Genomic DNA, 115,343 nt, shown 5'->3' on the forward strand with positions numbered 1-115,343 from the left:
TCAACGCGATCGCTGCCCGGGATGCCGAGGCCGCGCGGGAAGAGACACTGAAAATCCTCGAAGTCGTCGAGGAAGATATCAAGGAAATGTCGAAATGAATAACGGCGCAGACGCGTTCGATCTTGCCTCGCTCATCACTGCACACGACGAAGGAAACTTCGCCGAGGCCGTCGTGCCGCCGATCTTCCAGACGTCGCTTTTCACCTTCTCCAACTATGACGATATGATTTCCTCCTATCGTGGCGAGAAGGTGCGCCCGATCTACACACGTGGCCTCAACCCGACCGTCCGCATGTTCGAGGAAATGCTGGCAAAGCTCGAAGGCGCGGAAGATGCGCTCGGCTTTGCAAGCGGCATGGCGGCGATCTCCTCATCGGTGCTGTCTTTCGTCGAGCCGGGCGACCGGATCGTTGCTGTCAAGCATGTTTATCCCGATGCCTTCCGGCTGTTCGGCACGATCCTGAAGCGCATGAAGGTTGAGGTGACCTATGTCGACGGGCGCGATGAAGAAGCCGTCGCCAAGGCGCTGCCCGGTGCCAAGGTCTTCTACATGGAAAGCCCGACGAGCTGGGTGATGGAAGCCCACGACGTCGGCGCGCTTGCTGCACTTGCCAGGAAGCATGGCGTCGTCAGCATGATCGACAACAGCTGGGCGACTCCATACTTTCAGCAGCCAATCTCGCTCGGTGTCGATATCGTCATCCATTCGGCCTCGAAGTATCTCGGCGGCCACAGCGACGTCGTCGCTGGCGTTATTGCCGGCTCGAAGGAGATGATTGCCCGCATCAAGGCGGAAGCCTATCCCTATCTTGGCGGCAAGCTATCACCGTTCGATGCATGGCTTCTGATCCGCGGCCTGCGCACCTTGCCGATCCGCATGCGGGCGCATGAGGCGGCAGCGATGACGATCGCCAAGCGCCTGCAGGAACTCGACGTGGTGGAGACCGTCTGCCATCCGGGTCTGGCGAACCGCCTGCCTTCAGGCCTGAACGGCACGTCTGGCCTGTTCTCTTTCATATTCCGCGAGGGCGTCGATATTCGCGCCTTTGCTGATCACCTCAAGCTCTTCAAACTGGGAGTGAGCTGGGGTGGACACGAAAGCCTGATCGTACCAGGCGAGGTCGTCCTTCAGCAGAAGGCTCAGCCGAATTCCGCGCATACCTTCGGGATCCATGCGCGGTCCGTACGCCTCCACGTCGGTCTCGAAGGAACCGAAGCCTTGTGGAAGGACATCGAGGCGGCATTGGCGGTCGCCTCTTAAGTTCACAACCTGAAAAACCTGAAAAGGGGGAGCAAGCATGAAAAGACTGATCACCGCCACTCTACTCGCCACGATGATGGCTGGTACGGCACTTGCCGATACCACGCTGAAACTGGTCGAGGTCATCACCAGCCCCGAGCGCACCGAGACCTTGAAGTCGATCGTCGCGAAATTCGAGGCGGCGAATCCCGGCACCAAGGTCGACATCATCTCGCTGCCCTGGAACGAAGCCTTCCAGAAGTTCGCCACCATGGTTTCGGCCGGCGATACGCCTGACGTGATGGAAATGCCCGATACTTGGCTGTCGCTCTATGCCAACAACGGCATGCTTGAGAGCCTCGAGCCCTACCTCGCCAAGTGGGAGCACACCGCCGGCCTGACGCCGCGCGCTCTGGAACTCGGCCGCGACGTCAAGAACACCGCCTACATGCTGCCCTATGGCTTCTACCTGCGCGCGCTGTTCTACAACAAGAAGCTCTTCCAGGAAGCCGGCGTTGCCGAGCCGCCGAAGACACTCGACGATTTCGTCGCGGCCTCCGAGAAGGTTTCCAAGCTTCCGGGCAAGTCCGGCTACTGCCTGCGCGGCGGTCCGGGTGGCCTGAACGGCTGGGTGATGTTCGGCGCGACGATGGCCGGCTCCAACAAGTTCTTCAATGAAGACGGCACCTCGACCATGAACAGCGAAGGCTGGGCAAAGGGTCTCGAATGGGTCGTCGACCTCTACAAGAAGGGCCTGACCCCGAAGGACAGCGTCAACTGGGGCTTCAACGAGACGGTCGCCGGCTTCTATTCCGGCACCTGCGCCATGCTCGACCAGGATCCGGACGCTCTGATCGCGGTCGCCCAGCGCATGAAGCCCGAGGATTTCGGCGTCACCAAGATGCCGGTCGGCCCGAGCGGCAAGGGCTTCACCACGATCGGCTTTGCTGGCTGGTCGATGTTCACCACCAGCCAGAACAAGGATCTGTCCTGGAAGCTGATCGAGACGCTTGAATCGCCGGAAGGCAACATCGAGTGGAACAAGCGCACGGGCGCTCTTCCGGTTCACACCTCGGCCGAGAAGGACCCCTTCTACGCCAGCGAACAGTTCAAGGGCTGGTTCGACGAACTGGCTGACAAGAACATCGTTCCGACCGTGATGCCGACCTACCTCGAGGAATTCGCCTTCTTCAAGGATTCGCTCGCCATCAAGACGACGCAGCAAGCGCTTCTCGGCGATATCACGCCGAAGGAACTGGCTGACCAGTGGGCAGACTATCTGACCAAGGCGCAGCAGAAGTTCCTCGCCAAAAAGTAATGGACCACCGGCGGCGGACTTGTCCGCCGCCTCCTTCACTGTCTTGTGACGGCGCAGATTGCGCCGCAAAACGGATTTTGCCTGATGACACTCACTGCCGATACGCTGGAAAGGCGCCAGGATCGTCGCCCTTGGCCAAAGCGCGTCGCCGATGCGTCCGAACCATATCTCTACAGCGCCCCGTCACTGATCCTGATAATTGCGGTGATGCTGGTGCCGCTGGTGATCGGCGTGTCCTACGCATTTCGCGACATCCAGCTGCTCAATCCGTTTTCCGGTGGCTTCATCGGGCTCGACCATTTTCGCGCACTCTCGAAAGATGCCGCCTTTTATGGCGCGCTGAAGAATACGCTCTGGTGGACGGGCGCCTCCGTCCTGCTGCAGTTCATCTTTGGCCTCATTCTGGCGCTTCTGCTCGACAAGCCGTTCTGGGGCAGGGGTGTCGTGCAGGCTCTGGTCTTCCTGCCCTGGGCCGTCCCGTCCTTCCTTGCCGGTCTCAACTGGGCGTGGCTCTTCAATCCGGTGATCGGGCCGATCCCGCATTGGCTGTTCGGGCTCGGCCTGATGAGCGAACCTAACAACATCCTCTCCGATCCCCAGTATGCGATGTGGGGACCGATTATCGCCAATGTCTGGTGGGGCATCCCCTTCTTCGCGATCACGTTGCTTGCGGCGTTGCAGGCTATCCCGCGTGATCTCTACGAGGCCGCTTCCATCGACGGGGCCGGCTGGTTCCAGCGCTTCCGTTCGATCACCTTGCCGTTCCTCGCGCCGACCATTGCGATCACCGTGCTGTTGCGCACCGTCTGGGTGTCCAACTTCGCCGATCTGATCGTCGTCATGACCGGCGGCGGGCCGGCCGACCGGACGCAGATCGTCGCAAGCTACATCTTCACGCAGGCGTTCAAGCGCCTGGACTTCGGATACGCCTCGGCGATCGCGCTGGTGCTGCTGGTGCTGCTGCTTGCCTATTCGATGCTGATCATCCTGCTGCGGCAGACCCTGCTGAACAAGGATTGATGCCATGAAGCGATCCATTATCCCGACCATTGCGCATCGTCTGGCGATTCTCTGCTATATCGTCTTTGCGCTGTTTCCGCTGTTCTGGCTTCTGAAGGTTTCGGTGACGCCGAACGACCTGCTTTATACCGAGGGCGTTCGGATGTGGCCGTCGCGGACGACGTGGGAGCATTATACCTTCGTCATCCAGCACAGCGCCTTCCCGACGTTCTTCAAGAACAGCCTCATTGTCTCGGGCTCGACGGCGATCGTTGTCACGATCTGCGCCTCTCTTTCCGGTTATGCATTGTCGCGGTTCAATTTTCGGGCCAAGTACTGGATCGTCGCGTTGATGTTGCTGACGCAGATGTTCCCGCTGGTCATGCTGGTCGCGCCGATCTTCAAGATCCTGACGCCACTGCATCTGACGAACAGCCTCACAGGTCTCGTCGTCGTCTACACCGCCTTCAACGTGCCCTTCGCGACCTTCCTGATGCAATCGTTCTTCGACGGCATCCCGAAGGACCTCGAGGAAGCGGCAATGATCGACGGCGCCACGCAGTTCACCGCCTTCCGGCAGATCATCCTGCCGCTGACGTTGCCCGGCATCGCGGCAACGCTCGGCTTCGTCTTCACCGCCGCTTGGAGCGAGCTGCTCTTCGCGCTGATGCTCATCAACGGCAACGATGCGGCGACCTTCCCGGTCGGGCTTCTGACCTTCGTTTCCAAGTTCTCCGTGGATTTCGGGCAGATGATGGCGGCGGGCGTGCTCGCGCTCATCCCGGCCGGTCTCTTCTTCCTGCTCATCCAGCGTTATCTCGTCCAGGGCCTAACGGCCGGCGCGGTCAAGGGTTAATCAAAATGGCATCGATCGATATCCAGAACGTCAAGAAGGCCTATGGTCCCGTCAAGGTGCTGCACGACGTCGACCTCAGGATCAAGGACGGCGAGTTCGTCGTGCTCGTCGGCCCATCCGGCTGCGGCAAGTCGACCCTTCTGCGCATGATCGCCGGCCTCGAGGACGTTACCGGCGGCGAGATCCGCATCGCCGGCAACCGCGTCAACGAGCTGCATCCGAAGGACCGTGACATCGCCATGGTGTTCCAGTCCTACGCGCTCTATCCGCACATGAACGTCGCCGGCAACATGAGCTACAGCCTGAAGCTCAGGAAGACGGCCAAGGAGAAGATCGCCAGCGCCGTCGGTGCCGCGGCCTCCAAACTCGGCCTCGACCCGCTGCTCGAGCGCCGGCCGAAGGCGCTATCCGGTGGCCAGCGCCAGCGCGTCGCCATGGGTCGCGCGATCGTGCGCCAGCCGAAGGCCTTCCTGTTCGACGAACCGCTGTCGAACCTCGACGCGCGCCTGCGCGAACAGATGCGTGCGGAAATCAAGAAACTGCATGGCGACCTGAAGGCGACCTCGATCTACGTCACCCACGACCAGATCGAGGCAATGACTCTGGCAGACCGGATCGTTGCCATGCACGGCGGCGTCGTGCAGCAGGTCGGCAGCCCGCTTGAACTCTACGATCGCCCGGCGAACCTCTTCGTCGCCGGCTTCATCGGCTCACCAGGAATGAATTTCCTCGATGCAACCTACGCGGATGGCGGGATCAAGCTCAAGGACGGGACCATCGTGCCGCTGGCGGCTCCGCTATCGCTGGCAAACGGCGCCAAGGTCACGCTCGGCATCCGGCCGGAGCATGTCGTCATGGCTGATGGGGGGCAGGGCATCACTGCCGCTGTCGAGCTGATCGAACCGACCGGCTTCGGCATCATCCTGCACCTGTCGCTTCACGGCCTGCCGTTCAAGATCTTCACGCAGAACCGCGAAGCGCTGGCGGCAGGCCCGCATGTCAACGTCGTATTTCCTGCCAAGCATCTCCACGTGTTCGACGACGCCGGAAATCGGGTCGACTAGACCCGATTTACGTCGGCAGGAGGCAAAGGCGCTTTGCCTAGCTTTGACTTGCGGCCACGGTAACTGGCACACCCTTGTATGAGGGGGTGCCGGAAAGCCTGTCGTAGTGTCGCAGCGACACGACGGCATTCATCTCGGGATAGTAGCCGGCAATTGATCCGCGCGGGATGTTGTACTCGACCGCCGTGAAGCGGCTAACGCGATGCGATGTTTCGTCAGAGCCGACCAGCCCGCGGATATCAATCAGATCGCCGTCCTTGAGCCCGCGACCGGCCAGATCGTCCCTATTCATGAAGATCACGTCTCGCCGCCCGAAAACGCCGCGATATCGGTCGTCGAGACCGTAAACGGTCGTGTTGTACTGGTCGTGGCTGCGGATTGTGGTGAGGACAAGCGCCTCGGGATTGCGGATCAGCGGATCCTCGTCCAGCCCGGGAGCGACCAGGAAGTTTGCCTTGCCCTTTGGCGTGTTCCACCGGCGGAATGACGCCGCGACGTCGAGCCGGAAGCCGCCGCGGATGCGCACGCGTTTGTTGAACTCGTGAAAATCGGGGAACACCTCTTCGATCTTGTCGCGCACGCGGTCGTAGTTGGCGATGAGGCCGTCCCAATCGATACCGTAGCGATCGCCGAGCGTTGCCTTCGCAATATTGGCGATGATCGCGGGCTCCGACTTCAGTTCCTCACTCGGCGGCTTCAGGAAACCGCGGGAGGCGTGAACCATCGACATGGAATCCTCGACGGTCACCGATTGCGGACCTGATGCCTGCGTATCCAGGTCGGTCCGTCCGAGACACGGCAGAATAAGCGAGGTCTTTGCGGTCAGCAGATGCGAACGATTGAGCTTGGTGGCGATGTGAACGGCAAGGTCGAGCTTGCGCATGCCCGGAAAGGTCGCTTCCGGGTCGGACATCGCAACCGCGAGATTACCGCCGAGGCAGATCAGCGCCTTGGACTCTCCTGCGATAATCGCTTCGATTGCCTCGACCGCATTGTGGCCCTTTTCGCCCGAAGGCCTAAAGCCGAATGCTCGTTCCATTCCGTCGAGCAGAGCCTTGTTCGGGATTTCGGTTATGCCGACGGTGCGATCGCCCTGCACGTTCGAATGACCGCGGATCGGGGCAATGCCAGCACCCTGGCGGCCGAGATTGCCGCGCAGCATCAGCAGATTGGCGATCTGCTGCACGTTGCCCGTGCCGTTCGCGTGCTGCGTGATCCCCATGCCGTAACAGATGATCACGTTCTTTGCGGTAAGATAGACGCTGGCAGCACTCTCGATCGCTTCCCTTGAGAGCCCGCCGACAGTGACGATCTGGTCCCAGCTTGTTGCCTCAACATCCGCGCGCACCGCTTCCAGTCCGTCGGTATGCTCCTCGATAAAGGCGCGGTCCAGCAACCCAGCGCCACCATGATCAAGATCGGCCGCGTCGCGCTCGAAGATCACTTTCATCATGCCTTTGAGGACAGCAAGATCGCCACCTGTTCGAACCTGATGATAGGCCGAGGCGATCGGCGTCGACGACAATGTCGCCATCTCGATCGGATCTTGCGGTGCGGCGAAGCGCTCCAACGCCCGTTCCTTCAGCGGGTTGAAGACGACGATCGGAACGCCGCGGCGTGAAGCATTGTGGAGCGTCGTCATCATGCGCGGGTGGTTGGTGCCCGGATTGTGGCCGAAACTGAAGATGGCGTCGGCGAAATCGAAATCTTCCAGCGTCACCGTCCCCTTGCCGACACCGATCGACATCGGAAGCCCGACGCTCGTCGCCTCGTGGCACATGTTGGAGCAGTCAGGAAAGTTGTTGGTGCCGAAGGCGCGGACGAAGAGCTGGTAGAGAAACGCAGCCTCGTTGGACGCGCGTCCGGATGTGTAGAACTCGGCCTTGTTCGGATCGTCGAGCTTGTTCAGCTCTTCGCCGATCAGCTTGAACGCGGCGTCCCATTCGATCGGCTCGTAGCGATCGCGATCCGTGTTGTAGTGAAGCGGCATCGTCAGCCGCCCGGCGTCTTCCAGCTGGTGGTCGCTCCAGGTCCAGAGTTCGGAGACGGTGTTGTTTTCGAAGAGGTCCGGTCCCGACCGCTTGGCCGTGGATTCCCAGGTGATCGCCTTCGCGCCATTCTCGCAAAACTCGAATGACGATGTATGTTTGGGGTCCGGCCACGCGCAGCCGGGGCAGTCGAAGCCTTCCGGCTGATTGGCCTTCAGCAACGTCATGGTGCCTTGCGCAACCACCTGCTGATGGGCCAGCGTCTTGGCGACGGCCTTGAGTGCACCCCAGCCGCCGGCAGGCTGGTCATACTGTTCAATGCCTTCCGGGCGCTGATCCTTCATGTCCGAACTCCTTCGATCCTGCATGGCCAAGGCGGCGGCAGATCATTGATGGGCCTATCAGTCATACGAGATTAGCAACGGCCTTGAGCCGCGCCCATTATACAGAAGCATAGGGTGTTGTCGCGCGTTCGCCAGGGACGCGAATGTGAGACTGTCGGATGCCGGGACCGCGGAGCGAGTGATAACGTTCAGGCGACTGTGGTTTGATGAAAAGGGCGAGGATTTGCGGGTGACGGCGGCGCAGATCGTCCTCGACGTTTGCAATCGCCTGCTCCACACCGGCCTTCGAAAGCTCTTCGGTAAACCAGACGCTGAGGGCAACGATCAATTGCTCAGGCGCAAGATGCGCACTGATAACGCCGTTCACTGCCTGGACCGTCGGATTCCTCTTCGTGTCCTCGATGATTTCGGCAACCACGGAGGGATCTGCGGGCACGCCGATGAGCAGTGACATGCTTTGTGAGGCCAGCTTGAAGGCGGTGACCGTCAGAATGCCGGCAATTGCCAGCGATGCCAGGCCGTCAAAGCGCGGATCTCCTGTCAGATGCGAAGCGACCAGTCCGCCGGATGTTACCAGTATCCCAGCCATCGAAGCGACGCCGCCGAACAGGATCGTCGAAGCCGTCGGATCGCGCCGGCGTCGCAGAAATTGGAGCAGGCTGTCGTGGCCGCGTCCAACGCCGGTGCGACGCACCGCAGCCCAAAGCGCCGCCCCGTCAACCATCGCGGAGCAGGCGAGCACGATGTAGCTGATCGTCTCATCGGAAATCGGCTTCGGCCGTGCAATCTGATGAAGGCCATCGAGGAGCGCGATACCGGCCCCGAAGGCAAAAATCAGGACGGCGACGACAAAATTCCAGAAATAGACCTCGCGACCGTATCCCAACTGGTGCTCGGAATTCGCCTTTCTGCCTGATGCAATCAGGCCGTAGAGCAGGATGATCTCCGTTCCCGCGTCAACAAGCGAATGGACGCCTTCGCTCGACATCGCGGTACTGCCCGATATGTAAGCCGCAACAAACTTTATCGACGCAATCACGAGGTCGGCCACAAGGCTGATTGCGACGGTTCCGAGACCGCTCTGTGTCGCTGTGATCGACCACGAAAGGTTGGTTACGTTTCCTTGCATCTGCCGCTCCTGTCGTGGCTTTCAAAAAAGAAGGGCCGTCTCCGGGGCGGACGGAGACGGCCATGGCGGATCTTGGGAGGATCCGCGGCTTCGGCGGAGGGGAGGGGCGCCGAAGATCGGTAGCTGGGAGGGTGCTACCCGCCTCGTTGAGGGGTGAGGCGATAGGTAGAAGCTAGACTGATCGGGCAGACGGCGGAACTGGACTTAGGTATGGGTCGGATCAACCCCCCGCATAGTTCGCTTGTATAGCCTGTGGCGGATCATCGGACCACGTTCTGCAAGGCCGTTGGCGGTCGACTGCTATCTTTCCCGAGAGGGCGAACGGTGCCGCAGGCCGAATGTGCAGTTTCGCCTATACCCACGGATAGATGTTTTTCGAGAAGGGCAAGCATAGAAGGCTACTCGATCCCGGCGGAAGCAAGCCGCAGCGGTTTGCCACGGCGCCCGAGGGATCGACACCTTGTTCCCATGGACGGAGACGATCATGCTGATGAACAGAAGAACTTTTTCCACTGCCCTTGTGGCTGGCGCGGCAGCATCCCTGCTTGTCAAATCCGAAGCCATCGCCAAGACAATCACCCCGAATGTTCGAAACGTCGTCTTCGTGCACGGACTGTTTGCCGACGGATCTTGCTGGTCGAAGGTGATCGCCCGCCTTCAGGCGCAGGGTCTGAATTGCACTTCCGTGCAAAATCCGCTCACGTCCCTTCCGAACGCGCTGGCTGCCGCACGGCGTGTCCTAGATCGCCAGGACGGGCCGACGGTGCTGGTCGGCCATTCCTTCTCCGGCGTCATCGTCTCGGACGTGGGCGTGCACCCGGCGGTGTCGTCGCTCGTCTATATCGCGGCGCGCGCACCCGATGCAGGCGAAGACTACACGGCACTCGCAAAAGAGTATCCGACGCCTCCGGCGAGCGCAGGCATTGTCTTCGATGGCGATGAGGGCAGACTTTCCGAGCAGGCGTTCCTGCACGATTTTGCCGGTGATCTGCCGGAAGCTGAGGCGAAAGTGCTCTACGCGGTACAGCAGCCGTTCCACAAGACACTTCTTTCAGGCGTCACCGCCAATGCGGCCTGGCGGTCGAAGCCAAGCTACTATGCCGTCTCGGCAGAAGACCGCACAATCAATCCCGACCTCCAGCGGTTCATGGCCAAACGCATGAACGCAACCACGATCGAGCTAAAGGCGAGCCACTTGTCGCTGATTTCACAGCCGGACGCGGTCTCGCAGCTTATTCTGAGAGCCGCCGGCGCAGAGCACGCATGAACTGTGAGAGATCCGCAGGTCCGCTTGTCGTATCCAAGGCGACGAGCGGACCTGCAGTTGACCGGATGCTGCGTCCATACCTTGAGATAGCTTGGTTTATATCCCAGAATGCCTATCCTGACGGACAATGCGGGGAACTCATTATGCTGAACGATACCGTGGTCTCGTCGATCCCGTTTGAAGCGCCAGTTGGTCAGCAGACTTTGATCGACCCGTTCAAGCGGGCCGTGACCTATCTGCGCGTCTCCGTTACCGATCGCTGCGACTTCCGCTGCACCTATTGCATGGCCGAGCACATGACCTTCCTGCCGAAACAGGAACTGCTGACGCTCGAGGAGTTGCACCGGCTCTGTTCCGCCTTCATCGCCAAGGGTGTGCGCAAGCTGCGGCTGACCGGCGGCGAGCCGCTGGTGCGCAAGAACATCATGTATCTGGTGCGCGAACTCGGCAAACAGATCGGCTCCGGCCTCGACGAGCTGACGCTGACCACCAACGGCTCGCAGCTTGCCCGCTTCGCCGACGAGCTCTACGCCGCAGGTGTCCGCCGCATCAATGTCTCGCTCGACACGCTCGATCCCGACAAGTTTCGCCAGATCACCCGCTGGGGCGACTTCCACAAGGTGATGGAAGGGATCGATGCCGCCCAGAAGGCCGGTCTGAAGATCAAGCTGAACGCTGTGGCGCTCAAGGATTTCAACGACGCCGAGATGCCTGACATGATCCGCTTCGCGCATGGCCGTGGCATGGATCTGACCGTCATCGAGACCATGCCGATGGGCGAGATCGAGGAAGACCGGACCGATCGTTACCTGCCGCTGTCGAAGCTGAGGGCCGATCTCGAAGAACAGTTCACCTTCTCCGACATCGGCTACCGCACCGGCGGTCCGGCCCGCTATGTCGAGGTCAGGGAAACCGGCGGCCGGCTCGGCTTCATCACGCCGATGACGCATAATTTCTGCGAGAGCTGCAACCGCGTGCGGCTGACCTGCACGGGCACGCTCTACATGTGCCTTGGCCAGAACGACGCCGCCGACCTGCGCGCCGCCGTGCGCGCTACCGAAGACGATGGGCTGCTCTATGCGGCGATCGACGAGGCAATCTCGCGCAAGCCGAAAGGCCACGACTTCATCATTGATCGCACCCACAACCGCCCGGCCGTCGCCCGCCATATGAGCGTCACCGGCGGGTAATGAAATTACGGAAAGGAACAGCGCCATGACGGAAGAACGCCCACCATTCCCTCCTTATACGATGGAGACCGCGGCCCAGAAGGTCCGCGCCGCCGAGGATGCCTGGAACAGCTGCGATCCGCACCGGGTTTCGCTTGCCTACACGGTCGATAGCGAATGGAGAAATCGCGCTGAGTTCGTCAACGGTCGCGACGCCATCGTCGCCTTCCTGAGCCGCAAATGGGCGCGGGAGCTGGAATACCGGCTCATAAAGGAATTATGGGCGGTGCATGAAAACCGGATCGGAGTGCGCTTCGCCTATGAGTGGCACGACGATTCCGGCAATTGGTTCCGGTCATACGGAAATGAGAACTGGGAATTCGCGCAAAACGGCCTGATGCAGCGCCGTTACGCTTGTATCAACGATCTGCCGATCAAGGAGCAGGATCGCAAGTACAGATGGGATCGCGGCGCGCCCCGCCCAACGGACCACCCCGGCCTTTCGCAGCTCGGACTTTAACGGAAATCCATCAGCAACCATGCGGCTCGAACGGAGCCGCATGGCGCTTTGGGATACGTATCTCCCGGACGCGATGTACCTGCGTCCCATGCGAACTAACCCTACGTATAGTGTTTGTGATCGCGCAATCCTCCTAGACTTCCTTCCACTCGAAGCAAAGGAGATGGTGATGATTGATGCTGATCTCATGCACTCAGGCGCGCATCAGGCCGCGGCCAGGCGCATAACCGCGCTGATCGTCGATCCGGAAGTAGGCTTGGCGTCGCCTCTGGTCGAGCGTCTCGTCGACGAAGGGCTTCACGTCTGCCTCGCCGATAGTGCTGAAGCGGCTGAACGACATCTCCGCGAGCGCGAAATCTCCTTTGCAGTCGTGGAGCTCGTCCTTGACGACGGCGATGGCGTCGAAATCGTGGAAGCTATCGCCAACAGCAATCCGGGCTGCCGGACCCTCGTTCACAGCCGGTTCTGCAATCTGTCTAATGCGGTATCCGCCATCAAGGCCGGTGCAAGCGACGTTCTCCCGAAACCGACGGAAACGGACTTTCTCGTTGCTTTGCTGCTGGATAATGCCGGCGTCGAGCCGCGCTTCCTGTCGTCCTTCCCCGCACCCAACAGCGTCCGCCAGGAGCATATCAGGGATGTCTACATGGCGTGCGGCGCCAACGTGGCGCGGGCGGCACGGCAGTTGTCGATGCACCGCAGAACGTTGCAGCGTCTGCTCAAGCGCTCCCCAATGCTCTGAAGGTCGTACCGATGCAGTCACCGCGCCCGCTTTTAGCTCTCACCCGTCGGCTCTCGTTTCGAGATGGTCGGTTCTCCGCAAATTCGCGCGTCGTGCCCGAGGAAGTGCCGGTTGCGATCTCCTACGCCGGATCGTCACACGCTGTGATGATGGCAACGCCGGGTGATCTCGAGGATTTCGCTGTCGGGTTCAGTCTCACGGAAGGCATCATCGGTTCCCCGGATGAAATCGCGGAGATCGAGGTCGTCGAGACCGGCATGGGGATCGACATCCAGATATCACTCAACGAGGATGTCACGCAGGCGCTGCGCGCCCGCAAGCGCAGTATGGCAGGGCCAGTCGGCTGCGGCCTGTGTGGTATCGAATCCATCGAGCAGGCCGTGCGAAAGGTACCACAGGTCTCGAGCACAGGTCTTGCCCTGGCTGCGGACGACCTGCCTTACGCGATATCCCTGCTGAACCGCTCTCAGCCGCTACATCGCGAAACACGCGCGGTCCATGGTGCGGGCTTCTATGTCCCAGGTCAGGGGCTTGTCGCCACACGCGAGGATGTCGGTCGGCACAACGCTCTCGACAAGTTGTGCGGTGCCGTCGTGCGTGCCGGCGGAAACGGTGCGAAGGGCGCCGTCGTGGTCACGAGCAGGATCTCCGTCGAGATGGTACAGAAGACGGCAATTCTGGGAAGTCCGGTGCTGGTCGCAATCTCTGCGCCGACCGCGCTTGCAATCCGGACGGCCGAAGAGGCGGGCATGACCCTCGTCGGTCTCGTTCGCGGCAACGATTATGAGATATTCACCGGTGAAAGCAGGATCTCGTTTCCTGCAACGATCGGACAACTCCGCCATTTCGGCTGACGTGCCGCGGGCGGCTGTGAGCGCTCGTCGGTCAGCGAACGTCCTCAAAAGAAATGATCGGAGTAGTCTCCGAGCCCCGAAAGCTCACGCCAGGTCTTGACATGACTTTGTCAAGTGTCAGGCTGCTATGGGACAAAGGGGGATGAGAATGTTCGATATTGGAGCGACGTATCGGTTCGTCTTGATTGAAGGGACATCGGAGGGCTGGGGAGAGAACGACTTCACGGATACTGTGATCGATATCGATGGGCCGTTACTCAAGCTTTCTTCCGGCAGGATCATCAACTCGCATTCTTCGCTGTTCGTCAGTGCTACGCTGATCTCGATGATTGCTTCGGCGTCATCCGTGGAGGAGGAAGTCGAAGACACGGAAGCGCTCGCTTAACAGGCGATCTGGGCTCGCCGCCGCCTTTGATAAATCTGTGGGAGGAACACGGCGCCGAGCGACGCCGTGCCTCCGTCTCAATCAGCGCGGCATCAGTGCCGGCTGATCAGCCGGGAACTTGGCGATGTCGGCAACGCCGACATTGAGGTGCTGCGCGACCAGTGCCGCCGGCGTATGGGTCAGCCAGGAGGACAGGCCAATCTCTTGGTACTCGGCCACCTTGAACACGGCGACGAACTGCAGGTCTGTGTTGCCGGTGTTCTCGATGATGTGGCCCTGGCTTTTCTTGACATATCCGATGTCGCCGGGGCGGAAGTCGGCTGTCTGGCTGCGCGGGCCAGCGTCGAACACCGTCATGCGGCCTTCGCCCTTGATCCAGTATTGCCACTCGTCGGCATTCGGGTGCCAATGCATTTCCCGCACGGCGCCCGGCTTGATCGTCTCGATCGCCGCCGCGATGGTCTTGGACACCTTGAAGATGCTGCTGTCGGCAAGATGGATCGTGCCCGACGAGTTCTGCTTCAGGGGCGCCGATCCCGTCAGCCTGTAGGTGAAGGGATAAGGCGGCAGGCCGGCGGAGGCGACGGCTTCCTGATCTTCGGAAAGCGGGCCGGGCTCCTTGCCCTGGAATATCCAGAGGTCCTGCAAAGGAATGTTCTTGAAGGTTTCCTGGGGAACGCCGAAATTCTTGGCCAGCAACTCCGGAGAGGTATGCGCGAGCCAGTCGGTCAGAAGCAGCGTGCCATACTCGGACTGATCGCCTTCGTCGAAGACGATCACGAACTCGCAGCCATCGGGACCAAGACCCTGCAGCGAATGCGGAAAGCCTGCCGGGAAATACCAGAGATCGCCCGCCTCGACGTCCTGCACGTAGGCGCGCCCCTGAGCATCGAGAACCGTCACGCGGCAGCGCCCGTTGGTCATGATTGCCCATTCGGCGGCACGGTGCCAGTGCATCTCGCGGACGCCGCCGGGACCTAGACGCATGTTGACGCCGGAGACGGCGTCGGAGATGGCAAAATCCGACTTGGTGACCTGACGTGCCCAGCCGCCATTCTGGATGCGCTTGGCGGCATTGTTGAACGAGCCCCAGAACAGCTGCATGTCACCTACGTCAGTTGCCGGCGGGCTCTGAAACGAGGGAAACTGCTCGTTGATCGCAGGGTTCTTCGGGCCGGGATCCGAGAGGCCGCCGGGATTGGCATTGATGGCGCCTTCGGCCGGTTGATCCGGATTGCCAAAGGTAGCCGCATGGGCGGCGCCCGCCGCGAGGGCCGTGCCTCCCATTGCTCCAAGGGCAAGCACTGTGCGTCTTGAAAGAGAGTCCATAGCTATCACTCCGTTAGTTTCGATGAATTAGAGCTGCCGCGCCGGCCCCTCAGCGATTCAGGCCTGACAGGCCGGCAGTCGTCACTTGCTGTCGCCTACGCGGTACCGCTGAGATGGGCAGGCACTTACTGCATTGAATATGCCGGAGCCTCGACCGGTACGGCGGCTACGCTTGCAGTCGCTGCGGTTGGTTCTATGTCGACGCCCCACAATGTCGCTGCGCTAAGGCTTGCAAGCCCGACCCTCAACGCGATCGCAGCGATGGCGTATCGCCGATGGTTTGAGGGAGCGCGAAGGATGCGGATCGTCGTCATCATGGACACCGGCATTGCATGAAATGGTTTGTCTCGACCGCGCGCCAAGGCCCACGATCGAAACAAAGCACGCAAAAGGAGATCGAAGGGTCACGCCAAGCGCAACTAGCGGCAGTCTCAGTTCGCCAGGCGCAGCTTGAGCGCGGTCACGCCGACCGCCAGATTCAGTCCGACGTCGCCTTCAAGGGAGACTGGCTGCAGCGAAAGGGTCTTTGCGCTTCCGCCGACGAGCACGTTGGCTCCGGCACCAATACCGACGCTGGCGTCGGCTGTTACGCCGCTATAGGTTCCCTGCAGACCGGCAACCGGCTCGCGCGTTGCGTTGTAGACGAGCCAAAGCATGCGGCCCTTCTCGACCGTGCCAACATCGAGGCCGAAGTCGGTGATGTTTCCGACGTAGTGCTGCGTCGCGCCGGAAGTTGTCGGCGTGAAGGTACAATCCACATCCTGCTTGGATCCGACGATGACACCGATGCCGGCGGAGACGTCGCAGTCGAGCTTTCCGACTTCCGCGCGTTCGGCGTTCGCAACCGCAGGCGCTGCCAGCATGCCGGCGGCGAGCAGCGAGAGCAGATATGATTTTTTCATCGTGAAGATCCTTTCTTGGGAGTTGGTGGCTGGTTGATGCTCAGAAGGATAGGAGCCCAGCGCACGCGCCGAAATCAGCCGCTGGTTTAGAAAGGGTCATACCTAAGTTTAGGGCCCGCCCTGCGCGCGCCGAAGTCGCCGGTCACCTAAACCAAGGTACAGCTTATGGATGTTCTCCATCGCGCTAAGAACCTCTGTGCCTCAACAACGTCACAGGACCGCCATGGACTTCAATGCCCCAAACCAGTCCAGCCTTGCCCTCGAAATGGGGACACCCCGGTTCGGGCCGTTCTGACCGGGCTTTGCAGCAGGCTGTCCGCTTGGCCGCAGTTGCTACACTTCAGGGAAACGAGCCTTTGCAAGCTCTTCTCTACCAGATCGCCGGCGAGTTGCGCGCGAGGCGTGGCGAGATCCATCGTGAATCCTGGGGGCCGCTGCTGGTCGGCAAACTGGCAGCGTCGGTTGAACGCCTCGAGGCTGAGATGCTGACGCAATCGTGAGCCCGGCACGCCATTTAAGATGCTCCGCGGTTAGGTCTGCCACCCCTGCACAAGTTTCTGCAAGCAGGGCACCTTCGCCCGCTCCCGACCCGTCTGCCTGCTGTCTTTCGCCTACGAATTCCGGGCGATCCTATGCCTCAGTATAGTGGGCAGCGGAAGGAGTCCCTGCTAATTTAGCTTTGAGAAATCGCGGCGAGCTGCGGCTTCGTCCGTCTCGTCAGCAATCGAACCTCGCGAAGGATAGGAGAATGATTTCGTTCACGAATACGCATCTTTCGGAAGAGGACGGCTTACTGTCCCTCAGCCTGCGGCTGCTTAGCTATCGCTCCGGTTCCTCCTACACGCTTCGGTGCGAGCTCCGGCGCGATACGCCGATGAACGCCGTCATGACGAATTTCGATCAACGTCTCCAATCCCTGCGCAGATCCATCGACAACTCCGTTGCCGGCGACTGAATCCTTCGTAACGCTCCTTCCATGAAATCTCTTCCATCCAATCGCATCGAGAGCGCCGTTGACCGGCGCCTGATGGCGCTCGACGGCGCCATGCACAAGCTCATGCCATCATACGCGCTGCAATTCTTCATGATCGGCCATTTCCCCGAAGCGGATCGCAGCGGGCTTCTCGAAAACCTCCTCGTCTCCAACTGGCCGGCCGATCTGCTTGTCCGGTACGAAGCGACCGACATGTTCCGGGAAAGCCGGATCGTTGCGAAGCTCAAGGAGAGCATTCTGCCAGTCTGTTCCGATGCGTTGCTGTTTGCGCGTGCGCGGGATGCGGGTGTGAAAAGCCGATTGGCAGGTGTCTTTTACGACGATGGGTTTGCCAACACGATTGGCCTGTCGCTGCATGATGCCAATCGCCGACAATACCTGATGCTGCTCTCCGGGTCAGGGCTGCCCCTGGCTGAGCAGGCACTTCCCTCGCTCGTATTCGAGCTCATGAAAGCGCTCGATGGCTTTGCTGCTGGCAAGGACAAGAAGCATCCGCTATCGGCTCGCGAATTGGACTGCCTGCGCTGGTCCGCAGCCGGCAAGAGCAGTGAGGAAATCGCGGTCATCCTCGATCTCAGCAGCCACACCGTAAACAGCTACATGCGCTCGGCAATCGAGAAACTGGATGTCGTGAACCGCGTCCAGGCGGTCGCTACGGCATGTCGCCTTCGCTTGATTTGAACATTGTCTTGGACGCGTGGGCCTAACGCTGGCGCGACGGCCGCCGTCAGGCTGGGCGGACCGGACCCGCAACCGCATTTGTCTGCGCCTTCCGGAAGTTGGGGTGCAGCGGGCCGAACGGCATCGCGCCCATGAAAACCACGAAGACAAGACCCGCTATGGCAAACCAGAACGAAAGAACGAAGCCGTCGGCATAGGACAAGATGTATGCTTGCGCGCGAACGCCGGTAGCGACCGTCGATAGTGCTTCGAGATGTCCCCTGGCGCCGAGCTTGGCGAGAATCCCATTCAGGTCATGCGACGAGGCGGCAATCGGCCCGGTCAGCACGTTCGAGTGAAACTGTTCGCGTTGGCGTAGCCACGTGTTCAGCAGACTGACGGCAAGCTCGGCGCTCCCAAGCCTGATGACCTGGATGTAGGCGGATGCAGCCGTCGCCCGCTTTGGGTCGGTGTTGGCGATCAAGTAGACGACGGCGGCGAAGAAGACAAAGCTCTGGCCGAACGTGTAAAGAAGCACTACGGGCAGGAAGCTCGTTGGCGACCATTCGATCGTCAGGCGCGAGCCGAGGAGAGAGGCGACTGCCATCGCCGCCAGTCCGGCGATAATGCAGAACCTAGCATCGATCCGGCGCAAGAGGTAGATCGCGGCCGTTATGAAGAAAAAGACCGGGATGACCGCCCCGACGATGTAGAGCGAGGAGATGGAGACGGGGCGAAGACCGACGACGTTCTGAAGGAACGACGGGATCACGATAGACCCGGCCGAACTAGAAAACGTGAAGGCGATAATGATCGCGTATCCGGTGCCGATGTTGCGGGAGAGGATAACGCTGGCATGCGCCCAGGGTCTTTCCACCAGGCTCTCATTGATCAGAAAGCCCACGGCCAGAATGAGGCCGCCGATGAGAAGCGAGGTTACGATGCCCGATTGGAACCAATCCAGCCGGTTACCCTGGTCGAGTGCGACGTAGATCATCGTCATCGACGACCCGAGCAGGAGCATGCCGCCCCAATCCGCGTTTTCAAGCAGGTTGAAGTTGATCTCTTCCTTGGGTGCGCCAACAATCAGCAGCAGCGCGATCAGCGGCGCGATGATCACGTCCTGCCAATAGAGCCATTGCCAGCCGAGGTAGTCGCCGTAGAGACCGACCAGCACAAACCCCAAGCTCTGCGACAACGGCAATCTCAGCGCGTAGATGGCGAAGCCGATCAACCAGTATTTCATGTCGAGATTTCGGAAGATGACCATGATGGTCGCCGGAATGAAGACACCGAGCAGCAACGCTCTGACGGCATGAAGCGCAAAAAGAACCTCGGTGCCGTGAACCATGGGGATCGCCAGGGAGATGCCGGCGTAGACAAGGCACGCAGGGATCATGACCCGGCGTATGCCGAATACGGTGGCAAGCCAGGCGACGGCCGACGATATCAGGATCTGCGGTGCGTTTGCGATTGTGCTGAGCCAGGACGCCTCGTCGACACCCAAGGAAAAGGCGCCGCGCAAATCCGGCAACCCCACAGCGAAGACCCGCGTGTCGAAGCCGACGACGAAGGATGCCAGGAGAAGGGCCGCAACGATAAGGTAGGGGCGGCTTGCCGTCGTGCCCCGCGTCAGAGGGCCGAAGGCGTGCGGCGTCGCGATCATGGCGCAGTGCCTTCGGATGTGTCAACGCGGACCGTTGCCGACATGCCGGGCTTCAGCCTGTCGACGAGCGGCTGTCCCGCGTCGAGTTCGATCCGCACCGGAACGCGCTGGACCACCTTGGTGTAGTTGCCGGTCGCATTGTCGGGCGGCAGCAACGCGAAGACGGAGCCGCTGGCTGGCGAGAGCCGCGAAACCTTGCCATGCAGCGTCTGTCCTGGAAACGTGTCTATGCTGATTGAAGCCGGGCGTCCCGGCGTCATGCGCGCGAGCTGCGTTTCCTTGAAGTTTGCCGTCACATAGACATTCGGGAGCGGGACTTCCGATATCACGCTGGTGCCGGCCGCGACGAAATCCCCTTCATGCACGAGTTTGCGACCGACAGTGCCGTCGAATGGCGCGTGAATTTGGGTGTAGCCCTGGCGGATCAAGGTTGTTTCCAGATTTCCCTGCGCTGCGCTGACCTGCGCTTGCAACAACGGCGCCTGGCCATCCAGCACCTTTCCCTGAGCCTTTTGTTGCTCGATCGCGGCCGCCGTCGACTTAACGGCAGCCTCGGCCTGCAGGTAAGCGGACTGGGCCTGCTGAAGCTGCTGCTGCGACGTTGCATCGCCGAGGTTCGTCTGCCTGTGAAACTCGAGTTCCGTCTGGGTTTTCAGGGCTGTCGCAGATGCATTCTGTGCCTCGGCGGCCTGGACGACGGCATTTTGCAAGGTGATCTGATTGGAGAGGTTCGCCAGCGAGGCGTTCGCCTGGGCAAGGTTCGCCTTCGCGACATCGACGGCGGCATTATACTCCCGAGGATCGATTTCTGCGAGCAGGTCGCCCTTGGAAACGTGCTGATAGTCAGCGACGGGCGTGCGTCGCACCGTTCCACTGACCTGGGCGCTGAGCGTCGAGAGGTCGGCGCTGACGACGGCATCATCGGTAGACTGATGGGCGGCATCCGCCACCCATGTGTTCCAGTCGAGCATAACAAGGGCAACCGCCGCCCCGACAACGAGGACGGCGACAACAGGGGCGGCCAGCCTCCTGATTGTCGCTCCTGTTGTCGAAGGTGCCTCAGTCGTGTTCGAGACGTCCGCCTCGGGTGCCAGCTTGGCAATTGAGGGTGCGAGACTTGTTACGTTGAGCGGGTCTGCCATCGCCCACCTCACTTTCTGGCCGGGTTTGTCGCGGTCTTCACGCGAACTGGCACAGGGGCCGGATTGAAGGAGACGTGCCCGGTGCCGTGAAACTGGACCCAATAGCCGAGCGCCATGAAAACGGAGCCGCCGACCAGATTGCCGAGCGTGACCCAAATCAGGTTGTGAACGGCGCCTGCGATCGTGACATTTGCCGGGTGGTCGCCGAGGAGAGCCATCGAGAAGGTGAACATGTTGGCGACCGAATGCTCATATCCCGCGGCGACGAAGATCGTGATCGGCCAGAAGATCAGCATGATTTTCGCAGCCGCATTGTCGGTCCGTCCGGCCATCCAGATCGCCAGGCAGACGAGCCAGTTGCACAGGATTCCTCGGGCGAAAAGCTCAAGCGACGTTGCCGACATCTTTGCCGCGACAGCCGAGAAGAAGGAAGCGCTGCCGTCACCAAGAAGCACGCCGCCGCCGGCGAGGTGAAAGAGCCCGGCGAGCGCAAGCGCCCCGATAAGGTTGCCGACCCACGTGCTGCACCAAACGAGCAGCACATCGGAAAGACGCGCGCGCCGCGTCAGCACGGCAAGCGGCATGTACATGGCGGTGCCGGTAAAAAGCTCGGAGCCGGCGAAGACCACGATCGTCAAGGCCGAAGAAAACACCACGCCCATAACAAGGTGGGCCCAGGCGGCGTCGACGTGGGCGCCGACTGTGAACATCAGGATATCGCCGAACCCGATATAGGCGCCGGCCATCGCCGCGCCGATAAGGAATGCGAAGAACTGGGTGCGAGCGACGAGCGCCTTGTGTTCGCCGGATTGTGCGAAATCGCTGATGCTGTCCTGATACATGAGGTGGCCCTCGCAACTGGCTCGATGGAATCGAGCGTTTCATTGGTCGATGCGATAGAGGCTACCGTCACTTTGCGGTGCGTTGAATCATACGTTGGTGTAGCTGGCGGCGCTGAAAGTTCAGGTTTGTGCCGCCGCCGCGGTCTTTATGACAGATTTTTTTAGTCACACTAAAAATCAGATTGACAATGCCTCCGTCTGAAGCTTCATTGAAGTAATACTAAAAATAAGGCGGAACATCTTGGAAGCACACGCAGGTCCTGACGGAGCTGGGGAGATGTCTCTTGGCGAGCGATTGCGTGATCGTCGCCGCGAGCTCAAACTGACGCTTCAGCAAGTCGCCGATCAGGCCGGCTTCTCGGTCGGCTTCATCTCGCAGATCGAGCGCGGCATTACCGTTCCGTCGCTGACTTCCCTCGTCTCCGTCTGCCGTGTCCTGAAGGTGGACGTTGGCTCGTTCTTCAAGCCGCCGCGTGTCGATGCGCCGATCACCCGCCGGGAAACCCGACCGGTCTATGCGCTTGGCGGCACGCCCGGCAACTCCGTGACCTACGAGCGACTTTCGGCGTCTTTTCCCGGCAATATTCTCCGCAGCACGCTCATTCACGAGCCGCCGGGTTTCCGAAGCGAGCCGATGTCGCACGAGGGAGAGGAAATCTTCTTCATCGTCGAAGGTTCACTTACCCTGGAGGTCGATGGCGAACAGACGATCCTCGAAGCGGGCGATTCGGCGCATTTCCCATCGTCCCGGACGCACGTGACCTGGAACCACACCACCGAGCCGGTGACCATATTTCATACCTGTACGATGGACGTCTTCGGTGACGACGTACCATCTGGCGAGCCGGAAACCAGCCTCGTCGTCAAGCGCGCCGCAACCCGGCGCAGCGCACCAAAGAGCCTCAAGATAAATCAAGGGAACAAGAAATGAGACCAAGCCTCAAACTGGTGGCTGCAGCCCTGCTCGCAGCAACCTCGATCTGCACCTATGCCAAGGCCGAAACCGTATTGAGGCTCGATGAATCGCCGGTCGGCGAACTCGACCCGGCAAAGGCGTCGGACTATGCCGACTCCATTCTGATGTTCAACGTCTATGATACGCTGGTCATCCCGAAGCAGGGGCAGCCTGGTTATGATCCGTTTCTCTCGACCGGGTGGGAAAGCACCGGCACGACCTACACCTTCAAGCTTCGCACGGATGTGAAATTCCAGAGCGGCAATCCCCTGACGGCAGATGATGTCGTCTTTTCGCTGCAGCGCATGAAGGCACTGGGCGCGGGCCTGTCCTACCTGTTCGAAAACGTCGACAAGGCGGAAGCAACCGACGCGTCTACGGTCAAGTTCACGCTCAAGGAGCCCTACGCGCCGTTCATCTCCGCGCTGACGCGCCTGCCGATCGTCGACAAGAAGCTGGTGTTGGAAAACCTGGGTTCCGGTGATGGCGAGATGAAGGACTGGGGACAGGCATATCTTTCGACGCATGGCGCCGGCAGTGGTGCCTACAAGGTCGTCTCTCACAACCCCCAGGAAGAGACGGTCATGGCGAAGAACGCCGGCTATTTCCTGGGTGCGGCCCCGAAGGCTCCAGATACCGTCCGTTTCCGCTACGGCCTGGAAGCAGCAACCGTGCGCACGCTGATCGCTCAGGGCGAGCACGACATCTCCTCGCAGTGGTTGCCGCCCGAAGTCTTGAAGTCCCTCGCCGCCAGTGGCGCGCAGCTCTTGACCGAGAAGGGTACGACCGAGTTCTACGTCAAGATGAACACGACGAAGGCGCCGTTCGACGACGTCGAGTGCCGCCTGGCCGTCTCCTATGCCTTTGACTACGACACCGGCGTGAAGATGGTTGCTATCAACGACAGGGTTTCCCAGGGGAGCCCAGCAACCGGTGCCGTTCCGGTTGGGATGCTCGGGGCATTGCCGGAAGACCAGCCGATCAAGCGCGACATGGCGAAGGCCAAGGAGCACCTGGCCAAGTGCAAGTACAAGGCCGAAGACATCAACATCGATATCTCCTGGATCGGCGAAGTTCCGCTGGAAGAGCGCTTCGCTCTGCTGATGCAGGCAAACTTCACCGAACTCGGTCTCAAGGCTGAGGTCAAGAAGCTGCCTTGGGCATTGTTCTCGGAGCAGGTTTCGAAGCCTGAGAATACGCCTGCCATCAGCCAGGTCTTCGTGAACACCATGAGCGGAGATCCGGATACGCTGCTCTACAGCATGTATCACTCGAGCGCAGCCGGCACATGGATGTCGCCAGAGTATCTCAAGGACAAGGACGTCGATGCGCTTCTGCAGCAGGGGCGTGAGGCTTCCAGCGATGAAGAGCGCTCGAAGATCTATACCGATCTCAACAAGCGGCTGATCGCCCTTGCGCCTTCCATTTTCGCTCAGGACCAGACCGCGGTCTTTGCGGCAAGCAACCGTGTCTCGGTTCCGGCCTTGTCCGATCCGAGCAAGGCGTTTGCGCTTGCTGGCTTCGGCTTCACGTTCCGCCTGATGGAAATGAAAGAATAGTCGGGTCGTAAACAGGGCCGCCCGACGCGGCGGCCCTTCCTCGCACGAACGGAATTATCGGTATGCCTCCACTCGTCCGCCTCCTCGCGAAGCGGCTAGGTACCTCTTTTGTCGTCTTGATAGGGGTATCGCTGCTGATCTTCGCCATCGCCCGGATCATTCCAGGTGATCCCGCGCGCATCGCGCTCGGCCCCAATGCGACTGCCGATGCGGTGGCTGCGCTGCGGGAGCATCTGCACCTCAACGATCCGTTCATTGCGCAGTATGGCTATTTTCTTCGTGATCTCCTTCGCGGTGATCTTGGTGTATCGCTCTACACCAACCGGCCTGTCATGACCGACATCGCGCAGTTTCTGCCTGCGACGCTCGAGCTTGTCATCGTTTCCGGCATCATGATGGTCGGCTTCGGCCTGCCGCTCGGGATAATCTCGGCCCGCTATCGCGGCAGCGTCATCGATCATGTCATCCGGATGGTCACCTTGCTTGGCGTATCGGCGCCGGGCTTTGTCTGGGCCGTTATCCTGATGCTGGCTTTCGCCTACTTCCTGCCGCTGTTTCCGATCGCTGGAAGACTGTCCGACACCATGACCGTGCCGACAACCACGGGCTTCCTGCTGGTCGACACCCTGCTTGCGGGAAATCTCAAGGCGTTCGGCAATGCTCTCTGGCATATCATCCTGCCTGCCTTTGCGCTGGCGCTTTCCGGTATCGGTCAGGCAGCGCGCCTCGTTCGTTCGAACATGGTCGAGACCTACGAAAAGCCCTATATCGAGATGGCGCAGGCCTACGGTTTCGCAGAAAAACGGATTGCGCGGCGATACGCGTTCCGGCCCTCTCTTATCCCGTCGCTCACGATCATCGGTCTCGACTTCGCGGCAATGCTCGGCAACGCCTTCCTGGTTGAAGCCGTCTACGCCTGGCCCGGCCTGTCGCGTTACGGCGTCGCCGTCATCCTCAGAAAGGATCTGAACGCCATCGTCGGGACCGTCCTGATCATTTCGGCCATGTTCCTGATCGTCAACCTGGTGGTCGACCTCCTGGTTTCGATCATCAATCCCCGCATTCGTCTGTCTCAGAGGGCATCATGAAGAAAACCCTCATTATCCTGGCGCGCAATCCGCTATCGCTGATCGGCCTGATCCTCGTTGCGATCGTCGTCTTCTCCGCCGTCTTTGCGGATTTCATCGTGCCATTCCCTGAACATCGGGGCGCGGTCGTCGATTTCCTCAATTTCAACAAGCCGCCCGAGTGGCCGTACATTTTTGGCACCGACCTGGTCGGGCGCGATCTCTTCTCGCGCATCGTCTACGCCTACCGGATTTCGTTGATCCTCGGCGTCGTCGTGCTGGCGATTGCCGTTCCGGTCGGTGTCGCGATCGGTCTTGTGGCCGGCTATTTCGGGGGTGGACCGAGTATGTGCTGATGCGGCTGACCGATGTGTTCCTGTCGATACCGCCGCTTGTGCTGGCGATGTCGATGATGGGGCTGCTGGAGCCGACCCTGACGAACGGCATGATCGCAGTCACCGCGATGTGGTGGCCATGGTACACGCGCCTCGTCTACAACCTCGCCCGCGCGGAGAAGGAAGAGGGCTATGTGCTGGCCGCCGAGGTGATTGGTGCCTCGAAGATGCACGTAATGTTCCGCGAGATCCTGCCGAACTGCGTGCCGTCGATCGTTACCAAGATGACGCTCGATTTCGGTTTCGTGATCCTGATCGCTTCGTCTCTGTCCTTCCTGGGGCTTGGGGTGCAGCCGCCGACGCCGGACCTCGGCTCGATGGTGGCGGAAGGCGCAAAATATCTTCCCGATAGCTGGTGGCTGACAGTGTTCCCGGGCCTTGCAATCCTGATCGCCGTGTTCGGCTTCAACCTGATCGGCGATGCGCTTCGCGAAATCCTGGGAGTCGACCAATGACGCCAACCCTCAAGATCGACGGCCTCAAGCTAGGCTTCAAAACGCATGCCGGCATGATCGAAGTGCTGCACGGCATCTCGCTCCACATTCGTAAGGGCGAACGCGTCGCGCTCGTTGGCGAATCCGGTTCCGGCAAATCGGTGACGGCGCGGATCGTTCTCGGCATGCTCCAGCAACTGAAGACGGCTCGTATATCGGGCGGCATCGAGTTCGAAGGTCGCGACCTGCAGCGCATGAGCGCCAGGGAACGGCATGCTCTGCGCGGGACAAGTATGTCGATGATCTTCCAGGATCCGACGTCGTCGCTCAATCCGGTCTATACGGTTGGTGCGCTGTTCCAGGAGGTACTGTCGCGTGCGCATTCCGGAATGTCTGCCGGCGATATGCGGAAGATGGCGATCGAAGCCCTTTCCGATGTTGCGATCGGAGAACCCGAACGCGTTCTCGACTCTTACGCATTCCAGCTTTCCGGCGGCATGAACCAGCGCGTGATGATCGCCATGGCTCTCGCCAACAATCCCTCTCTGCTTCTGGCCGATGAGCCGGGAACTGCACTCGACGTGACAGTTCAGGCGCAGACGCTGAAACTGATGAGCGCGCTCGTTGAGAAGCACCATACCTCGGTGCTGTTCATCTCGCACAATCTTGGCGTTGTTCGCGAATTCGCCGACCGCGTCTACGTGATCTACAAGGGCAACATCGTTGAGCAGGGTCCGACTGCGGCATTGTTCGATGACCCCCGGCATCCCTACACCAGGGCGCTTCTGTCGGCTGTTCCCCGCATTACCGGCGGCGGAATTCCGGACATCGACGATGGCGTCGCCGACTTTCTGGCGCCGCTCGTCGCCCATGAAGGCTTTAGCGAGAAGGAGCTTCTGGCATGAGCGCGCTTCTATCCGTCTCATCGGTTTCCAAGGAGTTCACGGTGGGCACCCGCAAGGTGCAGGCTCTGGACAATGTGTCATTCGACGTGGAGCGGGGTGAATGCCTCGCGATCGTGGGCGAGTCCGGTTCTGGAAAGAGCACCATCGCCAATATTATTCTCGGCATTTATGGCGCGACATCGGGCACGCTGACGTTCGACGGCAAGCAACTGCCTGCGCGCCGCACGCTTCAGCATCGCCAGGCGATTCAGCTGGTTCAGCAGAACCCGCTCTCGTCGCTGAATCCGCGCCGTTCCATCGGTGCCTCGCTACGGTTGGCGCTCGATGTTCACGACATCGGCCCGAAGTCGGGGCGTGGCGAGCGGGTCGGCGAACTGCTCGAGGAGGTTGGTCTTCCGCGCGAATTCAGCCGCCGGCCGCCGGCGGCGCTGTCGGGCGGTCAGCGGCAGCGCGTCGCGATTGCCCGTGCCCTTGCCTGCCAATCCGAACTCGTTGTTCTCGACGAGCCGACGTCGGCCCTCGATGTCCTCGTTCAGGCCCGCGTATTGAAGCTCCTGAAGGAGCTCAAGGACAAGCGCGGCCTGACCTATGTGTTCATCACGCATGACCTTTCCGTCGTGCGCAACATCGCCGATCGCGTTGCCGTCTTCGAAAAGGGCAAGCTCATCGAGATCGATCGGACCGATGCGATTTTTACCAAGCCTGAACACCCCTATACGCGCCGGCTGATCGGCGCCGTACCGGTCGTCAGCCGCGAGGAAGCGGCCTTGCGCGACCGTCTTTTGGAGCAAGAGAATGGAAATGCCTGATTATAGCGGATTTGTTGCCGCCCTTGCGGACAGGAACGGCCAGCCGGAGTCGGCCTTCGCGGCGTTGGAGGCGCTGACCAAGAAAATCGTTGGTGTGAAGCTGTTTACGATCATGACCAGCGACACGACCGAAAAGGTGTCAGAGCGCATCTATTCCAATATGCCGGAGGCCTACCCGGTTTCGGGAACGAAGCCCTACAATGAAACCTATTGGTCCGACATCGCGCTTAAGCAGCGGCGGACTTTCGTCGCCAACACCATCGAAGACATTGCCGGCGTTTTCGATGACCACGAGCTGATCGACTCGCTCGGCTGCCAATCGGTCATCAACGTGCCGATCGTTATCGCGGGGGAGGTCGTCGGGACGATCAACTGCCTGCATGAAGCCGGTTTCTACACGAAGGAGCGTGTCGAGGCGGCCGAAGCACTGAAGCTGCCGGCGGCCGCCTGCATGCTTCTCCATGACAAGCTGAAGAACGGGAGCGGGAAATGAGCGCCAAGACTATTCGTGTTGCCACCGACGTCGGTGGCACCTTTACCGACCTTGTCTGCTTCGAGACAGACAACGCAACGGGACAGTCGCGGATCATCACCGCCAAGTCGGACACGACACCGCCGAACTTCGAGCAGGGTGTTCTCAACGTTCTCGACAAGGGCGGCGTTGACCCAAAGAGCATCGATTTCCTCGCCCACGGTACCACCGTCGTCATCAACGCTCTTACCGAACGCAAGGGCGTGAAGGTCGGCCTCGTGACGACCGAAGGCTTCCGTGACTCGCTCGAGATCGCCCGCGGCAATCGCCCTGATTTCTTCAACCTGCACTACGAAAAGCCCGAGCCATTCGTGCCGCGCTATCTGCGCCGAGAGCTCCCGGGACGCTTCAGCTATCACGGCGAAGAGATGAAGCCGCTCGACCTCTCCGGTCTGCCTGGCATCCTCGACGATTTCCGGGCGGATGGGGTCGAGGCGATTGCTGTCTGCTTCCTGCACTCTTACGCCAATCCGAGCCACGAACAGGCAACGATTGCCGAGATCGCAAGACTGTGGCCGGAGATCTCCACCGTTGCCTCGCACCAGATCACGCGCGAATGGCGCGAGTACGAGCGCACGAATACGACCGTTATGTCTGCCTACGTCCAGCCCACTGCGGAGCGCTACTTGTCTCGCCTCAACGATGGCCTTCTAACCAAGGGCTTCGACGGCAACCTCTTCATCATGCAGTCCAACTGCGGCGTCGACTCGCTGGACTCGGTAAAGAAGATTCCGATCACCATGGTCGAATCCGGCCCGGCCTCGGGCTTCTGGGGTGCCGCCGAACTCGGCAAGCAGATCGGCGAGCCGAATGTCTTGGCGCTTGATATCGGCGGCACGACGGCGAAGTGCTCTCTGATCGAGGACGGTAAGGTCAAGATCATGACCGATTACTGGATCGAGCGCGATCGCACCTCGGCGGGCTATCCGATCATGGTGCCCGTCGTCGATCTCGTGGAGATCGGCAACGGCGGCGGCTCGATCGCCTGGGTCGACGATTTCGGCAAAATGCACGTCGGTCCGAAGTCGGCGGGCGCGATGCCCGGGCCTGCGGCCTACGGGCGTGGCGGCACGAATGCCACGACGACAGATGCCAACCTGTGGCTCGGCCGGATCAACCGCGATTATTTCTGCGGCGGTTCGGTTGAGGCCGATATGGCTGCGACCGAAAAGGCGCTCTCCGCTGTCGGCCAGAAGCTCGGTATTTCGGCAGATGAAGTGGCTCGCGGCATCGTGCGCATCGCCAACAACAACATGGTCAACGCCCTCAAGCTGGTCTCGCTCAACCGTGGCTTCGACCCGCGCGACTTTACCCTGGTCGCCTTTGGCGGCGGTGGCGCGATGCATGCGGTGGCACTCGGCACCGAGCTTGGCGTCAAGAAAGTCGTCATCCCCGCCGGCGCTTCCGTGTTCTCGGCGTGGGGCATGATGATGTCTGACCTGCGGCGCGATTACTTCGTGACGAAGCTTGCGGAGTTGAAGGTCGGTGCCTCCGCGACCGTGGAAGCCTTGTTCGCCGAGACCGAAGCCCTTGCCCTGAAACAGTTCGGTGAAGAGGGCGTGGCGGGCGAGAAGGTCAAGTTCCTGCGCTATGGCAAGTTCCGTTACCAGAACCAGGAGCACACGACCGAAGTCCTGATCGATGGCCCGATCAGCGACGAGCGTCTCGCCGGCATTGAGACGGCCTTCCACGAGGCTTACGAGCGTGAGTACACCTACCGGCTCAACGCGCCGGTCGAGCTTGTCGGCGTGCATCTGGTCGCTTCTGCCGAAGTCGGCAAGTTGACGATGCAGGAAAAGCCGCTGACGGAAGGGCCATCTACGGCGGCGCTGAAGGGCGAGCGAACGGTGGACTATGCTCTCGAAGGCCGCCATCAGGCCGCGATCTATGACGGCGAGAAGCTGGAGCCCGGCATGAACTTCGCCGGCCCCGCCATCATCGAAGATCCAGGCACGACGATCGTGATTCACCCCGGCAATCGGGTCGAGGTCGACGGCTTCGGCAACATTCACATTCATCTCAAGGCTTGAGGAGGCCGGATCATGACAGCAGAAATCCACGATCCGATTACGCTCGAAATCATCCAGAATTCGCTGCAGGCGACGGCCGATGAGATGTTCGCCGCAATGCGCAAGACGGCGATGAGCTCGATCATCTATGAAGTTCTCGACATGGGTACGGGATCACCGACGCCAAGGGACAACTGGCGTCGTCGGGCGCCGGCATCCCCGGCTTCATCGGTGTTCTCGACAAGTCCGTTAAGGTTCTGCTGGAGAAATTCGGCAAGCCGGGACAGATCGAACCTGGCGACGTCTTCATCACCAACGATCCGTATTATGGCGGCGTTACCCACCTGAACGACTTGGTCGTTGCCATGCCGGTGTTCGCTGGCGACAGGCTTATCGCGTGGACCGCCAACATTGCCCACAATTCTGATGTTGGAGGTAAGTCGCCGGGCTCGCTGTCCGCCGATGCCACGGAGATCTTCCAGGAAGGATTGCGCCTGCCGGCCATCAAGATGATCTCGAAGGGCGAGCCCATCCCGGGCATTTTCGACATCATCACGGTCAACTCGCGCATGCCGGACTTCATCGAGGGTGACCTTTGGGCGGCAATTGCCTCGGTGCGTATCGGCGCGAAGCGTCTCGCCGAACTTGCCGAGAAATATACCGTCGCCACCTTCGAAGCCGCGATGGCGAGCTTTATGGACTTCGGCGAACAGGTCACGCTGGCTGAATTAGCGAAGTTGCCGCATGGCACGTTCGAACTGACGGAGGAACAGGACGACGGACGCTTCTTCAATGTCAAGATCACCATCTCCGACAAGGAGTTCGTAATCGACCTGCGGGACAACCCCGATCAGGACGCCGGACCGTCCAACGCGTGCTACGACGATACGCTGGTCAGCATGCAGGTCATCTTCAAGGCGTTGACGGCGCCCGCCTCGCCGGCCAACGAGGGCTCGTTCCGCCCGCTCAAGGTGCTGACGAAGGAAGGCACCTGCTTCCACGCCAAGGAGCCGGCCGCAGTCGGCTTCTACTACGAGATCGGCATTCGCGGCTACGATCTGGTGTGGCGTTGCTTGGCGCCGCATATGCCGGAAAAGCTGCCTGCCGGTCACTTCTCGTCGATTGCCGGAACCTTCATCGGCGGCATTCATCCGGATACAGGCCGGCAGTACACGATCATCGAGCCGCAGATCGGCGGATGGGGAGCGTCGAGCGGACGCGACGGCAACAGTGCGATCTTTTCGGGCGTGCACGGTGAGACCTACAATTGCCCAGCCGAGATTTCCGAAGCGCGTAACGGCCTCATCGTCGACCGGATGGAACTCAATTGCGATCCGGGCGGCGAGGGTAAATGGTCCGGCGGTCGCGGCATTCGTCTCGACTACCGTATTCGTCGCGATGACTCGTTCCTGACGCTTGGTTACACGCGCTCCCGCATTCTTCCCTGGTCGCTGGAGGACGGGAACGAAGGCACCGCCAACTATGCGCTGGTCATGCGTAAGGACGGGTCGAGCGAACGCTATGCCTTCGCTTCAGGCGTTCGCGTCGACAAGGATGATGTCATTCGCATCATGACCGGCGCCGGCGGCGGGCTTGGCGATCCCAAGGAAAGAGACCGGACGCTTGTCGCCGCCGATATCCGCAACGGCTTCATCACGCCTGAGCGCGCGGCAGATGTTCACGGTTACAAGGGTTGATGGGCATGGCATCGCAACCCTTGAAAGTCATGTATCTCAACCCGGTCGCGGACGACGCGGCCGTGGACGAGATCTTCGCTGGGATGGTGCGCCAGCACAAGCAGCCCGGCACCGAGGTTCATGTGACCGCCTTGCCAAAAGAGCACTATGGCTTCTCTCACATTGAATTTCGAACTTACGAAGCGTTGGTGACCCGAGGCATCATGCGGGCGGTGCGGCAGGCGGCGGCTGAGGGCTTCGACGCCCTGGCGATTGGCTGCTTCTACGACACGGCGCTTCACGATGCGCGCGAGATCTCGGATCGGATGATCGTCACCGCGCCCTGTGTCGCATCGTGCGAGATCGCTGCGAGCCTCGCCAACAGCTTCGGAGTGATCGTGGGGCGGCGGAAATGGGTGCACCAGATGCAATCGACCATTGTTGGTTATGGGCATGGCGATCGGCTGGCCGGCTTCTACGACGTCGGTCTTGGCGTTGACGATTTCCAGCGGGATCACGCCGAGACGGGCAGACGCCTCATGGCCGCAGGCCGGAAGGCGATCGATGAAGGTGGCGCGGAGGCGCTCATCCTCGGCTGCACGATGGAGGTCGGATTCTACAAGGAGATCGAAAACGCCCTCGGCGTGCCGGTCATCGACCCGTCGATCGCGGCGCTCAAGCGTGCCGAATATGCGGCCGTCCTGAAGCGCCAATGCGGTTGGGTTCCTAGCCGGCGGGGCTCCTGCGAGGCGCCTCCCGAGGCAGAGATTGCGCGCTTTCACGCGTTCGACGATGCCGCACCGGTTTTCGGCAGCCGCATCGTCATAGAAGCGGAATAAGGAATTGATCATGAATGAACAGACGACCAGAAAGCTTGAACTCCTGCGTCAGCGGATGCGCCAGACCGGCACCGGACTGCTCGCGATAGCGCCGGGTTCGCATATGGATTGGGTCCTCGGATTCCATCCGCATCCCGACGAGCGGCCGTGCCTCCTGCTCATCGCGCCGGAGAAGGAAGCCTTTCTCATGCCGGCTCTCAACGCGGAAGGAACGCGTGAGTTCACCGACATAGCTTTCTACAATTGGTCCGATGCGGAAGGACCGGACGGTGCTCTTCAGGAGGTCTTGCAGGCGATTGGCGCAACGGCCCCTGTGCGTGTCGGTCTCGACGAGACGATGCGGGCGGATTTCGCCTTGCTGCTTTTGAAGTTCCTGCCGGCCGATACGATCCATGACTTCACCGGCCCGACGCTCGGTGGCCTGCGCATGAAGAAAGACGCGGGCGAGTACGCCAAGCTCAAGATGAATGCCGCGATCGCCGACCGCGCCATGGAAGCGGCCTTCGCAACGATCAAGGCTGGCATGACTGAAAATCAGGTTGCTGCTGAAATTCGTTCTCAGTTCTCGGCGCAGGGTGCTGCTCCGGCGTTCTGGATCGTCGGAGCCGGCCCCAACGGTGCTTTCCCGCATCATTCGGCGAGCGATCGCGTCATCGAAGAAGGCGATGCCGTCGTGATCGACATTGGCGGCCGTAAATCCGGCTTCCCGAGCGACATTACCCGAATGGCCGTGATCGGACTGCCGCCCGAGGGCTATGGCGAAATTCATGCCATCGTCGAAAAAGCGGTGCAGGCGGCCCTGAAGGCAGCCAGACCAGGCGTCATGGCAAAGGAAGTCGATTTTGCCGCGCGCAAGGTCATTTCGGATGCGGGCTATGGCGAGTATTTCGTGCACCGGACCGGCCACGGCATGGGCATCGACGGTCACGAGCCGCCTTATATCACCGCGACATCCGAAACCATCCTCGAGGAAGGAATGGTGTTCTCGATCGAGCCCGGCATCTACCTGCCAGGGCGCTTCGGCATTCGTCTCGAAGATATCGTCATTCTTCGTGCCGATGGGCCGGAGGTTCTGTCGTCGCTGTCGCGCGACGCGAGGCGCATCGATCGCTGATCCGCAGGAGGCGGGCCGCGCTTCAGCGGCTCGCCTTTGTCGAGAAGAAACTAGTGAACCTTCAGACCGCCGACCCAGGTCGTGGCGATATTGGCTTTCGAAGCCGTGTAGATGATCTTCTGAAGGATCTGGTCGTCCGCTTCGACCTGGTCGAAAAGCCGCATCGAGCCTTTCTCCGCGGTGGTATCAATGACAATCGCGTCGAAGGCATATCCCGGCTGGAACTGCCCGACCGGGAGATCGAGCGCGATGCCTCCACCGGTCGTGGCGATGTAGAAGGCATCACGGAAATCGATCTGTGCCACGCCGGCGGTGCTGCGTTCTGCTGGCGGAAGCGCAGGGTCGACACCGCTCGCCAGCATGCGCGAAACCAGAACGGCCGCACGGCTGTTTTCCAGCATGGAAGCGCTGGGTCCGCCCGAGATATCCGTGCCCAGTCCGACATGCAGCCCCTTCTCCAGGGCCTGTCGGAGAGGAAAGACAGCATTGGCGAAATAGGCGTTCGAAAGCGGGCAATGGGCGATGGCGGCCTCGCGGACGCGAATGCGCTCCATGTCCGAAGCCGTCAGAAAATTCGAATGGGCAAGCACGCTGCGGCGGCCGAGCAAACCGAAGCGGTCCAGCATTTCCGTATCCGTCGCGCCGAAGCGCGCGAGCGCATAGCCGTGGGCCCAATCGCTCTCGGAGCAATGCGTTTGAACATGGCAGCCGCATTCCTGGGCGAGGGCTCCGAGGCCCTTCAGTGCCGCATCGGTGCAGGAGGGGATGAAGCGCGGTGTCACGACGGGATGGACCCGCCCATCACCATTTTCAGGATGGAACCTGATGTAATCGATAATGGCGCGCGTCCCGTCGATCGCTGCCTTTGCCGAGCTGTCACGATAGTACGGCGGGCATTCGTCCTCGTTGTCCATTGCCACCTTGCCGATCAACGCGCGCTGTCCGCGTTCGAGGCAGATATCCACCAGAACCCGGGTCGCCTCCTGATGAATGGTGGCAAAATAGAGGGCGGTTGTCGTTCCGTTGGCGAGCAGGTCATCGACGAGCAGCCGGTAGCTGCGCTGCGCAAAGGCGAGATCCTCGTAGCGCGCCTCCAGCGGGAACGTGTACTTCTGCAGCCAGACCTCCAGCGGAACGTCGAGCGCACCGCCGAGTTGGGGATATTGCGGCGCGTGCACGTGAAGATCGACAAAACCTGGCAGGAGATAAGAGCCGGATGGCAGGACAACCAGTTCGCCGGTCTCCTCGCGTGCTTCGCGAATGCTGCGGTAGTTCGGCTCCCCCGGCCGATGGATGGCCTTGATCGTGCCATCGGCACCGATATCGATGAGAACGTCTTCCAATACGTCGATAAGTCCGCGTTCCGGTGCGTGAAAGCCGGAAGCGCAGAGCGTCTTGTTACGCAGATCCACTGATATGTCCCTAATTCAGTCCAGGCTTCGATGTCTGAGCGCGAGCGCGCCCTCCCGAAATCTATGTCGGATTTCCGTCTCGTCTATACCAGGAAGTGCCCGTTCTTCCATGAGAATTTGCCCATCGCAGATGGTGGTCACCACGTCGTCGGCACGCGCGGAGTAAACGAGCGCCGCCGCCTCGCCGTAGACGGGAAGGCAATGCGGCTTGTCGAGATCGACAATGATGACGTCGGCCTTCATGCCGGGTGCGAGCTTGCCGGTGTCGGGACGGTTCATCGCGGCTGCCGCCCCTGTTGTCGCCATTTCCAGGAGTTCGCCAGTCTTCAGAAACTCCACATCGTTGGTCTTGTCCTTGTGGATCATGCCGGCGAATTTCATCTCCTGGAACATGTCCAGGGAATTGTGGCTTGCAGGGCCGTCCGTTGCGAGGCCAACCGTCACACCCGCCTCGCGGACACTGCGCAGACGCAGCGTTCCCGAATTGAGCTTGGCATTGCAGCACGGGCAATGGGCGATCTTCGTTCCCGTTTCCGCCATGATGCGGATATCGTCGTCGTTGAGCTGGGTGCAGTGGGCAGCCGTCACGTCGGATCCAAGGAACCCGAGCGAATACACCCATTGCATCGGCGTCGTGCCGTAGGTCTCGCTGACGTAGGCGACCTCCTGCGGGCCTTCGGCGAGGTGGGTATGGATCACCACCTTATGGGCATCCGCCACCTCGCGGACCAGCTTGAACATTTCCGCTCCGCAGGAGTACGGAGAGTGCGGCGACAACCCCACATGGACACGATCATTGCCGGTCCGATGGTGCCGTGAGACCTTGTCGTCAAAACTGTGAAGCGCCTTCCAGGACCAGTCGGTGATCGGCGCATAAAGACCGCGATCGGCGAAACCGTAGCCGAGCGTGGCGCGCAGCGGCATCGTCTTCAACGCGGCGATCTGTGGCTCCACGCGATAGGCGTCAAAATGCTCGTTGAAGGTCGTGATGCCAGCCTTTGCCATTTCGACAAGCCCCATCAGGCTTGCCCAATAGAGCGTCTCTTCATCGAAATTGCGCTTCAGCTGCCACATCGTCTGCAGCCACTCGAACAGCTGGACATCCTCGAGCAGACCGCGCAGCAGCATGTTGGAGGCAATATGTGTGTGGCAGTTGACGAAACCCGGCATGACGACGCGACCCCGCGCGTCGATCAGCTTCCTTGCACCGTCCGTTGGGACCGAGGCTGCGGGACCCACGGCGGCAATGCTGTCGCCCGATATCGTCAGGCTACCGTTTTCGATCTTCTTCGCGCCGCCCATCGGCAGAATGGTGGCGTTGATGATGGCGATATCGGGTTGGCTCATGCGGTCAGGCTGCCATCGCCGTTGTGCCGTAGGTGATGCCCTTTTCCTTCAGCCAGCGGCGATAGGCGATGGAGCTTGCGTCGGCGCGCGTCGGGATCTCGGCGCGTGCTTCCATCGGCAGCAGCGAGGGGCGCTGGTTTTCCAGGATGATGCGGTCCTGCAGGAAGATCAGCTGCTGGAAATGCACGAGCTCCGTCGTGGTCGAGACATCGTCGATCAGGAACATGACTGGATGGGCGATGCAGCGATCGGGCTCGAGCGGCTGCACGAACAGGCAGATCACATCCGAGCGATTGGCGGAGTTCGGGCAGGTCTTGTAGAGCAGCGTCGTGAACGGCGTCATGACCCGGTAGATGTAATCCGTCATGATGCCGTCTGTGGCCGAAAGTGCCGCCTGCGGCTGGAAGAACTGGCAGTTGGTCGCCCAGACTTCATCGACGTCGCGACGGATCTCGGCGTTGTAGTGCATGACCTCAGTGTGTGGCTCGGCACCAAGGATGTCCGTGTGAACGAACGGGAAATGCGCCATGTCGAGAAAGTTCTCGATGATGCGAAGTCCGGAAGCGCGCACCATGACCGCACCGCAATTGACCACGCGGCGGTCCTCCTCGTCGGCCTCCGGCAGCGCAAACAGGCCACCCTTGGGCTCGCCGAGCGTTGCCCAGACAAGGCCGAAGCGCTTGATGATAGGAAGAGGTTCCGCGCGCCCATCTGCTGTTACGACCACAGTGCCGTCAGGTGACCTTTCCAGGACAAGATCGGTGCCGAGCAGACGTGTCGTCGAACGACCGAAGGCAATCTCCGTCTCGGTGCCGAGCGGATACCACTGGTCGAGGGCTGCCTTGTCTGAACATTGGCTCATGGGACGCTCGCTTTCATTGGTCATAGATACGATCCATCACAGTTTGGTGGCTTGCCAGCAATCCGTCCACATCCAAATGGCGGAACTGGCCATCGGCGATGATCTCGCGGCCGTTGATGAACGAATAGTCGACCTTGAACGGCCCGCACATCACAAGCGCCGCCAAGGGGTCGCGCTGGGTGCCGGAAAGACCGAGCTGGTTCAGCTTCACGGCGATGAAATCGGCGCTCATCCCGGGGGCGAGATAGCCGATATCGTCGCGACCGAGGATTCTGGCGCCACCGCGCGTTGCCATCGTCAGCGCCTCGCGGGCCGACAATGCCTTCGGCGTGCCGCCGAAGCCGCCGCGCCCGCCGGGCGTTTCGGAGAGATACTTGTTTGGCGCGACGCGCTGCAACATCATGGCAAGCCGGGCTTCCATGAACATGTTGGAGGTGTCGTTGGAGGCCGAACCGTCCACGCCAAGACCAACGTTGACACCCATGTCGAGCATTTCACGGATCTTGGCGATGCCCTGGCCGCAGCGCATGTTGGCGGAGGGGCAGTGCGCGACGCCGGTGCCGGTATCGGCAAACAGCCTGATCTCGTCCGATGTCATGAAGATCGAGTGTGCAAACCAGACGTCGGGGCCGAGCCAGCCGACGGACTCGGCAAATCCGACCGAGCGCATGCCGTAGACGTCATGGCAATAGTCCTCCTCGAAGAGGTCTTCGGCCAGATGTGAATGCAGGTGAACGCCCTTGTGGGCGCGAGCAAGGGCTGCCGCATCCTTCATCAGGCCCGGCGTGACCGAAAACGGCGAGCAGGGTGCAAGAATGATGCGGCTCATCGAATGACGCGTATTGTCATGATAGCTGTGGATCAGCCGCTCGGCGTCCTTGAGGATATCTTCTTCCTTCTCGACGCAATTGTCCGGCGGCAAACCACCCTGGCTCTGGCCACGCGACATGGCGCCGCGCGCGGCGTGGAAACGCAGTCCAAGATCCTTGGCGGCATCGATGGTTGCATCGAGCGTGCAGTTGTTCGGCAGGATGTAGAGGTGATCGGAGCTCGTCGTGCAGCCCGAGGCGATCAGCTCTGCCATGGCCACGCGGGCCGATACGCCGATCGCATGATCGTCGAGCGCCGACCAGATCGGGTAGAGCGTCTTCAGCCAGACCAGCAGCTCGTCGTCCTGCACCATGACGCGGGTAAGGTTCTGGTACATGTGGTGGTGGATATTCACCATGCCAGGCATGACGATATGGCCGGAGAGATCGAGCACGCGATCCGCCGACACGCCTTCGAGTTCCGCCATCGTGCCGACGGCTTCGATGACGTTGTCGCGCACGAGCAATGCGCCGTCCTTTATCTCGCGGGCGTCATCGTCGAAGGTCGCGAGGTAGGCAATGTTCGTTACAAGCAGGGTACTCATGGCATTTCCGGCATTTTATCGGAGGTCGCGATAGTAGGGCACCCCGATCGCGGCAGGCGCCGCCATGATCCGACGCATGCGCTGCCAGGCGAGCACTGGCACGATGATGAAGGCCATGGTGCCGAGGTAGGGCAGCATGGAGAGGAAGGCGGGCGCAATCGGCCAGCCGCGGGCCTGACCGACAAAACCGAGTGCGGTGATGAAGCCGAAAAGCAGGCCGGAGAGGACCGCTGGGATCGGCCGGTATCCGGCAAAGATGACTAGCGCGACGGCAATCCAGCCGCGACCGGCGACGACGCCGTCCGACCATGATGGCACGAAAGTGAGCGTCAGATACGCGCCTGCCCCGGCTGCCAGTGCCGAGCCGGCGGTGACATAGGCGAAGCGGATGAGATTGACCGGAATGCCGGCCGCATCGGCCGCGGCCGGGTTTTCACCCACCGCACGCAGATTGAGACCATGACGGGTACGGAACATGATGTAGCTCAGGCCGACCGGCAGGATGATGAAGATCAGGTACAGAAGGATGTTCTGCGAGAAGAAGGCCGGTCCGATGACCGGGATCTTGCTCAGGAGCGGCACCTCGATCGGCGCAAACGTTGCCCGCGCCGGCATGCCGGAATAGGCACGCCCGATCGTGGACGCGATGCCGCTGCCCATCAGCGTCAGCGCCAGGCCGCAGAGAACCTGGTTGGCGCGCAGGATGACCGTCGCAAATGCGAAAAGCGCACCGAACAGAGCGCCAACGCCGAGCGCCGCAAGGAAGCCGATCGTTGGCGAGGGAATGGCGGCAACGGTGGCAATGGCAGTGAGCGCGCCGAGCGCCATCAGTCCCTCGACGCCGAGATTGACGACGCCGACGCGTTCGGCAAGGACCTCACCGAGCGCTGCCAGCGCCAGGACACCGCCGGCCAGAAATGCTGTCGTGAAGAGGCCTGTCAAAAGATCCATGTCGCTCTCCTCAAGCCTTGTCGCGGGCGATCCGGTAATGGGCGAGTTCGTCGCCGATCGCCGTCAGGAACAGTATGAGGCCGGTGATCGCCAGCACCGTCGAGGTGGTCAGGCCCTGCGTCTGCAGGATGATGCCGGAGTTCAGGATGAAGGCCATGAGTGCCGCCGAGAAGATGACGCCGACTGCGGAGCTTCGCGCAAGAACGGCGACCATGATGCCGAGATAGCCGTAGTTGTTGGAGATGCCGCCCTGCAGACGATGCACCGTTCCGGCGATCTCCAGCATCCCGGCAAGACCGGCAATCGCGCCCGAAAGCAGCATGACGGTGATCAGGTGGCGGCGCACCGGCATGCCGGCATATTTGGCTGCCGACGGGTTGGAGCCGACGAGACGGACTTCATAACCCCAGCGCGAGAAGGCAAGCAGGCCGGCCACGAGCAAGGCGACGATAATTGCAATCGGCAGACCCCAATGGATCGAGCCCCAGAATTCCGGGATTTCGGCCGAAAGGCGCGGCGTCGCGGAGTTCGCCATCTTGTCACGCCAGGCATTGGTCGAGACGAAATAGACGAGCAGGATTGCCACAAAGTTCAGGAGCAGCGTGGTGATCAGTTCGTTGACGTTGGCGTAGGCGCGCGCCAGCGTCGGAACGAGGATCCAGACGGCGCCACCGATCAGGCCGGCGAAGAACATCAGCACGAGAATGAGAGCAGGCGGACCCGGCACGAAAAGGCCAACGGCTGCGGCCGCAAAGGCACCGGCGTAAAACTGGCCCTCGGCTCCGATGTTCCACGCACCGATCTGCTGGGCGACGGCGACCGACAGGCCGGTCATGATCAGCGGAATGACGAGAACGCCCAGATCCTCCATGCCGAAGCTGGAGCCGAAGCTCGCATCCACGACCTCGGAGGCAAGCTCGATCGGGTTGGCGCCGGTCATGGCGAGGATGAGGCCAGCGAAGACGAGCGCCAGAACGATGGCGGCGGCGCGGGCCGCAAGCGCGATACCGGGAGAAGCAGACGGCAGGCGCTGAACACGGAAGGAGCCTGCCATGCTATGCGACCTCGCGGGCCTGGGTACGGCCGCCCATCAGCAGGCCAATTTCGTCGATATCGGTCTTGTCGTTGTCGACGATTCCCATGATCTTTCCTTCATAAAGCACGGCAATGCGGTCGGAGAGGTTGAGCAGCTCTTCGAGTTCTTCGGAAATCAGAATGATGCCGGCGCCAGCATCGCGCAGTTCGACGATGTAGCGCAGCATCGTGTTGATGGCGCCGACATCGAGACCGCGGCTTGGATAGGCGGCGATGAGCACCTTGTCGGCGATGCGCATTTCGCGGCGGGCCACGAGGCGCTGCTGGTTGCCGCCGGACAGATTGCGGATCGGCATGGCGAAATCGGGAATGGCAACCTCTGCCGCCGACGCGATTTCCTTGGCGAGTGCCGTCGCCGCGCCCGGCTTGTAGCTGCCACCCGACGAGACCGGCGGCTTCTTGTATTCGCGCATCACCGCATTGACGGTGATACTGAGTGCCGGTGCCAAGCCGCTGTGCAGGCGATCTTCCGGAATGTGACCGATGCCGCTTTCGGCAAAGGCTGCCGCATTGCTCTTGTCGACCGGCTTGCCTGAAATCAGGATCCGTCCGGCGCTGACCGGGCGGATACCCGTCAGGACCTGGCTGAGTTCGCGCTGGCCGTTGCCGGCAACGCCTGCCACGCCCACGATCTCGCCGGCCCGGACATCGAGCGATATGCCGTGCAGCGCTTCGTTGCCGCCATCGCCAATCGCCGAGACGTTTTCGAGCGAAAGCACAGGCTGCGCCGACATCGGGGCCGCGCCTGCCGGTCGCTGGCGCATGTCGGCGAGCACGATATCGCGGCCGACCATCAGCTTGGCGAGCATGCGCGGGTTGCAATCGACCGTGTTTTCGGTGGCGATCTTGCGGCCGCCGCGCAGAATGCTGATGCGGTCGGATATCTCCAGCACTTCATCCAGCTTGTGGCTGATGAAGATGACGGCATTGCCGGTGGCCACGAATTCGCGCAGCGCCTTGAACAGTTCGCGCGCTTCGGCCGGCGTCAAAACGGCTGTCGGCTCGTCAAGGATGAGAACGCGTGCCTGCCTGGCGAGAACGCGCAGGATCTCGACGCGTTGCTGTTCGCCAGTTGACAGATCGCTGACGCGAGCGCTCGGGTGGGTCTTGAGATTGAATTTCTGGGCCAGGGCGGCGGTCCGCTGTTCCAGCACCTGCGCAGAGGCGCGGCGCGGCGTTTCCGACCAGCCGAGATGGATGTTCTCCGCAACCGTGAAGGCCTGCACGAGTTTGAAATGCTGGTGAACCATGCCGATGCCAGCGGCAATCGCCTGCAGCGGCGTTGCGAATTCCTTTGCGTAGCCGTCGATGATGATTTCGCCCGCGTCCGCCTGGTAGATGCCGGTCAGGATGTTCATCAGCGTCGATTTCCCGGCGCCGTTCTCACCCAGTAGTGCATGGATTTCGCCGGGCATGACCTCCAGATCGACATTCTCGTTGGCGATGACGCCTGGAAAGTACTTCGCGATGCCCTTCAGCTGGACGAGAGGCGGGGTGCCCGGAGAGGGCGAATAACGGGTCGCATTTTCAGTCATGGAATGGCACCGGAGCGTGAAGGCGGGGAGCCCGGCCGATCCTGGACGGCCGGGCTCTTGGCTTGGGAGGCCAGATTTAGGAGGTGAGGCCGGTGACACCCTCGACCGACCAATCCCAGTTGTAGAGTTCGAGTTCGGTCATCGTCTGGCCGGCCGCGACACGCACCTTGCCGGTGGAGTCCTTCAGTTCGCCGGTGAACGGCGACCAGCCACCCATGATCTTCTCGCGGACAGCGTCGGCGGCTGCGGCAACGTCGGCCGGAACCTTCTCGCCCCACTTGTCGCGATCGACGCCCGCGCCCATCGCAAACAGCTGCTCGCTCGGCGCCCAGGTGCCGGCAAGACGCTTGCCGACCTGATCGACGTAGAACTTGGTGAAGTCGATCAGGATCGACGAGACGTAGGAGTTCGGGCCGTAGCGACGGATGTCGGTGTTCCACATGGCCGCCCAGACGCCGCGCTTTTCCGCGACCTGCAGATAGCCGGCTTCGTCCATGATGCCGAACAGGAAGTCGCAGCCATTGTCGATCAGCGCCGTACCGGCCTGCGTTGCCGCCTGCGGGTCGAACCAGGAGTTGATGACGATCGTCTGAACCGTTGCATTCGGGTTGACGGTGCGCGCGCCCATCAGGAAGGCATTGGTCGACGCGTAGACGGAAGCAACCGGGAAGGAGGCGACATAGCCGAGCTTGCCGGTCTTCGACAGATGACCCGCGGCAACGCCGAGGACATAAGTCGGATACCAGTGGGCAAGGTAGTACCAGCCGAGATTGTCCATCGTAATGTGGCCGTTGCACTCCATGAAGGCCACATCCGTCGCGCGCTTGACCACCTCATGCAGGAAGTCGCCGTTCGAGGAGGTGTCGAAGATCATGTTCGCGCCTTCGGAGACGAACTGGCGATAGGTGCGCGTGGCGTCGGCGGAATAGGGGATGTTTTCGACTTCGAGGATCTTCTTGAGCTTCGGATAGGCTTCCTTGACGGCCAGCAGGCCCTGATGGTGCGCCCATGTCCAGCCTTCGTCGGAGATCGGCCCGACGTGCCCGAAGCCGATGACGGCGTCTTCCTCCTTGATCGCCGGCAGCGGCGAGGCGGCAAGAGCCTGGCGGGCGAGGCCGGCCGGCAGCATCACTGCCGCTGCACCGGCAGCGCTCATGTTCAGAAATCCGCGGCGGGAAAGCGTACGCAAGTCAATCATGTGATCCCCTTCTGGTTTTGACGCGGATGGCCGCGCTTATGATCTGTGACCGTTCGGCCCTGGTAATTCCAACGCAACAATTATGCCAACTGCCTCGCTGCTGCCGGAAACCCTGTTCGGGCCTGCCGACCGCCACGCGCTGATCGAGCCGAGCGCGATCCGGAAGGACCCTCCAATTGGCGTCCCCGCAGGTCTTCTAAAGCGGGCGGCGACCGGACGGAGGGAGACTGACAAATCAGAACTGTTCGGAATAGAGCGAATCTCCGGATCAACCCGGTGCGTAAAAGGCAACAAGAGACGCCGCGAAGTGACTTGAATTCCGACGCAGACAATGCCTAAAATGCACAAAAGTAAAGCATGCATAAAAAATATGCAAACAGATGTAAATTGAGGCGCGGAATGATGCGGTTGCAGGCGGTGAACAGACAATGTCCGGGATAGTTCAGACGGCGCGCTTTACCTTCCGGGGTCAGATGGTGCCGGCAAGCTTCAGAGAATTTGCGCTTCACCGCGCCGGCAGGCTGGATCTCGAAATCGAGGTCGAAGCCTGCGAGGTGGTGAGCGCTCGCGTTTCGGTCAGGGGTCAGGAAGACCTCGTCGACGCCTTCGAGATGGCCTGCAGTCTCGGGCCTTACGACTGCATCATTCTGGATATTGAGCGGGTAACCGCGTGAACAGGAGCAAACTATGAAGTTGAACGAGGGGTGGGTCCCGGTCGCGCTATCGTCGTCGATCGAAGCCGGAACGTCGGCGGGTGCCGTTGTCGAAGGGAGCGAGATCGTCGTGTGGCGCGACAACAGCGGTCACGCGCATGTCTGGGAGGACCGTTGTCCGCATCGCGGCATGCGACTGAGCTTCGGTTTCGTGCGTGGCGATCACATCGCCTGTCTGTACCATGGCTGGCAGTACGATACCGCCGGCCAGTGCCGATACATCCCCGCCCATCCGGCCCTCGATGTCCCGGAGACAATCAAGGTGCCGATCTATCGGGCGCGCGAACAGTACGGAATCATCTGGGCAACAACGTCTGCGGACGTCCCACTGCTCGACATCGACGCCTCGTCCGGCATCACGCCAGTCAGAAGCCTCTATGTCGACCGGCCAGTTGACGAAGTGAAGGCTTCGTTTCTGGCGGATGGCATGACCCTGGTTGCGGACCAGGTCGGTCGTCTGATTGCCGGGAGCGACACGCTGCTGCTGGCGTTTCAGTCCACGGCATCAGGCAAGAGCGCCGTGCACATCGTTCTGCTCGGATCGCCGGACGTCAACGGCGGAGCACTGCAGAAGCATTACGCGCAATGGTCCGAAACCACCCGCGCCCGCCTTGAAGAGCAGACGGCTCGCGTCGTGGAGATCGCCTGATGCCCGAAATTACGCTTTACGACTACGAGTTGGATGAATCCGGTTACCGGGCGCGCCTGTTGCTCTCCATGCTCGGCCTGACATGGAAGACGCGTGCCGTCGATATGTTCCCGGGGCAGGAGCACAAGAAGCCGGCCCTGCTTTCGCTGAACCCGCTCGGCGCGCTGCCCATCCTGCAGGATGGTGACCTCGTGCTTTATGGTGCCAGCGCGATCCTTCTCTACCTGGCCAAGGCGTACGATACCGAAAAGCGCTTCCTGCCGGACGATGCGGCGGGGTTTGGTGCGGTCTGCAAGTGGCTGGGCTTCAGCGATACCGCACTTGCGCCCGCGATCCAGGCGCGGCTGCAGGCACTCTTCAACACCGCTGGAGAAGAGGCCACGCAACGAGCGCAGGCGCGGAAGGCCTTCCGTATCATGGACGATCACATGACCGCCCGGCACTTCGACGGCAAGGAATGGTTTGTGGGGAACGCACCGACGCTGGCCGACCTCTCGCTGTTTCCTTCATTCGCGCTGAGCCGAGACTACGGCATCGATCACGATGAGTATCCTGCATTGCGGCGCTGGATCCGGCGTTTTCGAGCCATCGAGGGCTTCAATACAATGCCCGGAATTCCCGACTATCATTGATTTCAGACTGGAGTTTTCATGAGCACTTTAAATCGCTTTTCCGTAAAGCCGCTGTCGACGCTGACGCGGACCCTGGCGGACGTCGCCTTCGGTCGACGCGATCCGGATCTTGTCATTCAGGGCGCCAGGGTCCTGTCCACCTACTCAGAGCGCATTCTTGCCGACAAGGAAGTCTGGGTTTCAAACGGGCGCATCGCAGCCGTCAAACCATCGGGCAGCTACAAGAGCGGCGCTGCGCGACTCTATGATGCGCGCGGTGGTATTATCGCGCCGGGCCTTGTCGATCCTCACATCCATATCGAATCCAGCATGGTCACTGCCTGCGCCTATGCGGAGGCGGCATTGCTCAACGGAACGACGACGATCTTTTGCGACAGCCACGAGATTGGCAACGTCATGGACGTCGCGGGCGTCGAGGCGATGCTCGAGGATGCGCGCCATGCGCCCTTGTCGATCTTCCTTACCGTCCCGAGCACCGTTCCGGCAACATCGCCGGCATTGGAAACCGCAGGTGGTGACCTGACGCCGGAGAAGATCGCGGCGCTCTTTGACAACTGGCCGGAAGCCGTTGCTCTTGGGGAGAAGATGGATTTCGTGCAGGTCGCTATGGGTGACGAGCGCAGCCACGCAATTCTCGCCGCGGCCCTCAGCCGTGGGCGGCCGGTTTCGGGCCATGTCTACGGCCGTGAGTTCGTCGCGGCATACGCAGCGTCCGGTGTCACCGACACGCATGAGGCAATCGATCGGGAGATCGCCGACGATCTTCTCGAAGCCGGCATATGGCTGTTCCTCCGTGGCGGTCCACCAACGACGCCATGGCACAGCCTGCCGCACGCGATCAAGACGATCACTGAGCTTGGCGCCTCTCACAAACGCATCGCGGTTTGCACCGACGACCGCGACGCCGATGACCTCCTTCAGTTCGGGCTGGACTGGGTAACCCGCGAGGCTATCATGGCCGGCATGAAACCGGAGCAGGCCTGGGCGATGGGCTCCCTCCACGGAGCGACACGGTTTGGAATGGAAAATGAGATCGGCGGGCTTGGCGGGGGACGCCGCGCCGACCTCGTTCTGCTCAACGATGATCTGGTGCCGGTGAATACCTGGTACGGCGGTGAACTGGTCGTCGAGCAGCGCAAGGTCACACCCGTTCTGGAAGAGGCGCTCTCGAAGCCCTACCGGTATCCCGAGGCCGCTTATCATACCGTCAAGCTGCCGAAGTCCCTGAAGCTGACACCCGATCTGCCGACGGAAACGGTGGTTGCCCATACCATCAAGACCGAACTCCCCGGCATCACGCTCGGCCATGTCACCGTCACGCTGGAACCTGCCAACGACTGGCAAACCCATTTCGACCGGCACGATCTATGCTTCGTGACTGTCGTCGAGAGGCACGGCAAGTCGACGGGCAATGTGGCGCACGGTCTGTTGAACAGCTTCGGGCTCGAGAAGGGCGCCGTCGCTTCCTCTGTCGGCCATGACAGCCACAACATCATCATCGCAGGCACGAACGAGAGCGACATGCAGATCGCACTCAAGGCCATCGAGGAAAAGCAGGGCGGCGTTTGCGTCGTCATGGACGGCAAGGTGACCGCGATGGTGCCGCTTCCGGTCGCCGGTCTGCTTTCCGACAAGCGTGTGCACGAGGTGGCCGAAGAGGTGAAGGCACTGAAGGTCGAGTGGGAAAAAGCCGGCTGCACGATTGCCTACATGGGCTTCAACCTCATCCCGCTGTCGGTCATCCCCGAGATCCGCATCACCGACAAGGGGCTTGTGCTGGTGCCGGAGATGGGGCTGCAACAACTGTTCGAGACCATCTGATGGATCCATACCGCCTGGGCCTTGTCGCGACCCGCATCCACTACTTTCAGCTGGTCGCCAGACTTGGCTCCATCCGCCAAGCGGCCCAGGCGCTCAACGTTGCTCCCTCCTCGGTCAGCCGGATTCTCCGCCAGCTCGAGGAGGAACTGGGCACGCCGCTGTTCGAGCGTGTTCGTCAGCGCCTGAAACTGACAAGCGCCGGCGAGCTGATGCTGTACCACGCGCGCCTCAGCCTCTCGGAGCTAAACCGCGCCTGCAGCGAAATCAACGATCTGCACGGCCTCCATCGTGGCACTGTGTCGGTGGCCGTGATCGAAAGTGTTGCGCGTGGGATCATGCCGCGTGCCCTACAGGAGTTCTGGCAACGGCATCCCGGCATAACCGTCAACGTCAGGGTGATGGGGTCGCAGCAAGCTGCGAACGCCGTTTCGGAGGGGGAGTGCGACCTCGCCCTCGTCTTCGACGTGAAGGTCCCGCGCAATGTTCGCCGGATCGCAACCGTGTCGTTGCCCCTCGGCGTGCTCGCCTTGCCGGAGAGCCGGTTCGCCGAGAAGAAGGAAATCAGGCTTTTCGACCTCGCCGGCGAACAGGTGATCCTTTCGGACGCCAGTCTGACCCTTGGGAGCTGGATCGAAGAGGCCTTCAGCCGCCAGCTTGTCGACCTGAACCACCGCGCGAGAACCAATTCGATCGGGCTGATGGTCGATCTCGCGAAGCGAAACCTCGGCACGGTGTTGCAGACCCGGATCGGGATCGAACAGGAAATCGCCGAAGGAAGCCTGAAATTCGTGCCGTTGCGCGATCCGAAGCTGAATGCCCGCAAGCTCATGCTGCTGTCGCGCTCTGAAAAGGAAATGTCTGACGCATCAGCCGCGCTTGGCAAGTTGCTAGGGCAATCGATCGATCGCCCCGATAACGATTAGATGTTGCCTTTTACGCACCACTTAGATCGAAAATGAACGACTATTCGAAACAACTGGGGTTTGACATTTTTGGCGCAAACGAGGGCGCAACATGAAAAAATCCGCAGTGGATGCCGTCATCAGAGGCTTGAAGAAAGCCGGTGTCAGCATCGTTTGTTATCTTCCAGACTCGCTTTTCAAGGAACTGTACCCGGCACTCGATGCCGATCCTGATATCCGTACCATTCGTGTCACGAATGAGGGCGAGGGGGCTGCCATCTGTGGTGGTGTGTTCCTGTCCGGAAAGCGCGCCGCGCTGATCATGGAGAACTCAGGATTGCGCGCATCCGTCGAGCCGCTTGCCCGCATGGGCCTTGGCGCCGGCATCCCTGTCGTCATGCTGATGAGCTACCGCGGCGAGCTTGGCGAAAACAACTGGTGGGCAATACCGCACGGCATCACAATGGAACCGGTGCTGGATGCGCTGCGCATTCCGTATCGTGTCGTTCGCGAGGAAGACGCCATCGAGCAGTCGATTGCCGACGCTTACAACTGGTCCTACGCCGCCTACTACCATTCGGCCATCGCCCTTGGCGGGGAGATCGTTCGATGAAGCGCTTTGACTGCATGAAATCCTTTGCCGCGAGGTTGAAGGACGAACTGGTCATCCTGTCGCTCGGCGGCAGCGTCGACGAGTGGTACAACGCCGCGCCGCATATGCGCGAGGCAAGCCTGTTCCAGCAGCAGCTGGGTTGCGTAACGCCACAGGCCTTTGGGCTCGCCGCCGGCCTGCCGCACCGCCGTATTGTCTCGCTCGATACGGATGGCGGGATGATGTTCAATCTCGGAATTCTGGCGACGCTCGGAAACGAACAGCCGGAAAATCTGTTTGTCGTTGTGTGGGATAACGAAAGCTATCAATCGATCGGTGGGCCGCCGACGCACACCGCCTTCGGCCGCGTCGACATAGCGGCTATCGCGCGTGGTTGCGGCATCGAGAATGCCTATACTGCGCGAACCGTCGAGGAGTTCGATGCGCATTGCGCGGCCGGGCTTGCGGCTAAGGTGCCCTACGTCGTCGTTGCAAAGGTCTCGGGCAGCGTCCAGCCCGACATCAAGCGCAAGCACAGCGATGGGCGTGAAGACAAATACATCTTCGTGCGCCATGTCGAGGCCACCGAAGGCATCGTCATCATGGGTCCGAGCGAGCACAACTAGGACTCATGATGGAAGCGCCAATCATACCGACGAGATCCATTGCCCGCGCCTACGACTACATCGTCGTCGGCGCTGGTTCGGGTGGCTGTGCCGTCGCGCGCCGTCTGGTGGATAATAGCGATGCCAGCGTGCTGCTGCTCGAAGCCGGACCGGCCTGTATAGGCATTGCTGAGATCGATGATCCGGCGCGCTGGGTTCCCCTCGGGCGCGGGACGTATGATTGGGGCTACGACTACGCGCCGACCGGGCGCATAAACGACCGCACTATCGGAATCCCGCGTGGCAAGGTCCTCGGAGGGTCGAGCAGCATCAATGCGATGATGTGGTATCGCGGCCATCCAATGGACTACGACGCTTGGGCGGCATCCGGGGCAGAGGGCTGGTCGTTCAACGAGGTGTTGCCCTATTTTAAGCGTTGCGAGGATTGGGAAGCCGGCGAAACCGCGCTGCGCGGTGCCGGCGGCCCGCTTCGCATCGAACGTAGCCGCGCTCCCCATCCGGTAGCGGACGCCATGCTCGGCGGATGTGCCGAACTCGGTATTCCCGTCATCGATGATCCGAACGGGCCATCCAACGAAGGTGCGGCTCTCGCGAACCTGAATATTTGCGGCAACGAGCGCTGGAGCTCGGCGAGGGGGTACATCTGGCCGATCCTCGACAATGAACGCCTGACAATCCTGACAGACGCCCTGGCGCTCGACTTGGGAATCGAGCACGGCCGCTGCACCTCCGTGAGGTTCACCCATGGTGGCCAGTACCACGACGTTCGGGCAACAACCGGTATCGTTCTGGCGCTTGGTGCGATCAACACGCCGAAGCTGCTGACGCTGTCAGGGATTGGCGATCCGCTCGACCTGGCGCGGCTCGGGATCGATATCAAGGCAGCGCTTCCTGGCGTCGGAAAGAACCTTCAGGACCATCCGCTCGTTCAGGCCTGCGTCTTTCGAGCGACAAGACCGCTCGGCGCGGTGCGTGATAATGGCGGCGGGACTGTCATTAACTGGAAGTCATCTCAGAGTTTGCCGCAGGCCGATCTTCACGCATTTCCGGTGCAGGGCAACAGCGCCGAAGCGCGTATTCGCGAGCTGTATGACCTGTCCGGCGACGTCTTCTCGATCGGCTGCGGGCTCATGCGGTCGAAGAGCCGCGGATATATGCGCGTGCTGTCGAGCGCGCCTGACGGTGCGATTGAAATTCAACCGAACTACCTGGCGGAACAGTCCGATCTGGATGCTCTGGTCGTCGCGGTCGAAACGATGATGGAGCTTGCCGCGACGCAGAGCTACGCCGACTGGTTTGGTGGTTATGCAGCGCCACCCCGGCGGCTGTCGCGTGCCGAGATCATCGACTACGTCAGAAATGCCTGCTCGACCTTTTTCCACGTCGTCGGCACATGCGCGATGGGAAATGACGATGCAGCCGTTGTCGACAGCCGCCTGCGCGTTCGTGGCATCGAAGGTCTTGTTATCGCGGATGCCTCTGTCATGCCGACGATCCCGACCTGCCATACCCATGCTCCCGTCACGATGATCGGCGAACGCGCCGCCGATTTCCTGCTTGGTGCGGCGTGAGATGAATAATCCTCGAACCGGACGGAAGAGATGACAATTCAAAAGCAGATAATCGCCGGCGACTACCTCCTGACGATGGACGCAGAGAACCGTGTCATCACCGGTGGTGCGGTCCTTGTCGAAGGTGGCCGTATCGTGGCTGTTGGGCCGCTTGCCGAATTGCAGGCAAGTCATCCGGACATTGGCGTGCGCGTCTTTTCCGATGCGGTCCTCATGCCCGGGCTCGTCAATGCCCATGCTCATTCCGGCTTTCTCAGGGGCACGGCAGAGCACCTGCCTGTGTGGGATTGGCTGACACTTCACATCAATCCGATGCACCGTGTGCTACTGCCGCATGAAGCGGAAGCCGCCTCCTGGCTTTGTTATGCTGAATCCGTTCTCGGCGGCACGACCACGGTCGTCGACATGTGGCGCTTCATGGACGGCAGCGCAAAGGCCGCATCGGCGATCGGCAATCGCCTGGTGGCGGTGCCCTATGTCGGCGAGCATCCGGAATACAACTATTTCGACACGCTCGACATGAACGAGGAGATGATCGAGCGCTGGCACCGCAAGGCAGACGGGCGCATCAACGTCTGGGTCGGGCTGGAGCATCTGTTCTACGCCGACGACGCGGGGCAGAGTCGGGCGATCGATCTCGCCAAGGCCCACGACACTGGCTTCCATACCCACTGCAGCGAAGCCGAAATCGAGCTGGCCGAGTTCCAAAAGCGATACGGCAAGCGGCCGATGTATGCGCTTGCCGACCTCGGCTTCTTCGATACACCGCGCACAATGATTGCTCATGGTGTCTGGCTGGACAAAGCGGAAGTGGAATTCATTGCCCAGCATCGCGTGTCGATCGCCCACAATCCGGTGAGCAACATGAAGCTCGCGAGCGGTATTGCCTTGGTGGGCGACATGCTCGCGGCTGGGGTTCCCGTCGGCATCGGCACGGACGGCGAGAAGGAAAACAACAACTTCGACATGTTCGAGGAGATGAAGGTCGCATCCCTGCTCGGCAAGCTCAAGGATCTTGATGCCGCCGCCATGGATAGCTGGGATGTCCTGCGGATGGCGACGATAACCGGCGCCAAGGCCATCGGCCTCGACCATGAAATCGGCTCGATTGAGGTCGGAAAACGCGCGGATCTGATCGCGGTCCGGACCGATACGCCACGCATGACCCCGATCTTCGGAGAGGGGCCATACTTCAATCTGCAGCACAATCTCGTTCACGCGGTACGAGGCGGAGACGTCTGCATGACGATGGTCGACGGCCAGATCGTTGTCGATGACGGAAAACTGAAGACCGCCGACATGGGCGACATCATCCGTGAGATCGGCCGTATCGCACCGCCGCATTTCGCAAGGCGCGCGGCGTGGTTGGCGGATAACCGCGAGGGCACCGCGCAATGGACCAAGGCAAGCTGAGGGCAACGCATGGCGAAGACGACGGATAGGGCCGCGCTCAACGAGTGGTATGCCATTGAAACGGCGGCGGAGCTGACCGCCAAGCCCGTCCGCAGTCGTCTGCTCGGACAGGACATCGAACTCTTCAGGCGGGAAGACGGACAGCCGGTCGTTCGCGAGATCGAAGCCGGATGGCCGACCGGTCCTGCTCTGCCTGTCCGGGAGAAGTACGGATGCATTTGGACGACGCTCGGTCATCCGAACAAGGAAATCTTCGAGATCTCGGAGGCCGATGAGACCGATCGCCGTTTCGTCCCCTGCGGTTGGGTGAAAATGCGCGCATCGGGGTTGCGCGTCGTCGAAAATTTCCTTGATATGGCGCACTTTCCGTTCGTCCACACGGACATTCTGGGTTCCGAGCCGCATACCGAAGTGCCGGGCTATCTCAGCGAAATTCGCCGCGATATCGACGAGGTTTGGGCCACCAACTGCACCTTCTTCCAGCCGCGCATTGCCGCGACCGAAAGCGAGGGAGCCTTTGTCCAGCTGACATATCGTGTTCCCACGCCGTTTGTTGTCATGCTCTACAGGGTCTGCCCGACAGCGCCCGAACGACTGGATGCCATCGCCCTCTTCATCCACCCGATCGAGGAGGATCTGTGCCGGGCACAGCCCGTCATGTATCTCGTCGACAACAGCTCGACGCACACGGCGCTGCTCAATTTCGAGCAGGTGATCTTCATGCAGGATCGCATCATCGTCGAAAATCAGCGTCCCCTGCTTCTGCCGCTCGAAGCGCGCCAGGAGATCCCGACGCGAGCGGATAGCTCCTCGGTCGCATATCGTCGCTGGCTGAAGGAGAAGGGTATCCGCTTCGGCACCACGATGGGGGCCGGCTGATCGTGCGCATGCCGCTGACGGTGCTCAAGCCTTCCTCGACTGCTCAATCCTTGGCGATGATGCAGGAACACGAGCAGGCGCGACTTGTTGCCGGAGGCACTGCCCTGCAACTTGAATGGGCACGAGGTTTGGCCAAGCCGCCGGTACTCATAGGCCTAGATGGAATTGCAGGTCTCTCGGGCATTTCGTTTTGCGGAGCCGGTATGCGCATCGGCTCTGCCATGACACTCGCCACGCTTTGCCGCGACCCGTTGGTGCTCGAGCATCTGCCCCTCCTCGCCACGGCGTCGCGGTTCGTGGCAGCGCCCTCGGTTCGCAATCTTGGAACTCTCGGCGGAAACATTGCCGCCCGCAATGGCTGCCTTTTACCGGCTCTTCTGGCCCTCGACGCCTTTATCGAAGGCGAGCGAGCGGCCGGTCGGTTTCATGAGCGGTTGCTGGACTGGCTGCAGCGGCCGGCTGAACGCTGCGAGGTCATCGAGGCCGTCTACGTTGGAGCCATGGCCACTGCATCGCGCTGGACGCATCGCAAGATTGGTCTGCGGGCCGCCTTTACGCCAAGCGTCATCGGCGTTGCCGCCTCGCTAGACGTAAGGGACGGCAGGATAGCGAGCGCCCGGCTGGCGGTTGGCGGAGGGAATGTTGCTCCGGCCCGTCTGCGAACCGCGGAAGCGTTGCTGACGTCGCAGCCCGTCGACGCTGTCGACTGGAATGAATTAAAGACACGGCTCTCGCAGGAGATATCCGCGCCTGAGGATGCTTTCCGGAGTGCGCGCTACCGGAAGATGGCGGCGGCGAACGCACTTGTCTGGGGACTGCAAAACCAGACGGCATCGAAGCCGCAAATCACAACCGACGATGCGGACGCCACGTGTTCGTCAGGCGAGATCAGGTTAACTCGCGCCGATCAGCCTTCACGTTGGCATGTCAGGCCCGATGTCGCCGCCAAGGTCGATGGGACCTTCTCCTACCTCACCGACAGGCGCGAGGAGGGTATGCTGGTCGGGCGCATCCTTCGGGCGGGCGTTGCCCATGCGCGGATACGCTCGATCGATACGTCGGCAGCCGAAGCTCTCGAAGGTGTCGCCGCTGTTGTGACCCACCGCGATATCCCGGGCGAAAACGCCTTCGGGATCGTGGTTCAGGACCAACCGGCTTTCTGTTTTGACAAGGTTCGCTACGTGGGCGATGTAGTCGCGGCTGTGGCGGCGGTTGATGCCGCAACCGCCGATGCGGCGCTGGCTTTGATCAAGGTCGACTACGAGCGCCTCCCTGTCGTCGATGATCCCGCGGCAGCGCTTGAGGACGGCGCAACTGCCGTTCATCGGGGCGGCAACCTGCAGCGGTTGATCGAATTTGGACGCGGCGATGTCGATCAGGCCTTTGCCGGTGCGTCCCACATCCTCACACGTACCTACACTACCTCCCGGCAAATGCATGGTTTCATGGAAACCGAGGGTGGCTATGCGACGATCGAAGCCGATGGAACGCTGGCAATCTTCGCCGGCGGGCAACACGGCGCGCGTGATCGCCTTCAGCTGTCGCGTATCCTCGCGATGGATGAGGCTAAAATTCGCGTCGTGACCAGCCCGACCGGTGGCGCCTTTGGTGGCAAGGACGAACTGACGGTGCAGCCGGCATTGGCGCTTCTGGCTCTGAAGTCTCGCCGGCCCGTGCGCATCCAGCTGTCGCGTGCGGAATCAGTAATGGCAGGCGTCAAACGCCATCCCATGACCATCCGCATGCGCACCGCCTGCGACGGTGACGGGCGCCTGCTCGCGCAGGAGGTCGATGTCCTTGTGGATGCCGGCGCTTATGCGTCGCTTGGCCCCGGCGTTCTCGAGACGGCGCTTGAGCATGCTGTCGGCCCCTATCTCGTTGCTAACGTACGTACACGCGGACGTCTGGCCTATACCAACAACGGCGTCGGCGGTGCTTTTCGTGGCTTCGGCGCCAACCAGATGACCTATGCCATCGAATGCCAGATGGACGAACTGGCAAGGACCTGCGGCATAAAGCCGGCAGAGATTCGCAGCAGGAATCTGAGGCGGCCGGGAATGCCCGGCTATCTCGGGCAGGTGGTTGCTCCATCCGAGCGGATTGCCGAGATGCTGGATGCTGCGACCGCAAGTTCGTTGTGGCGCAGACCAGACTCCGATGTCGACGCAGACGAGATCGTAGGCGTCGGTATGGCACTCAATTATCAGGGGAACGGCTTGGGTTCCGTGGTGCCGGATCCTGCCGGTGGGGCATTGCGGCTGAACAGCGATGGGGTAATCGAGGCAGCCTATGGGCTTGATGAGATGGGGCAGGGGCTGCTGACATCCATCCAGGCTGCCGTGTCCGCTAATATCGGTTGCGCCCGCAACGATGTCCTCCCTATCGTTGGCGATACGCGCTTTACCCCGGATTCCGGCTCGACGACGGCCTCGCGCGGGGGCTACGTGGTTTGGGAAGTGGCGAGGACGGCGGGGCGTGAGTTCTCGCGCAAGCTTCTGGCTGCAGCCGCGACCGTGCTCGCGCGGTCGGAAGAGAGCTTGAAGATCGGCGCGGGCGGAATTGTCGAGGCCGGCAGCAACAGCGGTGCGCTCCTTCTGAGCTTCCGACAGCTTGCCCAGTCATTTGCCCCCGATGCGCTGCCGAACGTTACAGTCGCATTCGACTTCCCTAAAACCGACTATCAATCCGGCAATGCCCGCTACATCTTCGCTTTCGGTGCCTGCCTTGCGCGCGTTTCGATCAGCCGTGTTACCGGCGCGGTCAGGGTGCTGGATATCCACCAGCATACGGCCGCCGGCCCAATCATCGATGTTGCCGCCTATCTCGGTCAGATGGAAGGCGGCGCGGTCCAGGGGCTTGGCTTTACGCTCACGGAAGACGCCATCATGGCGGCTGGCGAATACGTAACGAAGAACCTCGACAGCTACATGTTGCCTGGCGTGCGCGATACAGCCGGCCGGATTGCGGTCTTTGCGCTCGAGGACCTGGATCCCGGCGACACTCTTGGGCCGCGCGGCGCTGGTGAACTGGGCATCGGTGCGATCACGCCGGCGATTGCCAACGCCGTTGCGGACGCAATCGGACACTTCCCGACATCTATTCCTGTTAGCCCAGAGCTGGTCCTCGATGTGCTGGAAGGTGGCCAATGAGCGCGACGACCTCTCTACCGCTGCGGTTCCGGCTGAACGGGGAAACGGTATTGCTTAACGCAGAGCCGGACAGGCGGCTGTCCGACATTTTGAGGGAAGATCTCGGGCTCACTGCAAGCAAGAACGGTTGCGGCATCGGCCGCTGCGGGGCCTGCATGGTCCTGATGAACCGACAGGCGGTCAACGGATGCCTCGTCATGGCGTGGCAGCTGCAGGATGCGGAGATCATCAGTCCGGAGGGTCTCGACGATCTCGACATCGCGCGCACGGTCAAGGCCGGTTTGGTTCAGGAAAACGCATTTCAGTGCGGCTATTGCGCCCCTGGCTTCACAATTTCTCTCGTGTCGCTTCTCGGCGAAAGGCCTGATGCGACGGAAGCGGATGTGCTGACGGCGCTCGAAGGCAATGTCTGCCGCTGTACGGGCTACCATTCGATTATTCGCGGCGCCCTCAATGCCATCGACCAAATTCGTGCCTCACAGGCATCATCCGGAGAAGACTGACATGTCCCTTTCGATCAAGGCGTTGGAGCCCACCAGTGCCGGTGCGCGTGCCTTTCTCGCTCGCCCTCAGAAGCAGCTTCTTATCGAGGGCTCATGGGTCGATGCGGCAGAGGGGAAGCGCTTCTCCACCTATGACCCGGCCAATGGACGCTTTCTCGCTGAGATCGCGGAAGCAAGCGCCGTGGATGTCGATGCTGCGGTTCTTGCCGCGCGCCGTGCCTTTGAATCCGACGCTTGGCGCGGGCTCACACCATCGGCGCGCGGAAAGTTGCTGTGGCGAATTGCAGACCTTATAGACAGCCATGCCGACGAACTCGCGGAGCTGGAGACGCTGGATCAAGGCAAGTCCTTCAAGACTGGACGTCTGGGTGAAATCCCTGCCTCGGCCGAGCAGTTCCGCTATTTCGCCGGCTTCGCCACGAAGATTCTCGGAACGACCATACCGACATCGATTGCCTATCAACCCGCCGGCAAGCGTGTTTTTGCCTACACCACCCGCGAGCCGATCGGTGTCGTCGCGGCGATAACGCCGTGGAATTCGCCGATGCTGATGGCCGCCATGAAGCTCGCGCCGGCGCTCGCGGCAGGTTGCACGGTAGTCCTGAAACCAGCGGAAGAGACTTCGCTGACGGCCTTGCGCCTCGGTGAACTCATGATCGAGGCAGGCCTGCCTGACGGCGTCGTCAACATTGTCACTGGCTTCGGCGAATGCGTTGGTGCCGCCCTGACTACCCATCCTGATGTGGACAAGGTCGCTTTCACCGGCTCCACTGAGGTCGGCAAGCTGATTGTCGGCGCGGCGCGCGGGAATCTGAAGAAGCTGACCCTCGAACTCGGCGGCAAATCACCGGCGATCGTCATGCCGGATGCCGATATGGCGCTAACGGTTCCAGGCATTGCCCGAGGCATATTTGCGAATGCCGGACAGGTCTGCGTCGCCGGATCGCGGGTCTACGCGCATCGGTCGGTCTATGAACAATTGGTAGACGGTCTGACGAGGGAGGCATCAAAGCTGACGCTTGGCCACGGTCTCGACCCGCAGACCGACCTCGGCCCGCTGGTCAACCGCAAACAAGCCGATCGCGTCGCAGGCTACATTACTGGCGGTGTCGGGGAAGGCGCCGAAATCGCGGCGGGGGGCAGGCAAGTCGGAGACGAGGCGACGTTCTTTGAACCCACGGTCGTTACCGGCGTCACGCAGAACATGCGCATGATGCAGGAGGAGATATTCGGCCCGGTGGTTGCCGTGACGCCATTCGACGACGTCGACGCGGCGATCACCTACGCGAACGACTCTCCCTACGGTCTTGCCGGCAGCGTGTGGACATCAGACCTCAGCGCCGCCCATCGGCTCTCGGCCCGGATCCGCTCCGGCACGGTATGGATCAACTGCCATTCGTACTTCTCGCCTGAGTTGCCTAAGGGAGGCCACAAGCAATCGGGCTGGGGATACGAAAACGGTGCGCCGGGCCTTGAGAACTATCTCGAGAGCAAGACTGTCTGTGCGGTGATCTGAGAGGCGCACCGTCTAGATACATCGCAGCTACCAGTCTACGCCGTGGCTCACCCGACGATCGTGATTTTCCTGCAGGTTAATAGCTGCAGGGCCGGTCGTTGTTGAACCCGAGCGCGCAAGCGGAGTTCAGATCCGCGGACGGATTCTGCTGGTAGCTTGTCGTCGTGCACGCCGCGACGATCATCACCATGCTGATCATCGCTCCTGCCAATATCGACGCACGAAATCGGTTCATCTCTGCCTCCCGTTTTTCGAAGGCTGCCCACGCGTGTTGCGGGCAGGATCACCACGCACTATCGCTTGAATTCGGACGAACCGCCAGCGGTTCGATCAGGATAGCCTCTTTCTCGTCTATTGCGGCCGTATCGATGTTGACTGGGGCAGCGAGGAAGCTGCGTGCAACCAGGTCGGAAGCCAAGGCTTTGAGCGGCGGCCATTCGTGACAGGATCGGGCAGAGCGGCCTCTCAAAAAGGTGCGCCGGTTCGTCAGAGCGAGTGTTTTTCCTTGAGATCAGGCTGCCGCATGGGTACCCGACCAACCCAGGCATGGCATCGCGGCAATCGGCGTGCTAGCAGCACACCCAATTCAGTCTTGAGGAAAGATCATGGTTCCAGGGCGTATGTCGATGCCGCCCCTTAACGCGCTCGTCGTCTTCGACAGTGCGGCCCGTCTCGGCAGTTTCTCGCGCGCCGGGCATGAATTGGGTCTGACGCAAAGTGCCGTTAGCCGCCAGATCGGAAAGCTGGAAGGTTTCATTGGCTCGAAGCTGTTCATGCGGCTGCCTTCCGGCGTCCAGCTGACGGCGATCGGTGAAAGCTATGCTGCCGATGTGAGCCGTCTGCTCGGCGAGCTCGGTGCGGTTACAGATGGTTTGCGGGCGTGGTCCGGGCCGAAGCAGATCACCATCGCCTGCTCACGCGGCATTGCGGATCAATGGTTCCTGTCGCGTATCGCTCAATTGAAACAGGATTTTCCCGGCATCGAGATTCGTCTCAGGGTCACCGACGACGTCGCACATCTGAGGCTCGACGAATTCGATCTTGCCCTGTTCTACCGCAAGGAGCGTCCGATCGGCGTCAATCTGACGGTGCTGGCGCGTGAGGAAATCGTGCCGGTTTCCGCGCCCGGCACAAATAACCTCATGGATATCGACGAGCCCCTGTTGATCTCCATTGAGGACCCCATGCGCGAATGGCAGGGCTGGAGCGATTGGTGGCAGGATTCCGGCCTGCACCGACCGCCGGAAGCGCGGGAGTGGCGCCTTGGCGACTATGGGCTCTGCACGGCTGCCGCAGCACAGGGTCTTGGCATCGCCCTCGGTTGGACGTGGCTCATCCGCGATCAGCTGGACAACGGTACGCTCGTGCCGGTCCATAGTCATCTGATGCTTTCTAACGCCTATTTCTATCTGATGCGCCCGGCGGACCGGCATCAGCGAAAGATCGTCAGGGAAGTGTCTGATTGGCTGATTACCAGCAATGGCGGCAGCTACGATACGAAATAAACGGGCGGAGAGCAGTCGACGGGCGGCTAACCGCCCATCCGTGTGCGTGCCATGCGGAAGCGGACGTATCCAATGATCGTGAAGAACAGCCAGGCAACCTGCGTGACCAGCGAGCCGAGATTGAAGTTGCACGACAGCGAATAGATCAGGCAGATGCCGCCAAGAACATTCAGCAACGTCGTTCTGCTGTCTTCAACCGCAAGAACGCGCAGTTGTAGCAATGCATAGGCCGTAAGATAGAAGACAGCGCCGATAAGGCCGACGATATCCGGCAAAGTCATTTTGATCCTCCAGGATCGTATGCTGCAGGTGATAGATTGCGCTCCATCAGGCGGAAGGTGTTATTTTCCGTCCGACGTGCGGCTGCTCCTTTAGCTGCGTTGCAGCGAAAGCCAACGCGCACAAATCGCATGACCATATGACTAAAAGTCATACCGGGTGACGGTTTTGCTGCCCTAGTCATGCCTGCCGATGTGCGCTAGGCCAGCCGCTTAAATTTCCATGGCGAAAACGCCGTGAACGAAGGGAACGATACGATGTCGAGCAACAAACCCACCTTTGAACTGACACGCCGCGGCTTCATGGCCGGCACAGCAGGATTTGGCGTGATGTCGGCCGCAGGGCTGATTGGCATGCCGGCGCTGGCGGCCGGCGAAAAACCGAAAAAGGGTGGCGTACTCAAGCTCGGCATCGGCGGCGGCAGCACGACCGACAATTTCGACCCGCGCATCCTGAAAGACTGGGTTCCCGTGAACCAGGCCTACATGGTCATGAACGGTCTCGTCGAAATCGACGCCAACAACAATGCCGTTCCAGAACTCTTCGAAAGCTGGGAAACGAAGCCGGGCGCATTGGAGTGGACCTTCAAGGTGCGCCAGGGCGTGACATTCCATAACGGCAAGTCGCTCACCGCCGACGACATCATTTACTCTCTGAACCTTCATCGCGGGGAGACGAGCTCCGGCGCGCGCTCTGTCGCTGCACAGTTTGCCGATGTCGCCAAGGTTTCGGATTCTGAAATCAAGATCACGCTGACAAGCGGCAACGCCGATCTTCCCTACATCCTTTCGGACTACCACTTCCTCGTCGTGCCGGATGGTTGGACCGACTTCAACAAGCCTGTCGGCACCGGCCCGTTCGTCTACGACACCTACCAGCCGGGCGTGCGTGCCCGTTTCAAGCGAAACGAAAGCTACTGGAAGCCGAATGCCGCGTGGGTGGATGCCGTCGAAGTCATCGTCATCAACGACATTGCCGCGCGCACCAATGCCATGATGTCCGGCCAGGTCCACGCGATCAATCAGCTCGACTTCAAGACGGTCGACCTGCTCAAGCGCAACCCGAACCTGAACATCGTGCAGTCGGCAGGCGGCCAGCACTTCACCTTCCTGATGGATTGCACGCAGGCGCCGTTCACCGACAACAACATCCGCCTCGCCGTCAAGCATGCCATCGACCGCGAGCAACTGCTGAAGACGGCTCTGCGCGGCTATGGCCGCATCGGCAACGATCATCCGATCCCGAGCACCGATCCCTTCTATGCCGCCGATCTGCCGCAGCGTCCTTACGATCCTGAAAAGTCGAAGTTCTATCTCAAGCAGGCCGGCCTCGATAACCTGAAGCTGACGCTGTCGGCCTCGGATGCCGCCTTCTCGGGCGCCGTCGATGCTGCCGCCATCTTCCGCACAGGCGCCGCCGCAAGCGGCATCGATGTCTCGATCAAGCGCGAGCCGGCCGATGGTTACTGGGACAATGTATGGATGAAGGCGCCTTTCTGCATGTCGTACTGGGGTGGCCGGCCGACCGCTGACCAGATGCTCACGATCGCCTATTCGTCCACCTCGGCGCAGAACGACACTCACTGGAAAAACGAGAAGTTCGATGCCAAGCTGCTCGAGGCACGCGCTCTTCTCGATAATCAGAAGCGCAAGGAAATCTACGCTGAACTGCAGGGGCTGATCTCGAACGAGGGCGGCGCCATGATCCCGATGTTCGGTGACTATCTCGATGCGACGTCCAAGAAGCTGAAGGGTGTGACGACGCATCCGATGTTCAACTTCATGGGCGCGCGCCTGGCAGAAAAGGTCTGGCTGGAATCGTAATGGCACGTCTTATCCTCAGGCGGATTGCTTTAGGCATCCTGACCCTTCTCCTGGTATCGGCGTTGATCTTCGCCGGTACCCAGCTCCTCCCCGGTGACGTTGCCTCGGCAATCCTCGGCCAGAACGCAACGCCGGAATCGCTTGCCGTGCTTCGCGGTCAGCTCGGTCTCGACCAGCCGATCCTGCAGCGTTACGTGACCTGGCTTGCCGGTTTCCTTACAGGTGACCTCGGCAATTCGCTCGCCAACCAGCAGCCGGTCGCCGAACTCCTGTGGCCACGCTTTTGGAATACGATGGCTCTTGCGGCATTTGCGGCGGTCATCAGTGTGCCGGTCGCCATCGTCCTCGGGCTTCTCAGCGCCGTCAATCGCGGCGGGATCTTCGACCGGATCGTCAATATTCTCGCCTTGGCCTTCGTGTCGCTGCCGGAATATTTCCTGGGCCTTCTGCTGATCCTCTTCCTGTCCATCCGCTTCAACCTGCTGCCGAGCCTTGCCGACACTTATGATGGCATGACTTTCATGGAGTGGGTGCAGGCAACCGCGCTGCCTGCGTTAACGCTCGTCCTCGTCACTGTGGCGCAGATGATGCGCATGACGCGCACCGCCGTGCTCTCGGTGATGGACCAAGCCTATGTGGAAACGGCCTATCTGAAGGGTCTGCGCACCCGCCGCGTCATCACCCGCCACGCCTTGCCGAATGCGGCCGCGCCTATCGTCAATGTCGTGGCGTTCAATATCGCCTACCTGATCACAGGCGTGGTTCTGGTCGAAGCGGTGTTCAACTACAACGGCCTGGGTCGCTTCATGGTCGATGCCGTTTCCAAGCGCGATCTGCCATTGGTCCAGGCTGCGGCCCTGGTCTTCGGCGCAGCATACGTGATCCTCAACATCGTGGCCGACGTCGCCGCCATCGCACTTAATCCGCGCCTGAGGCATCCTCGATGAAAGTTCAGAAGACAATTCCACTGACGGCCTGGATCGGTTTGACGATCGTTGCCGTCAACCTCATCTTTTTTGCCTTTGGTCCGCTGATTGCGCCCTATGGACAGGAGCAGATCGTCGGCGGACCGTTCGACCCTCGTTCTGCGGATTTCTGGTTCGGCCTTGATCAGAATGGTCGTGACATGGTTTCGCGCCTGCTCTACGGCGCCCAGATGTCGATCGGCGTGTCGCTTTCCGCTTCCCTGCTTTCCTTTGCCGTCGGCGTGCCGCTCGGCTTCCTCGCTGCCATCTTCGGCGGCTGGGTCGATACCGTCCTGTCGCGCATCGTCGACACGGTCATGTGCATTCCGGTGCTGATCTCGGCGCTCGTCGTGCTCCAGGCTTTGGGTTCGTCGCTGCCGGTGCTGATCGTCACGATCGCCCTGCTCGACTCCACCCGCGTCTTCCGTCTGGCGCGCATCGTTGCCCAAGGCGTCAACGTCTTGGAATATGCCGAAACCGCCCGCCTGCGCGGTGAGGGACTCGGATGGTTGATCCGCAAGGAAATCCTGCCCAACACGCTGCCGCCATTGATCGCGGAATTCGGCTTGCGCTTCTGCTTTACCTTCCTGTTCGTGGCCGGCTTGTCGTTCCTCGGGCTTGGCATCCAGCCGCCGTTCGCCGATTGGGGCGGCATGGTGAAGGACAACCAGCAGGCCATTCTTTACGGTCTTTACGCGCCGCTCTTTCCTGCTGCCGCGATCGCCATCCTCACCATTGGCGTCAATCTGGTTGTCGATTGGCTGCTGGCCAGCCGAACTGCCGTACAGGGGGCTGATCGATGAGCGACGAAACGATCCTTTCCATTCGCGGCCTTGTCGTTAAGGCACCCACGGGCGCCATTCTGGTCGATGGCGTCGATGTGGACCTTGCCCAAGGCGAAGTTCTCGGCCTCATCGGCGAATCCGGTGCCGGCAAGTCGACCATTGGTCTCGCCGCCATGGGCTACGGCCGCGGTGGCTGCCGTATTACCGACGGACGCATCGTCGTCGGCACGACATCGCTGATGGACGGAACGCGCGCGACGCGAGAAGGGGTGCGCGGAGCAAAGATTGCCTATGTCGCGCAAAGTGCGGCGGCATCTTTCAATCCGGCCAAGCGTATCGGCCAGCAGATCATGGAAGGGCCGCTGTATCACGGCCTCATGAACCGATCCGAAGCCGAAAGCTGGATGCTGGAGTTGCTGACTGCTCTGCAGCTACCGGATCCCAGCACCTTCGCACAGCGCTATCCCCATCAGGTTTCCGGTGGTCAGTTGCAGCGCGCCATGGTCGCCATGGCAATGGCTTGCCGTCCCGATATCCTGGTGCTCGACGAGCCGACGACGGCACTCGACGTAACGACGCAGATCGAGGTCCTGGCGCTCCTGCGCGAGTTGATTCAGCGTTACAACACCGCTGCGCTCTACATTACCCACGACCTTGCCGTCGTTGCTCAGATCGCAGACCGCATCATGGTGCTGCGGCATGGCAAGATGGTCGAGCTGGGAACGGCCGCCGAGGTGCTCGAGGCGCCAAAGCAGGACTATACCCGCAGGCTTGTGGCAGAACGTGAGGCCAGCATTGTCGGAGATCGATCGTCGCATCAGGCGGGCGACCTTCTGCTCGAGGTCAAGAATGCGGTCGCGTTCTATGGCAAGAAACAGGTCCTGACGGACGTTTCATGCCAGATCCGGCGCGGCGAGACGCTCGCTGTGGTCGGCGAGTCCGGTTCGGGGAAATCGACGCTTGCGCGTGTGATCGCCGGTCTTCCGCCGCACGGCACGGGCACCATCGACCTCGAAGGTCAGCGGCTCGCCACGGACTATCGAAAGCGCTCCAAGAAGCAGTTGCGCCGCATTCAGCTCGTCTATCAGCTGCCCGATGTCGCACTCAATCCGCGCCAGACCGTCGGTGAGATAATCGGCAGGCCGATGTCGTTCTACTTCGGCATGAAGGACAAGGAACAGCGGGTCGAGGTTGCTCGGCTGCTGGAACTGATCGGGCTGCCTGCCGAATTTACCGAGCGGCTGCCGGGTGCCCTGTCGGGTGGGCAGAAGCAGCGCGTCTGCATCGCGCGAGCCCTTGCGGCCAAGCCGGACCTGATTATCTGCGATGAGGTCACCTCTGCGCTTGATCCGCTGGTTGCCGAGGAAATCCTGAAGCTGCTTCGCAAGCTCCAGGACGAACTCAAGGTGTCCTATCTCTTCATCACCCATGATCTCGGCGTTGTGAAGCGCCTGGCGGACCGGACTATGGTGATGCAGCATGGACGCGTCATCGAGGAAGGCGCGACCAGCGAGATCTTCCGGCCTCCGCATGCGCCCTACACCGAGCAGTTGATCGCCTCCGTTCCGGAGCTGCGACGCGACTGGCTCGACGACGTACTCAAGTCTCGCGGCCAGCCGGCCGCCTGACCGACTATCTCCACTCACGAATGCTGGAACGACAATGACCGTCACGGTTGAAGAGCATATTTGGATCACCATGAGCGATGGCGTGCGCCTCGGCGCGCGCCTCTGGCTGCCCGATGGCGCTGAAAACGCGCCGGTACCGGCGGTCCTGGAATATATCCCCTACCGCAAGCGTGACGGAACACGCGGCCGCGACGAGCCCATGCACGGCTACTTCGCGGAACAGGGCTATGCCGCGATCCGCGTCGACATGCGTGGCACCGGCGAATCCGACGGCCATATGGCCGACGAGTATCTGAAGCAGGAGCAGGACGACGCGCTCGAGGTCATCGCCTGGATCGCCGCCCAGCCCTGGTGCGACGGCAACATTGGCATGATGGGCAAGAGCTGGGGTGGTTTCAACAGCCTCCAGGTTGCCGCTCGTCGCCCGCCGGCCCTCAAGGCCATCATTACCGCCTACTCCACGGACAATCGTTTTACCGACGATATCCACTACATGGGCGGGTTGCTGCTCAACGACAATCTCTGGTGGGGCACCATTATGCTGGCCTATCAGAGCCGGCCGCTCGACCCGGAAATCGTTGGAGACGAATGGCGAGCGCGCTGGATCGAGCGCCTGGAAAAGCTCCCGTTCTTTCCCGGCCTGTGGCTCGAGCACCAGCGGTACGATGAATACTGGAAGCATGGCTCCGTCTGTGAGGACTGGTCGGCAATCCAGTGCCCGGTACTGGCGATCGGAGCCTGGGCCGACAGCTACACGAACGCCGTTCCGCGCCTGCTTGAAAACCTGCAGGTGCCCCGCCGCGGGATTATCGGCCCATGGGGCCACGTTTATCCGCAGGATGGAGCGCCGGGTCCGGCGATCGGTTTCTTGCAGGAAGCCGTGCGCTGGTGGGACCAATGGCTGAAGGGCAAGGACACCGGCGTCATGGATGAGCCGATGCTTCGTGCCTACGTCAGCGACACCATCGAGCCGAATGGTTCGCGTGATTTCACGCCCGGCCGCTGGGTTGGCGAGGAAAGTTGGCCATCGAAAAAGATCGAGACGCGCCGGCTGGTTCTTGGCGCCGACCATGCGATGGGTCCGGCTTCCGCGCGGCAGGGAATGCTTTCGATTTCGTCGCCGCAAAGCCACGGCAAGGCCGGCGGCGAATGGATGGCGACCGGCTGCATCGGTGAGCATCCGACCGATCAGCGGCTCGATGACGGCGGCGCATTGGTTTTCGACACCGATGTTCTCGATGAGGCGTTCGACGTTCTGGGGGCTCCCGTCGTCAAGCTGAGGCTTTCGGCCGACCAGCCGGTGGCGCAGATTTCGTTGCGCTTGTCGGATGTTCTGCCGGATGGGCGTGTGACGCGCGTCAGCTACCAAGTGTTCAACCTCAACCATCACGTCAGCCACGAAGCGCCGGAAGCGCTGGTGCCCGGCAAGCCGATCGACGTCGCGATCAAGCTCAACGATTGCGGCTATCGCTTCGAAAAGGGGCACCGTATCCGTCTGTCGATCGCGACCGGTTACTGGCCAATGGTGTGGCCGGCTCCGGCAGCCGTGACGCTTTCGATCGATGCCGGCGAGAGCGCCCTTGAGCTTCCCGTGCGTCCGCAGCGACAGCAGGAACAGGCCGTTGCATTCGAGGCTCCGGCACACGGTCCCTTCACGCCCATCACGCAAGTCGATCCCGGCAGCGTACGCCGCTGGACGGAGCAGGACCACGTCACCGGCCTGACGACCTATGTGACGGAAGGTATCGGCGGGCTCTTCGGCGAAGGCGTGCTGCGTTTCGACGACATCGATACGCAACTCGGTCACAGCCTGAAGCGGGAACTTACGGTTCATGATGATGACCCGCTTTCCGCTCGCTACGTGCTGACACAACGCTACGAGATGGGTCGCGATGGCTGGCGGATTGATATTGCGAGCCGCACGGAAATGCGCTCCGACGCCGCGAACTTCTATCTCACCGGCACGCTGGAGGCGAAGGAGAACGGAACGGTCGTCGCAACCCGTCAATGGGACCAGACGATCGCACGCGATTTCCTCTGACACGGAACCGCCTGGTCCCAAGCAGGCGATGTTCTCACGGTGACCGGGCACCCGCTGCCCGGTCACCGTGTTCCCTTCCGCGCCCTTATTGCAGCGTGAGTTAGCTTCCGTTCCGCGCTTTCGATCGCCTGAATTGCCGTCGTCGCCGATCCGTTTGAGGGTAATTGTTAGGATTTCTCGGGTAGGTAGATCTGCCTACAGATATCCTTCGATTAGTGCCATCGGAACACCATGAGCGAATTCCAGAACAGAGCCGTCCGCCTTATCACCGCCTGCGAAGGGGAGGGTGCGCTTGCGGATCTGCCAAAGCGTTTCAGCAACCTCCTGACCGGAATTGCGGAACTGCATAGCGTCGTGGGCAAGCCCGTCGACAATGTTGATCTCAGCAAGTTGCAGGGCCAATCCAAAGGTCAGACGCGTAGCGTCGATGTCGTTATCGGCGACCTGATGAGAGAGCTGGCCGCAATCGGTTACCTGCACGACATCGATATCATGCAGGCCGGTTACAACGGGCTCGATAGCCGCCTGCAGGACATCAAGCGGCTGCTGAAGGCCGCGCAGAGCGATAAACGCGGCGCCGACCAAGAATAGCACTGGAAATACGGCCCGCACTTGCCTTGCACGTCGGTCTGCCGTCCGGAGCTATCGCGATAGCCCTCGGAAGCGATTTGGCTGTTTGCTTCTCTTCGTGCAAACGATAAACCTCCAGGCATGCGATACGAAATCGATGCTTCGCTGATCAAACTGTTGCTGCCGGACATTGTTCTTGCCGAGGATGGTCTGGCTCGCCTCGATGAGCGTGCTCAACGCTCGTCGGTCGCGCAGGGCTTTGCTGAACGCGGGCACTTCTTCGACGCGGTCGGCGCGATGTGGGTGGCGGGCGAACTCGTTCACGTCGAAGATCTCGTCCTTCACGACGCGCATATGGATAGCCGGGCACCGAGCCATGAGTTGACGATCGCGCACGCCATCTTGCGGGCGAGGCGGCGAATGTGGACGAGCGATGCGAACTGGTCGCTGACCCGGGCCGGCCTTGCGGTGCTTTCGGGTGCGGCCGGCTACGAGCAGGAAATCCCACGAGCCGGAGTGGCTAAAACCAAAGACGACGAAGACACCGACGCGCTGCTTTCCGCCGAACTCGCCGAGATCGATGCGGTGCTAGAGCGCTCGACGCGGCTTCTCGATGAGCATCTCGGAAAGCCGGTTCTGGATCAATCGCCTAAGCCTGCGCCTTCGAAAGCCGGCGGAGACCCCATGGGGCTCTTCGATGACGAGGAGTGGGACGAAGCCTCGCGGCTGCACGAGTGGTGCCGCCTCATTCCTCTTGCCGATACCATGCCATGCGTTCTTGGGGCGGCCCTCCTGTTCGAGGGCTGGGAAAAAATCGAACCTTTGCGGCGGCAGCATTGGCTGGGCGGCTTGCTGGTCTCGAGCTACCTCCGCGCCCGTGGAAAGGTCACGTCCCATCTGTTTTCCTTCCACGCGGGTCTAAGGGCGGTTCGCCATGAACTTCGGCGCGCAAAAGACCGCCGCACGCGGCTGCAGGCATTTCTTCAGGGAATGACGGAAAGCGCGGCTCTCGGGCTGAAGGAGATGGATCGGCTGTCGCTCGCGCACACGCAGATGGAGCTTCGCTTCAAGGACCGCCGCTCCAACAGCAGTCTTCCCGAGCTTGCCGATTTCATTCTCTCCCGCCCGATCGTTTCCTCTGCGATGGTGGCCAAGGAGTTGGGGGTCACCAGCCGCGGTGCGCTCAATCTGCTGAACGATATCGGCGTGCGAGAGATTACCGGTCGCGGCCGGTATCGCGCCTGGGGTATAATCTAAAAATAAAGAGGGGCCGTGTTCTCACACGACCCCTCGATGGGTGAACACCCGATCCGCGCATCCTGTCACAGAGTGCGGATCGGGCGCTCGAGCGCTTCCATTGCCCCCAGAAGCGCTTGTCTCTTAACTATTCCCGCTCGCCCGTGAAGTTGAGCAGCAGCTGGAAGATGTTGACGAAGTTCAGGTAGAGCGAGAGCGCGCCGAAGACGGCCAGCTTCTGGTTCGATTCCTGATCGTAGTTTTCCGAATACTGTTCCTTGATGTTCTGCGTGTCGTAGGCAGTCAGGCCGACGAAGACGAGAATGCCGATGACCGAGATCGCGAACTGCAGTGCGCTGGAGCCAAGGAAGATGTTCACGATGCTGGCGATGACGACACCGATCAAGCCCATCATCAGGAACGAGCCGAAGCGGGAAAGGTCACGCTTGGTCACATAGCCGTAGAGGCTCGTCGTACCGAACATCGTGGCCGCAATGAAGAAGGTGCGCGCGATACTTGTCCCGGTGAAGACCAGGAAAACGGAGGCGAGCGACAGTCCCATGACGGCGCAGAAGGCCCAGAAGGTCATCTGTGCGGCGCTTGCCGACATCGTCTGGATCTTGAACGAGAAGAAGAAGACGAAGGCGAGCGGTGCCAGCATCACAACCCACTTCAACGGCGACTGGAAGATCGGCACGTAGAGCGCAGGGGTGCTGCCCACGATGAAGGCGACGATGCCCGTGATGACGAGGCCGATGCCCATGTAGTTGTAAACGCGCAGCATGTGCTGGCGCAGGCCTTCGTCGAACATCGCCTGAGAGCCGGCGGCCGAGCCGAGGCCATAGCGGGGATTGATCGGGTTCATACTGATCTCCTCGAGTGAACTAGTATAAGGTTCGGACAAGCTGTTCGGCTGCCCGGTCCAATGGAATGGTGCGGTCGCCGGCGACGAGCGCATAGGCGACGTCGCCGATCTGCCAGTAGGCAACTTCCGCGTTGTCGAGCGCCATGTGCTTCACGGATTGAACGGCGAAGGCACCGGGGCGGACAGCAAACAGCGACAGCTGCTTGGCGTCGTTCGTATTCAATGAAACCTCGACGCTCGGCCCGAACTCGGAGGGGAAGATCTGCACATCGGCGATCGTCCAGTCCGTGGGCAGTTGCGGCATGACCACAGCGGTCGCCGCACGAATGTCTTCCGGTTTGTAGACGGTCATCGGTTGCGATACGGACTGACGCACGAGAGCCGTCTTGTAGGCTCGCACGGCGTCCTCGACAAATGCCGGCGCGGGAACCGAGGCCGCCACTTCCGTCGCCGTGAAGGCGCCAAAGGAGGTGTGCGCAACCCATCCGGCCGCAACCAGAACCGTGACCGCGGCTATCCGCTGAACGGCGTGAAAGAAGCGGCCATATGCCAGACCTCGCTCAAGCCTGCGGGCGGCGTCGCGGGTTTCCGGGCGTCCAAAGGCGCTCTCGTTCACGAGGGCCAGTCTGAGTTCACCCCTGATGCTGAGATCGGCCATGACCTTGGCGGCGATAGCCGGGTTCTCCGACAGGTAGGATTCAACCTGAATACGGCGGGCAACGTCCAGCTCGCCATCGACATAGGCATCGAGATCGGCATCGACGATCGGATCAATTATTTTCATTGCCGCCTCCTTCGATCAATCTCAGGTGTTTCTTTCGGGGTGCCCCTTCCTCGAACTCTCGCAGTTGCGCTCGCGCTCGCGAGATGCGCGACATCAGGGTTCCGATCGGAATACCCAGCGCCGTCGCTGCTTCCTGATAGGAAAGATCTTCGATCGCCACGAGGTGAAGCGCTTCGCGCTGCTCTTCAGGAAGCTCGAAAAATGCTTCGCGAACCTGCTTGAGGCGCACAGCATGCTCCTGGCCGGCCGGCAGAGACTGGTCGGCCTGCGCGGCGGCCTCATCGTGCCGCCGTGTCAGGGACCGGCTCTGCCGGACGCGGTCTATGTGAGCGTTATGCAGAATCGAGAGCAGCCACGTACGCAAGTTACCAGCACGACGGAAGCTCTGCCTCTTCTCAAATGCCCGGATCAAGGCATCATGGACCAGATCCTCCGCCTCGTCGGAATTGCGCACCAGCGAACGGGCGTAGCGCCGAAGCGCTGCCAGCTGGCCAATGACATCAAAGGGGCGTTCTTTCCGTTCCATGATTGAGTATACGGAGCTGCGTGGCGATTTATTCCCGGCCTAATGAAAAAAATCGAAGTTTCCGTTGAGCCGCGAATAAAGAACCAGCTTTATAAGGCGGCTCCCTCCGACAACTCCTCAAGAATGGGACAATCCGGCCGCTCGGTTCCGTGGCACGAATGCACGAGATGTTCGAGCGTCTGGCGCAGCTGCGTGAGCTCCCGGATCTTCTGATCGATCTGCGCCAGCTTGGCTATGGTCAACTCCCGTACGTCGCCACTCGCTCTGCTCTTGTCCTCGTAAAGCGCCAGAAGCTGGCGGCATTCCTCGACAGAAAAACCGAGGCTCCGGGCGCGATGGAGAAAACGCAGCTTGTGCACGTCATCAGTTGCGTAATCGCGGTAGCCGTTGGTCGCGCGCTCCGGGCGGATCAGTCCGATGTCCTCGTAGTAGCGGATGGTCTTTGAAGGCAGGCCGGACAGGTCGGAAGCATCGCCGATGTTCATATCGCTCTCCTATAGCTTTGCAAGGCGCAGGCGAAGCGCATTGCCGATGACCGATACGGAGGACAGGCTCATCGCCGCGGCAGCAATCATCGGCGACAGCAACAAGCCGAAGGTGGGGTAGAGAAGACCCGCCGCAACCGGAATGCCAAGCGCGTTATAGCCAAACGCAAAGGTCAGATTCTGGCGGATATTCGTCATGGTCGCCAGAGCCAGCCGCCGCGCGCGAACGATGCCGTTGAGATCGCCTTTCACGAGCGTAATTCCGGCACTCTCCATGGCAACATCAGCACCCGTACCCATTGCGATCCCGACGTCGGCGGCGGCCAGGGCCGGTGCGTCGTTGACGCCATCGCCAGCCATGGCGACGATCTTGCCGCTACGATGCAGGTCATCGATCAGGGCCTTCTTTCCTTCCGGCAGTACGTCGGCGAGGATCTCGTCGATGCGCAGGCTTTTGGCGATGGCGCGTGCGGTGCGCTCGTTGTCACCCGTTGCCATGGTGATCCTCAGCCCGCTTGCGTGCAGCGCCTCGATCGCGGCGGCCGTCGTGGGCTTGATGCGGTCGGCGACAGCGATGAGACCGGAGAGGGTGCCATCGACCGTGACGAACATCACGGTCTTGCCGCCATCGCGAAGTTGCTCCACCTGTGCATCCGTTGCCTCTCGGCTGACGCCGAGGTCAGCAAGCATGGCAACATTTCCCAAGGCGATCGACCGGCCTTCAACCTGTCCTTGAACGCCTTTTCCTGCGGTCGCCTTGAATTCCGAAAGATCCGGTATCGCGATGCCGCGCTCAAGCGCGCCCTTGACGATCGCCTCGGCAAGCGGGTGTTCGGATCCGCGCTCGAGCGCTGCGGCAAGGGAGAGCAGTTCCGGTTCGGCGATGCCGGTGAGCGGGATCACGTCCGTCAACTCCGGCTTGCCCTCGGTCAGCGTTCCCGTCTTATCGACAATGAGGGTGTCGACCTTCGAAAGTCTCTCCAGCGCTTCAGCATCTTTGAGAAGAACCCCTTCGTGAGCGCCGCGGCCAGTGGCAATCATGATCGACATGGGTGTCGCAAGGCCGAGAGCGCAGGGGCAGGCGATGATCAGGACGGCAACCGCCGAAATGAGCGCGTGCGCGAGGCGCGGCTCCGGTCCCACAAAGAACCAGAGGACGAAAGCGAGCGCTGCGGCCAGCACCACGGCAGGTACGAACACGGACGAGACACGGTCTACGACACCCTGGATCGGCGCGCGAGAGCGTTGGGCGCTTGCCACCATCTCGACGATACGAGACAGTGTGGTATCGGCGCCGACTTTCTCCGCCTTCATGACCAGGCTGCCGCTCATGTTGATCGTGCCGGCGGTCACGCTATCGCCAACCGTCTTCTCCACGGGAAGAGACTCGCCTGTTATCATCGACTCATCGATTGTCGATTGCCCATCCTCGATACTGCCGTCGACGGCTACGCGTTCTCCCGGCCGCACGCGCAGCCGGTCGCTCGCGACAATGTCGTCGACCGGGATATCGGTCTCCGCCCCGTTTCCATCGATGCGCCGGGCCGTCTTGGGCGCCAGATCGAGCAGAGCCGAGATCGCGGAGCCCGTTCTCGCTCTGGCTTTCAACTCCAGCACCTGGCCGACGAATACGAGCGCGATGATCACGGCCGCAGCTTCGAAGTAGACAGGCACGGTCCCTCCGTGGCCGATGACCGTATGAGGGAAGAAACCGGGAGCCAGCGTCGCGACGAGGCTGTAGATGTATGCCGTAGCGACCCCGAGCCCGATCAAGGTCCACATGTTCGGGCTGCGATTGACCAACGAAGCCCAGGCCCGCCGGAAGAAGGGAAGTGCTGCCCACAGAACGACGGGCGTTGCGAGGATCAGCTCCAGCCAGGTCGCCAGTTGCTCGCCAACCCAGTCGCGTATCGGCAGTCCGAGCATTGGCCCCATGCTCAGGGCCAGCAATGGCAGGCACAACAGGCTGCTTATCCAGAGCCGGCGGGTGAAGTCGACGAGCTCCGGATTGGGCCCCGCATCTACGGGCGGTACGCCCATCGGCTCAAGTGCCATGCCGCACTTCGGGCAGTCGCCAGGGTGATCACTGACGACTTCCGGGTGCATCGGGCATGTGTAAAGAGTGCCCTTCGGCACAGGCTTGCTCGCAGCGGCGACCTTGCCCGCCATATGATCGGCCGGCGCGGCCTCGAAACGGGTCTTGCAGCGGTCGGAGCAGAAGTAGAACTTCTCGCCACCGTGTTTCAGGAAATGGCGGGCACTGGAACGCTCTACCGTCATGCCGCAGACGGGATCCTTGGCCAGGAGGTAATCCTGCGGCGCGGCCTGGAACTTCGTCCGGCAACCGTCGCAGCAGAAGTGATACGTCTTGCCCTCGTACAACAGGGACGGTTTGCCGGCAGAGGGGTCGACAATCATGCCGCAGACCGGATCGCGCACGACGTCTCCCGTCTCTTCACCATGATGGTGGTCGTGGTGATGATGTGAGTGCGTGCTATCCATGACAGTCTCCTTCGCCGAACCGGCATTGGAACCCGTTATGAACCTTCCAGCAACTGTAAGGTCAAGGGCAAAATTTGCGTGCCTTGATGAACGGCAATCTTAGATCCGTTCACTCGATGAAAACGCCGACGCTCGCCGCGCGTCCCAACGCATCGATGACCGTCAGCTTCGAATAGCCGGCGCCGTCGGGCATCCATTGGTTTGTACGCCGGCGGGACAGGTCGGGCAGCGGCTTTCCGTTTGCGAGCCAGCGGAACGGAGACCGGCCTCCCTGCAGCTTCAACATCAGAGGCCCCAACTCGCCGCTCGTCGCGCCCAAGTCGATATGCGCACCCTCAGGTGGATAGACAATCTGTGGTGCTTGCTCGCGGGCTGATGTCGCGAGCAAGCCGCTCGAGCTGATGGCGAAGCGACGCTGACTGATGGGGAGTTCGGCCTGGGCAATTCTGATGGCACCAAGCGGCGGGCGCGGAAGCGGCGTCGTCGCAATTCCTGATTTGGCAAAGGCATCGAACAGGATCGGCGCGGCGGTGCCGTAGCCGGTCAGTCCGGGCACGGCGCCATTGTCCGGCCGTCCGACCCAGACGCCGAGCACGTGACGCCCATCATAGCCGACAGACCATGCATCGCGGTATCCATAACTCGTGCCCGTCTTGTATGCGATGCCGCGACGCGGGGCGCCGGCCGGCGGAATGACGCCGGATAGAATGTCGGTTATGTTCCAGACGGCCACCGGCTCGAGCAAAGCCTCCCCGTCGATCATTCCCGGTTGGCGATCTACTCCGTTGCCGAGGCGCACTGCCTTCCCGTTGTTGGCGAGCGCCGTGTAGAGCTGCACAAGATCCTTCAATGTGACGCCGACGCCACCAAGGCCGATGGCCAGGCCGGGCGTCTCATTCGGCGGCAAAACGGGGCGGACCTCGGCGCGACGAAACCGAACCATCAGCTTGGCTGGGTTGACGGCGTCCAACAGCTTGATGGCCGGTACGTTCAAAGAGAGCTGTAGTGCCTCGCGTACCGTCACGTCGCCCTGATAGCTCATGTCGAAATTGCGTGGGCGATAGCCGAAGAAGTCTGCGGGTCGATCCTCGATGATCGTTTCCTGGCTGACCAGCCCCTCCTCGAAGGCCAGGCCGTAGATGAAGGGCTTGAGGGTTGATCCCGGCGACCGACTGATGCGCGTCATGTCGATCCAGCCGGATCTGCTTGCATCGAAATAGTTTGCCGAGCCGACCTCACCCAGAATTTCTCCGGTCTGCGCATCGGCCATCACCATCGCAAGCGAGAGCTTCGCGCCAAGCTTCAGCTCCGCATCACGCGCCGTTGCCTCCAGGCCTTCCTGGACCTGCTTTCGCAAGGTGGTGGTATGAGTGCGATCCGTCGGCTTCAGGCGTACTGCCGTCTGCGCAAGATGGGCGGCAAGCGCCGGTAACTGCAGTCTGCGCTCCGGAAGAAGAACGGCTTGCGCGCGTTCCGCCTCGCCGTCGCCGATAGCGTGCGAAACGGCTGCACGCTCGAGTACGCGCTTGCGCGCCGCCTCTGCAGCCGCGAGGTTGCGGTCCGGGCGACGTCTCTCGGGCAGTTGCGGCAGCGCTACCAGCAGGGCTGCCTGCGCCACACTCAGGCGCTTGGGTTCCTTGCCGAAATAGGAAAGGCTTGCCGCACGCACACCCTCGAGGTTGCCGCCATAGGGGGCGTGGGTAAGGTAGAGATCAAGTATCTGCTCCTTGGACAAGCGTCGCTCGATCTGGATCGCACGCGCCACCTGAAGCAGCTTGGCGCCGAAGGACCGGCCCTGCCGGGGTTCGATCAGCCGCGCGACCTGCATCGAAAGGGTCGAGGCGCCCGAAACGATGTGGCCGCTCGTCACCAACTGGTATGCGGCACGACCGATCGCTTGAATATCGACGCCACCGTGTTCGTAGAACCGGCGATCCTCATAGGCGACGAGCATGCGCAGAAACAGCGGATCGACATCGTCGACCGTCGTCTTCAGACGCCAGCGGCCCTCCGGTGTCGCAAACGCACGCAGAAGCTGACCGTCGCGGTCGAGGACTTCGGCCGAGACCGTTCCGGCCGTCTCCAGTGGTGGTGGAAACGCGCGGTCAGCCGCCCTCAACGCAAGAATGGCGGCACCAGCAATGAACATGCCGGTCGCGATCGCAATCACCGATGTGCGCTTCCATCTCATGGTTGCGCCGCGACGACCTCCATTTTGCTGGTCGCCGTGCGGGCCGACAGTTGCGGACGATACATATCCTCGACCACGGCGGCCGGGTGGTCATAAACACCCGGGCTTACCGCACGGACAACGTAGGCGACGTTGATCTCCCGCTCGTCGGACGCGGACCGGTTGAACGCGGCCACGAAGCGATCGCTGCGGAACTCGGTATGAGCCGCGGTGATCTCGCCCAGCCAATCGAAGTTCGAGAGCTGAGCGCTGTCCACGAGGTTCGGATTGTCGATCTGGAAACCTGCCGGCAGCAGGTCCGTGATCACGATGCGCGAAGGCCAAGCGTTGCTTTCGGTGACATGTAGAACGGCAACATAACGCTCGTTCTGCTTCGCTTCGCTGACATTCACCTGCTCCCCATCCATCGTGTAGTAGGTGCGTTCGATGGCGAAGCCGTCTCCACCTGCCGGTAGCGGCACGCTGGGAGCGGCCACGGTTGTCACGACCGCGGAGACGGGGTCGCTGGTGCGGTTGGTCAGCTCGAGCGAATTGGTGAGCAGGGCATCGCCCGACATCCGCGCCATGTAGGCCCCACTATGGGCAGCGCCATTGACGTCGACCTTCAACGAGTCATCGCCGCCCTGGATCGCCCGCGCCGCCAGCAGCATCCACGCCTGCTCCTGGGTGCTCGTGTACTTGTTGCGACCCCATTCCTTCGCAACCGCCTTCGCCAGTTCCGGCACGATCGGAGGGACCGGACGGCTCTCGGCAGCTAGGGCGAGAATGGCCGCGCCATCGCGCAGGTTCGAACCGTAGTCCGTACGCGACAGGTTGACGTGAGTGATCATCGACTGTTCCGACATCTGCAGTGCGTCGACGAAGATGTTCTTCGAGCGAGTCGCATCGCCATACAATGCCAAGGCAGCGGCGATGTGCGCCTTTGCCAGCGGCGTCGGGAAGTCATTGATCATCGTGTCCGCATAGTAGCGCAGATCGCTGACGGCCGCCTTCTTGTTGCGCGCCAGCACATAGAGCGCATAGGCGATCTGATCACCCTGATCCTTGACGTTCACATCGTAGCTCAGCGCGTTCTGGAGGTTTTCCAGCGCTTGTGAGAGCGCCCGTTCGGGAACGTCGTATTTCTGCTCGCGAGCGCGGGTTAGGAAGTCGGAAACGTAGGAATCCAGCCAGAGATCGCCGCTATCGGGTCCCCACAGGCCGAAACTGCCTCCGGATGCCTGGTAAGATAGAACGCGGTAGATTGCTTCCTGAACCCGCTTCTTGACGTCGGCATCATCCTCGAGACCGGCCTGTTCCGCCAGCTCGCTGAGATAGAGCAGAGGCAACGCGCGGCTCGTCGTCTGCTCGGCGCATCCGAAAGGATAGCGGTCGAGCGACATCAGCAATGCGGGAATGTCGAATGCCGCCGAGCGCGTTACGCTGACGCTCACCGAGGCGCCTGGCAGGACGCTGTCTGCTAGCAGTGCCTTGTCAATCGAGAGCTTGGCACCCGGGTTGACCGCGATCACCCGTCTTTCCGTTACCGGCAACACGGCTGGGCGTACCGGCACGTCCACGCTCTGATCTAGAGAAAGTCCATCGGCGCCCGACAGATTGATCGAAACGCTGCCACTACCCGGTTGAAGTCCGGTGACGGCAAGGGTCAGCGACGACTTGGCGCCAGCCTCCAGATGCAGTGTCTGAGACTTCGTTTCGACAGAGACGGCGTCGTTGCCGGTCAGAGACAGTTGGTAGTCGCCTGCCGGCGCATCCGTGTTGGCGACGTCGAGCCGAAGCTCGGAGCGGTCGCCCGGCGCCAGGAATTTCGGCAGGCTTGCCGTGACGACGACAGGATCGCGGATGATCACGTCGCGCGCCGCATGGCCGACACCGGATTTCGTCCAGGCCACGACCATGACGCGGGCCGTGCCGTTGAATTGCGGGATGTCGAAGGAGACATGTGCCTTGCCGTCCTGATCGAGCTTGACCGGCCCGGCAAAGTAGGCGACGAGCTTTTGCGTGGGCGGGCTGCCCTGAAGTGCGACCGCACCGCCATCACCGCCCGTCCTGAGCTTTCCGGTCTGACCGAGCGATCCGTCGATCAGGCGTCCGTAAAGATCGCGAATCTCAAGCCCGAGCTGGCGCTGGCCGAAATACCAGTCTTCCGGGTTTGGCGCTTCATATCGCGTCAGGTTGAGGATGCCGACGTCAACGGCTGCCACCGTGACATAGGCTTCTTCGCCGACGCCTGCGCCGGCAACCGCGAACTCGATCGGGAGCGGGCCGCGCGGCAGCATCTTTTCCGGAGCGTCCACTTTGACCTGCAGAGCCCGCTCGGCCGGATCTACCTTCAGCCATTTCACGCCGATTGCCCGCATTGGCATATGATTGTCGCGGGCATCGCCGGGTCGAAAGAGCGTCGCGGTGACGTAGGTGCCGGCGCCCCATTCGGCGGTTATCGGGATCTCGACCTCGCCACCTCTTTCGCCGATTGATGCCTGCTTCACCGCAATCAGGTTTTCGGTTCCGGCTGCGATCATCAGTTCGCCAGCGTAACGCGACGAGACTTTCAGCTTGGCCGTTTCGCCGATCTTGTAGCTGTCCTTGTCCAAGGCGATTTCGAGGCCGTCAGGCGTCTCGGTGGAGGTTGCCTGGACGAACCAGCCCGCATCGAACTCGACGCTCGAGGTCGGACCATCAGCCTGCGTGCTCTCGACTTCTAGGCGATAGCGTCCCCAGGCGACCGCCGAGGATATCTTGCCGCCGTCCGTACCGGCGTCGACGGTGCCATTCGCGACTTGCTCCGCCGTGTAGACAGGCTCGTACTTCCAGGCGGTGCCGTCGCGGTACCACTGATAGTCACGGTTGAGCTTCAGAAGCTTCCACCGAAGGCCGGGCATCTCCTGTCGATGACCTTCTTCGTCGAGGCTGATGACGTTGAAATTCGCGATCGAGTTCTCGGCGAGGTCGCCGGAAAACTCGGGCTTGATGCCGATCATCGGACCCTGGTTCTTCACCGGTATCGTCAGGGACCGTTCGATTGCGCGGCCACCGGCTTCCTGCATGCGAATGTAGACCGTGGCGCTGAGAAGCTGCGTCGTCGAGGGAAGATCTCCGATTGTCAGGTCAGTGACGCCTTCGCCCTTTTCGTCGAGGTCGGGCAGTCCTTCAATCGACTGGCGACTGTCTTCGCTTGCCTCCTCATCGGCGAGGCCAAACTGGTAGCCAGGAAACGCCTCGCTTTGCCGCGTCGGCTTGATGACCACATCGCCCTCAAGAGTGAGGCCAGCTGCCGGCGCGCCATAGAGATACTTGCCGTTGATGTTGATCGTGGCAGGCGTTTCCGGACCGATGACCTTTGCCTCTGTCGTGAGCGTCATGTCAGTGCGATCCGGAACGAAATCGTCGACCAGGAAGCTCTTTGACGCGATCGGGCTGCCCTTGGGGTCCGTATGGATGTTCATCGTCCAGGTGCCGCGCATGGCGTTCGGCTGGACGGGCAGGTCGATCGTGTAGCCGCCGGCGGCACTCGTCTGGCTGACGATGCGACGGTCTTCGACGCCATCAGGGCGCAGGAATATGAAGGTCAAGGGCAGGTTTTCGATGGCTTTCCCATCGCTATCGCGCGCAAGGGCTGCCGCATGCACCGTCTCTCCGACCCGGTAGATACCGCGTTCTGTCCAGGTCAGGATGTCGATCGCGCCAGGCGATGCGCGGCCCGTGACCCCGCGATCGGAGAGATCGAAGCCGGCTCGTGTCATATCCAGGAAGACATAGTCCGACGACCCATTCTTGGCAGTAACGACAGCTGGCGTCAGCGCCGCCGTGCCGCGGATCAGGCCCGCGGTGAACACAGCGCGGCCATCCTGGTCTGTCGTCGCGGTTCCGAGAACCTCATTGTTCTTGGCAAGCAACTGCAACTCGACGCCGCCAAGCGGCTTGGCCGAGGCGAGCGAGCGCGCAAACACGTTCAGTCCGTCGCTGCCCGCGTAGGTCGTGACGCCGATATCGGAGACGACGAACCACTGGGTGGCCTGCGAATTCCATTCCTGGTCCGGCGCATTTGGCTGCGTCGCGGTCAGCACATAAACGCCGGGCTTGCGCTCCGGAAGCGCCTCGTCGACCGGAAAGCTCGTGACGATATCCTTGTTGAGATCGTTGGCGATGTCGATCGCGCCTTGCCAGACCAGCTCGCCGCTCTCGTCCTCGATCCGCTGCGCGCTGTAGCCGTCGAGCTGGGTCAGGAACTGCGAGCTTGTGAGCAACGGCGCAATCGCGCGGTCGCCGATGCGATAGAGCTTCAGATTGGCCGAGGTAAGGTTGACCGACACGATCGGAATGCCGCGCCTTGCGGTCGACGGAAGAACGAAGTTGTCGCCGGTAAACCGCAGGCTGGCACTTCTGTCCTTCACGTAGACATTCAGGCTGACAGGCGCTTCCAGTACCTCGTCGACCGAGGATGGCAGGCCTGTGCGGAAGCCGATCTTGTAGTTCTGTCCGTGCGTCAGGCCCTCGATGCAGATCTGCCGGTCCTTGGCTTCCATCGCCTTCGGTGCTGCGCCATCCAGCGTCACGAAGGGCGCATAATCGGCTGTCTTGACGAGCGCTTCCGAGAACGTAACGCATACCCGCGGCGCCGCACTGTCGGCGTCGACGGTGTGATCGGTGATCCGGAAACCCTGAGTGGCCTTCAGCTGCAGGAATGCCGCCTGGACTTCCTTGGAACTGACGAGCGCCAGGCTCGCCTTGTAGGCATTGAGCGCCCCGCGATAATTGCCATTCTTCTCAAGCGCCGCGGCTAAAACGGCCAGAGCATCGGCGCGGTTCGTGGTCGTGCGGGTAAGGTCGTATCCGTTGATTGCGGCGAGAACCGCCTGTCCGTAGATGTCGCTGCCGTTGTTGGAGTCTGATTTCACGAAGCTGTCGCCGGCCCGTGCAGTTTCGAGCCAGAGGTCGGCGTTATCGGGTGTCAGCGCCAGCGCGCTGCGAAACGACTTCAGGGCGTCAGCAACGTTTCCGGCCGTGAGATCGATGCGGCCGTTGGCGATCAGGCTGTCTGCCGTCTGGTCCTTGAGATCGTCGGCCACCTCGAGATTGGTCTTGTCGTCGCGTGCCTGTTGAAGGACGTCTCCGGAGAGGAACGTGATGCGTGGCGCGGCGCCGAGGTCGGGTTCCTGCTGGCCGGCTGTCTCGACGATCTTGCCGGCGATCGCGCCCGGGAAGGCATTCATCGTCTTGAAGTCGGACTTGAGGAAGCACCACTTCACCTTGGGATTATAGGTGAACGCCTTACAAGACTTGTCGCCTATGCAGCTGGATTTGCATTGCTCCAGCGTCAGGTTCTGCTCGGTTCGAAGATCGAAGCCGAAGAAGTCCGCGTCCTTGATCGTTTGGATATCGCGCTTGGTGTCGGCTGCTTGGGCATTGCCGAGCGCAGCCATGAGCGCGACCAGACCAGCCGCAAAGATTCGACGTACAGACATGAGACCCCCGAGGTGCTGGCGCCCGATAGACCTTACTCTTCCGGCGTTCGCCGAGGCTTGTCAACTCGCGGCGTACCCGCTTTTTAGTCGACGCCAATGCGATGCCAGGATGGTTTCCCGAGGTGGCACAAAGCTCACTGCAATTGAAAGAAAGTAACTATTACTTAACGTTAACAATATCTTAAGCGTAAATAAATCTGCCTCGCCGCGGAACATATCGTACCGCCAGCCGTTCATCCGGTCTGAGTTCCTTGTCGAAATGAACAAAGGGGAGCGTCGTGGGCGCTTTAGTAGATCGTAACCCGGAAGATGAGAGTTTTGCTGACCATCGCGTGCTGATCGTCGAAGACGAACTGTTCATCGCGCTGGATCTGGAGGATACCGTCAAGGCGATGGGCTTTAACGTTGCCGGCTTGGCCAATGGCAAGGACCAGGCCATGCGGCTGGCACCTCTTGCGGACATTGCTTTCGTCGACGTCAATCTTGTCGATGGGGCGACAGGTCCTGAAATCGGACGCAGGCTCGTCGAGGACTATGGGATCACGGTCGTCTTCATGACCGGAAATCCAGAGGTAGTCGAAGGCCGGGTAGCCGGTGCGCTCGGCGTGGTTACCAAGCCTGCAATGCCCTCGGCTGTCGAGAAAACGCTGCGCCGTGCGGTAGAGGCACGCCGCAGCCTGTTCTGAAAGGGCCGTCCTAGATAAGGCCGGTCAGAAGTCCAAGGCCGGCAACGGTCGCGATACCGCCCGCCGCCCGCGCAAACAACGGGCCGCGGCTGTCGCCAAACCTACCGACGAGATAGCCAAGCGCCAGTCCAAGGCCGTGCAGCAGTGCGGTCGCGATCATGAAGCCTGATGCATAGGAAAGGGCGCCTGCGGCGGCAGGCATCTCACTGCCATGCGCATGACCGTGAAAGACAGCGAAAAGGCCAACCAGACCACAGGCAATCGCCACGGGAGCCTGAATGCCGAAAGCGACGATCGCACCCAGTACGACGACGGACAACGCAATACCGGTTTCAACGAATGGTATAGAGATACCGCCAACGCCGAGTGCGCCACCGAATGCCATCACGAGCACGAACGTCGAAGGCAGAAGCCAGGTGGCACGCCCACCGAGCTGCCAAGCCGTTACGCCCACCATCACCATGGCAAGCAGATGATCCAGCCCGACATCGGGTGCGAAAATCCATGCGCGAAACCGCTGGCTCCGCCAACGCCAGTATGGGCAAAAGCCAGCGTCGGAGCCAAAAGAAGCGCTGCAAACGCAGCGTTGAACGTAATATTCCTTAAAGACATGTGTGCCCCTTTTTATGTGCAGTGCTGCAAAGCAAAATGGCATGCCGGCGCAACCGCATAAAGGAAAAAATCGCCGGCCCCCGTCATTTGACGTAGGGCGTCAGGCGGTCGGAGCCAGGGTGCCAAACACCGCAACGAGGCCGACGACGGAAAGCCCAAGGACGATCTCGAACCATGTCAGACCTCTCAGCAGTTCGAGAGCCGAGTTCGACGCCAACCGGGGCACCAGAACGTAGCGATTTACCAGCGCCAGCACGATCATGGTGCCTACAATGATTATCTTCACGCAAAGCAGCAGTTGGTAGGGCTGCGACCAATCCGTTGGCAGTCCTCCGAGCACCAGCAGCGTATTGGCGACACCAGAGAGCACGACGGCGGCGACCGCCAGGTGCCCGACCGTGGAAAAGCGCATCAGCGCTCTACGGGACTTGTCCTGCCATTTCGCATCGCCGAGCAGTCGCAGAAGCAGGATCACGGGGACGAGCGCGCCCAGCCATGCGCCTCCACAGAGCAGATGAACAACGTCGTTAAGACGATGCAGCGTCCGCAGATTCGCATCGTTCATCGCCGCATGCCCCGTAATCGACAGCGTCGCGAGCAGCAAGCCTGCACAGAGGGTTTGCGCGTAGAGCCGTTTTCGCGGTTGCAGCAGCCAGGAGAGGGCAAGGGAAAGAACAAGCGCGACCTGCGCAAACCAGGCTGTGCCGTTATTTGTACTGAACAGGACCGCGTTGAGAACCGATGCCGACACGGCGTCGATCCAGCCGTCGCCCATTGTGGCTGCCTGTAGCGGCAGGAAGGCCATCGATACGCAGCATAGGATTGCGACGGCCGCGATACGCCAGCGGCGAAGCCGGAGGTCGATGTATGATGCTAGATCGTAGTGAACGCACGTCGAAAGATAGATGGAAGCTCCCCACAGCCCGAGTGCCGCGCTGTCGAAAAGAAACCGGGAAACGATGAGTGAGAATTGAGGTGTCACGGCCTGACGATGCAAATGAGGCGGTTATTCTGTCCGCTTTCATATCCAAGCGGCGCAACAACCTCAATGCGGCAGAAAGCTCGATGCGTCGCTTACGATCGTGGAGCCAAGCATGTAGCCGAGTGGCCAGGCGACAAGGACGAAAACCTCGAAGATCCAGCTGTTCAGGTTATGACGGGAATTGAAGTAATAGATAAGCGGCACGGTCGGGAGGGCGTGAAGCGCGATCGCCCAGAGTGCTCCGTCGAAACCAAAGATCAGGTAGGCGAGTGGAACCAGGGTGAAGAGCAGTGCCGCCCTTGCGATATTGAGTATGCCGAAATAACGGGGCTGGCCTATCGCTATATAGACCGGAGTCATGATGTTGAAGCGCGCCATGAACAAGGCGAACGACAGCGTCTGCAGCATCGGGCCGGCGGAAGCGTAACGGTGATCGTACAAGAGATCGATGATGGTTTGCCCGCAGGTAAAGAGGAAGCCGGCGCTGCCGATCAGGAGAAGATCGAATGGAAGCCGAAGCTTGAAGTAATTGCGCCGCAGGCCCGCCGGGTTCTCGCGCGCAAGCTTACTGAGGAGAGGGGTTCCCACGGACCCATAGAGACGTGCCCCGACGCCGTCGATCATGGAGACCAGATTAAGAGCCAGTCCATAGAGCCCGAACGTTGTGGAACTCGCCCAGTTGCCGAGCAGAATCTTGTCGCCGTTTGCGGAGAAGATGGTGAAGAAGGACGATACCATGATCCAGCGCCCGAAGGTCAGGATCTCGAAGGCGTCCTTTTTGTTGATCCGGAAACGGTTTGGTGTCCCGGGTATCCAGCGATGGCTGAGAATGGCTGAGATCAATGACGACATCAGGTTCGAGATGACGAGCGCCCATACCGACTGTGTGAGCCAACTGAGGATGATGGCAACAACCAGCCCGAGCGCCTGGCTGGTCAGATCGATCTTGGTAATCATCGATAGGCCGAGACTGCGGTAGCTCGAGATATATTTGGTCGATTGAAAGCCTCCGATCACGAAGGCGAAAGACGCGCCGATGATGATGTATGGCAGGTCGGGTGTCGCGTACACCGATTGGGTGGGTACCCAGCCATGCGTCGCAAGCGAACCGATCCCAAGGGCAATCAGGATGCTGGCAAACCAGCCTATCCATCCGCGCACGATCTGGATCACCCATGCGGTGTCGAGAAAGCGCTGGTCTTCTCCTCGCGGGTTTTGAATGACCGCGGGGTGAAGGCCGATGTCAGACAGCAGGGCGACGAAGACCGATGTCATGGTGGCAACCGCGGCGATGCCGAAGAGGTCGGGCGCGAGGATGCGCGTCAGAACAAGATTGCCGGCTATGCGAAGGATCTGGCCGGTAATATACCCCGTCATCGACCAGCTCGCGGCTGTAAGGACGAGCCTGCGAATTCCGGTCGCCGCGGGTACGACCGGTTCGGTCGCACCCGGTTCTGGTGGTGGCGCTTCAGCAGGAACTGCTTTCGGTGGCAGGTTTTCCGGAGACCCGCCAGATCGTGTCGAGAACGCGATTGTCATGGCATTGCTCCATGCAGCCACTGGAGACGGCTACGGCCCATGGTCATGCCGGAACCGTGACTCGCCGCCTGCGTGACCTCACCTTCGCGCGCTCTTCCGGCTTTGTGACTGCTTCGGTAGACTGGCCATCGCGTTCCGCCAGCAACCGGCGCATCCACTCAGCGAGAACGGTCGCGTTCGGCTGCAGCACCATATTGTCGTGGTCGCCCGGGACCTCGATGATCTTCAGGTTCGGCAGATACGGCGTCCAGCCGTTGTCGGGCAGGATGATGTTGCGGTTCTCGAGGAGAATGCGTCCCCCCTTCAGACGATAATATGCCATCGGCTTCGGCCGGAAGAGCGACACATCCCCGTCGTAGTAATGCAGCTGGTAGCCGGGCAACGCACGCCGGAAGGCGAGGCCGATGCGGTCGCTGTTCAGCTGGTCCGTCGACGCCTGTTCGTTGACGACCTCGCGGTCACGACGCTTTTGGCGTCCATGCTCGACGTGGTTGCGAACCCATCTCATGAAATATGACGCCTTGTGCCGCCTGAGATCCTGCATCTTCATGGTCAGGCGGTCCTGGAAAGATATCCCCGGTTGTGTCGGCAGCGGCGTGTCGATCATCATCAGGCTATCGACTTGCTGGCCTTCGTTTCTCAGCTGGCGGGCGATCTCATAGGCAGTCAGGCCACCGCCGGAATATCCGGCGAGAAGATATGGTCCCTCCGGTTGGATAATCCGGATTTCGGCGATGTAGTCGCGAGCCATTTCCTCGAATGTCTCGTGGGGTTCCTGCCCACCATAGAGACCTCGTGCCTGAAGGCCGTAAACGGGGCGGTCCTGCCCAAGGATGAGGGCAAGATGTCGAAGATTCAGAATGTTGCCGAACATGCCCGCGCAAATGAAGAGCGGTCGCGCCTGCTTCTGTGCGCCGTGCATCATCACGAGATGGCTGAACTTCGGCTGGGCGTCTGCAGTCTCAGTCTCGCTCGTTGCCTGGCTTTCATCCGAGGTATCGGGAATGAGGACAGCGCATTTGGCGATCGTCGGCGCTTCGAACAGGACCGAGATCGGGAAATCCACGTCGTAACGCTTCTTGATCATTCGGAAGAGGCGCACAGCGATCAGCGAATGGCCTCCGAGGTCGAAGAAGTTATCGTGAATGCCGACCTTGGCGACACCCAGCAGTTCCTGCCAGAAGCCGGCGATGGTTGCCTCCACCGCGTTGCGAGGCTCGACGAAGTCGGTATCCAGATTCGGGCGGTCGAAGGCTTCGGCCGTCTGGGTTTCGGTATCGGCGGTCCGCTCGGTTGCAAACTTGCGCAAGGCCTCGAGGTCCATCGATGTGACGATCGGCTGCGCCTCTGCGCTTCCCATGGCGCGCATCAGCAGGTCGAACCCTTCGCTCTTCGAAATGCCGTTTCGAACCTGGGCAGCGAAGCGGGCGCGAGCGGGAGACATCGTTTCAGCCGGTCGGGTCGCCGCCGCGGCCGAAGGTTCCGGATGTCCGACCTCCGCACCGTCGAAGCTCAGGTCATCGGCAAGGCGTTTCATCAGGAAGCGCTCGATATCGATCAGGACCCGCCCGTCGGGATCGACAATGGTGATGTCGAACGCGGCATAGGCGTCGCCAAAATCGGAACTGTCTGCAAGCCTGACCCAGCTGACGACCTTCTCGGGCAACGGCGCGTAAACGTCGAGCAGGCCATATTCAAGCGGTGCCCACAGGACGGCCTTCGAGCCGTAGGATTGAGCCAGTTCGATAGCAAAGCCGGTTGCTATGTCGAGGAGAGCCGGGTGCGCCATGAAGCCGCTGGCGACATCGCTGCGCCCTTCGCTCGTCAGCTCGAGCTCTGCCAAAGCTTCGTCGTGACCTGAGGCAACCGACTTGAGCACGCCCCATCTCTTGCCGAAGCGGATGTGGTCTTCTTGCGCGGCGCGCAACGACTGGCCGTCCAACGACACGCGTGCTTCTCCGCAGCGCGAACGGATGGCGTCGATATCGAGAACCTGATCGTCCTTATCGCCAGCGGGTACCAGTTGACCTTCGGCGTGCAGTTCGAAAATAGGCGAGGCAAGATCGGCCGGCGCAGAGGTGACGAGTATCCGATGACCGCCTGCCGTTGTCTCCAACCTTGCGCGGACGACGCGACGCGTTCCTGCCGGAATGGTCAGTGGTCGGATGAACTGGATATCTTCAAAGGTTGCGTTTGGCGCGAATTCATACTCGCGCACCACCTGCAGCATCATTTCAATGAAGCCGGTTCCGGGCAGTACCGGCAGTCCGGAGACAAGCCGGTGCTCGTCGAACATCCAGTGGTTGTCGCCGAAGGTCGCTTCGAGCCACGGCGCGCCGGCTCCATCTTCCACCCAGCGCTCGAAGATCGGGCCGAAAGCGGGCCCGGCGACCGGCGCGATGGCATCCTGCTGCGCAACGTCCAAGGCACGGGCGGCAAGGCCTATGTCGGACCAGACGCCCCAATGCAGGGCGATCGTCTTGCGATCCTTCCGACTTGCTGCACCCTCAGCCACTGCGTTGAGATAGGCATTGGCCGCGACATAGTCGGCCTGGCCAGCCGGCGCCGTATCGGTACTGGTCGAAGAAAACATCACGAAGAAATCCAGCGGTACGTCCGCAAGAACCTCATTCAATACGGCCGTACCGAGCGTCTTGGGGGCCAGAACAGTATCGATCCGTTCCTGCGTCTTCATCTGCATCAGGTCATCGTCGACGAGGCCGGCAGTGTGGAATACGCCGTTAAGAGCGCCGAATTTCAATGTGGCCTGTGCCACGACATCGCGCATGGCATTCGGATTGCTGACATCCGCCGAGAGGTAGAGGACTTCAGCCCCCAGGTTCTCAAGATTCCGGATTGCCGAGATCGCGCGCCTGACCGGGTCGTGAGGGTGAAGCCGCGCATACGTATCCCATTCCGCGCGTGCCGGCAGACGGGTACGGCCAACCAATACCAGCTTGGCGCTCCAACTGAGAGCCAGCCCGCGCGCCATCTCGAGCGCAAGCTCGCCGAGGCCGCCCGTCAGCATATAGACGCCGCCACGGCGCAGCATTGCCTCGCCGGCTGCCGCGTCGGTGAGCGGAAGCTTGCTGTAGACCCTGCTCCAGCGCGTGCCGTTGCGATAGGCAACGATCTCGTTGGCAGGTTCTGCGAGAAGGTCTTCCCACAGCAGATCGATCAGCCCGTTATTGGGTGTGAGTGCAGCTTTGTTGCGTAGCCGCCAGTCGAAGGTCGCTGATGTTTTCTGCGTGCTGACGCGCGGCAGGTCGATTGCCTTGACGCTCGTTCCGGCCATTTCCTTCGGCAGAACCAGGGCAGGCCCAAGCACGGTACTCTTTTCGGGGTAAGGTACCGGCTCGCCGGCCACCCTTTGCATCCCGTCCGTAAGAACGATCACGTTTGGCCGCGAGGCGTCATCGAGCTCGCCCAGGGACTGGGCCAGATAGAGCAGGCTGTAGAAACCGCATTCCTGGTTGCGGTGGAAGAAGTTTGACCCGGGCCGGAACGTCTCGTCCTTGGTCACCAACCACATGTGAAGAACGTCGGTCGGGGCCGCGCCGTCGGCCGCAAGGCCCCTGAGCATCGCCAGATAGCCGGACTTGCCGAGTTCCGGGCAAAGCACATATTCGTCGGCGCTGCGACGCAGGAAGGCGTCACCGAGCGATACGGTGACAACCCGGTGCCCGATAGACCGCAGCTTGGCTGAAAGAGTGTGGCCCAAACCTGTGTCGTCGAGGAACACAAGCCAGGTGCGCGCGCGACTTTCGCTGCCGGCGATGTAGTTGGCGAGCGACTTTTTCCAGGCCGGCTTGTAGCCCCAGTCGGCGATGTCGGGGATTCTGGCCGGAACGTTGTCTTCTGTGACCGGGCCCAAACGGCTTTCGTTGCGTTCGACGAAGTAGCGTTGGTGCTGGAAAGCATAGGTCGGCAACGTCACGCGCTTGGGCGAGGTGCCCTCCCACAGCTGCTCGAGATCGACGGGAAGCCCGGTTGCCCATGCGCGGCCGAACGCTGCCGTGACATGCATCCGGTCGTCCCAGCGGTCATCGACATGCGGAAGGCTGTTGACTACGCGGTTGGGCTCGATCGTGCCCTGCTGTTTGATCAGCGAAGAGAGCGTACGGCCAGGCCCGAGATCGACGTAGACCCGTCCGCGATCCGCAGCCAACAACGAGATTCCTTCGGCAAACAGGACCGTGGAGCGCAGATGACTGACCCAATATTCGGGATCGGTCGCCTCCATTTCACTCAGCCAATCACCGGTGCGGTTGGAAACGATCGGGATGCCTGCGGGACGAAGCTTGATCGACTGCAGGAAGGCGCGGAAGCGGGGCAGAATGGCATCGAGCATGCGCGAGTGCGCGGCAATGTCGATCGGAACGCGCTTGCAATCGATACCCTGGGCAGAAAGCGTCTTCTGAAATGCATCCAGTCCCTCGTTGCGGCCGGATACCACGCAGAGCTCGGGGGCGTTGATCGAGGCCACGTCGAGATCGGCCGGCAGCATGGAACGCAACCTGACGGCATCGAGCGAGACGCTGAGCATGCCGCCGGGTTCGACGCTGTCGAAAAGCTCGCCGCGCAGCCGGACCAGCTTGACGGCATCCGAGAAGCTGAAGACACCCGCAATGCAGGCAGCCGCGTTCTCGCCCATGGAGTGGCCGATCATCGCCGCAGGACGAACGCCGCGCCGCATCCACAAGCGGGCCATCGCCACTTCCACGATCAGGATCGCAGGCAGTTGCAAAGACGGCCGCAGGAAAAGCTTGGACGCCGTGCCATGATCTTCCGCCGTGGCAAACCACACAGAACGGATGTCGTCGGCAGCAGCTTTCGGCAGGTAGGAGAGGCCTTCGTCGACGCTCGCACGGAAGTGCGCATCGCCGCGATAGAGATCGGCGGCCATCCCGGGGTGCTGAACGCCGCCGCCGGAGAAGAGGAAGGTCGCCTGAGGGCTGGTACCGACCGGAGAATGGATGAAAGCTCGCCCGCCTTCGATATTGGACAGGGCGGCGATCGCATCTTCCCGGCCGGATACCGACAGAATGAGACGATGCTCGAAGTGCTTGCGCGCTGTCAGCAGCGTGTGTCCGACGTCAGCAAGAGAGAGCGTCGGGTCCTGCGAGATTGCCGTCGCGAGCTTTTCTGCAGCGGCTCCCAGGCCCTTCTTCTGCCGGGACGACAACAGCAGGAGCAATGGCTGCGCAGCCGCCGCTTGCTTGTCTGTTCCGCCGAGGCGGCGCGGCGCTTCCTGCAGAATGGCGTGGGCATTGGTGCCGCCGACGCCGAGTGAATTGATGGCCGCGCGGCGTGGTGTCTCCTGTTCTGGCCAGTCGACAAGACGGTCGGCTACGACAAACGGCGTCTTGTCGAGTTCAAGAGCCTCGTTCTGTCGCTCGAAGCCGACGGTCGGCGGGATCTCGCCGTGCTTCAAGGCGAGCGCTGCCTTGATAAGCCCGACAACACCTGCGGCGGTATCGAGATGTCCGATGTTCGATTTGACGGAACCGATATGGCAGAAGCCCGTGCGCGCCGAGCTTTGGCGGAATGCCTCGGTCAACGCCTTGATTTCGATCGGATCGCCGAGCGGCGTGCCGGTCCCATGGCATTCAACGTACTGTACAGAGTCCGCGGAAATGCCGGCAAGTCCCTGTGCCTCGATGATCGCTTCCGCCTGGCCGGTCACGCTCGGCGCGAGATAACTCGCCTTGCTGGCCCCGTCATTGTTGACGGCTGTTGCCTTGATGATGGCATGGATGACGTCGTTGTCGCGGATGGCGTCCGTCGCTCTGCGCAGGGCCACGACGCCGGCACCGCTTCCAAAGACCGTGCCGGCGGCACGATGATCGAATGGACGGCAATGTCCGTCCGGAGACAGGATTTCGCCCTGTTGATAGAGATAGCCGCGCCGATGCGGGAACTCGATGGTCACGCCACCGGCCAACGCTGCATCGCATTCGCCGTTCAACAGACTTTGGCAAGCGTAATGGATGGCAACGAGCGAGGTCGAGCAGGCTGTCTGGATATTGACGCTCGGCCCATGCAGGTTCAGCGAGAACGACGTCCGCGTGGCGAGGAAGTCCTTGTCGTTGCCGGTATGGCGCAGCAGGAACATGCCGACCTGGTCGACGAGCTGGCGATTGCTGCAGACATTGAAATAAAAATAGCTGCCCATGCCGCAGCCGGCAAAGACACCGACCGGCCCTTCGGATTTGTCCGGATTGATGCCGGCGTCTTCAAGGGCTTCCCAGGCGCATTCAAGGAAGTGGCGGTGCTGCGGATCCATCACCGCTGCTTCCTTCGGGCTGAGGCCGAAGAATTCCGCGTCGAACATTTCCATGTCCGGCAAGTCGGCGGTGCGCCGAACGTAGTTCTTGGAATGAATGCGGTCGGGCTTTTCGCCGGCCTGCGCAAGCTCCTCCGCGGAAACATCGCGGATCGACTCTACGCCTTGCCGGAGGTTCGACCAGAAATCGTTGATATTGCGCGCACCCGGCACCCTCAGTGCCATGCCCACGATGGCAATGTCGTTGCTACCGACGTCTCCGAATTTATCCAACATCTCGAACCAATCTGTTACTAATCGAAATGCTCGTCACGGCCGACGGCCGTTCCGCCGTTTTTGCGCGCAGCAGTGCGCACGCTGTCGGGATTTATTGTGCCCACCCAGGTATCTCAGCTCAATTACGTCTTTAGGGTATTGCTCGCCTCTGATCGTACAAAGAAAGAGTAGATTGATCGCTGAAATGTGCGAAGCAATACTTTCTGCAGCGGCGCAATATTTACGGCTTCACTAAAACTGTTGCTCGAATTGAGCCGCCACCGGCGTCCAAGCATTGTTTGTGTTCATAGTAAAAGTGAGAGGGCCATGGCCAATTTCAAGTGTATTTTGATTGGGGATGGATTGTTACTCGCGCAATGTGGGGAAATTCTTGCCAATGCCGGCCACGAAATACTGGCGGTCGTCACGGCAAACCCTGCGGTTCGCAACTGGGCAAGCACCCGGGCCATGCCTGTTGTCGATCATGACAAGGACTACGACGCGCGCGTGGCCGACCTCGACTTCGATTGGCTCTTCAGTATCAGCAACCTCAAGATTGTTCCTGAAGCCGCATGGCGCCGCGCCAAGGCCGGTGCCGTCAACTTCCACGACGGCCCGCTTCCGGCCTATGCCGGTCTCAACACGCCGTCATGGGCGATCATGGCCGGCGAAACGCGCCATGCCGTGACGTGGCACGAAATTACCGCCGGTATCGACGAAGGCGCGATCTACGCCCAGGAGTTCTTCGATCTGGCTGAAGACGAGACGGCGCTGTCTCTCAATGCCAAGTGCTTCGAAGCGGGCATGACAGCCTTCCAGGGCTTGGTTCGTGATATCGAGACGGCTGCTCTCCGACCGGTTCCGCAGGATTTCTCTACACGGATATATTATGGCCGTGAAAAACGGCCCCACGCGGCCGGCACGCTCTCGTTCAATCGCCCCGCTGCCGACCTCGATCGGCTTGTTCGTGCGCTCGATTTCGGTGCCGATCGCGACAATACGCTGGTGACCGCAAAGGTTCGCGCCGCAGGGCGCCTGCTTTCGGTTGCGCGTCTCGAGGTTCTCGATACGCCCGTTCTGGATGCGCCTGGCACCGTAATTTCATGTGACGCGATAAGCGCGGTCATTGCTGCCGCCGACAGGGCGGTGCGCATTGAATTCGCCGATGAGGATCTGGATCTTCGTGTGCTCCTCTGGAGCGGGATGGTGCTCGAAGAACTGGATGCCGCATTTGCGTCGACGTTGTCGCACGCTGTCGAGACCGCCGCTCGTCACGAGAACTGGTTCCGCAAAGCGATCGCATCCGCCGTCGATGTCACCCTGCCGCAGATCAGCGGTTATATGCCGGCGCGTGCCACTGCGGCCGCCAGCCTTGATCTTGCGCTGCCGGAGCAGCTGACTTCTACACGCGCTGCCGCGATCGTCTCAGCGTTCATCGGCCGTCTTTCGAAGCGCGAGGAGTTCAGCCTGGCATTCGTCGACGATGGAGTTCGAGCCCTTTGCGATAGCTTTGCAGGTTACTTCGCCGACGCCGTCCCGGTTACCGTTTCGGCATCTGCGACGGTTTCCAAGTCGGAATTCATCGACGGTATTGAGGATGCCGTCAAGCAGGTGTCGCGCCGTGGTGCCTACTCCCTCGATCTGACGCGGCGCTATCCGGGTTTGAAGCGCCCATCTCTGACATTCGGCATCGACCTCTCCAGCCAACCGTCGCCCACGGGGATTGATGGATGCGCCCTGACGTTTGCCGTTGGCGAAGGCAACGCGCGGTTAATCTACGACCAAAACCGCATCGGCTATGACCAGGCTCGCCAGCTGGCAGATCGCTTCGCGGTATTCGCCGCCGCGTTTGACAACGCGCGCAACCTCGCCGAACTGCCGATCATGTCGGAGCAGGAGCGTCACGAGGTTCTGTTCGGATGGAACGACACTACGCGTCCTTATGATCGCGACGCCTGCGTGCATGACCTTATCGAGAGACAGGTGCGTCTGACTCCAAATGCCGTGGCCCTTGCATTCCAATCACACAGCCTGACCTATGCTGAGATGGATCGCTGGGCCGAGGCCGTCGCCGCGGTTCTTGTTGCTGAGGGTGTTGGACCGGATGTTCTGGTCGGTCTCCACATGCCGCGTTCGGTGGAACTGGTCGTTGCTGCCTATGCCATTCACAAGGCAGGCGGCGCCTATGTTCCGCTCGATCCGGCCTTTCCCGCCGAGCGCCTCGCCTACATGGTTCGCGATAGCGGCGTGAAGCTCGTGATTGGTCTTCGGGGTGCCGTCAACGACACCCTGCTGCAGGATTGCCGCGTTCTCTTTATCGAGGACATAGCGCCGGCAAGCCCAGCGGAGGTGGTCCGGGATCGCAAGGTTCGACCGGAAAATCTCGCCTACGTCATCTACACGTCGGGTTCGACCGGAAACCCGAAGGGGGTGATGGTCGAACACGGAAACGTCGTGAATTTCTTTGCCGGAATGGATGATCGCATATCCTGCGACAGCGAACGGCAGAACGTCTGGCTTGCCGTGACCAGCCTCTCGTTCGATATCTCGGTGCTGGAGCTCTTCTGGACATTGTCCCGAGGCTTCAAGGTCGTTATTCACGCCAGCGAAGTCAGTGCCGGCAAAAAGACCGGTCGCGCCGCGAAATCGTCCAAGGCATTGGACTTCGGCCTGTTTTATTGGGGCAACGACAGCGGTTCCCAGGCCGGCAAGTATGATCTGCTTCTGCGCGGCGCAAAGTTCGCGGACCAGCATGGCTTCCAGGCTGTCTGGACGCCGGAGCGGCATTTCCACGCGTTCGGTGGGCCTTATCCGAACCCCGCCGTCACCGGCGCTGCGGTTGCCGCCGTAACCGAAAATGTCTCGATCCGCGCCGGTAGCTGCGTTCTGCCGTTGCACCATCCGCTACGCGTGGCGGAGGAGTGGGCTGTCGTCGACAATCTGAGCGGTGGCCGCGTTGCTGTCGCCTTCGCTTCCGGCTGGATGCCGGAGGATTTCGTTCTCCGGCCGGAGAACGCGCCGCCGCGCAACAAGGCGAGCATGGTCAACGACATCGAGGTCGTGCGGAAGCTGTGGCGCGGGGAGAGTGTCGAATACTCGTTCGGCTCCGGCTCGGCTGCCGTTCTCACGCAGCCGCGACCGGTTCAGAAAGAGCTGCCCGTCTGGTTGACGACAGCCGGCAATCCCGACACCTACCGGGAGGCGGCGCGTCTTGGAGCCAACGTGCTGACGCACCTGCTCGGTCAGTCGATCGACGAACTGGCAGAAAAGATCCGCATCTATCGCGAGACGCTCGTGGAGTGCGGCCGCAATCCTGATGACCACAAGGTCACGCTGATGCTGCATACGCTGCTGGGCGAGGATCGCGAGGAAGTTCGCAACCTCGCGCGTGGGCCGATGAAGGAGTACCTCAAGAGTGCAGCGGCCCTGATCAAGCAATATGCCTGGGCATTCCCGGCGTTCAAGAAACCTCAAGGTCTGGCGACGCCAGCCGATATCGACCTGCAGTCGCTATCGGCGGAGGAGCTCGATGCGATCCTGGAATTCGCGTTCCTGCGTTACTTCGAGGACAGCGGTCTGTTTGGCACCATCGAAGACGCCCATGTCAGGCTTGCACAGGCGGCAGCTGCCGGCGTCGACGAAATTGCCTGCCTGATCGACTTCGGAGTGGAGGACGGTATCGTTCTCGACCGGTTGCAACCGCTTGCTCGGCTGGTGGAGGAAAACCGCCACCCGGTTGTCGAACCACTCGCGGCGATCGGCTTTGCCGAGGAAGTCCGCCGTCATGGCGTAACGCATTTCCAATGCACGCCGTCCATGGCCCGCATGTTCATGATTTCAGACGAAGATCGCCGGGCGTTCGCCGGTCTATCGCAGATCTTTATCGGCGGCGAAGCATTGCATGGTTCGCTTCTCGAAGAGATCGCTCGCGAGACAACCGCGTCGGTGACGAATATGTATGGCCCGACCGAGACGACGATCTGGTCGGCGACCTGCCGTGCGCAGCCGACGGACGGCATCGTTCCGTTGGGTGAGCCGATCGCGAACACCCAGCTCTATGTGCTCGACGCGAACCTCTCTCCGGTTCCGCTTGGCGCCGATGGCGAGCTCTTTATCGGGGGCGATGGTGTAACCCGGGGCTATCTGAACAGGCCTGAACTGACAGCCGAGCGGTTCCTGCCGAACCCCTTTGCCGAAGGGCGGATCTATCGGACGGGCGACGTCGTTTCCATGACGGCGCAGCGACAGCTGTTGTTCCTCGGACGGGTTGATCACCAGGTGAAGGTCCGCGGCTATCGCATCGAGCTCGGCGAGATCGAGGCCTGCGCAAACGCATTTGCCGGCGTCGAGGAAACAGTTGTCCTCGCTCGCGAAGATCAGCCGGGGGACATCAGGATTGTTGCCTACATCCGCACGACCGCTGTCGGAGTCGATGAAAAGAAACTGACCGCATATCTCGCGACCAAGCTGCCGGATTATATGGTCCCGAGCCATATCGTCCACATGGATGCATTCCCGCTGACACCAAATGCAAAAGTCGATCGGGGCAAGCTTCCCGCGCCGAATGCGCAGGTCGTACGCGTTTCGGAAGCGGCCTTCGTTGCTCCGGCGGACGCTTTGCAGACATCGATTGCCGATGCCTTCAAACGTGTGCTTGGGGTAGAGCGGGTCGGTATTGCCGACAATTTCTTTGCGCTTGGCGGCCACTCGCTTCTTGCCGTTCAGGTTCATCGCGATCTCAAGGCATCGATCGCACCGGATCTGGCGATCACCGACCTGTTCCGGTTCCCAACCGTCGGGCAGCTTGCGGAATTCATTGCCGATCGTGGCAAGAGCGAACAGCATCTGGCGAAGGTCGCCGATCGCGCCGCGATGCGACGCAACGCTATGGGTGACAGACGTCGCGAGTTCCAGCGAAGCTGAAGGGCGTCGGAATGCTTTTCGATGGCCTGCTGGATGCCAGGATAGCAGTCGCGGAGTCTTCGATCGGCTCCGCGACCTTTGTTCTTATGCCGGAAGAGACGGTCGCCATGCGTGGCGCCGTTCTTTCGCGCCAAAACGAGTTCGCGGCGGGACGTCATTGCGCCCGTGTTGCAATGGCAGAGCTCGGTAGACATGGTCTGGCCGTCGCCATGGGCGGCGATCGCGCGCCGATTTGGCCCGATGGGCTGGTGGGAAGCATCAGCCATTGCGGATCATGGTGCGCAGCCGCTGTGGCCCGTATAGCTGATGGGTTCGCCGCAATCGGCATCGATATCGAAGCGGCAGGACCGCTTGAGATCGACCTTGCCAAGGAGATTTGCACCAACGGCGAACGGGAATGGTTGGCGGCGATGCCGGAGGCCAAGCGCGGACTGTTGCTGGCGGCCATATTCAGCGCCAAGGAAGCCACCTACAAATGCCAGTACGCCTTGACCGGCAAGCTGATCGACTTCCAGGCTCTATCCATAGAGTTCGACCTGGAAGACAGCCGCTTTCAGGCTCGATTCGAGATCGACGTTTTGCCCTATAAGGTCGGAGACACTTTGCCCGGCGCTATCAGGTTCGGCGCGGAGCATATTACGACAGCTGTCGTCGTTCAGCGGTGACCATTGCCTTCAGGCGTGCCGCTGCATCCGGCTCAACAATTCCCTGATAAAAAGATGCGCCAGCGGCGGTACCGCAAAGAGATAGCGCCGCCACAGACGCTTCGGATCCGATCCAAGCCGGTGAGCCCATTCAAGGCCGGCATGGCGCATCCAGAGCGGTGCACGCTTCTTGGTTCCGATCAGGAACTCGAGCGATGCGCCGATGCACAGGCCGATGCCTGATGCGTCTGGCCGCTGGGCAAGTGCGTGCGCGATCTTTTCCGACTGCGGCGATCCGATTGCTATGAAGACGAAACGGGCGGGTTCCGCCGCAATGAAGTCGACACACGCCTGCAGGGCCACCGGATTGTTGATGACGCCTTTCGGCGGTACGTGGGCGCGAAAACGGATATTCGGATAGGCGACTTCCAATTGCTCTACGATGGCGGTGTCAGCCGCGATCAACGTAATGAGATCGCCATCCTTTATCACGCTCTTGAAAAGCCGGGCCGTCAGGTCCGATCCCGTCACCAGCGGCAAATCGAGTGAAAGCGCGTGCGCTAGCGTGGAGATCGGCCGGCTGTCGCAGAGCGAAATCCAGGCGTCGTCGTAGCATTGTGCCAGCAGGCGATCGCCGCTCAGGCGTACAACATGATCGACATTCGGGGTGACCACATAGCGAAACTTCGTTCGAACCTCGCTGGTTTCAACAAGGTCGATCGCCGCATCCTGAGCCAGGCCGTCGAACGGCGCCCCAAGGAAGTAGTGGCGCGCATGAAGCCCGGAGTAATCCTTGCCGCCCGAGGGCATTTGCGTTGCTGGCATGAAAATCCCTTGCAGATGAACACACGCCAGCCTCCACGCGCGCGGCTACGCGGCGAGATGGCAAGCTTCTGTTTTATTTGGCGATTCCAGACTATTGAATTGTGCCGACAGTGCAATTGTCCGAGCGTCAGCAATTGGAAGTAAATGTGGTGGCAGTTGCTGTGTTCACGAGGGCGCATATCGTCCGATATCATCACAAAGCATTACGTGACAGCGTTGGCGATATTTGCGCACTCTATGCTATGAAGGCGGTAGATGCTTCCGCGCGTTGTGAGTTGAGAGGGGCAATACTATGATTGGAATGGCAGTACTGTACGTTTCAGCAATACTGGCTGTAATTGTTTCAATTCCCGTTCTAATCTTCGCTATTGAATGTATTGTAGGGAGCTTGCCGTCAAAGCCGCGGCCAAGCCGTGGGATTACCATACGCCCGCCCGTGGCCGTGCTGATGGCAGCCCACAACGAGAGCCTTGAAATTGCCGAGGCGCTGAAAAGTATCAAGGCGCAGATGCGCGAAGGCGATCGCCTCGTCGTTGTTGCCGACAATTGCACCGACGATACCGCCGAAATTGCACGCGGGATCGGCGCGGAGGTTGTCGAGCGATTCGACAATGAACGGCGCGCCAAGGGATATGCCGTGGATTTCGGCGTGTCCTACTTGCGCCAGTCACCGCTGCCGGTGATGGTCATCATCGACGCGGACTGCAAACTGGGCGAAGGCGCGCTCGATCGTCTGGTGGCTGATGCCTTTGCGAAGCAGCGACCGATCCAGGGCCGCTATGTCCTGTTTGCGCCTCCGGGATCGGGAATTCATCTGGCGGTCGCGCAGTTTTCCTTCCATCTCAAGAACCATGTTCGGCTTCGTGGTCTAACGCGGCTCGGGCTTCCCTGCCTGCTGACCGGCTCGGGCATGGCCTTCCCGTGGGCGCTCCTGGAAAAGGTAGATCTCGCAACGGGCCACCTTTCGGAAGATACCAAGCTTGGCCTGGATCTCGCCAAGGTAGGGCACAGCCCGACCTTCTGCGAAGACGCGTTGATCGCCAGCCTGTTTCCCTACACGGCCTCGGGCGAGCTGTCGCAGCGTCGCCGTTGGGAAGGCGGCCATCTCCGGATGCTGCGCAAGTCGCTGCGTGAACTGCTGCGCCCATCGACATGGATGAATGGCGGCTACCTGACGCTCGTGCTCGACATCGCCGTGCCGCCGCTCACCTTGCTCTTTACCATCGTCACCGGATTGCTGATCGCCGGGGCTGCGCTTGCGATGGCCGGGCTTGGGTATTTCGCGCTCTTCATGGCGATCGCTGACATCGCCCTGTTGCTGGCAGCCCTTGTCGCGACCTGGTACGCGCACGGTCGGGATGTGCTTCCGGCGCGCAACCTTTTTGCCATTCCCCGCTACGCCGCCGCGAAGTTCATGCTGTATCCGCGTATGCTGTGGGCAGGCCACCCACGTTTCTGGATCAGAACCGATCGCGCACGTCGCGGCTGAGTTCTGGCTTCCCGCGGGTAAGGTCGTATAGAGTCGTTGCAGTTGAAAGGGCCGCGGAATGCCTGATTATCTCAGGGCGCTCATCTACACGCTGATCGTCACGCTGCCGGCCCTTTTTGTCGCCCGACGCGTCGCCGTCCCGACGATCGACGCTCGCGAATTCCGCGTCTGGAGTGTGTGTTGGGTCGCAACCATGGTCGCGGCGTTTCTCGCGCCGAGCTTCATGGTGTTCTCACTGCTGCTCGTCCCGATCTGCATATATGGCAATATCAGCGCAAAACAGCCGCTCTATCTGTTTGTCGTACTGATGTTTGCGGCGCCGTGCTGCTCGGTCCTCTTCGGTATCCCCGGCCTGATGCACAGCATCGTCTATCTGGACCCGCCAAGACTTCTCGTCATTCTTGTCCTGCTGCCTGTAGCGCTTTCGCTGCTGGGTGACCGCGACAATCGTCGCTTGAGCCTCATGGATCTGCTGCTCGTCGGCTATGTCGTGCTGACCGCCTTGCTTGCGACGCGTCTGGTCGGCATGAACGATCTTCTTCGTCAGTTGGCCTCCAACGTCTTGACGATGGTGATCCCGTATTTTGTGTTCAGTCGGGCAATACGGTCGAAGGAGGATGTCAATCGGCTGCTCCTTGCTTTTGTCGTTGCGTCCATGCCTCTTGCGACGCTCGGAGTTTTCGAAGTTCTGAAGGGTTGGCGCGTCTACGTGACCATTCTCGACAGGTGGGAAATTCCGATGCTGACGGCCTACCTGTTTCGCGACGGCATGCTGCGCGCGTCCACGAGCGCGATCGAGTCCATAGCCTTCGGCTTTCTCTGCATGACCGGAACCGCATGCCTATTCCTCCTGAATACCGGTCGCTCCGATATCTGGCGCAAAGCCGCCATCGGCATAATGCTCTGCGGTTTGCTTTCAAGCCTGTCGCGCGGACCCTGGCTTGGCTTCGCACTCTTCCTGGCGATCCTGTTCGGCGCCAATCTCAAGGCATCGTTCAAATATGTGGCTCTCGGAGCCGCGGCGGTCGTGGTCGTGCTACTGTCGTCGCCTTCGCTCATGGGGCGCTTCGTGAACCTCCTGCCTTTCGTCGGTTCAGCGGACAAGGGCAGCGAATCCTACCGATCCGAGCTATTTGAGCGATCACTGATGGTCATCCAGCGCAATCCGCTGTTCGGATCTGTCAACTTCATGAAAGCCCACGAGCTGCAGGCGATGATACAAGGGCAGGGCATCATCGACATCGTGAACACCTACCTGCAGATTTCCCTCGAATTCGGGCTGATAGCGCTTGCGCTCTTCGTCGCGTTCTTTGGCCTGGTCACGGCCAAGCTGGCGATCATGTCGCTGCGGACGCCCACGCTGGAGATCAATCATCTCGGCGTTGCAGCGCTGCTCCTGGCGATACTGTTCACCATCGCGACGACAAGCAGCGTCACCGTCATCCCCTACATCTACTGGACAGTTGCCGGGCTTGCGGTCGCACTCATCCGCAAGGCGCCAGTGGTCGTGCCACCGCCGCGGATGCGCGTGGTTGGTGCTCGGTTCTAGCTTAGCGTTTCTTGTTCACCGTCGATCGAGGTCGATCTGGCTCGTGACGACCTGCTTTCCCGATTGGGGATCGCGGTCGACCGTCGTGATGCGGATCGAGTTGTCGTCGACGCGCTGGATCGTCATGTTGGCGTTGCGATCACCATTGATGATTTTGGACCAGCGAACATCGAGCTTGATCGCATTGCCCGCGCGGCTGCCGCTGAGCGCCGAAACGCCACCCGACGGACCGATGTAGCGCCCGGCGTAGCGGCTGCCTGTTGTCTTGATCTCGGCCGACACGGCCTTCGAGACAACGATCAGTCCTCGGCAGGTGCCGTTCATCGACAGTTCCTGGCCGGTTGCGCGAGACTTGAAACTGCAGTCAAGATTGATGGGGGACGACGATGTGGTCCGTTTCATGCTCCCGTGGCCGGTCCAGTCTCCAGCCAGGGTTTTCAGAAAGGGCTCTTCATTGGCAGCGCCGAGGCTGGCGCTGCAGCAGAGCGCCAGCCAGGCCACGGAAATTGGCAAAACGTGCTTCATCTGATTCTCCCCAGATAAGGCCAGAAATGCAGTAGATCGTACTTGGTTCCCTCTGCGGCGGCGTGATCAGCCGCCGCGTCTCGTTCGTCGTTAAGCTATGGAAAGGCTTAGACGTGCTGCTTCGCCAAGCACAATATCGATTGTTCCCGGCGCTGTCAGTTCAATTGCACCGCAAAGCGTGCCAGTCGTGATGAGATCGCCGCTTTTCAACGAGGTTCCGGGCCGGAGTCGGTCGTTGGCATAGTCGAGCAGCCAGGTGAGCACGTCGCCCTTCGGATGTCTGGCGTTGCCGTCGTAGATCGTCTGACCGTTATGGGTGACGCGAAGCGGCGTCTCTCCGACAGAGTCGATCACGTCCTTCGGTACCGACGGGCCCAAAACGTAGCCACGGTTGCCGATGCGGTCGGCGAGGTAGAGCAGGAAGGAAATCTGGCCGTTCTCCTCAATGCTGCTCGCGAGCAGTTCGGCTCCGAGGTAAGCGTCACCGATCGCGGCAAGGATGTCGGAGCGAGAATAGCTGCCGTCCTTGCGCACCGGCAGGTCCTTGCTGAGTCTAACAGCGATCTCGGCCTCAAACTTGATGCCACCGACCCAGGCAATCGTGGCGCCGGAGTTGGCTTCGGAATAGGGATGCAGCGGCGCCGTTACCGGTTGGCCATCTGGCGACATCGCGACTTTCCAGGCTCTCGACGAAATTCGCTCCTGCGCGGCGAGGAAATTCTGCGCGTCCATCGCCTCTTGCAGGGTCGCCGGCAGCGTGAACTCTGCGGTTCGTGCCTTCCGGGCATTCTTCTGCAGATCGTACAGTCGCGATGCCAGGGCCCTCGGATCGAAACCCTCGGTCGATGAACTTGTCATTTTGTTTGCTTCCTCACCTAGAATGGAAGCACGACCTTATCGGCATTCGGTTTGCCCGCAAAGTCCTTCTGCAGGCACCGCTATGCGACAGCCGAACACCAGCCTTGCCGATAGGCTCGCAGGCCCGGAATTTCACGGGGCGTAACGACCTTCTTGGCGCCCGGTACCGGTTTGACGCCCGCGAGAAGCGCAGCACCGGCGCTCGTGCCCGTCGACCCTGGGATGGCGATCACCTCGCGACCGGTCAGGCTGGCGAGCAGCTCCAGATAGGTCGTATTCAGCGAGAATGGGCCTTCAACAACAATTGGACCATCGGCACCGATCAGACCAAGGCAGGCCTCGGTCATCAACGCCAGATAGAGGCACACACCTGCATGGCGCTCTTCCACTGACGCGCCTTCGGCGTCGATCCAGCGGCTTTGCTGTCCGGGAAAGGGACCCGATCCTGAGGCGACGTTGGGAAGCAGCATGATGCCTTTGCCGATCGCTGTGGCAACCGCGCCGCCGGCATCGTCGGAACTAACAGGCCCGATTTCAGCGGAAAGCAGTTCGAACTCACGCCCACCCATGAAGCGGGAGGAGGGCACTGCTCTGCCGTAGGCGTCGACGTTGGCGAGCGTATCGCGGCTCGGGTCGAGATGATCGAGATCGCCGCCGACACCGAAATTGATCACCCAGGTGCCGGTCGAGACGACGGCAAAGGGGGCTGCCCGGTCGACAAGATGCGGCAAGAGCGATGCATTCGAATCGTGAATACCGCAATAGACCGGCACCTCAACGGTCAAGCCAATTGTCTCGGCAACTTCCGGCAGGACTGGCCCTAGGGCGTCGAAAGCCGAGCGGATCGGCGCCATCAAATCGCGAATACCAAGCGTGTCGACGAGCGAGGAATAGCGACCTTCACGCGGGTTCCACAGGTCGGTGTGGCAACCGAGCGAGGTAACCTCATTCGACAAGACTCCGGTCAACCGAGCGGTCCAGTATTGCGGGTAGGTTACGATGGTGGCGACCTCCGCGAAAAGGTCGGGAAACGCCTTCTTCTGGTAGTGCAGCTGTGCGCCGATATTGAGACCCATCGCCTGGTGCGGCGAGAAGGTTTCCTCGAAGGACGGGCGAAGCTTTCCATAGGCGCTTCGGATTTCCTCGGGATACTCGTGCTCATAGTCGAGAACGGGCATTGCCAGATTTCCCGATGCATCCAGCAGTGCCGCAGATGCTCCGTGCGTCGTCACCGAAATCGCGTCGAACCCGGGCTCCTTGGCAAAGGAGCGGAGAGCGTCAATCGCAAAGGCCCACAGGCGGTCGGTAGCGTAGTGCGGATAAATCCCGTCCTTGAGGACCGCATTTGGTGTCTTCGCCTGGGCGATCTCGGTGCCGGTGGCGCTGTCGAGAACGACGACCTTGGCGTTTGTCTTGCCGATATCAAGAACGGCGATGCGCGGATTTGTCTGCGTTGTCATGGCATGTGGAAGACGGTGACGAGATCGCTCTGGACGGGAGAATTGTCCGGGTTGGTCGCCATGATGTCCCCCATATGCGCCCACCACTTCTTCATGACGGGGTGCTCGGGCAGGCTCGCCATGGTGTTGTCGCTCGTGCGCGTCAGAACGCCGAAGAGCGTGTTGGTCTCGCGGTCCAGGTGGATCGAGTAGTCGCTGGCGCCCGACTGGTGCAGCAGATCGACCAGCTCTGGCCAGATTTCGTCATGACGCTTCTTGTACTCGGCTTCCATGCCGGGATTGAGCGTCATCTTGAAGGCGTGCTTTTCCAAGGTCATTTGGAGCTCATGGCTTTGATGCGGCGGGCGATGATCGGGATCGCGATGGTGATGATCAGCAGCAGGCCGATGAAGATCGACATGACGATGCCGGGCACGTTGAGGAGACCGAGGCCGAAGGTGACGAGGCCCATGACGAAGGCCGCGATGACGACGCCGCCGATCTTGCCGGAACCGCCGAGGATCGAGACGCCGCCGAGAACGACCATGGTCACGACTTCAAGCTCCCAGCCCTGCGCGATCGACGGACGGGTCGAGCCGAGACGCGAGGTCAGGCAGACCGAGGCGATGCCGCTCATTACGCCGGTCAACACGAAGAGAATGAACTTCACGCGTTCGACCGGGATGCCGGAGAAGCGAGCAGCGAAATCATTGTTGCCGATCGTGTAGACCTGACGGCCGAAGTTCGTCGCGTGCAGGAGGATGGCGAATGCGATCGCCAGCACGATGAACAGCACGAACTCGAAGGAAAAGACCCAGACGACGTAACCCTGGCCGAAGAAGGCGAAGTCCTCAGGGTAGCCACCATAAGCCTGGTCGCCGAGAACGATGTAGGAAATGCCACGAAACAGGCTCATCGTGCCAATGGTCACGACGATCGACGGCAGCTTCAGCACCGAGACCAGGAAGCCATTGAACATGCCACAAAGCAGGCCGACGCCAACGCCGATGGCAACGAGACCGGGCGCTCCGACGCCAGCCTGGGCGGCAGCACCCATGGCTGTCGAAGCAAGCGCAATGATGGCCGCGACCGACAGGTCGATCTCACCTGAGATGACGAGCAACGCCATCGCAAAGGCGATCATCGCCTTTTCGGTGAAGTTGAAAGTCGCGTCGGACAGGTTCCAGGCATCCAGGAAGTAAGGCGATGCCAGCGAATTGAAGATGAAGATCAGGACCGCGACACCGAAGAGCAGGACTTCCCAGCTCGACATGATGCGCTTGAACGGCGTTCCCAAACGATCCGGGATGACGCGCTTTTCGGCGGGCGTGGAAACGACGGTGCTCATGCTGCCACCTCTGCTGGGGTCTCTGCCGCGGCCTTGTCACGCAGGATGATGCGGCCGCGATTGCGCTCGCGCCTTGCGTTGAAGACGACGGCGAGGATGATCACGGTGCCGGAGATCGCCATCTGCGTGAACGGCGAGATGCCGATGACGGGCAGCGCGTTCTTGATGACGCCGAGGAAGAGGGCGCCGAGCACCGTGCCGATGACCGAACCCACGCCGCCGGCGATCGAGATGCCGCCGATGACGCAGGCCGCAACGCTGTCGAGCTCGAAGCCGTTGGCGATATCGACGTAGGCAACCGCGTAGCGCGACACCCAGAGATAGCTTGCAAGACCTGCCAATGCGCCTGAGAGAACGAAGGCGAGGAACTTCGTCCAGCCAACATCGATACCGGCATAGACCGCCGCCGTCGGATTGCCGCCTGCCGCATAGGTCGAGCGGCCGAACTGGGTGTATTTCAGCACCACGTAGATCAAGGCGACGATGATGATTGCAGCCCAGCTGAGAACCGGCATACCGAGGACGACCGTGCGCGGAACGTTGAGGAACGTCGGCGTCATCTGGTGCGCGTTGACCCATTCACCGCCCGATAGCACGAAGGCCATGCCGCGATAGATGGTCAGTGTGCCGAGCGTCACGACGATGGGCGGAATTTCGAGTGCCCACACCAGGAAGCCGTTGATCGCACCGAGAAAGGCACCGATCAGGATGGCGGCAAGGATCAGGACGATCAGCGGCAGATCGGGATGGGCCGCATTCAGCATCGCGATCGCCATGCCGGTGAAGGCGAGGTTGGCGGCAACCGAAAGGTCGATCGACTTCGTCAGGATGACCGTCATCTGCGCAAGCGCCAGGATGATCAGGATCGACGTGTCGTTGAAGATGCCGGCGAGGTTAGCAGGCGTCGCGAAGCCCTGGGCTCGCGTCGAGAAGACCGCGATCATCACCGCGATGATGATGAAGAGCAGCGTTTCGCGTTTTTTCAGGAGTCTGGACATGCTGGTACCCTCAAGCGTTACCGGTGGCAGCGCGCACCAGCGTTTCCGGCGTCAGGTCCTTGCGCTCGAAGAGGCCGGCAGACAGGCCCTCCTTCATGACAAGAACCCGGTCGGACATTCCGATGATCTCCGGCAGTTCGGACGAGATCATGATGATGGACAGGCCTTCGGCGGCGAGCTCGCTGATGAAGCCGTGGACGGCAGCCTTCGAGCCGATGTCGATACCCTTGGTCGGCTCGTCGAGAATGATGACCTTCGGCAGCGTTGCCAGCCACTTTCCGATGACCACCTTCTGCTGGTTGCCACCCGACAGCGTTCCGACAGGGACGGAGAGAGCCGCCGCGCGCAGATCGAGGCGCTCGGCATATTTGCGGGCAAGCGCGAATTCGTTGGCGGCCTTCAGGAAGCCCTTGCGCGAGGTGCGCCCGAGCGAAGGCAAGGTCATGTTCTGGTAGATCGGCATCGGCAGCGCCAGGCCATGGCGACCGCGCTCTTCCGGTACATAGACGATGCCCGCCTTGATCGCATCGAGCGGCGAGTTGATGCTAATCTCGCGGCCGTCGAGCGTCAGCTTGCCGGATAGAGGCTTGGTGATGCCGAACAGCGACTGGCAAAGCTCGGAGCGGCCGGCGCCAATCAGGCCATAGATGCCGAGGATCTCGCCTTTGCGCAGCGTCAGCGAAATGTCGCGGAACTCCGTCTGGTGACAGTATTTCTCGACCTGCAGGACCGGGGCGCCGATGGCGACGTCGATCTTCGGGAAGGCATTCTCGACGTCGCGGCCGACCATCAGGCGGACGATGTCGTCCTGCGGCGTGGTCTTCAGCTTGCCGTGACCGACAGCCTTGCCGTCACGGAAGACGACGAAATTATCGGCGATTTCATAGAGCTCGTCGAACTTGTGGCTGATGAAGAGGATCGCCTTGCCCTGCGCCTTCAGGCCTTCGACGATGCGGAACAGATCGTCGATTTCCTTGCGAGACAGGGCCGCGGTCGGCTCGTCCATGATGACGATGCGGGCCTCGATCGAGAGCGCGCGGGAGATCGCCACGAGATGGCGCTGCGCAATCGAGAGGTCCTTCAGGCGGATCGTCGGATCGATATTGCTTTCAAGCGAGGTGAGCAGCGCTTTGGCGCGGCTGTTCATCAGCTTCCAGTCGATCGTGCGGAATTTCGTTCTCGGTGCGTGGCCGAGGAAGATGTTTTCGGCAACCGTCAGCTCGTCGAAGAGCACGGTCTCCTGATGGATGGCGGTCACGCCCGCGTCGATCGCAGCCTGTGCGTTGGCAAACGTCGTCGGCTTGCCGTCGACGATGATCTCGCCTTCGTTCGGCCGGTAGATGCCGGTCAGGATCTTGACGAGGGTCGACTTGCCGGCACCGTTTTCGCCGATCAGGGCGGTGACCTTGCCGGGATAGAGCGCGATGCTGACGTTGTCGAGCGCCTTCACGCCGGGGAAGATCTGCGAGATGCCGCGCATCTCCAGGATGGCGGGTGCATCAGCGGCGTTGACGTCCGCGACAGGTTGTTGAAGGGCAGTGTTCATCAGCGTTTACCAGTGTTCAATGGGAAAGTCCCGGCGGCCTGAACCGCCGGGTTTGGTTCGTCTAAGCGAGGCTTAGAAAACCTTCGAGAACTGGTCGATGTTCGAAGCGTTGTAGATGAACGGATCGGCCATTGCGGCTTCGCCCTTTTCATCAACCTTGATCTTGCCCATGCGGCCAGCTTCGATTTCGGTGCCCGGCTTGCCGGTCGCGTCACCCTTTACGAGGTGATAGGCGATCTGCGTTGCGGAGTAGCCGAGGTCGATCGGGTTCCAGATCGCGAATTCCTTCGTAGCACCTGACTTGATCGCACCGGCCATTTCGGACGGCAGGCCAAGACCCGTTACGTAGACCTTGCCGACGAGACCCTTGTCTTCGACAACCTTGGAAGCGGCCAGAACACCGACCGTCGTCGGAGCGACGATGACCTTGACGTTCGGGTTGGACTTCAGCAGGCCTTCGGCTTCACGATAGGACTTGTCCGAAAGGTCGTCGCCGTAAACGGTGGTGACGAGGTTCAGGCCAGCGAAGTCCTTGAGCTGCTTCTTCATCTGGTCGATCCAGATGTTCTGGTTCGTCGAGGTGGTGGTTGCCGACAGGATGGCGAAATCGCCCTTGCCGCCTTCCAGGTGGTCCTTGACGAGCGTCAGGCACATCTTGCCGATCAGTTCGTTCGACGACGGGTTCAGCTGCAGGATGCGGCCGTCCTTGTTGACGCCGGAATCCCAGGAGATGACCTTGATGCCGCGCTGCTTGGCCTTCTTGAGGGCCGGGATGACAGCATCAGGATCGTTGGCGGAGATCGCGATGGCGTCAACGCCCTGAGCGATCAGCGAGTTGATGACTTCGATCTGGCCTTCGGCCGTCGTCGAGGTCGGGCCGGTGTAGATGACTTCTACGCCGCCGAGTTCCTTGGCTGCTTCCTGTGCGCCCTTGTTGGCGGCTTCAAAGAAGCCGTTGCCGAGAGACTTCACCACCAGGCCGATCTTGATGTCCTTGGCGCTTGCGGCACCTGCCATCAAGGCGACGGCAAAGGCGACGCCCACTGCCAGTGTTTTTGCGAGTTTCATGCCTTATCCTCCCACGTTGTTAAGACTTGACTACATCCTGCCGGCGCCACTCAAGCGACCGACGAGGAATCCTCCTTCACTTGCGAGATCGTGCTCGCAACGACGAGCTTGATGCCCGCATCTTCGATCATCCGGCCGGCTTCCTCGGAAATGCCGTCATCGGTGATAACAGTTGAAACACGGTCGAGCGGGCACAGAATGAGGCTCGACCGGCGGTTAAACTTGCTGGAATCGACCATGACGACGAGTTCGTCGGCCTGGTGCATCAGCTTCTGTTCGCTCTGAATGATCTGCGCGTCGGCTTCCATGATGCCGAGCGGACCGACGCCCTGAGCACCGATGAAGAAACGGCGGGCGTAGAAATTGCGAATAGCGTCGTTGTCGAATGGCGACAGGATCAGGCTCTGCTCGCGATAGATCACGCCACCGGGAACGGTGACGGTGTTCTTCGAGTGCTTGACCAGGTGCTCGGCGATCGCGAACGAATTGGTCATGACCTGCATGCGGTGCGCGGCCATGAAATGCACCATCTGGAAGGTGGTCGTGCCACCATTGATGATGATCGCATCGCCCGGATCGCAGAGATCAACGGCTGCTCGCGCAATTGAGCGTTTTTTGTCGATGTTGACTGATTCTGAAACCCTAAAGGGGCGTCCGGCGAGATTTCCGAGCTGTGGCGGATGCACGGCCTCGGCCCCACCCCGCACGCGCCGGATCTTTCCCTGCACATGGAGGGCCGCGATGTCACGCCGGATCGTCGCCTCGGAAGCCTCTGTCAATTCGGAAATATCCTGAATCGTGACGACAGACTTTTCCTGAACGGCGCTCAATATGATGCGATGGCGTTCGCGTTCGTGCATGGGGTTCCTCCTAGCTTGCTTATTTCGCAGTTGTGACAATGTGTCAATCAAAAACGATCAAGAAATTTCATATTGCGCTGCACAATAATCGAATTTGATCGTTTTCGATTGACAATGGCTATTTCCATGAGCGATACCGTCACCGAAAAGGGGCGCGGAGTTCGTTCGTGCTTCCAAGAAATTTTACATGGGAGGATGACATGGCGGCAACCGTCCGGCTTCTTGATAATCGTTGGGACGATTCATATGCAGCAGGCCTCGATGAGCCTGGAAAGCTGCTTTATCGCTCGAACCTGCTCGGTGCTGACAAGCGCATCACCAACTATGGCGGCGGCAACACCTCTGCAAAGGTCATGGAAACCGACCCGCTGACCGGCGAGAAGGTCAAGGTTCTCTGGGTCAAGGGTTCTGGCGGTGACGTCGGCACCATCAAGCTCGACGGCTTTGCGACCCTCTATCAGGACAAGCTCGACGCTCTGAAGGGTATCTACAAGGGCGTTGAAGACGAAGACCGCATGGTCGGCTTCCTCCCGCATTGCACCTACAACCTGAACAGCCGCGCTGCTTCCATCGATACGCCGCTGCATGGTTTCGTACCGTTCACGCATGTTGACCACATGCATCCGGATGCGATCATCGCGATCGCCGCTTCGAAGAATTCCAAGGAACTGACGCAGCAGATCTTCGGCGCCGACATCGGTTGGCTGCCATGGCGCCGCCCGGGCTTCCAGCTCGGCCTCGACCTCGAAGCCTTCGTCAAGGCAAACCCGAATTCCAAGGGTGTTGTGCTCGAAAGCCACGGTCTCTTCACCTGGGCCAACGATGCCAAGGCTTGCTACGAGCTGACGCTCGACATCATCAACAAGGCGATCGTCTGGTTTGCCGAAAAGACCGAAGGCAAGACGATCTTCGGCGGCGCCGTCGCCAAGAGCCTTCCGGTCGAAGAGCGTCGCGCCATCGCAGCCCGCCTGATGCCCGAAATCCGCGGCCGCATCGGCAAGGCGGAGCGCAAGCTCGGCCACTTCGACGATCAGGACGCCGTTCTCGAATTCGTCAACTCGAAGAACTTGGCACCGCTCGGCGCGCTCGGCACCAGCTGCCCGGACCACTTCCTGCGCACCAAGATCCGCCCGCTGATCGTCGACTTCGACCCGGCGAAGCCGGATGTCGATGCGATCGTTGCCGGTCTCGACAAGGCGCTCGAAGACTACCGCGCCGACTACGCGCGCTACTACAACGATTGCAAGCATGACAACTCGCCCGCCATCCGCGACGCGAACCCGGTCATCTTCCTCGTTCCCGGCGTCGGCATGCTGTCCTTTGCCCGCGACAAGGCAACCGCCCGTATCGCCAGCGAATTCTACGTCAACGCCATCAACGTCATGCGTGGCGCGTCGACCGTCTCCGAGTATCAGGGCCTGCCTGAACAGGAAGCCTTCGATATCGAATACTGGCTGCTTGAGGAAGCCAAGCTTCAGCGCATGCCGAAGCCGAAGAGCCTGGCCGGCAAGGTTGCCTTCGTCACCGGCGGCGCCGGCGGCATCGGTCGCGCAACGGCTGCGCGCCTGATCGGCGAGGGCGCCTGCGTGGTTCTGGCCGATATCGACCAGGAAGCCCTCGACAACACCAAGGCCGATTTCGCCAAGCAGTTCGGCGCCGATGCCGTTCGTGGCGTCAAGCTCGACGTGACCAAGGAAGACGGCGTGATCTCGTCCTTCGCGGAAGCCTGCGTCGAGTTCGGTGGTGTCGATATCCTCGTCTCGAACGCTGGTATCGCTTCGTCCGCGCCGATCGAAAGCACCGAGCTTTCGATGTGGAACAAGAACATCGACATCCTGGCGACTGGCTACTTTCTCGTTTCGCGCGAAGCCTTCCGCCTGTTCCGCAAGCAGAACCTCGGCGGGAACGTTGTGTTCGTCGCTTCCAAGAACGGCCTGGCATCGTCGCCGAATGCCGCTGCATATTGCACGGCCAAGGCTGCCGAGATCCATCTCGCCCGTTGCCTGGCGCTGGAAGGCGCAGAAGCCGGTATTCGCGTGAACACCGTTAATCCGGATGCGGTTCTTCGCGGATCGAAGATCTGGAACGGCGAGTGGCGCGAACAGCGTGCGGCATCGTCGAAGATCGAGATCAACGAGCTGGAGGAGCACTACCGCAAGCGCTCCATGCTGAAGCTCAACGTCTTCCCTGAAGACATCGCCGAAGCGATCTACTTCCTGGCGTCCGATCTGTCGGCAAAGTCCACCGGCAACATCATCAACGTCGATGCCGGCAACGCGCAGAGCTTCCCGCGCTAAGTCAAATTGCTGCGGCGGGCGTCATGCCCGCCGTGTCTCATCCAAATATCTCGGGAGGAACTCATGGCCGAGTCCAAAATCGCGCAGGATGTGATTGCGCAGGAAAACGACAAGCGCGCATCCGCGCTCAAATCCGATTACGAAGCGCTGGGCGCCAATCTTTCGCGCCGTGGCGTCGACATTGAGAACATCACGCGCCGCGTATCCGAATTCTTCGTCGCCGTTCCGTCCTGGGGCGTCGGCACGGGCGGCACGCGCTTTGCCCGCTTCCCCGGCACCGGCGAACCGCGCGGCATCTTCGACAAGCTGGACGACTGCTCCGTCATCAACGAGCTGACACGCGCCACGCCGAATGTCTCGCTCCACATTCCGTGGGACAAGACCGACGTCAAGGACCTGAAGGCAAAGGGCGATCAGCTCGGCCTCGGCTTCGACGCGATGAACTCCAACACCTTCTCCGACGCGCCCGGCCAGGCCCATTCCTACAAGTATGGTTCACTCAGCCACACCGACGCGGCAACGCGCGCGCAGGCCGTCGAGCACAACATCGAATGCATCGAGATCGGCAAGGCGATCGGCTCCAAGGCGCTGACCGTCTGGGTCGGCGATGGCTCGAACTTCCCGGGCCAGAGCAACTTCACGAAGGCCTTCGAACGCTACCTCGCCTCGATGGCCGACATCTACAAGGCACTGCCTGACGATTGGAAGCTGTTCTCCGAGCACAAGATGTATGAGCCGGCCTTCTACTCGACGGTCGTACAGGACTGGGGCACCAACTACCTGATCGCCCAGACGCTTGGCCCGAAGGCGCATTGCCTTGTCGACCTCGGCCATCATGCGCCGAACACCAACATCGAGATGATCGTTGCCCGCCTGATCCAGTTCGGCAAGCTCGGCGGCTTCCATTTCAACGACTCGAAGTATGGCGACGACGACCTCGATGCTGGCGCGATCGAGCCGTACCGCCTGTTCCTCGTCTTCAACGAGCTGGTCGAGGCCGAGCAGCGCGGCGTCAACGACTTCAACCCGGCCCACATGATCGACCAGTCGCACAACGTGACCGACCCGATCGAGAGCCTGATCAACAGCGCCAACGAAATCCGCCGCGCCTACGCGCAGGCGCTGATCGTCGACCGCAAGGCGCTCGCCGGCTTCCAGGATGAGAACGACGCGCTGATGGCAACCGAAACGCTGAAGCGCGGTTACCGCACCGACGTCGAGCCGATCCTGGCCGAAGCCCGTCGCCGTGCCGGTGGCGCGATCGATCCGGTCGCGACCTACCGCGCCAGCGGCTACCGTAAGAAGGTCTCCGCAGAGCGCCCGGCTTCCGCTGCCGGCGGCGGCGGCATCATCTAAGCCTCAGCCTCCCAAGGCATTTTACAGGGCCGCTGTCGACGAGACAGCGGCCCTGTTGCTTTTACGGCTTCCACTGGCCGGCGATCTGCCGGGTCGCGATATTGAGCCGGTTCCAGACGTTGATGTTGGCAATCGCGATTACCAGCGCTCCGAGGCTTTTTCCGTCGAAGTGCCGCGCGGCTTCGTCCCAGATGTCGTCGGGCACGGGGTCGGCGCGATCGCTGACGCGGGTGACGGCTTCCGTCAACGCAAGGGCGGCCCGTTCCGCATCTGTGAAATAGGGTGTGTCCCGCCAGGCGCTGACGGCAAACAGCCGCTCGTCGGTCTCGCCCGCCTTCTTCGCGATCCGCGGATGTCCATCGATGCAGACACTGCATCCGTTGATCTGGCTGGCGCGCAGATTGACCAGTTCCAGCAGGATCGGCGACAGGCCTGATTTTGCCGGTATCGATCCGAGCGCGTGCAACGCCTGCATCGTTTCCGGAACGACGACGGCTGGGTTTCCCATTCTTGCTTGCATGATGTCTCTCCTTGATGTGTTTTCCAATGACGCCGCCGGCCGTGCCTTGTCACATCGGCCGTGTTTCGTTCGTCATGGAGTTGACGGAACAGGCGGGAGGAATGTGACAATGAATGAGAAAAATTGGTTGGCGGGGGAATTCGAGGCGAACCGGGCGCATCTTGGCGCTGTCGCCTTTCGCATGCTCGGCTCCCGGACGGAGGCCGACGACGCGGTTCAGGAGGCGTGGTTGCGGCTCGGCCGGTCGGACTCGCAAGCGATCGACAATGTCGGTGGTTGGCTGACGACCGTTGTGGCGCGCATCTGCCTCGACATGCTGCGCTCACGAAAGGCACTGCGAGAGGATCCGTTCGATCCGCCGGCGCACGAGCATGTTGCCGATACGTCGAGAACGACAGATCCGGAACGCGAAGTTGTCCTTGCCGACTCCGTCGGCGTGGCGCTTCTGATCGTCCTGGAGACGTTGGCGCCGGCGGAACGCATAGCATTCGTCCTGCACGATATGTTCGATCTGCCGTTCGACGATATCGCGCCGATCATCAATCGCTCATCGATGGCAACGCGCCAGCTCGCCAGTCGCGCCCGCCGGCGCGTTCAGGGGCGG

At 61.0% G+C, this 115,343-nt stretch carries 92 protein-coding genes and 3 pseudogenes (2 of these 95 cut by a window edge); 56 read left to right on the top strand and 39 right to left on the bottom strand.

Annotation, left to right across the window (positions count from 1 at the left end; genetic code table 11):
* The 6 genes from FZ934_RS19205 to FZ934_RS19230 all read left to right on the top strand — a co-directional run.
* Positions 1-98 carry the 3' portion of a FadR/GntR family transcriptional regulator gene (locus tag FZ934_RS19205; RefSeq protein ID WP_153272537.1) on the top strand. It extends 625 nt beyond the left edge of the window, so the window shows 98 of its 723 coding nt (coding positions 626-723); its start codon lies beyond the left edge, outside the window; it ends in the stop codon at positions 96-98.
* Complete coding sequence (locus tag FZ934_RS19210) at positions 95-1,261, top strand: PLP-dependent transferase (protein WP_153272538.1); 1,167 nt, start codon at positions 95-97, stop codon at positions 1,259-1,261. The genes FZ934_RS19205 and FZ934_RS19210 overlap by 4 nt, the downstream gene beginning before the upstream one ends.
* Before the next feature lie 37 nt (positions 1,262-1,298).
* Positions 1,299-2,558: an ABC transporter substrate-binding protein gene (locus tag FZ934_RS19215; RefSeq protein ID WP_153272539.1), complete on the top strand. Its 1,260-nt coding sequence runs from the start codon at positions 1,299-1,301 to the stop codon at positions 2,556-2,558.
* An 84-nt stretch (positions 2,559-2,642) separates the two neighbouring features.
* Positions 2,643-3,578 carry a carbohydrate ABC transporter permease gene (locus FZ934_RS19220; RefSeq protein WP_153272540.1) on the top strand — a complete coding sequence of 312 codons (936 nt, stop codon included), beginning with the start codon at positions 2,643-2,645 and terminating at the stop codon, positions 3,576-3,578.
* A 4-nt stretch (positions 3,579-3,582) separates the two neighbouring features.
* Positions 3,583-4,413 (top strand): carbohydrate ABC transporter permease, encoded by an 831-nt coding sequence (locus FZ934_RS19225; protein ID WP_153272541.1) that lies wholly within the window; start codon positions 3,583-3,585, stop codon positions 4,411-4,413.
* 5 nt (positions 4,414-4,418) lie between these two features.
* A complete protein-coding gene (locus FZ934_RS19230; protein ID WP_153272542.1) occupies positions 4,419-5,477 on the top strand; it encodes an ABC transporter ATP-binding protein in 1,059 nt (352 codons plus the stop codon).
* Between the two features lie 37 nt (positions 5,478-5,514).
* Here FZ934_RS19230 and FZ934_RS19235 read toward each other — a convergent pair whose 3' ends face one another.
* Positions 5,515-7,809 (bottom strand): FdhF/YdeP family oxidoreductase, encoded by a 2,295-nt coding sequence (locus FZ934_RS19235; RefSeq protein ID WP_153272543.1) that lies wholly within the window; start codon positions 7,807-7,809, stop codon positions 5,515-5,517.
* 97 nt (positions 7,810-7,906) lie between these two features.
* Positions 7,907-8,938, bottom strand: coding sequence for a cation diffusion facilitator family transporter (locus FZ934_RS19240; RefSeq protein ID WP_153272544.1), 1,032 nt, complete (start codon positions 8,936-8,938; stop codon positions 7,907-7,909).
* A 484-nt stretch (positions 8,939-9,422) separates the two neighbouring features.
* On the opposite strand from FZ934_RS19240, the gene FZ934_RS19245 reads away from it, so the two are divergent.
* The 6 genes from FZ934_RS19245 (at position 9,423) to FZ934_RS19270 (ending at position 13,875) form a co-directional block, all read left to right on the top strand.
* On the top strand, positions 9,423-10,205 hold the full coding sequence (locus tag FZ934_RS19245; protein WP_153272545.1) for an alpha/beta fold hydrolase: 783 nt from the start codon (positions 9,423-9,425) through the stop codon (positions 10,203-10,205).
* A 143-nt stretch (positions 10,206-10,348) separates the two neighbouring features.
* Entirely contained in the window at positions 10,349-11,395 is a 1,047-nt protein-coding gene (gene moaA / locus FZ934_RS19250) for a GTP 3',8-cyclase MoaA (protein ID WP_153272546.1), read from the top strand.
* A 25-nt stretch (positions 11,396-11,420) separates the two neighbouring features.
* Positions 11,421-11,894, top strand: coding sequence for a DUF1348 family protein (locus FZ934_RS19255; protein ID WP_153272547.1), 474 nt, complete (start codon positions 11,421-11,423; stop codon positions 11,892-11,894).
* 169 nt (positions 11,895-12,063) lie between these two features.
* On the top strand, positions 12,064-12,636 hold the full coding sequence (locus FZ934_RS19260) for a response regulator transcription factor (protein WP_194273849.1): 573 nt from the start codon (positions 12,064-12,066) through the stop codon (positions 12,634-12,636).
* A gap of 11 nt (positions 12,637-12,647) precedes the next feature.
* Positions 12,648-13,490, top strand: coding sequence for a formate dehydrogenase accessory sulfurtransferase FdhD (gene fdhD, locus FZ934_RS19265; RefSeq protein ID WP_153272549.1), 843 nt, complete (start codon positions 12,648-12,650; stop codon positions 13,488-13,490).
* Positions 13,491-13,638: 148 nt separating this feature from the next.
* A complete protein-coding gene (locus tag FZ934_RS19270) occupies positions 13,639-13,875 on the top strand; it encodes a hypothetical protein (RefSeq protein ID WP_153272550.1) in 237 nt (78 codons plus the stop codon).
* An 81-nt stretch (positions 13,876-13,956) separates the two neighbouring features.
* Here FZ934_RS19270 and FZ934_RS19275 read toward each other — a convergent pair whose 3' ends face one another.
* Complete coding sequence (locus FZ934_RS19275; RefSeq protein ID WP_153272551.1) at positions 13,957-15,204, bottom strand: oxalate decarboxylase family bicupin; 1,248 nt, start codon at positions 15,202-15,204, stop codon at positions 13,957-13,959.
* A 195-nt stretch (positions 15,205-15,399) separates the two neighbouring features.
* On the opposite strand from FZ934_RS19275, the gene FZ934_RS19280 reads away from it, so the two are divergent.
* Positions 15,400-15,540: a hypothetical protein gene (locus tag FZ934_RS19280; RefSeq protein WP_153272552.1), complete on the top strand. Its 141-nt coding sequence runs from the start codon at positions 15,400-15,402 to the stop codon at positions 15,538-15,540.
* A 95-nt stretch (positions 15,541-15,635) separates the two neighbouring features.
* On the opposite strand, the gene FZ934_RS19285 is transcribed toward FZ934_RS19280, so the two are convergent.
* The gene (locus tag FZ934_RS19285; protein WP_153272553.1) at positions 15,636-16,106 is read right to left on the bottom strand and encodes a DUF992 domain-containing protein; all 471 of its coding nucleotides are present in this window, start codon (positions 16,104-16,106) and stop codon (positions 15,636-15,638) included.
* 356 nt (positions 16,107-16,462) lie between these two features.
* On the opposite strand from FZ934_RS19285, the gene FZ934_RS19290 reads away from it, so the two are divergent.
* The 3 genes from FZ934_RS19290 to FZ934_RS19300 all read left to right on the top strand — a co-directional run bounded on the left by FZ934_RS19290 (position 16,463) and on the right by FZ934_RS19300 (position 17,781).
* Complete coding sequence (locus tag FZ934_RS19290) at positions 16,463-16,606, top strand: hypothetical protein (RefSeq protein WP_153272554.1); 144 nt, start codon at positions 16,463-16,465, stop codon at positions 16,604-16,606.
* Between the two features lie 248 nt (positions 16,607-16,854).
* Positions 16,855-17,061: a hypothetical protein gene (locus FZ934_RS19295; protein WP_153272555.1), complete on the top strand. Its 207-nt coding sequence runs from the start codon at positions 16,855-16,857 to the stop codon at positions 17,059-17,061.
* A gap of 21 nt (positions 17,062-17,082) precedes the next feature.
* Positions 17,083-17,781, top strand: a complete 699-nt coding sequence (locus FZ934_RS19300) for a helix-turn-helix transcriptional regulator (protein WP_153272556.1) — start codon at positions 17,083-17,085, stop codon at positions 17,779-17,781.
* 46 nt (positions 17,782-17,827) lie between these two features.
* On the opposite strand, the gene FZ934_RS19305 is transcribed toward FZ934_RS19300, so the two are convergent.
* Genes FZ934_RS19305 through FZ934_RS19315 form a run of 3 tightly spaced genes read right to left on the bottom strand, consistent with a single transcriptional unit; the run spans position 17,828 to position 21,410 of the window.
* Positions 17,828-19,426 carry an MFS transporter gene (locus tag FZ934_RS19305; protein WP_153272557.1) on the bottom strand — a complete coding sequence of 533 codons (1,599 nt, stop codon included), beginning with the start codon at positions 19,424-19,426 and terminating at the stop codon, positions 17,828-17,830.
* Positions 19,423-20,568 (bottom strand): HlyD family secretion protein, encoded by a 1,146-nt coding sequence (locus FZ934_RS19310; protein ID WP_153272558.1) that lies wholly within the window; start codon positions 20,566-20,568, stop codon positions 19,423-19,425. Before FZ934_RS19310 ends, FZ934_RS19305 begins: the two co-directional genes overlap by 4 nt.
* 8 nt (positions 20,569-20,576) lie before the next feature.
* Positions 20,577-21,410, bottom strand: a complete 834-nt coding sequence (locus FZ934_RS19315; protein ID WP_153272559.1) for a formate/nitrite transporter family protein — start codon at positions 21,408-21,410, stop codon at positions 20,577-20,579.
* Between the two features lie 277 nt (positions 21,411-21,687).
* Here FZ934_RS19315 and FZ934_RS19320 point away from each other — a divergent pair, with 277 nt between their 5' ends.
* From FZ934_RS19320 to FZ934_RS19370, 11 genes and pseudogenes are all read left to right on the top strand, one after another.
* Positions 21,688-22,341 (top strand): helix-turn-helix domain-containing protein, encoded by a 654-nt coding sequence (locus FZ934_RS19320; protein WP_153272560.1) that lies wholly within the window; start codon positions 21,688-21,690, stop codon positions 22,339-22,341.
* Positions 22,338-23,924, top strand: a complete 1,587-nt coding sequence (locus FZ934_RS19325; RefSeq protein ID WP_153272561.1) for an ABC transporter substrate-binding protein — start codon at positions 22,338-22,340, stop codon at positions 23,922-23,924. The genes FZ934_RS19320 and FZ934_RS19325 overlap by 4 nt, the downstream gene beginning before the upstream one ends.
* A 62-nt stretch (positions 23,925-23,986) precedes the next feature.
* Positions 23,987-25,012 (top strand): ABC transporter permease, encoded by a 1,026-nt coding sequence (locus FZ934_RS19330; protein ID WP_153272562.1) that lies wholly within the window; start codon positions 23,987-23,989, stop codon positions 25,010-25,012.
* Positions 25,009-25,841 (top strand): annotated as a pseudogene (locus FZ934_RS28690) (ABC transporter permease). Before FZ934_RS19330 ends, FZ934_RS28690 begins: the two are co-directional and overlap by 4 nt.
* The gene (locus tag FZ934_RS19340; protein ID WP_153272563.1) at positions 25,838-26,725 is read left to right on the top strand and encodes an ABC transporter ATP-binding protein; all 888 of its coding nucleotides are present in this window, start codon (positions 25,838-25,840) and stop codon (positions 26,723-26,725) included. The pseudogene FZ934_RS28690 and the gene FZ934_RS19340 overlap by 4 nt, the downstream one beginning before the upstream one ends.
* Positions 26,722-27,534: an ABC transporter ATP-binding protein gene (locus FZ934_RS19345; RefSeq protein ID WP_153272564.1), complete on the top strand. Its 813-nt coding sequence runs from the start codon at positions 26,722-26,724 to the stop codon at positions 27,532-27,534. The genes FZ934_RS19340 and FZ934_RS19345 overlap by 4 nt, the downstream gene beginning before the upstream one ends.
* A complete protein-coding gene (locus FZ934_RS19350) occupies positions 27,527-28,027 on the top strand; it encodes a GAF domain-containing protein (protein WP_246737976.1) in 501 nt (166 codons plus the stop codon). Before FZ934_RS19345 ends, FZ934_RS19350 begins: the two co-directional genes overlap by 8 nt.
* Positions 28,024-30,096, top strand: a complete 2,073-nt coding sequence (locus FZ934_RS19355) for a hydantoinase/oxoprolinase family protein (RefSeq protein ID WP_153272566.1) — start codon at positions 28,024-28,026, stop codon at positions 30,094-30,096. Before FZ934_RS19350 ends, FZ934_RS19355 begins: the two co-directional genes overlap by 4 nt.
* A 12-nt stretch (positions 30,097-30,108) precedes the next feature.
* Positions 30,109-31,772 (top strand): annotated as a pseudogene (locus FZ934_RS19360) (hydantoinase B/oxoprolinase family protein).
* Between the two features lie 5 nt (positions 31,773-31,777).
* Positions 31,778-32,590: an aspartate/glutamate racemase family protein gene (locus tag FZ934_RS19365; protein ID WP_246737977.1), complete on the top strand. Its 813-nt coding sequence runs from the start codon at positions 31,778-31,780 to the stop codon at positions 32,588-32,590.
* Positions 32,591-32,600: 10 nt separating this feature from the next.
* Positions 32,601-33,704: a M24 family metallopeptidase gene (locus FZ934_RS19370; RefSeq protein WP_153272568.1), complete on the top strand. Its 1,104-nt coding sequence runs from the start codon at positions 32,601-32,603 to the stop codon at positions 33,702-33,704.
* A 50-nt stretch (positions 33,705-33,754) separates the two neighbouring features.
* On the opposite strand, the gene guaD is transcribed toward FZ934_RS19370, so the two are convergent.
* The 8 genes from guaD to FZ934_RS19410 form a co-directional block, all read right to left on the bottom strand.
* Positions 33,755-35,116 (bottom strand): guanine deaminase, encoded by a 1,362-nt coding sequence (gene guaD, locus FZ934_RS19375; protein ID WP_153272569.1) that lies wholly within the window; start codon positions 35,114-35,116, stop codon positions 33,755-33,757.
* Between the two features lie 15 nt (positions 35,117-35,131).
* Positions 35,132-36,463: an amidohydrolase family protein gene (locus FZ934_RS19380; RefSeq protein ID WP_246737978.1), complete on the bottom strand. Its 1,332-nt coding sequence runs from the start codon at positions 36,461-36,463 to the stop codon at positions 35,132-35,134.
* 4 nt (positions 36,464-36,467) lie between these two features.
* On the bottom strand, positions 36,468-37,325 hold the full coding sequence (locus FZ934_RS19385; protein ID WP_153272570.1) for an aromatic ring-hydroxylating oxygenase subunit alpha: 858 nt from the start codon (positions 37,323-37,325) through the stop codon (positions 36,468-36,470).
* 13 nt (positions 37,326-37,338) lie between these two features.
* Positions 37,339-38,739, bottom strand: coding sequence for an 8-oxoguanine deaminase (locus FZ934_RS19390; RefSeq protein ID WP_153272571.1), 1,401 nt, complete (start codon positions 38,737-38,739; stop codon positions 37,339-37,341).
* A gap of 15 nt (positions 38,740-38,754) precedes the next feature.
* Entirely contained in the window at positions 38,755-39,690 is a 936-nt protein-coding gene (locus FZ934_RS19395) for an ABC transporter permease (RefSeq protein WP_153272572.1), read from the bottom strand.
* Between the two features lie 10 nt (positions 39,691-39,700).
* Complete coding sequence (locus FZ934_RS19400) at positions 39,701-40,744, bottom strand: ABC transporter permease (protein WP_153272573.1); 1,044 nt, start codon at positions 40,742-40,744, stop codon at positions 39,701-39,703.
* A 1-nt stretch (position 40,745) separates the two neighbouring features.
* Positions 40,746-42,320: an ABC transporter ATP-binding protein gene (locus FZ934_RS19405; protein ID WP_153272574.1), complete on the bottom strand. Its 1,575-nt coding sequence runs from the start codon at positions 42,318-42,320 to the stop codon at positions 40,746-40,748.
* A gap of 76 nt (positions 42,321-42,396) precedes the next feature.
* The gene (locus tag FZ934_RS19410) at positions 42,397-43,518 is read right to left on the bottom strand and encodes a BMP family ABC transporter substrate-binding protein (protein ID WP_153272575.1); all 1,122 of its coding nucleotides are present in this window, start codon (positions 43,516-43,518) and stop codon (positions 42,397-42,399) included.
* Positions 43,519-43,946: 428 nt separating this feature from the next.
* On the opposite strand from FZ934_RS19410, the gene FZ934_RS19415 reads away from it, so the two are divergent.
* From FZ934_RS19415 to FZ934_RS19475, 13 genes are all read left to right on the top strand, one after another.
* Positions 43,947-44,192, top strand: a complete 246-nt coding sequence (locus FZ934_RS19415; RefSeq protein ID WP_246737979.1) for a hypothetical protein — start codon at positions 43,947-43,949, stop codon at positions 44,190-44,192.
* Between the two features lie 13 nt (positions 44,193-44,205).
* Positions 44,206-44,880, top strand: coding sequence for a Rieske (2Fe-2S) protein (locus tag FZ934_RS19420; protein ID WP_153272576.1), 675 nt, complete (start codon positions 44,206-44,208; stop codon positions 44,878-44,880).
* Positions 44,880-45,512, top strand: coding sequence for a glutathione S-transferase family protein (locus FZ934_RS19425; RefSeq protein ID WP_153272577.1), 633 nt, complete (start codon positions 44,880-44,882; stop codon positions 45,510-45,512). Before FZ934_RS19420 ends, FZ934_RS19425 begins: the two co-directional genes overlap by 1 nt.
* A gap of 18 nt (positions 45,513-45,530) precedes the next feature.
* Positions 45,531-47,333, top strand: coding sequence for an adenine deaminase (locus FZ934_RS19430; protein WP_153272578.1), 1,803 nt, complete (start codon positions 45,531-45,533; stop codon positions 47,331-47,333).
* Entirely contained in the window at positions 47,333-48,256 is a 924-nt protein-coding gene (locus FZ934_RS19435) for a LysR family transcriptional regulator (RefSeq protein WP_153272579.1), read from the top strand. Before FZ934_RS19430 ends, FZ934_RS19435 begins: the two co-directional genes overlap by 1 nt.
* Before the next feature lie 91 nt (positions 48,257-48,347).
* Positions 48,348-48,848, top strand: coding sequence for a thiamine pyrophosphate-binding protein (locus FZ934_RS19440; RefSeq protein ID WP_113359597.1), 501 nt, complete (start codon positions 48,348-48,350; stop codon positions 48,846-48,848).
* The gene (locus FZ934_RS19445; protein ID WP_153272580.1) at positions 48,845-49,453 is read left to right on the top strand and encodes a thiamine pyrophosphate-dependent enzyme; all 609 of its coding nucleotides are present in this window, start codon (positions 48,845-48,847) and stop codon (positions 49,451-49,453) included. The genes FZ934_RS19440 and FZ934_RS19445 overlap by 4 nt, the downstream gene beginning before the upstream one ends.
* Positions 49,454-49,461: 8 nt before the next feature.
* The gene (locus FZ934_RS19450; protein WP_153272581.1) at positions 49,462-51,024 is read left to right on the top strand and encodes a GMC family oxidoreductase; all 1,563 of its coding nucleotides are present in this window, start codon (positions 49,462-49,464) and stop codon (positions 51,022-51,024) included.
* 30 nt (positions 51,025-51,054) lie between these two features.
* On the top strand, positions 51,055-52,437 hold the full coding sequence (locus FZ934_RS19455) for an amidohydrolase family protein (protein ID WP_153272582.1): 1,383 nt from the start codon (positions 51,055-51,057) through the stop codon (positions 52,435-52,437).
* Positions 52,438-52,446: 9 nt separating this feature from the next.
* Entirely contained in the window at positions 52,447-53,316 is an 870-nt protein-coding gene (locus FZ934_RS19460; RefSeq protein WP_153272583.1) for an aromatic ring-hydroxylating oxygenase subunit alpha, read from the top strand.
* Between the two features lie 59 nt (positions 53,317-53,375).
* Positions 53,376-56,465 (top strand): molybdopterin cofactor-binding domain-containing protein, encoded by a 3,090-nt coding sequence (locus tag FZ934_RS19465; RefSeq protein WP_246738057.1) that lies wholly within the window; start codon positions 53,376-53,378, stop codon positions 56,463-56,465.
* The gene (locus FZ934_RS19470) at positions 56,462-56,968 is read left to right on the top strand and encodes a (2Fe-2S)-binding protein (RefSeq protein ID WP_153272585.1); all 507 of its coding nucleotides are present in this window, start codon (positions 56,462-56,464) and stop codon (positions 56,966-56,968) included. Before FZ934_RS19465 ends, FZ934_RS19470 begins: the two co-directional genes overlap by 4 nt.
* A gap of 1 nt (position 56,969) precedes the next feature.
* Complete coding sequence (locus FZ934_RS19475) at positions 56,970-58,484, top strand: aldehyde dehydrogenase family protein (protein ID WP_153272586.1); 1,515 nt, start codon at positions 56,970-56,972, stop codon at positions 58,482-58,484.
* Between the two features lie 76 nt (positions 58,485-58,560).
* Here FZ934_RS19475 and FZ934_RS27870 read toward each other — a convergent pair whose 3' ends face one another.
* Positions 58,561-58,719 (bottom strand): hypothetical protein, encoded by a 159-nt coding sequence (locus tag FZ934_RS27870; RefSeq protein WP_194273850.1) that lies wholly within the window; start codon positions 58,717-58,719, stop codon positions 58,561-58,563.
* Between the two features lie 370 nt (positions 58,720-59,089).
* Here FZ934_RS27870 and FZ934_RS19480 point away from each other — a divergent pair, with 370 nt between their 5' ends.
* Entirely contained in the window at positions 59,090-59,989 is a 900-nt protein-coding gene (locus FZ934_RS19480) for a LysR substrate-binding domain-containing protein (protein WP_153272587.1), read from the top strand.
* A 26-nt stretch (positions 59,990-60,015) separates the two neighbouring features.
* On the opposite strand, the gene FZ934_RS19485 is transcribed toward FZ934_RS19480, so the two are convergent.
* Entirely contained in the window at positions 60,016-60,270 is a 255-nt protein-coding gene (locus FZ934_RS19485) for a CBU_0592 family membrane protein (RefSeq protein ID WP_153272588.1), read from the bottom strand.
* A gap of 255 nt (positions 60,271-60,525) precedes the next feature.
* Here FZ934_RS19485 and FZ934_RS19490 point away from each other — a divergent pair, with 255 nt between their 5' ends.
* From FZ934_RS19490 to FZ934_RS19520, 7 genes are all read left to right on the top strand, one after another.
* Positions 60,526-62,091, top strand: coding sequence for an ABC transporter substrate-binding protein (locus FZ934_RS19490; RefSeq protein ID WP_153272589.1), 1,566 nt, complete (start codon positions 60,526-60,528; stop codon positions 62,089-62,091).
* Positions 62,091-63,038 carry an ABC transporter permease gene (locus FZ934_RS19495; RefSeq protein ID WP_153272590.1) on the top strand — a complete coding sequence of 316 codons (948 nt, stop codon included), beginning with the start codon at positions 62,091-62,093 and terminating at the stop codon, positions 63,036-63,038. Before FZ934_RS19490 ends, FZ934_RS19495 begins: the two co-directional genes overlap by 1 nt.
* On the top strand, positions 63,035-63,859 hold the full coding sequence (locus FZ934_RS19500) for an ABC transporter permease (protein ID WP_153272591.1): 825 nt from the start codon (positions 63,035-63,037) through the stop codon (positions 63,857-63,859). Before FZ934_RS19495 ends, FZ934_RS19500 begins: the two co-directional genes overlap by 4 nt.
* Positions 63,856-65,469: an ABC transporter ATP-binding protein gene (locus FZ934_RS19505; RefSeq protein WP_153272592.1), complete on the top strand. Its 1,614-nt coding sequence runs from the start codon at positions 63,856-63,858 to the stop codon at positions 65,467-65,469. Before FZ934_RS19500 ends, FZ934_RS19505 begins: the two co-directional genes overlap by 4 nt.
* A gap of 34 nt (positions 65,470-65,503) precedes the next feature.
* The gene (locus tag FZ934_RS19510) at positions 65,504-67,510 is read left to right on the top strand and encodes a CocE/NonD family hydrolase (protein ID WP_153272593.1); all 2,007 of its coding nucleotides are present in this window, start codon (positions 65,504-65,506) and stop codon (positions 67,508-67,510) included.
* A gap of 231 nt (positions 67,511-67,741) precedes the next feature.
* Positions 67,742-68,101, top strand: a complete 360-nt coding sequence (locus FZ934_RS19515; RefSeq protein WP_153272594.1) for a hypothetical protein — start codon at positions 67,742-67,744, stop codon at positions 68,099-68,101.
* A 120-nt stretch (positions 68,102-68,221) separates the two neighbouring features.
* Positions 68,222-69,337, top strand: a complete 1,116-nt coding sequence (locus FZ934_RS19520; RefSeq protein WP_153272595.1) for an RHE_PE00001 family protein — start codon at positions 68,222-68,224, stop codon at positions 69,335-69,337.
* 127 nt (positions 69,338-69,464) lie between these two features.
* On the opposite strand, the gene FZ934_RS19525 is transcribed toward FZ934_RS19520, so the two are convergent.
* The 7 genes from FZ934_RS19525 to FZ934_RS19555 form a co-directional block, all read right to left on the bottom strand.
* Positions 69,465-70,181: a Bax inhibitor-1/YccA family protein gene (locus FZ934_RS19525; RefSeq protein ID WP_153272596.1), complete on the bottom strand. Its 717-nt coding sequence runs from the start codon at positions 70,179-70,181 to the stop codon at positions 69,465-69,467.
* Positions 70,182-70,200: 19 nt separating this feature from the next.
* Positions 70,201-70,965, bottom strand: a complete 765-nt coding sequence (locus FZ934_RS19530; RefSeq protein ID WP_153272597.1) for an anti-sigma factor family protein — start codon at positions 70,963-70,965, stop codon at positions 70,201-70,203.
* Positions 70,952-71,491 carry a sigma-70 family RNA polymerase sigma factor gene (locus FZ934_RS19535; RefSeq protein ID WP_153272598.1) on the bottom strand — a complete coding sequence of 180 codons (540 nt, stop codon included), beginning with the start codon at positions 71,489-71,491 and terminating at the stop codon, positions 70,952-70,954. Before FZ934_RS19535 ends, FZ934_RS19530 begins: the two co-directional genes overlap by 14 nt.
* 89 nt (positions 71,492-71,580) lie before the next feature.
* A complete protein-coding gene (cueR, locus tag FZ934_RS19540) occupies positions 71,581-71,976 on the bottom strand; it encodes a Cu(I)-responsive transcriptional regulator (RefSeq protein ID WP_153272599.1) in 396 nt (131 codons plus the stop codon).
* A gap of 9 nt (positions 71,977-71,985) precedes the next feature.
* Positions 71,986-74,478 (bottom strand): heavy metal translocating P-type ATPase, encoded by a 2,493-nt coding sequence (locus FZ934_RS19545; RefSeq protein ID WP_153272600.1) that lies wholly within the window; start codon positions 74,476-74,478, stop codon positions 71,986-71,988.
* A gap of 109 nt (positions 74,479-74,587) precedes the next feature.
* Positions 74,588-76,669, bottom strand: coding sequence for a penicillin-binding protein 1C (gene pbpC / locus FZ934_RS19550; RefSeq protein ID WP_153272601.1), 2,082 nt, complete (start codon positions 76,667-76,669; stop codon positions 74,588-74,590).
* A complete protein-coding gene (locus FZ934_RS19555) occupies positions 76,666-82,134 on the bottom strand; it encodes an alpha-2-macroglobulin family protein (protein ID WP_153272602.1) in 5,469 nt (1,822 codons plus the stop codon). Before FZ934_RS19555 ends, pbpC begins: the two co-directional genes overlap by 4 nt.
* A 278-nt stretch (positions 82,135-82,412) precedes the next feature.
* Between FZ934_RS19555 and FZ934_RS19560 the strand changes: the two genes are divergently transcribed.
* The gene (locus FZ934_RS19560) at positions 82,413-82,820 is read left to right on the top strand and encodes a response regulator (protein ID WP_153272603.1); all 408 of its coding nucleotides are present in this window, start codon (positions 82,413-82,415) and stop codon (positions 82,818-82,820) included.
* Between the two features lie 10 nt (positions 82,821-82,830).
* Here the strand turns inward: FZ934_RS19560 and FZ934_RS19565 are convergent.
* From FZ934_RS19565 to FZ934_RS19580, 4 genes and pseudogenes are all read right to left on the bottom strand, one after another.
* A pseudogene (locus FZ934_RS19565) lies at positions 82,831-83,432 on the bottom strand (HupE/UreJ family protein).
* A 100-nt stretch (positions 83,433-83,532) separates the two neighbouring features.
* Positions 83,533-84,414, bottom strand: coding sequence for a copper homeostasis membrane protein CopD (copD, locus tag FZ934_RS19570; protein ID WP_153272604.1), 882 nt, complete (start codon positions 84,412-84,414; stop codon positions 83,533-83,535).
* 63 nt (positions 84,415-84,477) lie between these two features.
* Positions 84,478-85,953 (bottom strand): oligosaccharide flippase family protein, encoded by a 1,476-nt coding sequence (locus FZ934_RS19575; protein ID WP_153272605.1) that lies wholly within the window; start codon positions 85,951-85,953, stop codon positions 84,478-84,480.
* 43 nt (positions 85,954-85,996) lie between these two features.
* Positions 85,997-92,515 (bottom strand): type I polyketide synthase, encoded by a 6,519-nt coding sequence (locus FZ934_RS19580; RefSeq protein WP_153272606.1) that lies wholly within the window; start codon positions 92,513-92,515, stop codon positions 85,997-85,999.
* A gap of 342 nt (positions 92,516-92,857) precedes the next feature.
* Here FZ934_RS19580 and FZ934_RS19585 point away from each other — a divergent pair, with 342 nt between their 5' ends.
* Both FZ934_RS19585 and FZ934_RS19590 read left to right on the top strand, forming a co-directional pair.
* Positions 92,858-97,417, top strand: a complete 4,560-nt coding sequence (locus tag FZ934_RS19585; protein WP_348649110.1) for a MupA/Atu3671 family FMN-dependent luciferase-like monooxygenase — start codon at positions 92,858-92,860, stop codon at positions 97,415-97,417.
* Between the two features lie 11 nt (positions 97,418-97,428).
* A complete protein-coding gene (locus tag FZ934_RS19590) occupies positions 97,429-98,082 on the top strand; it encodes a 4'-phosphopantetheinyl transferase family protein (protein ID WP_153272608.1) in 654 nt (217 codons plus the stop codon).
* 9 nt (positions 98,083-98,091) lie between these two features.
* Here the strand turns inward: FZ934_RS19590 and FZ934_RS19595 are convergent, their stop codons facing one another.
* Positions 98,092-98,886, bottom strand: coding sequence for a WecB/TagA/CpsF family glycosyltransferase (locus FZ934_RS19595; RefSeq protein WP_246737980.1), 795 nt, complete (start codon positions 98,884-98,886; stop codon positions 98,092-98,094).
* A 448-nt stretch (positions 98,887-99,334) separates the two neighbouring features.
* Between FZ934_RS19595 and FZ934_RS19600 the strand changes: the two genes are divergently transcribed.
* On the top strand, positions 99,335-100,375 hold the full coding sequence (locus FZ934_RS19600; protein WP_194273851.1) for a glycosyltransferase family 2 protein: 1,041 nt from the start codon (positions 99,335-99,337) through the stop codon (positions 100,373-100,375).
* Positions 100,376-100,433: 58 nt separating this feature from the next.
* Complete coding sequence (locus tag FZ934_RS19605; RefSeq protein WP_153272610.1) at positions 100,434-101,924, top strand: O-antigen ligase family protein; 1,491 nt, start codon at positions 100,434-100,436, stop codon at positions 101,922-101,924.
* Between the two features lie 15 nt (positions 101,925-101,939).
* Here the strand turns inward: FZ934_RS19605 and FZ934_RS19610 are convergent, their stop codons facing one another.
* From FZ934_RS19610 to FZ934_RS19650, 9 genes are all read right to left on the bottom strand, one after another.
* Positions 101,940-102,449, bottom strand: a complete 510-nt coding sequence (locus tag FZ934_RS19610; protein WP_246737981.1) for a hypothetical protein — start codon at positions 102,447-102,449, stop codon at positions 101,940-101,942.
* 90 nt (positions 102,450-102,539) lie between these two features.
* Positions 102,540-103,307, bottom strand: a complete 768-nt coding sequence (locus FZ934_RS19615; RefSeq protein ID WP_153272611.1) for a fumarylacetoacetate hydrolase family protein — start codon at positions 103,305-103,307, stop codon at positions 102,540-102,542.
* A gap of 80 nt (positions 103,308-103,387) precedes the next feature.
* Positions 103,388-104,767, bottom strand: coding sequence for an FGGY-family carbohydrate kinase (locus FZ934_RS19620; RefSeq protein WP_153272612.1), 1,380 nt, complete (start codon positions 104,765-104,767; stop codon positions 103,388-103,390).
* Entirely contained in the window at positions 104,764-105,084 is a 321-nt protein-coding gene (gene rhaM, locus FZ934_RS19625) for an L-rhamnose mutarotase (RefSeq protein WP_065692133.1), read from the bottom strand. Before rhaM ends, FZ934_RS19620 begins: the two co-directional genes overlap by 4 nt.
* A complete protein-coding gene (locus FZ934_RS19630; protein WP_153272613.1) occupies positions 105,081-106,094 on the bottom strand; it encodes an ABC transporter permease in 1,014 nt (337 codons plus the stop codon). Before FZ934_RS19630 ends, rhaM begins: the two co-directional genes overlap by 4 nt.
* Entirely contained in the window at positions 106,091-107,092 is a 1,002-nt protein-coding gene (locus tag FZ934_RS19635) for an ABC transporter permease (protein WP_153272614.1), read from the bottom strand. Before FZ934_RS19635 ends, FZ934_RS19630 begins: the two co-directional genes overlap by 4 nt.
* A gap of 10 nt (positions 107,093-107,102) precedes the next feature.
* Positions 107,103-108,638, bottom strand: a complete 1,536-nt coding sequence (locus FZ934_RS19640; protein WP_153272615.1) for a sugar ABC transporter ATP-binding protein — start codon at positions 108,636-108,638, stop codon at positions 107,103-107,105.
* Between the two features lie 72 nt (positions 108,639-108,710).
* Positions 108,711-109,706: a rhamnose ABC transporter substrate-binding protein gene (gene rhaS, locus FZ934_RS19645; RefSeq protein WP_113523904.1), complete on the bottom strand. Its 996-nt coding sequence runs from the start codon at positions 109,704-109,706 to the stop codon at positions 108,711-108,713.
* A gap of 50 nt (positions 109,707-109,756) precedes the next feature.
* Positions 109,757-110,566: a DeoR/GlpR family DNA-binding transcription regulator gene (locus FZ934_RS19650; protein ID WP_113359672.1), complete on the bottom strand. Its 810-nt coding sequence runs from the start codon at positions 110,564-110,566 to the stop codon at positions 109,757-109,759.
* Positions 110,567-110,766: 200 nt separating this feature from the next.
* Between FZ934_RS19650 and FZ934_RS19655 the strand changes: the two genes are divergently transcribed.
* Together FZ934_RS19655 and rhaI are read left to right on the top strand one after the other, a co-directional pair.
* Complete coding sequence (locus FZ934_RS19655) at positions 110,767-112,863, top strand: bifunctional rhamnulose-1-phosphate aldolase/short-chain dehydrogenase (RefSeq protein ID WP_153272616.1); 2,097 nt, start codon at positions 110,767-110,769, stop codon at positions 112,861-112,863.
* A gap of 63 nt (positions 112,864-112,926) precedes the next feature.
* On the top strand, positions 112,927-114,219 hold the full coding sequence (gene rhaI, locus FZ934_RS19660; protein WP_153272617.1) for an L-rhamnose catabolism isomerase: 1,293 nt from the start codon (positions 112,927-112,929) through the stop codon (positions 114,217-114,219).
* A 61-nt stretch (positions 114,220-114,280) separates the two neighbouring features.
* Here rhaI and FZ934_RS19665 read toward each other — a convergent pair whose 3' ends face one another.
* Positions 114,281-114,739, bottom strand: a complete 459-nt coding sequence (locus tag FZ934_RS19665; protein ID WP_153272618.1) for a carboxymuconolactone decarboxylase family protein — start codon at positions 114,737-114,739, stop codon at positions 114,281-114,283.
* Positions 114,740-114,848: 109 nt separating this feature from the next.
* Between FZ934_RS19665 and FZ934_RS19670 the strand changes: the two genes are divergently transcribed.
* On the top strand, positions 114,849-115,343 hold the 5' portion of the coding sequence (locus FZ934_RS19670) for a sigma-70 family RNA polymerase sigma factor (RefSeq protein WP_153272619.1). The gene runs 378 nt beyond the window's last position; 495 of the gene's 873 nt are visible here — the first part of the coding sequence; it begins with the start codon at positions 114,849-114,851; its stop codon lies beyond the right edge, outside the window.

The sequence above is a fragment of the Rhizobium grahamii genome, from assembly GCF_009498215.1.
In the GTDB taxonomy this organism is placed as follows: domain Bacteria; phylum Pseudomonadota; class Alphaproteobacteria; order Rhizobiales; family Rhizobiaceae; genus Rhizobium; species Rhizobium grahamii_A.

Coding starts and splice junctions, on each gene's coding strand:
- FZ934_RS19210 (WP_153272538.1), top strand. CDS start 95: ATGAATAACGGCGCAGACGCGTTCGATCTTGCCTCGCTCATCACTGCA.
- FZ934_RS19215 (WP_153272539.1), top strand. CDS start 1,299: ATGAAAAGACTGATCACCGCCACTCTACTCGCCACGATGATGGCTGGT.
- FZ934_RS19220 (WP_153272540.1), top strand. CDS start 2,643: ATGACACTCACTGCCGATACGCTGGAAAGGCGCCAGGATCGTCGCCCT.
- FZ934_RS19225 (WP_153272541.1), top strand. CDS start 3,583: ATGAAGCGATCCATTATCCCGACCATTGCGCATCGTCTGGCGATTCTC.
- FZ934_RS19230 (WP_153272542.1), top strand. CDS start 4,419: ATGGCATCGATCGATATCCAGAACGTCAAGAAGGCCTATGGTCCCGTC.
- FZ934_RS19235 (WP_153272543.1), bottom strand. CDS start 7,809: ATGAAGGATCAGCGCCCGGAAGGCATTGAACAGTATGACCAGCCTGCC.
- FZ934_RS19240 (WP_153272544.1), bottom strand. CDS start 8,938: ATGCAAGGAAACGTAACCAACCTTTCGTGGTCGATCACAGCGACACAG.
- FZ934_RS19245 (WP_153272545.1), top strand. CDS start 9,423: ATGCTGATGAACAGAAGAACTTTTTCCACTGCCCTTGTGGCTGGCGCG.
- moaA (WP_153272546.1), top strand. CDS start 10,349: ATGCTGAACGATACCGTGGTCTCGTCGATCCCGTTTGAAGCGCCAGTT.
- FZ934_RS19255 (WP_153272547.1), top strand. CDS start 11,421: ATGACGGAAGAACGCCCACCATTCCCTCCTTATACGATGGAGACCGCG.
- FZ934_RS19260 (WP_194273849.1), top strand. CDS start 12,064: ATGATTGATGCTGATCTCATGCACTCAGGCGCGCATCAGGCCGCGGCC.
- fdhD (WP_153272549.1), top strand. CDS start 12,648: ATGCAGTCACCGCGCCCGCTTTTAGCTCTCACCCGTCGGCTCTCGTTT.
- FZ934_RS19270 (WP_153272550.1), top strand. CDS start 13,639: ATGTTCGATATTGGAGCGACGTATCGGTTCGTCTTGATTGAAGGGACA.
- FZ934_RS19275 (WP_153272551.1), bottom strand. CDS start 15,204: ATGGACTCTCTTTCAAGACGCACAGTGCTTGCCCTTGGAGCAATGGGA.
- FZ934_RS19280 (WP_153272552.1), top strand. CDS start 15,400: ATGTCGACGCCCCACAATGTCGCTGCGCTAAGGCTTGCAAGCCCGACC.
- FZ934_RS19285 (WP_153272553.1), bottom strand. CDS start 16,106: ATGAAAAAATCATATCTGCTCTCGCTGCTCGCCGCCGGCATGCTGGCA.
- FZ934_RS19295 (WP_153272555.1), top strand. CDS start 16,855: ATGATTTCGTTCACGAATACGCATCTTTCGGAAGAGGACGGCTTACTG.
- FZ934_RS19300 (WP_153272556.1), top strand. CDS start 17,083: ATGAAATCTCTTCCATCCAATCGCATCGAGAGCGCCGTTGACCGGCGC.
- FZ934_RS19305 (WP_153272557.1), bottom strand. CDS start 19,426: ATGATCGCGACGCCGCACGCCTTCGGCCCTCTGACGCGGGGCACGACG.
- FZ934_RS19310 (WP_153272558.1), bottom strand. CDS start 20,568: ATGGCAGACCCGCTCAACGTAACAAGTCTCGCACCCTCAATTGCCAAG.
- FZ934_RS19315 (WP_153272559.1), bottom strand. CDS start 21,410: ATGTATCAGGACAGCATCAGCGATTTCGCACAATCCGGCGAACACAAG.
- FZ934_RS19320 (WP_153272560.1), top strand. CDS start 21,688: ATGTCTCTTGGCGAGCGATTGCGTGATCGTCGCCGCGAGCTCAAACTG.
- FZ934_RS19325 (WP_153272561.1), top strand. CDS start 22,338: ATGAGACCAAGCCTCAAACTGGTGGCTGCAGCCCTGCTCGCAGCAACC.
- FZ934_RS19330 (WP_153272562.1), top strand. CDS start 23,987: ATGCCTCCACTCGTCCGCCTCCTCGCGAAGCGGCTAGGTACCTCTTTT.
- FZ934_RS19340 (WP_153272563.1), top strand. CDS start 25,838: ATGACGCCAACCCTCAAGATCGACGGCCTCAAGCTAGGCTTCAAAACG.
- FZ934_RS19345 (WP_153272564.1), top strand. CDS start 26,722: ATGAGCGCGCTTCTATCCGTCTCATCGGTTTCCAAGGAGTTCACGGTG.
- FZ934_RS19350 (WP_246737976.1), top strand. CDS start 27,527: ATGCCTGATTATAGCGGATTTGTTGCCGCCCTTGCGGACAGGAACGGC.
- FZ934_RS19355 (WP_153272566.1), top strand. CDS start 28,024: ATGAGCGCCAAGACTATTCGTGTTGCCACCGACGTCGGTGGCACCTTT.
- FZ934_RS19365 (WP_246737977.1), top strand. CDS start 31,778: ATGGCATCGCAACCCTTGAAAGTCATGTATCTCAACCCGGTCGCGGAC.
- FZ934_RS19370 (WP_153272568.1), top strand. CDS start 32,601: ATGAATGAACAGACGACCAGAAAGCTTGAACTCCTGCGTCAGCGGATG.
- FZ934_RS19380 (WP_246737978.1), bottom strand. CDS start 36,463: ATGAGCCAACCCGATATCGCCATCATCAACGCCACCATTCTGCCGATG.
- FZ934_RS19385 (WP_153272570.1), bottom strand. CDS start 37,325: ATGAGCCAATGTTCAGACAAGGCAGCCCTCGACCAGTGGTATCCGCTC.
- FZ934_RS19390 (WP_153272571.1), bottom strand. CDS start 38,739: ATGAGTACCCTGCTTGTAACGAACATTGCCTACCTCGCGACCTTCGAC.
- FZ934_RS19395 (WP_153272572.1), bottom strand. CDS start 39,690: ATGGATCTTTTGACAGGCCTCTTCACGACAGCATTTCTGGCCGGCGGT.
- FZ934_RS19400 (WP_153272573.1), bottom strand. CDS start 40,744: ATGGCAGGCTCCTTCCGTGTTCAGCGCCTGCCGTCTGCTTCTCCCGGT.
- FZ934_RS19405 (WP_153272574.1), bottom strand. CDS start 42,320: ATGACTGAAAATGCGACCCGTTATTCGCCCTCTCCGGGCACCCCGCCT.
- FZ934_RS19410 (WP_153272575.1), bottom strand. CDS start 43,518: ATGATTGACTTGCGTACGCTTTCCCGCCGCGGATTTCTGAACATGAGC.
- FZ934_RS19415 (WP_246737979.1), top strand. CDS start 43,947: ATGTCCGGGATAGTTCAGACGGCGCGCTTTACCTTCCGGGGTCAGATG.
- FZ934_RS19420 (WP_153272576.1), top strand. CDS start 44,206: ATGAAGTTGAACGAGGGGTGGGTCCCGGTCGCGCTATCGTCGTCGATC.
- FZ934_RS19425 (WP_153272577.1), top strand. CDS start 44,880: ATGCCCGAAATTACGCTTTACGACTACGAGTTGGATGAATCCGGTTAC.
- FZ934_RS19430 (WP_153272578.1), top strand. CDS start 45,531: ATGAGCACTTTAAATCGCTTTTCCGTAAAGCCGCTGTCGACGCTGACG.
- FZ934_RS19435 (WP_153272579.1), top strand. CDS start 47,333: ATGGATCCATACCGCCTGGGCCTTGTCGCGACCCGCATCCACTACTTT.
- FZ934_RS19440 (WP_113359597.1), top strand. CDS start 48,348: ATGAAAAAATCCGCAGTGGATGCCGTCATCAGAGGCTTGAAGAAAGCC.
- FZ934_RS19445 (WP_153272580.1), top strand. CDS start 48,845: ATGAAGCGCTTTGACTGCATGAAATCCTTTGCCGCGAGGTTGAAGGAC.
- FZ934_RS19450 (WP_153272581.1), top strand. CDS start 49,462: ATGGAAGCGCCAATCATACCGACGAGATCCATTGCCCGCGCCTACGAC.
- FZ934_RS19455 (WP_153272582.1), top strand. CDS start 51,055: ATGACAATTCAAAAGCAGATAATCGCCGGCGACTACCTCCTGACGATG.
- FZ934_RS19460 (WP_153272583.1), top strand. CDS start 52,447: ATGGCGAAGACGACGGATAGGGCCGCGCTCAACGAGTGGTATGCCATT.
- FZ934_RS19465 (WP_246738057.1), top strand. CDS start 53,376: ATGCAGGAACACGAGCAGGCGCGACTTGTTGCCGGAGGCACTGCCCTG.
- FZ934_RS19470 (WP_153272585.1), top strand. CDS start 56,462: ATGAGCGCGACGACCTCTCTACCGCTGCGGTTCCGGCTGAACGGGGAA.
- FZ934_RS19475 (WP_153272586.1), top strand. CDS start 56,970: ATGTCCCTTTCGATCAAGGCGTTGGAGCCCACCAGTGCCGGTGCGCGT.
- FZ934_RS27870 (WP_194273850.1), bottom strand. CDS start 58,719: ATGAACCGATTTCGTGCGTCGATATTGGCAGGAGCGATGATCAGCATG.
- FZ934_RS19480 (WP_153272587.1), top strand. CDS start 59,090: ATGGTTCCAGGGCGTATGTCGATGCCGCCCCTTAACGCGCTCGTCGTC.
- FZ934_RS19485 (WP_153272588.1), bottom strand. CDS start 60,270: ATGACTTTGCCGGATATCGTCGGCCTTATCGGCGCTGTCTTCTATCTT.
- FZ934_RS19490 (WP_153272589.1), top strand. CDS start 60,526: ATGTCGAGCAACAAACCCACCTTTGAACTGACACGCCGCGGCTTCATG.
- FZ934_RS19495 (WP_153272590.1), top strand. CDS start 62,091: ATGGCACGTCTTATCCTCAGGCGGATTGCTTTAGGCATCCTGACCCTT.
- FZ934_RS19500 (WP_153272591.1), top strand. CDS start 63,035: ATGAAAGTTCAGAAGACAATTCCACTGACGGCCTGGATCGGTTTGACG.
- FZ934_RS19505 (WP_153272592.1), top strand. CDS start 63,856: ATGAGCGACGAAACGATCCTTTCCATTCGCGGCCTTGTCGTTAAGGCA.
- FZ934_RS19510 (WP_153272593.1), top strand. CDS start 65,504: ATGACCGTCACGGTTGAAGAGCATATTTGGATCACCATGAGCGATGGC.
- FZ934_RS19515 (WP_153272594.1), top strand. CDS start 67,742: ATGAGCGAATTCCAGAACAGAGCCGTCCGCCTTATCACCGCCTGCGAA.
- FZ934_RS19520 (WP_153272595.1), top strand. CDS start 68,222: ATGCGATACGAAATCGATGCTTCGCTGATCAAACTGTTGCTGCCGGAC.
- FZ934_RS19525 (WP_153272596.1), bottom strand. CDS start 70,181: ATGAACCCGATCAATCCCCGCTATGGCCTCGGCTCGGCCGCCGGCTCT.
- FZ934_RS19530 (WP_153272597.1), bottom strand. CDS start 70,965: ATGAAAATAATTGATCCGATCGTCGATGCCGATCTCGATGCCTATGTC.
- FZ934_RS19535 (WP_153272598.1), bottom strand. CDS start 71,491: ATGGAACGGAAAGAACGCCCCTTTGATGTCATTGGCCAGCTGGCAGCG.
- cueR (WP_153272599.1), bottom strand. CDS start 71,976: ATGAACATCGGCGATGCTTCCGACCTGTCCGGCCTGCCTTCAAAGACC.
- FZ934_RS19545 (WP_153272600.1), bottom strand. CDS start 74,478: ATGGATAGCACGCACTCACATCATCACCACGACCACCATCATGGTGAA.
- pbpC (WP_153272601.1), bottom strand. CDS start 76,669: ATGAGATGGAAGCGCACATCGGTGATTGCGATCGCGACCGGCATGTTC.
- FZ934_RS19555 (WP_153272602.1), bottom strand. CDS start 82,134: ATGTCTGTACGTCGAATCTTTGCGGCTGGTCTGGTCGCGCTCATGGCT.
- FZ934_RS19575 (WP_153272605.1), bottom strand. CDS start 85,953: ATGACAATCGCGTTCTCGACACGATCTGGCGGGTCTCCGGAAAACCTG.
- FZ934_RS19580 (WP_153272606.1), bottom strand. CDS start 92,515: ATGTTGGATAAATTCGGAGACGTCGGTAGCAACGACATTGCCATCGTG.
- FZ934_RS19590 (WP_153272608.1), top strand. CDS start 97,429: ATGCTTTTCGATGGCCTGCTGGATGCCAGGATAGCAGTCGCGGAGTCT.
- FZ934_RS19595 (WP_246737980.1), bottom strand. CDS start 98,886: ATGCCAGCAACGCAAATGCCCTCGGGCGGCAAGGATTACTCCGGGCTT.
- FZ934_RS19600 (WP_194273851.1), top strand. CDS start 99,335: ATGGCAGCCCACAACGAGAGCCTTGAAATTGCCGAGGCGCTGAAAAGT.
- FZ934_RS19605 (WP_153272610.1), top strand. CDS start 100,434: ATGCCTGATTATCTCAGGGCGCTCATCTACACGCTGATCGTCACGCTG.
- FZ934_RS19610 (WP_246737981.1), bottom strand. CDS start 102,449: ATGAAGCACGTTTTGCCAATTTCCGTGGCCTGGCTGGCGCTCTGCTGC.
- FZ934_RS19615 (WP_153272611.1), bottom strand. CDS start 103,307: ATGACAAGTTCATCGACCGAGGGTTTCGATCCGAGGGCCCTGGCATCG.
- FZ934_RS19620 (WP_153272612.1), bottom strand. CDS start 104,767: ATGACAACGCAGACAAATCCGCGCATCGCCGTTCTTGATATCGGCAAG.
- rhaM (WP_065692133.1), bottom strand. CDS start 105,084: ATGACCTTGGAAAAGCACGCCTTCAAGATGACGCTCAATCCCGGCATG.
- FZ934_RS19630 (WP_153272613.1), bottom strand. CDS start 106,094: ATGAGCACCGTCGTTTCCACGCCCGCCGAAAAGCGCGTCATCCCGGAT.
- FZ934_RS19635 (WP_153272614.1), bottom strand. CDS start 107,092: ATGTCCAGACTCCTGAAAAAACGCGAAACGCTGCTCTTCATCATCATC.
- FZ934_RS19640 (WP_153272615.1), bottom strand. CDS start 108,638: ATGAACACTGCCCTTCAACAACCTGTCGCGGACGTCAACGCCGCTGAT.
- rhaS (WP_113523904.1), bottom strand. CDS start 109,706: ATGAAACTCGCAAAAACACTGGCAGTGGGCGTCGCCTTTGCCGTCGCC.
- FZ934_RS19650 (WP_113359672.1), bottom strand. CDS start 110,566: ATGCACGAACGCGAACGCCATCGCATCATATTGAGCGCCGTTCAGGAA.
- FZ934_RS19655 (WP_153272616.1), top strand. CDS start 110,767: ATGGCGGCAACCGTCCGGCTTCTTGATAATCGTTGGGACGATTCATAT.
- rhaI (WP_153272617.1), top strand. CDS start 112,927: ATGGCCGAGTCCAAAATCGCGCAGGATGTGATTGCGCAGGAAAACGAC.
- FZ934_RS19665 (WP_153272618.1), bottom strand. CDS start 114,739: ATGCAAGCAAGAATGGGAAACCCAGCCGTCGTCGTTCCGGAAACGATG.